The 111,645-nt window shown below is 60.7% G+C and carries 110 protein-coding genes and 4 pseudogenes (2 of these 114 only partly in view); 48 read left to right on the top strand and 66 right to left on the bottom strand.

Annotated elements, in window-relative coordinates; all coding sequences use genetic code 11:
- From HV782_RS18520 to HV782_RS18505, 4 genes are all read left to right on the top strand, one after another.
- Positions 1–437 carry the 3' end of an efflux RND transporter periplasmic adaptor subunit gene (locus HV782_RS18520; protein ID WP_186744359.1) on the top strand. Its footprint begins 757 nt before the window's first position, so the window shows 437 of its 1,194 coding nt (coding positions 758–1,194); the start codon falls outside the window, past its left edge; the stop codon is at positions 435–437.
- A gap of 15 nt (positions 438–452) precedes the next feature.
- Complete coding sequence (locus tag HV782_RS18515) at positions 453–3,605, top strand: CusA/CzcA family heavy metal efflux RND transporter (RefSeq protein WP_186744358.1); 3,153 nt, start codon at positions 453–455, stop codon at positions 3,603–3,605.
- A gap of 198 nt (positions 3,606–3,803) precedes the next feature.
- Complete coding sequence (locus HV782_RS18510) at positions 3,804–4,004, top strand: co-regulatory protein PtrA N-terminal domain-containing protein (RefSeq protein ID WP_186744357.1); 201 nt, start codon at positions 3,804–3,806, stop codon at positions 4,002–4,004.
- A gap of 66 nt (positions 4,005–4,070) precedes the next feature.
- Positions 4,071–4,403 carry a DUF2790 domain-containing protein gene (locus HV782_RS18505; RefSeq protein ID WP_123462451.1) on the top strand — a complete coding sequence of 111 codons (333 nt, stop codon included), beginning with the start codon at positions 4,071–4,073 and terminating at the stop codon, positions 4,401–4,403.
- 169 nt (positions 4,404–4,572) lie between these two features.
- On the opposite strand, the gene HV782_RS18500 is transcribed toward HV782_RS18505, so the two are convergent.
- The 26 genes from HV782_RS18500 to HV782_RS18375 all read right to left on the bottom strand — a co-directional run bounded on the left by HV782_RS18500 (position 4,573) and on the right by HV782_RS18375 (position 34,811).
- The gene (locus HV782_RS18500) at positions 4,573–5,760 is read right to left on the bottom strand and encodes an acyltransferase family protein (RefSeq protein ID WP_186744356.1); all 1,188 of its coding nucleotides are present in this window, start codon (positions 5,758–5,760) and stop codon (positions 4,573–4,575) included.
- Between the two features lie 177 nt (positions 5,761–5,937).
- The gene (locus HV782_RS18495; protein ID WP_186744355.1) at positions 5,938–7,263 is read right to left on the bottom strand and encodes an OprD family porin; all 1,326 of its coding nucleotides are present in this window, start codon (positions 7,261–7,263) and stop codon (positions 5,938–5,940) included.
- 174 nt (positions 7,264–7,437) lie between these two features.
- Positions 7,438–7,752, bottom strand: a complete 315-nt coding sequence (locus HV782_RS18490; protein WP_123462457.1) for a helix-turn-helix domain-containing protein — start codon at positions 7,750–7,752, stop codon at positions 7,438–7,440.
- Positions 7,742–8,092, bottom strand: coding sequence for a type II toxin-antitoxin system RelE/ParE family toxin (locus HV782_RS18485; RefSeq protein ID WP_128614670.1), 351 nt, complete (start codon positions 8,090–8,092; stop codon positions 7,742–7,744). The genes HV782_RS18490 and HV782_RS18485 overlap by 11 nt, the downstream gene beginning before the upstream one ends.
- A 579-nt stretch (positions 8,093–8,671) precedes the next feature.
- Positions 8,672–10,135 (bottom strand): NADH-quinone oxidoreductase subunit NuoN, encoded by a 1,464-nt coding sequence (gene nuoN, locus HV782_RS18480; RefSeq protein WP_007920173.1) that lies wholly within the window; start codon positions 10,133–10,135, stop codon positions 8,672–8,674.
- 7 nt (positions 10,136–10,142) lie between these two features.
- Positions 10,143–11,675: an NADH-quinone oxidoreductase subunit M gene (gene nuoM, locus HV782_RS18475; RefSeq protein ID WP_016986254.1), complete on the bottom strand. Its 1,533-nt coding sequence runs from the start codon at positions 11,673–11,675 to the stop codon at positions 10,143–10,145.
- 39 nt (positions 11,676–11,714) lie between these two features.
- Positions 11,715–13,568: an NADH-quinone oxidoreductase subunit L gene (gene nuoL / locus HV782_RS18470; protein ID WP_123376613.1), complete on the bottom strand. Its 1,854-nt coding sequence runs from the start codon at positions 13,566–13,568 to the stop codon at positions 11,715–11,717.
- On the bottom strand, positions 13,565–13,873 hold the full coding sequence (gene nuoK, locus HV782_RS18465; protein ID WP_003180046.1) for an NADH-quinone oxidoreductase subunit NuoK: 309 nt from the start codon (positions 13,871–13,873) through the stop codon (positions 13,565–13,567). Before nuoK ends, nuoL begins: the two co-directional genes overlap by 4 nt.
- Positions 13,874–13,876: 3 nt before the next feature.
- The gene (gene nuoJ / locus HV782_RS18460) at positions 13,877–14,377 is read right to left on the bottom strand and encodes an NADH-quinone oxidoreductase subunit J (protein WP_007951462.1); all 501 of its coding nucleotides are present in this window, start codon (positions 14,375–14,377) and stop codon (positions 13,877–13,879) included.
- Between the two features lie 9 nt (positions 14,378–14,386).
- Positions 14,387–14,935, bottom strand: a complete 549-nt coding sequence (gene nuoI / locus HV782_RS18455; protein WP_003223795.1) for an NADH-quinone oxidoreductase subunit NuoI — start codon at positions 14,933–14,935, stop codon at positions 14,387–14,389.
- A gap of 11 nt (positions 14,936–14,946) precedes the next feature.
- Positions 14,947–15,954: an NADH-quinone oxidoreductase subunit NuoH gene (nuoH, locus tag HV782_RS18450; protein ID WP_007964859.1), complete on the bottom strand. Its 1,008-nt coding sequence runs from the start codon at positions 15,952–15,954 to the stop codon at positions 14,947–14,949.
- On the bottom strand, positions 15,951–18,665 hold the full coding sequence (gene nuoG / locus HV782_RS18445) for an NADH-quinone oxidoreductase subunit NuoG (protein ID WP_186744354.1): 2,715 nt from the start codon (positions 18,663–18,665) through the stop codon (positions 15,951–15,953). Before nuoG ends, nuoH begins: the two co-directional genes overlap by 4 nt.
- A 136-nt stretch (positions 18,666–18,801) precedes the next feature.
- Positions 18,802–20,157, bottom strand: a complete 1,356-nt coding sequence (gene nuoF, locus HV782_RS18440) for an NADH-quinone oxidoreductase subunit NuoF (protein WP_064586999.1) — start codon at positions 20,155–20,157, stop codon at positions 18,802–18,804.
- Positions 20,154–20,651, bottom strand: a complete 498-nt coding sequence (gene nuoE, locus HV782_RS18435; RefSeq protein ID WP_003223804.1) for an NADH-quinone oxidoreductase subunit NuoE — start codon at positions 20,649–20,651, stop codon at positions 20,154–20,156. The genes nuoF and nuoE overlap by 4 nt, the downstream gene beginning before the upstream one ends.
- Before the next feature lie 2 nt (positions 20,652–20,653).
- Positions 20,654–22,438: an NADH-quinone oxidoreductase subunit C/D gene (gene nuoC, locus HV782_RS18430; protein ID WP_123462468.1), complete on the bottom strand. Its 1,785-nt coding sequence runs from the start codon at positions 22,436–22,438 to the stop codon at positions 20,654–20,656.
- Positions 22,439–22,512: 74 nt separating this feature from the next.
- The gene (locus HV782_RS18425; RefSeq protein ID WP_186744353.1) at positions 22,513–23,187 is read right to left on the bottom strand and encodes a NuoB/complex I 20 kDa subunit family protein; all 675 of its coding nucleotides are present in this window, start codon (positions 23,185–23,187) and stop codon (positions 22,513–22,515) included.
- Between the two features lie 10 nt (positions 23,188–23,197).
- On the bottom strand, positions 23,198–23,611 hold the full coding sequence (locus HV782_RS18420) for an NADH-quinone oxidoreductase subunit A (protein WP_003223812.1): 414 nt from the start codon (positions 23,609–23,611) through the stop codon (positions 23,198–23,200).
- 567 nt (positions 23,612–24,178) lie between these two features.
- A complete protein-coding gene (gene aceA / locus HV782_RS18415; protein WP_003223815.1) occupies positions 24,179–25,504 on the bottom strand; it encodes an isocitrate lyase in 1,326 nt (441 codons plus the stop codon).
- Positions 25,505–25,981: 477 nt separating this feature from the next.
- Positions 25,982–26,743, bottom strand: a complete 762-nt coding sequence (locus tag HV782_RS18410; RefSeq protein ID WP_123462470.1) for a secretin N-terminal domain-containing protein — start codon at positions 26,741–26,743, stop codon at positions 25,982–25,984.
- Between the two features lie 215 nt (positions 26,744–26,958).
- Positions 26,959–27,384 (bottom strand): GNAT family N-acetyltransferase, encoded by a 426-nt coding sequence (locus HV782_RS18405; protein ID WP_095138930.1) that lies wholly within the window; start codon positions 27,382–27,384, stop codon positions 26,959–26,961.
- On the bottom strand, positions 27,377–28,546 hold the full coding sequence (locus HV782_RS18400; RefSeq protein WP_123462472.1) for a ribosomal protein uL16 3-hydroxylase: 1,170 nt from the start codon (positions 28,544–28,546) through the stop codon (positions 27,377–27,379). Before HV782_RS18400 ends, HV782_RS18405 begins: the two co-directional genes overlap by 8 nt.
- Before the next feature lie 86 nt (positions 28,547–28,632).
- Positions 28,633–30,003: an adenylosuccinate lyase gene (gene purB / locus HV782_RS18395; RefSeq protein WP_016987412.1), complete on the bottom strand. Its 1,371-nt coding sequence runs from the start codon at positions 30,001–30,003 to the stop codon at positions 28,633–28,635.
- Positions 30,004–30,130: 127 nt separating this feature from the next.
- Positions 30,131–30,754, bottom strand: a complete 624-nt coding sequence (gene hflD, locus HV782_RS18390) for a high frequency lysogenization protein HflD (RefSeq protein WP_123462474.1) — start codon at positions 30,752–30,754, stop codon at positions 30,131–30,133.
- Positions 30,751–31,875: a tRNA 2-thiouridine(34) synthase MnmA gene (mnmA, locus tag HV782_RS18385; protein WP_025109000.1), complete on the bottom strand. Its 1,125-nt coding sequence runs from the start codon at positions 31,873–31,875 to the stop codon at positions 30,751–30,753. The genes hflD and mnmA overlap by 4 nt, the downstream gene beginning before the upstream one ends.
- A 59-nt stretch (positions 31,876–31,934) precedes the next feature.
- Positions 31,935–32,381, bottom strand: coding sequence for an NUDIX hydrolase (locus HV782_RS18380; RefSeq protein ID WP_128614942.1), 447 nt, complete (start codon positions 32,379–32,381; stop codon positions 31,935–31,937).
- Between the two features lie 204 nt (positions 32,382–32,585).
- The gene (locus tag HV782_RS18375) at positions 32,586–34,811 is read right to left on the bottom strand and encodes an NADP-dependent isocitrate dehydrogenase (RefSeq protein ID WP_123462478.1); all 2,226 of its coding nucleotides are present in this window, start codon (positions 34,809–34,811) and stop codon (positions 32,586–32,588) included.
- A 481-nt stretch (positions 34,812–35,292) separates the two neighbouring features.
- On the opposite strand from HV782_RS18375, the gene icd reads away from it, so the two are divergent.
- A complete protein-coding gene (gene icd / locus HV782_RS18370; protein ID WP_034155137.1) occupies positions 35,293–36,549 on the top strand; it encodes an NADP-dependent isocitrate dehydrogenase in 1,257 nt (418 codons plus the stop codon).
- Between the two features lie 86 nt (positions 36,550–36,635).
- Here the strand turns inward: icd and HV782_RS28635 are convergent, their stop codons facing one another.
- The gene (locus HV782_RS28635) at positions 36,636–36,941 is read right to left on the bottom strand and encodes a cold shock domain-containing protein (protein ID WP_095124702.1); all 306 of its coding nucleotides are present in this window, start codon (positions 36,939–36,941) and stop codon (positions 36,636–36,638) included.
- A 223-nt stretch (positions 36,942–37,164) separates the two neighbouring features.
- On the opposite strand from HV782_RS28635, the gene clpS reads away from it, so the two are divergent.
- On the top strand, positions 37,165–37,548 hold the full coding sequence (gene clpS / locus HV782_RS18360; protein ID WP_016987405.1) for an ATP-dependent Clp protease adapter ClpS: 384 nt from the start codon (positions 37,165–37,167) through the stop codon (positions 37,546–37,548).
- 30 nt (positions 37,549–37,578) lie between these two features.
- Positions 37,579–39,849: an ATP-dependent Clp protease ATP-binding subunit ClpA gene (gene clpA / locus HV782_RS18355; protein ID WP_097088113.1), complete on the top strand. Its 2,271-nt coding sequence runs from the start codon at positions 37,579–37,581 to the stop codon at positions 39,847–39,849.
- Positions 39,850–40,910: 1,061 nt separating this feature from the next.
- Here the strand turns inward: clpA and infA are convergent.
- The 4 genes from infA to trxB form a co-directional block, all read right to left on the bottom strand.
- Complete coding sequence (gene infA / locus HV782_RS18350) at positions 40,911–41,129, bottom strand: translation initiation factor IF-1 (RefSeq protein ID WP_002553999.1); 219 nt, start codon at positions 41,127–41,129, stop codon at positions 40,911–40,913.
- A gap of 112 nt (positions 41,130–41,241) precedes the next feature.
- Positions 41,242–41,949 (bottom strand): arginyltransferase, encoded by a 708-nt coding sequence (locus tag HV782_RS18345; protein WP_123462480.1) that lies wholly within the window; start codon positions 41,947–41,949, stop codon positions 41,242–41,244.
- Positions 41,950–42,006: 57 nt separating this feature from the next.
- A complete protein-coding gene (gene aat / locus HV782_RS18340) occupies positions 42,007–42,687 on the bottom strand; it encodes a leucyl/phenylalanyl-tRNA--protein transferase (protein WP_186744352.1) in 681 nt (226 codons plus the stop codon).
- A gap of 63 nt (positions 42,688–42,750) precedes the next feature.
- Positions 42,751–43,710, bottom strand: coding sequence for a thioredoxin-disulfide reductase (gene trxB / locus HV782_RS18335; protein ID WP_123462484.1), 960 nt, complete (start codon positions 43,708–43,710; stop codon positions 42,751–42,753).
- Positions 43,711–44,007: 297 nt separating this feature from the next.
- Between trxB and HV782_RS18330 the strand changes: the two genes are divergently transcribed.
- The 6 genes from HV782_RS18330 (at position 44,008) to cysG (ending at position 51,711) form a co-directional block, all read left to right on the top strand.
- Complete coding sequence (locus tag HV782_RS18330) at positions 44,008–46,416, top strand: DNA translocase FtsK (RefSeq protein ID WP_123462486.1); 2,409 nt, start codon at positions 44,008–44,010, stop codon at positions 46,414–46,416.
- A 66-nt stretch (positions 46,417–46,482) separates the two neighbouring features.
- Positions 46,483–47,103 (top strand): outer membrane lipoprotein periplasmic chaperone LolA, encoded by a 621-nt coding sequence (gene lolA, locus HV782_RS18325; RefSeq protein WP_123462488.1) that lies wholly within the window; start codon positions 46,483–46,485, stop codon positions 47,101–47,103.
- A 220-nt stretch (positions 47,104–47,323) separates the two neighbouring features.
- Positions 47,324–48,646, top strand: a complete 1,323-nt coding sequence (locus tag HV782_RS18320) for a replication-associated recombination protein A (RefSeq protein ID WP_128615705.1) — start codon at positions 47,324–47,326, stop codon at positions 48,644–48,646.
- Entirely contained in the window at positions 48,646–49,020 is a 375-nt protein-coding gene (crcB, locus tag HV782_RS18315) for a fluoride efflux transporter CrcB (RefSeq protein WP_123462490.1), read from the top strand. Before HV782_RS18320 ends, crcB begins: the two co-directional genes overlap by 1 nt.
- A 15-nt stretch (positions 49,021–49,035) precedes the next feature.
- Entirely contained in the window at positions 49,036–50,316 is a 1,281-nt protein-coding gene (serS, locus tag HV782_RS18310; protein WP_123462492.1) for a serine--tRNA ligase, read from the top strand.
- Positions 50,317–51,711, top strand: coding sequence for a siroheme synthase CysG (gene cysG / locus HV782_RS18305; RefSeq protein ID WP_123462494.1), 1,395 nt, complete (start codon positions 50,317–50,319; stop codon positions 51,709–51,711).
- Positions 51,712–51,842: 131 nt separating this feature from the next.
- Here the strand turns inward: cysG and HV782_RS18300 are convergent, their stop codons facing one another.
- The 8 genes from HV782_RS18300 to HV782_RS18265 all read right to left on the bottom strand — a co-directional run bounded on the left by HV782_RS18300 (position 51,843) and on the right by HV782_RS18265 (position 56,463).
- The gene (locus HV782_RS18300; protein WP_128615706.1) at positions 51,843–52,844 is read right to left on the bottom strand and encodes a glutathione S-transferase family protein; all 1,002 of its coding nucleotides are present in this window, start codon (positions 52,842–52,844) and stop codon (positions 51,843–51,845) included.
- Positions 52,845–52,935: 91 nt separating this feature from the next.
- A complete protein-coding gene (locus HV782_RS18295; RefSeq protein WP_186744351.1) occupies positions 52,936–53,937 on the bottom strand; it encodes a glycosyl transferase family protein in 1,002 nt (333 codons plus the stop codon).
- Positions 53,934–54,269, bottom strand: coding sequence for a TusE/DsrC/DsvC family sulfur relay protein (locus tag HV782_RS18290; RefSeq protein WP_123462500.1), 336 nt, complete (start codon positions 54,267–54,269; stop codon positions 53,934–53,936). The genes HV782_RS18295 and HV782_RS18290 overlap by 4 nt, the downstream gene beginning before the upstream one ends.
- Positions 54,266–54,559 (bottom strand): sulfurtransferase complex subunit TusB, encoded by a 294-nt coding sequence (tusB, locus tag HV782_RS18285; RefSeq protein WP_186744350.1) that lies wholly within the window; start codon positions 54,557–54,559, stop codon positions 54,266–54,268. The genes HV782_RS18290 and tusB overlap by 4 nt, the downstream gene beginning before the upstream one ends.
- Positions 54,559–54,915 carry a sulfurtransferase complex subunit TusC gene (gene tusC / locus HV782_RS18280; protein WP_123462504.1) on the bottom strand — a complete coding sequence of 119 codons (357 nt, stop codon included), beginning with the start codon at positions 54,913–54,915 and terminating at the stop codon, positions 54,559–54,561. The genes tusB and tusC overlap by 1 nt, the downstream gene beginning before the upstream one ends.
- A 1-nt stretch (position 54,916) precedes the next feature.
- A complete protein-coding gene (tusD, locus tag HV782_RS18275) occupies positions 54,917–55,309 on the bottom strand; it encodes a sulfurtransferase complex subunit TusD (protein ID WP_128614206.1) in 393 nt (130 codons plus the stop codon).
- A 94-nt stretch (positions 55,310–55,403) separates the two neighbouring features.
- Positions 55,404–56,108 carry a YoaK family protein gene (locus HV782_RS18270; protein WP_186744349.1) on the bottom strand — a complete coding sequence of 235 codons (705 nt, stop codon included), beginning with the start codon at positions 56,106–56,108 and terminating at the stop codon, positions 55,404–55,406.
- A gap of 25 nt (positions 56,109–56,133) precedes the next feature.
- The gene (locus HV782_RS18265; protein WP_123462960.1) at positions 56,134–56,463 is read right to left on the bottom strand and encodes a DUF6388 family protein; all 330 of its coding nucleotides are present in this window, start codon (positions 56,461–56,463) and stop codon (positions 56,134–56,136) included.
- 134 nt (positions 56,464–56,597) lie between these two features.
- Here HV782_RS18265 and HV782_RS18260 point away from each other — a divergent pair, with 134 nt between their 5' ends.
- The gene (locus HV782_RS18260; protein ID WP_186744348.1) at positions 56,598–56,948 is read left to right on the top strand and encodes a hypothetical protein; all 351 of its coding nucleotides are present in this window, start codon (positions 56,598–56,600) and stop codon (positions 56,946–56,948) included.
- Between the two features lie 123 nt (positions 56,949–57,071).
- Here the strand turns inward: HV782_RS18260 and HV782_RS18255 are convergent, their stop codons facing one another.
- The gene (locus HV782_RS18255; RefSeq protein WP_123462510.1) at positions 57,072–57,497 is read right to left on the bottom strand and encodes a GNAT family N-acetyltransferase; all 426 of its coding nucleotides are present in this window, start codon (positions 57,495–57,497) and stop codon (positions 57,072–57,074) included.
- Positions 57,498–57,646: 149 nt separating this feature from the next.
- Here HV782_RS18255 and HV782_RS18250 point away from each other — a divergent pair, with 149 nt between their 5' ends.
- From HV782_RS18250 to HV782_RS18240, 3 genes and pseudogenes are all read left to right on the top strand, one after another.
- Positions 57,647–58,084 carry a hemerythrin domain-containing protein gene (locus HV782_RS18250; protein ID WP_123462512.1) on the top strand — a complete coding sequence of 146 codons (438 nt, stop codon included), beginning with the start codon at positions 57,647–57,649 and terminating at the stop codon, positions 58,082–58,084.
- A 222-nt stretch (positions 58,085–58,306) separates the two neighbouring features.
- Positions 58,307–58,942, top strand: a complete 636-nt coding sequence (locus HV782_RS18245) for a lytic polysaccharide monooxygenase auxiliary activity family 9 protein (protein WP_123462513.1) — start codon at positions 58,307–58,309, stop codon at positions 58,940–58,942.
- A 42-nt stretch (positions 58,943–58,984) separates the two neighbouring features.
- Positions 58,985–59,986: pseudogene (locus tag HV782_RS18240) on the top strand (chitinase); the annotation flags it as partial.
- A 132-nt stretch (positions 59,987–60,118) separates the two neighbouring features.
- On the opposite strand, the gene HV782_RS18235 reads toward HV782_RS18240, so the two are convergent.
- On the bottom strand, positions 60,119–60,631 hold the full coding sequence (locus tag HV782_RS18235; RefSeq protein WP_123462517.1) for a methylated-DNA--[protein]-cysteine S-methyltransferase: 513 nt from the start codon (positions 60,629–60,631) through the stop codon (positions 60,119–60,121).
- 151 nt (positions 60,632–60,782) lie between these two features.
- Between HV782_RS18235 and ggt the strand changes: the two genes are divergently transcribed.
- From ggt to HV782_RS18220, 3 genes are all read left to right on the top strand, one after another.
- Positions 60,783–62,510, top strand: coding sequence for a gamma-glutamyltransferase (gene ggt, locus HV782_RS18230; protein WP_186744347.1), 1,728 nt, complete (start codon positions 60,783–60,785; stop codon positions 62,508–62,510).
- A gap of 67 nt (positions 62,511–62,577) precedes the next feature.
- Entirely contained in the window at positions 62,578–63,111 is a 534-nt protein-coding gene (locus tag HV782_RS18225; protein WP_123462521.1) for a cysteine hydrolase family protein, read from the top strand.
- Positions 63,112–63,211: 100 nt separating this feature from the next.
- Entirely contained in the window at positions 63,212–64,231 is a 1,020-nt protein-coding gene (locus tag HV782_RS18220) for a lysozyme inhibitor LprI family protein (protein ID WP_128614202.1), read from the top strand.
- A gap of 21 nt (positions 64,232–64,252) precedes the next feature.
- On the opposite strand, the gene HV782_RS18215 is transcribed toward HV782_RS18220, so the two are convergent.
- Complete coding sequence (locus HV782_RS18215) at positions 64,253–64,897, bottom strand: TetR/AcrR family transcriptional regulator (RefSeq protein ID WP_186744346.1); 645 nt, start codon at positions 64,895–64,897, stop codon at positions 64,253–64,255.
- Between the two features lie 143 nt (positions 64,898–65,040).
- Here HV782_RS18215 and HV782_RS18210 point away from each other — a divergent pair, with 143 nt between their 5' ends.
- Positions 65,041–65,499, top strand: a complete 459-nt coding sequence (locus tag HV782_RS18210) for a GNAT family N-acetyltransferase (protein ID WP_186744345.1) — start codon at positions 65,041–65,043, stop codon at positions 65,497–65,499.
- On the opposite strand, the gene HV782_RS18205 is transcribed toward HV782_RS18210, so the two are convergent.
- A complete protein-coding gene (locus HV782_RS18205; RefSeq protein ID WP_123462529.1) occupies positions 65,490–65,798 on the bottom strand; it encodes a DUF7693 family protein in 309 nt (102 codons plus the stop codon). The genes HV782_RS18210 and HV782_RS18205 overlap by 10 nt on opposite strands.
- Positions 65,799–65,957: 159 nt before the next feature.
- Between HV782_RS18205 and HV782_RS18200 the strand changes: the two genes are divergently transcribed.
- A complete protein-coding gene (locus tag HV782_RS18200; RefSeq protein WP_123462531.1) occupies positions 65,958–67,403 on the top strand; it encodes a SulP family inorganic anion transporter in 1,446 nt (481 codons plus the stop codon).
- A gap of 108 nt (positions 67,404–67,511) precedes the next feature.
- Here HV782_RS18200 and HV782_RS18195 read toward each other — a convergent pair whose 3' ends face one another.
- Positions 67,512–68,027 (bottom strand): carboxymuconolactone decarboxylase family protein, encoded by a 516-nt coding sequence (locus HV782_RS18195; RefSeq protein ID WP_128614197.1) that lies wholly within the window; start codon positions 68,025–68,027, stop codon positions 67,512–67,514.
- 189 nt (positions 68,028–68,216) lie between these two features.
- Between HV782_RS18195 and HV782_RS18190 the strand changes: the two genes are divergently transcribed.
- Positions 68,217–69,032: an AraC family transcriptional regulator gene (locus HV782_RS18190; protein ID WP_186744343.1), complete on the top strand. Its 816-nt coding sequence runs from the start codon at positions 68,217–68,219 to the stop codon at positions 69,030–69,032.
- Positions 69,033–69,034: 2 nt separating this feature from the next.
- On the opposite strand, the gene HV782_RS18185 is transcribed toward HV782_RS18190, so the two are convergent.
- The gene (locus tag HV782_RS18185; protein ID WP_186744341.1) at positions 69,035–69,928 is read right to left on the bottom strand and encodes a DMT family transporter; all 894 of its coding nucleotides are present in this window, start codon (positions 69,926–69,928) and stop codon (positions 69,035–69,037) included.
- A gap of 91 nt (positions 69,929–70,019) precedes the next feature.
- Between HV782_RS18185 and HV782_RS18180 the strand changes: the two genes are divergently transcribed.
- Together HV782_RS18180 and HV782_RS18175 are read left to right on the top strand one after the other, a co-directional pair.
- Positions 70,020–71,351 (top strand): aminotransferase-like domain-containing protein, encoded by a 1,332-nt coding sequence (locus tag HV782_RS18180; RefSeq protein ID WP_186744339.1) that lies wholly within the window; start codon positions 70,020–70,022, stop codon positions 71,349–71,351.
- Between the two features lie 159 nt (positions 71,352–71,510).
- Positions 71,511–71,897 (top strand): c-type cytochrome, encoded by a 387-nt coding sequence (locus tag HV782_RS18175; RefSeq protein ID WP_123462539.1) that lies wholly within the window; start codon positions 71,511–71,513, stop codon positions 71,895–71,897.
- A gap of 85 nt (positions 71,898–71,982) precedes the next feature.
- Here HV782_RS18175 and HV782_RS18170 read toward each other — a convergent pair whose 3' ends face one another.
- The 3 genes from HV782_RS18170 to HV782_RS18160 form a co-directional block, all read right to left on the bottom strand.
- Entirely contained in the window at positions 71,983–73,653 is a 1,671-nt protein-coding gene (locus HV782_RS18170) for a sensor domain-containing diguanylate cyclase (RefSeq protein WP_186744337.1), read from the bottom strand.
- Positions 73,654–73,810: 157 nt separating this feature from the next.
- A complete protein-coding gene (locus HV782_RS18165; RefSeq protein ID WP_217890324.1) occupies positions 73,811–74,329 on the bottom strand; it encodes a phage infection protein in 519 nt (172 codons plus the stop codon).
- A gap of 176 nt (positions 74,330–74,505) precedes the next feature.
- Positions 74,506–75,081: a chorismate mutase gene (locus HV782_RS18160; protein WP_186744326.1), complete on the bottom strand. Its 576-nt coding sequence runs from the start codon at positions 75,079–75,081 to the stop codon at positions 74,506–74,508.
- A 110-nt stretch (positions 75,082–75,191) separates the two neighbouring features.
- On the opposite strand from HV782_RS18160, the gene HV782_RS18155 reads away from it, so the two are divergent.
- Positions 75,192–76,550 carry an MATE family efflux transporter gene (locus tag HV782_RS18155; RefSeq protein WP_186744324.1) on the top strand — a complete coding sequence of 453 codons (1,359 nt, stop codon included), beginning with the start codon at positions 75,192–75,194 and terminating at the stop codon, positions 76,548–76,550.
- Between the two features lie 107 nt (positions 76,551–76,657).
- On the top strand, positions 76,658–77,215 hold the full coding sequence (locus tag HV782_RS18150; RefSeq protein ID WP_186744322.1) for a YceI family protein: 558 nt from the start codon (positions 76,658–76,660) through the stop codon (positions 77,213–77,215).
- A gap of 15 nt (positions 77,216–77,230) precedes the next feature.
- Here the strand turns inward: HV782_RS18150 and HV782_RS18145 are convergent, their stop codons facing one another.
- The 3 genes from HV782_RS18145 to HV782_RS18135 all read right to left on the bottom strand — a co-directional run bounded on the left by HV782_RS18145 (position 77,231) and on the right by HV782_RS18135 (position 78,477).
- Positions 77,231–77,443 carry a YXWGXW repeat-containing protein gene (locus tag HV782_RS18145; RefSeq protein ID WP_123462545.1) on the bottom strand — a complete coding sequence of 71 codons (213 nt, stop codon included), beginning with the start codon at positions 77,441–77,443 and terminating at the stop codon, positions 77,231–77,233.
- A 42-nt stretch (positions 77,444–77,485) separates the two neighbouring features.
- Entirely contained in the window at positions 77,486–77,809 is a 324-nt protein-coding gene (locus HV782_RS18140; protein ID WP_186744319.1) for a YXWGXW repeat-containing protein, read from the bottom strand.
- Positions 77,810–77,991: 182 nt separating this feature from the next.
- On the bottom strand, positions 77,992–78,477 hold the full coding sequence (locus HV782_RS18135) for a DUF3592 domain-containing protein (RefSeq protein ID WP_128613684.1): 486 nt from the start codon (positions 78,475–78,477) through the stop codon (positions 77,992–77,994).
- 151 nt (positions 78,478–78,628) lie between these two features.
- Here HV782_RS18135 and HV782_RS18130 point away from each other — a divergent pair, with 151 nt between their 5' ends.
- Positions 78,629–79,315 (top strand): GNAT family N-acetyltransferase, encoded by a 687-nt coding sequence (locus HV782_RS18130; RefSeq protein ID WP_186744317.1) that lies wholly within the window; start codon positions 78,629–78,631, stop codon positions 79,313–79,315.
- A gap of 275 nt (positions 79,316–79,590) precedes the next feature.
- Here HV782_RS18130 and HV782_RS18125 read toward each other — a convergent pair whose 3' ends face one another.
- Together HV782_RS18125 and HV782_RS18120 are read right to left on the bottom strand one after the other, a co-directional pair.
- The gene (locus HV782_RS18125) at positions 79,591–80,709 is read right to left on the bottom strand and encodes a DmpA family aminopeptidase (RefSeq protein WP_186744315.1); all 1,119 of its coding nucleotides are present in this window, start codon (positions 80,707–80,709) and stop codon (positions 79,591–79,593) included.
- Positions 80,710–80,866: 157 nt separating this feature from the next.
- Positions 80,867–81,982 (bottom strand): extracellular solute-binding protein, encoded by a 1,116-nt coding sequence (locus HV782_RS18120; protein ID WP_186744313.1) that lies wholly within the window; start codon positions 81,980–81,982, stop codon positions 80,867–80,869.
- Between the two features lie 110 nt (positions 81,983–82,092).
- Here HV782_RS18120 and HV782_RS18115 point away from each other — a divergent pair, with 110 nt between their 5' ends.
- Positions 82,093–82,872 carry a helix-turn-helix transcriptional regulator gene (locus HV782_RS18115; RefSeq protein ID WP_123462557.1) on the top strand — a complete coding sequence of 260 codons (780 nt, stop codon included), beginning with the start codon at positions 82,093–82,095 and terminating at the stop codon, positions 82,870–82,872.
- Positions 82,873–82,920: 48 nt separating this feature from the next.
- Here HV782_RS18115 and HV782_RS18110 read toward each other — a convergent pair whose 3' ends face one another.
- Positions 82,921–83,862: a class I SAM-dependent methyltransferase gene (locus tag HV782_RS18110; protein ID WP_128613689.1), complete on the bottom strand. Its 942-nt coding sequence runs from the start codon at positions 83,860–83,862 to the stop codon at positions 82,921–82,923.
- Positions 83,863–84,061: 199 nt separating this feature from the next.
- On the opposite strand from HV782_RS18110, the gene HV782_RS18105 reads away from it, so the two are divergent.
- Both HV782_RS18105 and HV782_RS18100 read left to right on the top strand, forming a co-directional pair.
- A complete protein-coding gene (locus tag HV782_RS18105; protein WP_123462561.1) occupies positions 84,062–84,475 on the top strand; it encodes a response regulator in 414 nt (137 codons plus the stop codon).
- A 56-nt stretch (positions 84,476–84,531) separates the two neighbouring features.
- Positions 84,532–85,200, top strand: coding sequence for an HAD-IA family hydrolase (locus HV782_RS18100; protein WP_186744311.1), 669 nt, complete (start codon positions 84,532–84,534; stop codon positions 85,198–85,200).
- A 29-nt stretch (positions 85,201–85,229) separates the two neighbouring features.
- Here HV782_RS18100 and HV782_RS18095 read toward each other — a convergent pair whose 3' ends face one another.
- Together HV782_RS18095 and HV782_RS18090 are read right to left on the bottom strand one after the other, a co-directional pair.
- On the bottom strand, positions 85,230–85,889 hold the full coding sequence (locus HV782_RS18095) for a methyltransferase family protein (protein ID WP_186744309.1): 660 nt from the start codon (positions 85,887–85,889) through the stop codon (positions 85,230–85,232).
- A gap of 98 nt (positions 85,890–85,987) precedes the next feature.
- Positions 85,988–86,149 (bottom strand): annotated as a pseudogene (locus tag HV782_RS18090) (LysR family transcriptional regulator); the annotation flags it as partial.
- On the opposite strand from HV782_RS18090, the pseudogene HV782_RS28630 reads away from it, so the two are divergent.
- The 3 genes and pseudogenes from HV782_RS28630 to HV782_RS18080 all read left to right on the top strand — a co-directional run.
- A pseudogene (locus tag HV782_RS28630) lies at positions 86,143–86,298 on the top strand (aldo/keto reductase); the annotation flags it as partial. The pseudogenes HV782_RS18090 and HV782_RS28630 overlap by 7 nt on opposite strands.
- Positions 86,298–87,095, top strand: coding sequence for an SDR family NAD(P)-dependent oxidoreductase (locus HV782_RS18085; RefSeq protein ID WP_186744307.1), 798 nt, complete (start codon positions 86,298–86,300; stop codon positions 87,093–87,095). The pseudogene HV782_RS28630 and the gene HV782_RS18085, both read left to right, overlap by 1 nt.
- A gap of 30 nt (positions 87,096–87,125) precedes the next feature.
- Complete coding sequence (locus HV782_RS18080) at positions 87,126–87,536, top strand: SRPBCC family protein (RefSeq protein ID WP_128616489.1); 411 nt, start codon at positions 87,126–87,128, stop codon at positions 87,534–87,536.
- 127 nt (positions 87,537–87,663) lie between these two features.
- Here the strand turns inward: HV782_RS18080 and HV782_RS18075 are convergent, their stop codons facing one another.
- Together HV782_RS18075 and HV782_RS18070 are read right to left on the bottom strand one after the other, a co-directional pair.
- Entirely contained in the window at positions 87,664–89,058 is a 1,395-nt protein-coding gene (locus HV782_RS18075) for a sensor histidine kinase (protein WP_186744304.1), read from the bottom strand.
- Entirely contained in the window at positions 89,036–89,719 is a 684-nt protein-coding gene (locus HV782_RS18070) for a response regulator transcription factor (RefSeq protein ID WP_042559723.1), read from the bottom strand. Before HV782_RS18070 ends, HV782_RS18075 begins: the two co-directional genes overlap by 23 nt.
- Before the next feature lie 165 nt (positions 89,720–89,884).
- Here HV782_RS18070 and HV782_RS18065 point away from each other — a divergent pair, with 165 nt between their 5' ends.
- The 5 genes from HV782_RS18065 to hcnC all read left to right on the top strand — a co-directional run bounded on the left by HV782_RS18065 (position 89,885) and on the right by hcnC (position 94,797).
- Complete coding sequence (locus tag HV782_RS18065) at positions 89,885–90,220, top strand: YdcA family protein (RefSeq protein WP_186744302.1); 336 nt, start codon at positions 89,885–89,887, stop codon at positions 90,218–90,220.
- A gap of 192 nt (positions 90,221–90,412) precedes the next feature.
- Positions 90,413–91,342, top strand: a complete 930-nt coding sequence (locus HV782_RS18060; RefSeq protein WP_123462574.1) for a hypothetical protein — start codon at positions 90,413–90,415, stop codon at positions 91,340–91,342.
- A gap of 482 nt (positions 91,343–91,824) precedes the next feature.
- Positions 91,825–92,139, top strand: coding sequence for a (2Fe-2S)-binding protein (locus HV782_RS18055; protein ID WP_123462962.1), 315 nt, complete (start codon positions 91,825–91,827; stop codon positions 92,137–92,139).
- Positions 92,136–93,545 carry a cyanide-forming glycine dehydrogenase subunit HcnB gene (hcnB, locus tag HV782_RS18050; protein WP_123462576.1) on the top strand — a complete coding sequence of 470 codons (1,410 nt, stop codon included), beginning with the start codon at positions 92,136–92,138 and terminating at the stop codon, positions 93,543–93,545. The genes HV782_RS18055 and hcnB overlap by 4 nt, the downstream gene beginning before the upstream one ends.
- Positions 93,538–94,797, top strand: coding sequence for a cyanide-forming glycine dehydrogenase subunit HcnC (gene hcnC / locus HV782_RS18045; protein WP_128615751.1), 1,260 nt, complete (start codon positions 93,538–93,540; stop codon positions 94,795–94,797). Before hcnB ends, hcnC begins: the two co-directional genes overlap by 8 nt.
- Positions 94,798–94,947: 150 nt before the next feature.
- Here hcnC and HV782_RS18040 read toward each other — a convergent pair whose 3' ends face one another.
- Entirely contained in the window at positions 94,948–96,756 is a 1,809-nt protein-coding gene (locus tag HV782_RS18040) for a monovalent cation:proton antiporter-2 (CPA2) family protein (protein ID WP_186744300.1), read from the bottom strand.
- A gap of 250 nt (positions 96,757–97,006) precedes the next feature.
- Here HV782_RS18040 and HV782_RS18035 point away from each other — a divergent pair, with 250 nt between their 5' ends.
- A complete protein-coding gene (locus HV782_RS18035) occupies positions 97,007–97,921 on the top strand; it encodes a LysR family transcriptional regulator (RefSeq protein WP_186744298.1) in 915 nt (304 codons plus the stop codon).
- On the opposite strand, the gene HV782_RS18030 is transcribed toward HV782_RS18035, so the two are convergent.
- The gene (locus HV782_RS18030; RefSeq protein ID WP_186744296.1) at positions 97,911–98,678 is read right to left on the bottom strand and encodes a substrate-binding domain-containing protein; all 768 of its coding nucleotides are present in this window, start codon (positions 98,676–98,678) and stop codon (positions 97,911–97,913) included. The genes HV782_RS18035 and HV782_RS18030 overlap by 11 nt on opposite strands.
- Positions 98,679–98,690: 12 nt before the next feature.
- Positions 98,691–99,983 carry an MFS transporter gene (locus tag HV782_RS18025; RefSeq protein ID WP_123462586.1) on the bottom strand — a complete coding sequence of 431 codons (1,293 nt, stop codon included), beginning with the start codon at positions 99,981–99,983 and terminating at the stop codon, positions 98,691–98,693.
- A gap of 476 nt (positions 99,984–100,459) precedes the next feature.
- Between HV782_RS18025 and HV782_RS18020 the strand changes: the two genes are divergently transcribed.
- Complete coding sequence (locus tag HV782_RS18020; protein WP_123462588.1) at positions 100,460–100,768, top strand: RcnB family protein; 309 nt, start codon at positions 100,460–100,462, stop codon at positions 100,766–100,768.
- Positions 100,769–100,777: 9 nt separating this feature from the next.
- Here HV782_RS18020 and HV782_RS18015 read toward each other — a convergent pair whose 3' ends face one another.
- Complete coding sequence (locus HV782_RS18015; RefSeq protein ID WP_123462590.1) at positions 100,778–101,857, bottom strand: sensor domain-containing diguanylate cyclase; 1,080 nt, start codon at positions 101,855–101,857, stop codon at positions 100,778–100,780.
- A 163-nt stretch (positions 101,858–102,020) separates the two neighbouring features.
- Between HV782_RS18015 and HV782_RS18010 the strand changes: the two genes are divergently transcribed.
- From HV782_RS18010 to dmeF, 3 genes are all read left to right on the top strand, one after another.
- Positions 102,021–102,359, top strand: coding sequence for an FKBP-type peptidyl-prolyl cis-trans isomerase (locus HV782_RS18010; protein WP_123462592.1), 339 nt, complete (start codon positions 102,021–102,023; stop codon positions 102,357–102,359).
- A 185-nt stretch (positions 102,360–102,544) separates the two neighbouring features.
- Entirely contained in the window at positions 102,545–102,820 is a 276-nt protein-coding gene (locus HV782_RS18005; RefSeq protein ID WP_123462594.1) for a metal/formaldehyde-sensitive transcriptional repressor, read from the top strand.
- Positions 102,821–102,832: 12 nt separating this feature from the next.
- On the top strand, positions 102,833–103,762 hold the full coding sequence (gene dmeF / locus HV782_RS18000; protein WP_186744293.1) for a CDF family Co(II)/Ni(II) efflux transporter DmeF: 930 nt from the start codon (positions 102,833–102,835) through the stop codon (positions 103,760–103,762).
- Here the strand turns inward: dmeF and HV782_RS17995 are convergent.
- Positions 103,759–104,862 (bottom strand): cytochrome P450, encoded by a 1,104-nt coding sequence (locus HV782_RS17995; RefSeq protein WP_186744284.1) that lies wholly within the window; start codon positions 104,860–104,862, stop codon positions 103,759–103,761. The genes dmeF and HV782_RS17995 overlap by 4 nt on opposite strands.
- A 78-nt stretch (positions 104,863–104,940) precedes the next feature.
- On the opposite strand from HV782_RS17995, the gene HV782_RS17990 reads away from it, so the two are divergent.
- The 3 genes and pseudogenes from HV782_RS17990 to HV782_RS17980 all read left to right on the top strand — a co-directional run.
- Positions 104,941–105,696, top strand: coding sequence for an ArsR/SmtB family transcription factor (locus HV782_RS17990; protein WP_186744281.1), 756 nt, complete (start codon positions 104,941–104,943; stop codon positions 105,694–105,696).
- An 88-nt stretch (positions 105,697–105,784) separates the two neighbouring features.
- Positions 105,785–107,005 carry a putative DNA modification/repair radical SAM protein gene (locus HV782_RS17985; protein ID WP_025111407.1) on the top strand — a complete coding sequence of 407 codons (1,221 nt, stop codon included), beginning with the start codon at positions 105,785–105,787 and terminating at the stop codon, positions 107,003–107,005.
- Positions 107,002–107,814: pseudogene (locus HV782_RS17980) on the top strand (TIGR03915 family putative DNA repair protein); the annotation flags it as partial. The gene HV782_RS17985 and the pseudogene HV782_RS17980, both read left to right, overlap by 4 nt.
- A gap of 29 nt (positions 107,815–107,843) precedes the next feature.
- On the opposite strand, the gene HV782_RS17975 reads toward HV782_RS17980, so the two are convergent.
- The gene (locus HV782_RS17975) at positions 107,844–108,452 is read right to left on the bottom strand and encodes a LysE family translocator (protein WP_186744279.1); all 609 of its coding nucleotides are present in this window, start codon (positions 108,450–108,452) and stop codon (positions 107,844–107,846) included.
- A gap of 105 nt (positions 108,453–108,557) precedes the next feature.
- On the opposite strand from HV782_RS17975, the gene HV782_RS17970 reads away from it, so the two are divergent.
- Positions 108,558–109,436: a LysR substrate-binding domain-containing protein gene (locus HV782_RS17970; RefSeq protein WP_186744277.1), complete on the top strand. Its 879-nt coding sequence runs from the start codon at positions 108,558–108,560 to the stop codon at positions 109,434–109,436.
- 56 nt (positions 109,437–109,492) lie between these two features.
- Here HV782_RS17970 and HV782_RS17965 read toward each other — a convergent pair whose 3' ends face one another.
- Positions 109,493–110,512 (bottom strand): branched-chain amino acid aminotransferase, encoded by a 1,020-nt coding sequence (locus HV782_RS17965; RefSeq protein WP_123450621.1) that lies wholly within the window; start codon positions 110,510–110,512, stop codon positions 109,493–109,495.
- A 242-nt stretch (positions 110,513–110,754) separates the two neighbouring features.
- Positions 110,755–111,645, bottom strand: the 3' portion of a protein-coding gene (gene lpdA, locus HV782_RS17960) for a dihydrolipoyl dehydrogenase (protein WP_186744275.1). Its footprint extends 483 nt past the window's final position; only the last 891 of its 1,374 coding nucleotides appear in the window; its start codon lies beyond the right edge, outside the window — the gene reads right to left on this strand; the stop codon is at positions 110,755–110,757.

The raw sequence follows: 111,645 nt of genomic DNA, 5'->3' as shown, positions 1-111,645 counted from the left end.
AGGACTTGACCAAGGTGCAGGTGGGCAAACCGGTGACCGTCAGCGCGCCTGAACTGAAAGCCGAAGTGACTGGCAACGTGGCTTACGTCGGCAGTCTGCTCGGTGAACAGACCCGCACCGCGACCGTTCGCGTGACGCTGGAAAACCCGCAGGGCTCATGGCGCCCGGGGCTGTTCGTCAGCGCACGGGTGGCCACCGACAGCCGCGAAGTGAAAGTCGCTGTGCCGGAGACCGCGATCCAGACCGTCGAGGACAAACCCACGGTGTTCGTCCGAACCGATGATGGCTTCAAGGCGCAAGCGGTGGAGCTGGGCGGCCGTGCAGCCGGCCACGTCGAAATCATTCAGGGGCTGGAACCGGGCGCGCAAGTCGCCAGCGCCGGCAGCTTCGTCCTCAAGTCGGAGCTGGGCAAAGCCTCGGCCGAGCACAGCCATTAATTCTGGAAGGTCCTCATGTTCGAACGCCTGATCCAGTTTGCCATCGAGCAGCGCATCATTGTGCTGCTCGCCGTTCTGCTTATGGCCGGCCTCGGCATCGCCAGTTATCAAAAGCTGCCGATCGACGCCGTGCCCGACATCACCAACGTTCAGGTACAGATCAACACCGGCGCCGCCGGGTTTTCGCCGCTGGAAACCGAACAGCGCATCACCTTCCCGATTGAAACCGCCATGGCCGGTCTGCCGGCACTCGAACAGACCCGTTCGCTGTCGCGTTCGGGGCTGTCGCAAGTGACGGTGATCTTCAAGGACGGCACTGACCTGTTCTTCGCCCGTCAATTGGTCAACGAGCGTTTGCAGATCGCCAGGGAGCAATTGCCTGAAGGCGCAGAGGCGGTGATGGGGCCGATCTCTACCGGGCTCGGCGAGATTTTTCTGTGGACGGTTGAGGCGAAGGAGGGCGCGCTCAAGGACGACGGCACCGCGTACACGCCGACCGATCTGCGGGTGATTCAGGACTGGATCATCAAGCCGCAACTGCGCAACGTCCCGGGCGTGGCCGAGATCAACACCATCGGTGGTTTCGCCAAGGAGTATCAGATCGCGCCGGACCCGAAACGCCTCGCCGCGTACAAGCTGACCCTCACCGATCTGGTCACCGCGCTGGAGCGCAACAACGCCAACGTCGGCGCCGGTTATATCGAGCGCAGCGGCGAGCAGTTGCTGATCCGCGCACCGGGGCAAGTGGCGAGCACCGAGGACATCGCCAACATCGTCATGGCCAACGTCGACGGCACGCCGATCCGGGTGAAGAACGTCGCCAGCGTCGAAATCGGCCGTGAATTGCGCAGCGGTGCGGCCACCGAAAACGGTCGGGAAGTGGTGCTGGGCACCGTGTTCATGCTGATCGGCGAGAACAGCCGTACCGTGTCGCAAGCGGTCGCGAGCAAGCTCGAACAGATCAATAAATCCCTGCCCCAAGGGGTGATTGCTGTGCCGGTGTACGACCGCACGTACCTCGTCGACAAAGCCATTGCCACGGTGAAGAAAAACCTCGTTGAAGGCGCGGTCTTGGTCATTGCGATTCTGTTCCTGTTCCTCGGTAATATCCGTGCGGCGCTGATTACCGCGATGGTGATTCCGCTGTCGATGCTGTTCACCTTCACCGGCATGTTCAGCAACAAGGTCAGTGCCAACCTGATGAGCCTCGGCGCGCTGGACTTCGGGATTATTGTCGACGGCGCGGTGGTGATCGTCGAAAACACCCTGCGCCGCTTGGCCCATGCGCAGCAGCATCACGGCCGTTTGCTGAGCCGTGCCGAGCGTTTCAGGGAAGTCTTTGCCGCAGCGAAAGAGGCGCGGCGGCCGCTGATTTTCGGCCAGTTGATCATCATGGTGGTGTACCTGCCGATCTTCGCCCTGAGCGGCGTCGAAGGGAAAATGTTCCACCCGATGGCGTTCACCGTGGTCATCGCGTTGCTCGGTGCCATGTTGCTTTCCGTGACCTTCGTGCCGGCGGCGATTGCGCTGTTCGTCACCGGCAAGGTCAAGGAAGAAGAGGGCGCGGTGATGCGTGGCGCGCGCCGGGTGTATGCGCCGGCGCTGGCGTGGGTGATGAGTCATCGGGCAATCGCAGTGGGCGCGGCGATGGCCGTGATCGTGCTCAGCGGCGTGCTCACCAGTCGCATGGGCAGCGAGTTTGTGCCGAGCCTCAGCGAAGGCGATTTTGCCCTGCAAGCGTTGCGCGTGCCGGGCACCAGCCTGACGCAGTCGGTGGACATGCAGCAGCGGCTGGAGACCTTGATTCTGGCGAAAGTGCCGGAAGTCGAACGCGTCTTTGCCCGCACCGGCACCGCCGAAATCGCTTCCGACCCTATGCCACCGAACATCTCCGACAGTTACGTGATGCTCAAACCCATAGACCAATGGCCAGACCCGAAAAAGCCCCGTGAAACCCTGATGGCTGAACTGCAAGCCGCTGCCGCGACGTTGCCGGGCAGCAACTATGAACTGTCGCAGCCGATCCAGTTGCGCTTCAACGAACTGATCTCCGGCGTGCGCAGCGATGTCGCGGTCAAGGTGTTCGGCGATGACATGGACGTACTCAACGCCACGGCGGCGAAGATTGCGGCAGCGATGCAGAAGGTCAGCGGCGCGTCTGAAGTGAAGGTCGAGCAGACCACCGGGTTGCCGGTGTTGACCATTAACATCGACCGCGACAAGGCGGCGCGTTATGGCCTCAACGTTGGCGATGTGCAGGACACCATCGCCGTCGCAGTGGGCGGGCGTCAGGCCGGCACCTTGTACGAGGGCGATCGGCGTTTCGACATGGTGGTGCGCTTGTCCGATGCCATGCGCAAGGACATCGACGGCCTGGCGGCGTTGCTGATTCCGGTGCCGGCGCTGAGCGGTGCGGCGAATCAGATCGGTTTTATCGCGCTGAAGGACGTCGCCAGCCTCGACCTGGTGCTCGGGCCGAATCAGGTCAGCCGCGAAAACGGCAAGCGTCTGGTGATCGTCAGCGCCAACGTGCGCGGGCGCGATATCGGTTCGTTTGTCAGCGAGGCCGGTGAGGTGATCGAGCGCGATGTGCAGGTCCCGGCCGGTTACTGGACCCGTTGGGGCGGGCAATTCGAGCAACTGCAATCGGCGGCCAGGCGCTTGCAGATTGTGGTGCCGGTGGCGTTGCTGCTGGTGTTCGGGTTGCTGTTCATGATGTTCAACAATCTCAAGGACGGCTTGCTGGTGTTTACCGGGATTCCGTTTGCCTTGACCGGCGGCGTCATGGCGCTGTGGTTGCGCGATATTCCGTTGTCGATTTCGGCTGGCGTGGGGTTTATCGCATTGTCCGGGGTGGCGGTGCTCAACGGGTTGGTGATGATCGCGTTCATTCGCAATTTGCGTGAAGAGGGAAGGTCGCTGGCGGAGGCGATTAATGTCGGCGCGCTGACGCGCTTGCGGCCGGTGTTGATGACGGCGCTGGTGGCGTCGCTGGGCTTTATTCCGATGGCACTTGCGACAGGTACCGGCGCGGAAGTGCAGCGGCCGTTGGCGACGGTGGTGATTGGCGGGATTCTGTCTTCGACGATCCTCACGTTGCTGATCTTGCCTGCGCTGTACCAGATCGCCCATCGCCGGGATGAGGACCCGATCCCCACTGGGCCGTGATCTTTTGTAGGGGTGAACCTGCTCGCGATATCGGTCTATCAGCCGGATTTACATCGGCTGGCCCACCGCCATCGCGAGCAGGCGCACTCCTGCAGGTTTTGTATACGTACATGACGAATCTGTAATTCCCCCGCCACCGTCACGAAAGGTGCGCCTTGTTACCTTGATCCCGTCAGCTACTTAAACGAGGAATCAACGATGAAATTCGCCCGACTGAGCACCTTCGCAGCCGCCCTGATGCTGTCGTCCCTGGCCTTGGCCGAAGGCGGTGGTGACCGTACTTTCGATCGCATGATGAGCGCCAATGACCGCGCCGTAGAGCTGTTCGTCGCCAAGGAACAGGCTCGCGACCCGGTCGTCGTCAACGAGAAGAAAGACGACCAGAGCAAAGAACTGTAAGCACCGCGCACTGGAACAAGCCCGTTGTCGCGTGTCGATGCCGGGCTTTTATAGGGAGGAGTAAACATGCAGTTGATCAAATGGATGACCGTCGCCGGCATCATGGCCATGTCTGCGAATGTGCTGGCCGAAGGCGGTGGTGATCGCACCTTCGAGCGCGCGTTCAGCGCCAATGCCAAAGCCATGCAGCAATACGCGGCCGCGCGCGGCAAGGCGGCGCCAGTGGTCAAGGAATATGAATACGGGATGAAGCTCGACGTGGTGAACATCGTCAGCGTGGTGAAGCCGCAACCCGCTTGCTCGGTGGTCCCGACCGCCATGACCTACGAGGATTCCAAGGGGCAGCTCAATACGCTCAGATACAGTGTGGCAGGCGCGTGCCGCAACCGCGGCGGCTAACCAACAGCCAACCTCTGAACTGCCGAAGGCTGCGATCTTTTGAGCTTGATCTTAAAAATCAGAATCAAAAGATCGCAGCCTTCGGCAGCTCCCGCACGGGGGGATTTTCAGTCTCACGATCGGTATGTCGATTCGTGATGTTCATCCCCGCGCACCGCTGCGACTCGGACTATTTGGCCGGCAATCGCGCGACGTCGGCTTCGGCGGGTTCTGGCGCGGCTTCCTGGTTCAACTTGCGGCGGGCGATCTCGGCGCCGCGCAGACGCAGTGGCGTTTCGATGAAGCGATAATTGAGTTCGCTCAGCACCAATAGCAACCCCACCGATGTCAGCAGCAACTCCAGCGTAAAACGCCCATCCAGCGGTACATCCTGACTGGCGGCGACACGCGTCCAGATCTCGGTACTCAGGTGATTGGCGAACACGTGGATCACATAGAGGCCATAGGACCGCGAACCGAGCCACTGCATGAAGCTGCGCAGGACGGCCGGGCAGTAGATGTAGCCTTTCTGGTAGCTGGCCAGCCAGACTATCAGCACCGCGACGATCGCGATCAAACCGACGGCAATCGGCATCGCGATCAGCTGAGTGGCGATCGCGCCCAGCATGTAGAGCAGAAACAGCGTGCACAGCAACGGTTTGAGCATTCCCTGACCCAGCCCGACCGGTTCTATCTGTTGATAGAGACGGGTACGGGTAAACAGGCACAGGAGAATGCCCCAGAGCATGGCGTCCAGGCGGAAGGACGAGAGCATGCTGCTGGCGGGGTTGCCGAAGGGATTGCGGTCCAGACCGAACTGCAAGGCAATGAGTGCGAACAGTGCGATGACCCGCCAGCGTGGGGCCGTGATGAACAGCAGGAAAAACGGGAATACGAAGTAGAACTGCTCTTCGAGCGCCAGGCTCCAGTATTGAGGGCTTGGGCCCAGCAGGCTGTTGTATTGATTCGCCAGGTTACCGCTGAAAGTCGCAACGGCGGTGAAACTGCGCAGATTGTCGAACCACGAACCGAAGATGTTCGACTGGTTGAACGCAATGGAAAAGATCAGCGGGATCAGTATCCAGAGCCAGGCCGTCGGCAATAGACGGTAGGCACGGCGCAGCCAGAAACACGCCGCTGCCAGGCCGAACTGGCCTTGTGCGCGGTGTTTGTCGAAATAGTCCAGATAGGCCTTGCTGACCACGAAGCCGGAAATACAGAAGAACAGATCGACGCCGGTCCAGGGCATGAAGATCGAGAAAATCCGTAGCAGCACATCAACATGGAACGGCAGCAACATGTTGACATGACTCAGGAGGGTCATGGCGACAGCAGCCCCTCGCAAGTATTCGATTTCCAGGTTTTTACGGCTACTCATCGATCCCTCGTTATTCTTGTTGGTCTGCGCAGGCGAAGATGGCAGGTCGCCGACGGTCCGGTCAAGAAAACGATAACTTTTTGCGAAGCAAAAAAGGCGCCCCGAAGGACGCCAAAGGATTCACCTCTTACCAAAGGAGCAAGGAGCTTCTAAAGGTGAATTTTCATCAACGAGCAGTCAGAGAATGGCCAGCGGGTATTCGACAATCACCCGTACTTCATCCAGGTCGGACTCGAACGCCGTGGCGCGGGTGGTGGCCTGGCGCAAGCGCAGCGACAGGTCTTTCAGTGAACCGCTCTGCACCACGTATTTGACTTCGATATTGCGCTCCCAGCGCTTCTGGTCGGTCAGCGGATTGCCCTCGGCGTCGCGGCGCATATACACGGCATTGGCGTTGCTGTAATCGGCATCGGTGCCGCGCGCATATCGGGTCATGAACGACAGGCCGGGCACGCCGTAAGTGCTCATGTCGAGGTCATAACGCACCATCCACGAACGTTCTTGCGGCGAGTTGAAGTCGCTGTACTGAATGGAGTTGTCGAGAAAGATCGAGTCGGACTGGCGCAGGTAATCGAAGTCGTCATTACCGTTGTTGCGCTGGTGGGAGAGGGCGACGGAGTGGGCGCCGAGCTTCATACCGACCCGGCCGCTCCAGATGTTGTTGTCGAACTCGCCAAGCAGTTGTTTGCCTTCGTCGACCGCCTTGTAATAGTTCAGGCCGCCGAACAGCGAGAGGTCGTCAGACAGGGGATAGGTCCATGCGGTGCCGGCGTAGTATTGATTCCAGGCATCCTTGAGGCGACTGGAGTACAGACTGAAACTGAGGTTCTTGTTCAGCACGTAGTCGCCACCGCCGTAAGCGATCCACGGCGAATTGACCGGGCCGCCGTAGAAGGTGGCGAAGTTTTCGCGCAGGTCGCTGGACACCGGTTGGCTCATCGCATGCAAACGCCCGCCCTGAATCGACAGCCCCGCAATGCTGGTGTTGGTCGCCGTCACCCCGCGAAAGCTTTCCGGCAGCAGGCGCGAGTCACCGGCCGCCACCATCGGGTTGGCCGGGAACACATCACCGACCTTGACCACTGTATCGAACGCCCGCACTTTGGCGGCGCCACCGATTTTGCTGTATTCGTCCCGCGCCTGGCCGTCTCGGTTGACCGGCAACACATCGAACGAACTGCGCCCACCGTTGCGCCCGTCACCGGTGTCGAGTTTCAAACCGATCATGGCAAACGCATCGACCCCGACCCCGACGGTGCCTTGGGTGAAACCGGATTCGAACTTGCTGATCACCGCATGCGCCCAGGCTTCGGAATAACCATTGCCGGTAGGGCTGGACTGGCCGTTACGGTGATCACGATTGAAGTAGAGGTTACGGTTGAGCACCGTCAGGCTGCTGCCTTCGACAAAGCCTTCGGGCTTGTCCTCTGCAAACACCAGGGACGGCCCTGAACCGACCACCACCGCTAAAGCGGCCAACGATATTTTTGTAGGGTTAACCATCAAACACTCCTTGGGTTCGGCAGAACGGGAACGTGCGTCGGCGTGGGTTTTATTGTTCGACGGGCAAGGGCCCGTCGGCATGGGTCGCCGGGTGACATCGTTGCAAGCTGCGGATAACGCCAAGGTGATAGGGGAATTACAATTTGGTCATGTGGACGGGGTGGAAATACTGTGTCAGGTCAGGGCTGCGAGTTGTTCGATCGTTTGTGGGAAACGTTCGACCAGACGGATCAGGGTGGTGGCCTGAGCATTGGGTGTCGCTCGTCCTTGTTCCCAGTTTTCCAGCGTTCGCGTGTTGGTGCGCAGATACATTGCGAATACTGACCGGGACAGATTCAGTTGCTGACGGATGGCGACGACTTCATCCGCAGTGATCGGCATCAGTTTTGGCAACTGAACCTTGTGGGTACGCAAGGTGATTTTGCCTTGGCGTTCATCGGCCAGTGCTTCCAGTCCATCCATCAGTTCGGAAAAAATGTCACGTTTCATAGTGGGTTCTCGCGTTGAGTTCTTTATCCAGTGTCTTTCTGAAAAGTTTTTTCTGGGCAGGCGTCAAATCGTCCTGCTCGTTTTTGCTGTAGACGGTAAAGAGCCAGAACTGATCGAAGCCTGACCACCAGTAATAAATCACTCGTAATCCGCTACGTTTACCTTTCCCTCTTCGTTGGTCGCTAAAGCGAATTTTACGAAGCCCGCCTGTGTCCTCGATGAGATCGCCCGCTTCCGGATTTTTCAGCAACTCCAGTTGCAAGCTGCGAAACAGATCGTCATCCAGATAGTCGTCTCGGTGCTTCTGAAACACAGGCAATTCGATAAATAGAGCATCCATGTTCTGTACGTTACCTGCGTATAGTGTTGTCTCGATAATCGAATCGGTCAAGGCCTCCTGGCCTTGCTTTTCGTCCCTTTTTTAACGGTAGACGCCGGTCGTAAAAACACCTGTAGGACGAATCGCCGCGTGTGGTGAGAACGTTCGATGGATCTATGAGGAAGCTTCGCAACTGGCGTGTCAGAACAATCGCGCAGCAGTGTCCAGCGCCGAATGGCGATAGCGGCGGGGTGTCAGGTTATGAAGAGGTTGAGTGTGCCGACGCCTTCGCGGGCAAGCCACGCTCCCACAGTAATCCGGGAAGACACAGAATCTGACAACGACACACAACCTGGAGCGAGCCTGCTCGCGATAGCGGATTGCCAGGCAATGAAGATGTTGAATGTCCCAACACCTTCGCGAGCCGGCTCACTCCCACAGTGGTTTTCAGATGTGCCCGAATGTTGTGAACGGCACACAAACCTGTGCGAGCCGGACTTGCCCGCGATGAGGCCAGTGCAAGCGCTTGAGATGTTGATTCCCGCAAAAACAAAAACGGCACCCGAAGGTGCCGTTTCCGTTTTGTAGCCCGCCAGGCAATCAGCCCGCCAGACCCGCCTGCTGAACCAGAGTCAGCAATGGCTGCGGGTACACACCCAGGAAGAACGCAACCAGGGCGATGGCCAGCAGCATCACGCCGCCTGCCTTCTGTTCCCAGTGCAACTGGGCGTCGTGGCGACGCAGGTTTGGCTCGATCAGGTACAGGGTGACCATCACGCGCAGGTAGTAGAAGACGCCGATGGCGCTGCCCAGAACCAGCGAGCCGACCAGCCACCATTGGTGCGATTCAACACCGGTAGCGATGATGTAGAACTTGCCGATGAAGCCCGCGGTCAGCGGGATACCGGCCAGGGACAGCATCATCACGGTCAGGACGGCGGTCAGGTACGGACGGCGCCAGAACAGGCCGCGGTATTCGTACAGGGCGTCTGCGTCACGGCCGTTGTACGGCGAGGACATCAGGGTGATCACGCCGAAGGCACCGAGGCTGGTGATCACGTAGGTGACCAGGTAGACGCCAATGGCTTCCACCGCCAGACCCTTGCTCGCCACCAGAGCGATCAGCAGGTAGCCGAAGTGCGCGATGGACGAGTAACCGAGCAGACGCTTGAGGTTGCTCTGGGTCAGGGCCAGCAGGTTACCGAACAGGATCGAGGCAATCGCGATCACGGTCAGCACGTCGCTCAGCACGCCGCTGCTGGCAGCAGGGGAGATCTGGAACAGACGCACCATCACCGCGAACACCGCAACCTTCGAAGCGGTCGCGAGGAACGCCGCCACCGGTGCCGGAGCACCTTCGTAGACGTCCGGCGTCCACAGGTGGAACGGTACCAGCGACAGCTTGAACGCCAGACCGATCAGCATCATGCCCAGGCCCAGTTGTGCCAGCGAGCTCGGCAGGCCAGTTGCAGCCAGCGCCTGACCGATGCCAACGAAGCTCAGCGAACCCGAGTCGGCGTACAGCAGAGCCATACCGAACAACAGGAACGCGGAACCGGCGGCCGACAGCACCATGTACTTGATGCCGGCTTCCAGCGAACGCTTGTTGAAGAAGGCGTAAGCCACCAGACCGTAAACCGGTACCGAGAGCAGTTCCAGACCGATGAACAACCCGGCCAGGTGCTGCGCGCTGACCAGAACCAGGCCACCGGCGGCGGCCATCAGGATCAGCAGGTACAGTTCTTCACGGTTGCCCGGGTAACCCGAACCGCCATCGCCCAAATAGGCGTGGGCGAGGGTGACGCAGGCGAGGGTGGCGACCAGGATCAGCGCCATGTACAGGCAGGCGAAGGTGTCGATCTGCAGCAATGGGGTCACGGCCAGAGGCGCGACTTTCAGGGCTGGCAGGATCGACAGCAGGGCCAGGTTCAGACCGGCGACCGAGATCAGGAAGGTCTGCGAGTGGTTGCGGCGCCAGGCGATTGCCAGCATCACCACGATAATGGTGAGGCTGGTGATCAACAGTGGCGCAAGCGCAATAAAGTGTTGAATCGTGAATTCCATAGCGCTCTTACCGGGCCGAAGCGAGTTGAGTGAAGGCGGTGCCGAGCCACTGCTGCACGCCATGCATCGTGGCGGCAGACGTGTCGAGGAACGGTTGCGGGTAAACGCCGAGGTAAACCAGCAGTACCGCAAGGCCCAGCACCATGATCAGTTCGCGAGCGTCCATGCCGTGCAGGATCGAATCCGATTTCGACGGACCGAAGTAGGCACGGTGGATCATGATCAGCGAGTAGACCGAACCGAACACCAGACCGGAAGTGGCAATCGCAGTGATCCAAGGCCAGCTGGCGAAAGAGCCGATCAGGATCAGGAACTCACCGACAAAGTTACCGGTACCCGGCAGACCCAACGAAGCGGCTGCAAAGAACAGGCTGATCGCCGGCAGGTAAGCGATACGCGACCACAGACCGCCCATCTCACGCATGTCACGAGTGTGCAGACGCTCGTACAACTGACCGCTGAGGATAAACAGTGCTGCCGCCGACACACCGTGCGCCAGCATCTGGATCACTGCACCTTGCAGCGCCAGTTGGCTGCCGGAGTAGATGCCGATCAACACGAAGCCCATGTGGGACACGGAAGAGAAGGCGATCAGACGCTTGATGTCGGTTTGTGCGAAAGCGAGGAACGCACCGTAGAAGATCCCGATCAGACCGAGGGTCATGGCGATCGGCGCAAACTCGGCCGAAGCGTTCGGGAACAGCGGCAGGGCGAAACGCAGCAGACCGTAGGCCGCGGTTTTCAGCAGGATACCGGCGAGGTCGACGGAACCGGCAGTCGGCGCCTGGGCGTGGGCATCAGGCAACCACGAGTGGAACGGTACGACTGGCAGCTTGACCGCGAAGGCGATGAAGAAGCCGAGCATCAGGATGTACTCGGTGGTCATCGACATCTTGGTTTTCAACAGATCGGCGTAGTTGAAGGTAATCACGCCGGTGTTGTTGAAGTTGACCAGCACCAGACCGAGGATCGCCACCAGCATGATCAGGCCGGAAGCCTGAGTGAAGATGAAGAACTTGGTCGCCGCGTAGATCCGGGTTTTCTTGCCGTCCGAAGAGCTGTGACCCCAGAGCGCGATGAGGAAGTACATCGGCACCAGCATCATTTCCCAGAAGAAGAAGAACATGAACAGGTCGAGGGCGAGGAACACGCCGACCACGCCGCCCAGGATCCACATCAGGTTCAGGTGGAAGAAGCCAACGTGACGTTGAATCTCTTTCCACGAGCAGAGTACCGAGAGGATACCCAGCAGGCCGGTCAGCAGGATCATCAACAGCGACAGGCCGTCGAGGGCCAGGTGCACGTTGATGCCGAAGCGCTGGATCCAGACGTGCTTGAACTCAAGCGCCCAGGTCGGATCGGCGCCAGGCGCCGGAGCAAATGAATAGTCACCGTGGGCCCACAGCCAGAGGCCGAGGGCGAGTTCCAGGGTCATGGTCAACAGCGCAATCCAGCGGGGGAGGGTAGCGCCGAAGCGCTCACCCATCCAGCACAGCAGGCCGCCGATGAAGGGGATCAGGATTAGCCAAGGCAGAATCATGACGGGCTCGTTTCCTTTCGCAAATTCGCAAGGTTCATATCAGACCGCTACCAGCACGATGGCGCCGATAACCAGCACGGCACCAGCAGCCATCGAAGCAGCGTACCAACGCAGTTGACCGGTCTCGGTGCGGCTCAGGGCAGTGTGACCACCCTTGGCCATACGCGGGATCAGACCGATGGTCTGGTCGAGCGGGTCTTTGCGCAGTACGTGGCTGATCGCCAGGTAAGGCTTGACGAACAGTTTGTCGTAGATCCAGTCGAAGCCCCAGGCAGCGAACCACCAGGCCGAAAGGAAACGGCCGATGCCGCTGTTGGCAATCGCCGTCACGAAGCGACGCTTGCCGAGGAACAGCAGGGCCGCCAGCAGGATACCGGCCAGGGCAATGGCGCCCGAGGCGATTTCCAGACTGTGCTTGGCTTCGCCACCGGCGTGCCCAACGCTTTCTGGCAGTACGCCGTGCAGCGGTGGCACGATCATGGCGCCGACGAAAGTCGACAGCACGATCAGCACCGACAGTGGCAGCCAGTGCGAGATGCCGTGACCGGCGTGGGCTTCAGTCTTGGCTTCACCGTGGAACGTGATGAAGATCAGGCGGAAGGTGTACAGCGAAGTCATGAACGCGCCGACCAGACCTGCGTAAAGCAGACCGTGGTTGCCGCTGGCGAACGCTTCCCAAAGGATTTCGTCCTTGGAGTAGAAGCCTGCGGTGACCAGTGGCAGAGCGGCCAGCGCAGCACCACCGACGATGAAGCTGGCGTAGGCCAGTGGCAGTTTTTTCCACAGACCGCCCATCTTGAAGATGTTCTGCTCGTGGTGGCAGGCAACGATCACCGCACCGGAAGCAAGGAACAGCAGGGCCTTGAAGAAGGCGTGGGTCATCAGGTGGAAAATCGCGCCATCCCAGGCGCCAACGCCCAGCGCCAGGAACATGTAGCCGATCTGGCTCATGGTCGAGTAGGCGAGGATACGTTTGATGTCGGTCTGTACCAGTGCGGCGAAGCCTGCGAGAACCAGGGTCACACCACCAACGATGCCGACCAGGTGCAGGATTTCCGGCGCCAGGGTGAACAGTCCGTGGGTACGGGCGATCAGGTAGACACCGGCGGTCACCATGGTCGCGGCGTGGATCAGTGCCGACACCGGGGTCGGGCCGGCCATCGCGTCCGCGAGCCAGGTTTGCAGTGGCAGTTGCGCCGATTTACCGACCGCACCACCCAGCAGCATCAGGGTCGCCAGAGTGATCCAGAAGTCGCCGACCTGGAATTTCTGCGGTGCCAGCACCAGCAGTTCCTGGATGTTCAGCGTGCCCACTTGCTGGAACAGGATGAACAGGCCGATGGCCATGAACACGTCGCCGATCCGGGTGACGATGAAGGCCTTGAGTGCGGCGTTACCGTTGTTGCGGTTGCTGTAGTAGAAACCGATCAACAGGTACGAGCACAGGCCCACGCCTTCCCAGCCGAAGTACAGGAACAACAGGTTATCGCCGAGCACCAGGAACAGCATGCTGGCGATAAACAGGTTGGTGTACGAGAAGAAGCGCGAGTAACCCGCTTCGCCGCGCATGTACCAGGACGCGAACAGATGGATCAGGAAACCTACGCCCACCACCACGCCGAGCATGGTGATCGACAGGCCGTCGATGTAGAGGGCGAAGTCAGGCTTGAAGCCTTCGACCGCCATCCACTTCCACAGCACCAGCGTGTAGTGACCGCCTTCGGGAGGCGCGACGTTGAATTGCCAGATGACGTAGGCGGCGACAATCGCCGACAAGCCAATGGAACCCACGCCGATCAGCGCCGAGAGGTTTTCCGACCAGCGTCCACGGGAGAACGACAGCAGCAGGAAACCGATCAGAGGGAATACGAAAGTCAGAAAGATTAGGTTCATCCGCGCATCTCACTGGCAGCGTCGATATCGAGCGTGTGGAAGCGGCGATACAGTTGCAGCAGGATCGCCAGGCCAATACTGGCTTCGGCGGCTGCCAGGCTGATCACCAGGATGAACATGATCTGTCCATCCGGTTGCGCCCAGCGGGCGCCCGCAACGATGAAGGCCAGTGCAGAGGCGTTCATCATCACTTCCAGACTCATCAGCACGAACAAAATGTTGCGGCGGACCATCAGGCCGACCAGACCAAGGCAGAACAGGATGCCGGCAACGGCCAATCCATGCTCGAGAGGGATAGCAGGCATGTCTTACTCCTTCGCCTCGTTACGGCCCAAATGGAACGCCGTGACGGCTGCGGCGAGCAGCAGCATCGAGGCGAGTTCGACCACCAGCAGGTACGGACCGAACAGGCTGATGCCCACGGCTTTCGCGTCTACGGTGGTGTGGCCGATGGCCTGACCGCTCTGGTGAGCGAACAGCACATACAGCAGTTCGGCCAGCAGCAGGGCGGCGAGAATCACCGGTCCTGCCCAGATGCCGGGCTTGAGCCAGGTGCGTTCCTGCTGAACCGAGGCGGGCCCCAGGTTCAGCATCATCACCACGAACACGAACAGCACCATGATGGCGCCGGCGTAGGCGATCACTTCCAGCACGCCGGCGAACGGTGCGCCGAGTGCGAAGAATGTCATGGCCACGGCGATCAACGAGATGATCAGGTAGAGCAGGGCGTGCACAGGGTTGGTGTTGGTGACCACACGTAGCGTGGACACAACAGCGATACCCGATGCGAAATAGAAAGCGAATTCCATCGTTCTTCCTTAAGGCAGCAAGCTCTTCACGTTGATCGGTTCGGCTTCGTTCTGCGCAGAGCCTTTCGGCTTGCCAGCGATTGCCATACCTGCAACACGATAGAAGTTGTAATCAGGGTTTTTGCCGGGGCCGGAGATCAAAAGATCTTCTTTCTCGTACACCAGGTCCTGACGTTTGAACTCGGCCATCTCGAAATCCGGGGTCAGCTGGATTGCGGTGGTCGGACAGGCTTCCTCGCAGAGACCGCAGAAAATGCAGCGCGAGAAGTTGATACGGAAGAAGTCCGGGTACCAGCGACCGTCTTCGGTTTCAGCTTTCTGCAGCGAGATGCAACCCACCGGACACGCCACGGCGCACAGGTTGCAGGCTACGCAACGTTCTTCGCCATCGGGGTCACGGGTCAGGACGATGCGACCACGGTAGCGTGGTGGCAGGTAGACCGGCTCTTCCGGGTATTGCAGGGTGTCGCGCTTGCGGAAGCCATGGCCGAAGACCATGACCAGGCTGCGCAACTGGGTACCAGTACCCTTAACGATGTCGCCAATATATTTGAACATGGGTCAAATCCTCACTGAACCGCAACCGCAGGTGTGTTCCACAACACAACCGCAGCGGTTATCAGCAAATTGATCAGGGTCAGTGGCAGGCAGAATTTCCAGCTGAAATCCATCACCTGGTCATAACGCGGACGCGGAATGGAAGCGCGCAGCAGGATGAACAGCATGATGAAGAACGCGGTCTTCAGTGCGAACCAGACGAAGGACAGTTGCGGCAGGATGCCGAACGGACCGTGCCAGCCACCGAAGAACAGGGTGACCAGCAGCGCCGAGATCAGGATGATGCCGATGTATTCACCGACGAAGAACATGCCCCATTTCATACCGGCGTATTCAATGTGGTAACCGTCGGCCAGTTCCTGTTCCGCTTCCGGCTGGTCGAACGGGTGACGGTGAGTCACGGCCACGCCAGCAATGAAGAAGGTACAGAAGCCGAAGAACTGCGGAATGATGAACCACAGGTTCTGCGCCTGGTACTCGACGATGTCGCGCATGTTGAACGAGCCGACCTGCACCACGATGCCCATCAGGGCCAGGCCCATGAACACTTCGTAGGACACGGTCTGCGCCGAGGCACGCAAGCTGCCGAGCAGGGCGAACTTGTTGTTACTCGACCAGCCGGCGAACAGCACCGCGTAGACCGACAGACCGGCCATGGCGAAGAAGAACAGCAGGCCGATGTTCAGGTCCGCGACGCCCCAGGTCGGGGTGATCGGGATGATCGCGAAAGCGATCAGCAGGGCGGACATGGCCACCACCGGTGCCAGGGTGAAGATCACCTTGTCGGCAAACGGCGGGGTCCAGTCTTCCTTGAAGAACATCTTCAGCATGTCGGCGGCGATCTGGAACATGCCGAACGGGCCAACGCGGTTCGGACCGTAACGGTCCTGCCACCAGCCCAGCAGGCGACGCTCGACAAAGCTGAGCAACGCGCCTGCGACCACAACGGCCAGCAGAATCACGATGGCTTTGATGACCGTCAGGATCACGTCGATCACTTCAGGGGTGAACCAGGTCATTGCGCTGCCTCCTGCAGACCGTCGACGGACACGCCGGCGAATGCCGGTGGAATGCCGGCGATGCCCGCAGGCAAGGCCACCAGACCCGCGCCCAGTTCTTCATTAATGCGCAGCGGCAGACGCAGGGTCTGGCCGGCCACGTTCAGGCTCAGCAGGGCACCGTCGTTGACGCCCAGGCGATCCGCTTCGGATTTGGCCAGTGCCACGTATGGAGCCGGGATGCGTTCCTGTACCGGTGCGGCTTTCGACGAGGTCTCGTCGCTGCCGAACAAGTGGTAGAACGGCACGGCTTGCCAGGTGCCCGGCGCCGGATTGAACGCACGCGGAGCGGCAGCGAACCAGTTCAGCGAGTCGCCCGTGCTTTCGATCAGGCGGGTGCCCGGGTCGCCAGCGCGCAGGTGACCACCGACTTCGTCCTGGAACTTGTTCCACGCTTGTGGCGAGTTCCAGCCCGGCGACCAGGCGAATGGCACTTGCTGACGTGGTTCAGCCGAACCCGAGTAACCTTCCATGGAGAAGGCGAACGCGGTGTCTTGGTCTTGCGGGGTACGCGGTTCGTGAACGCTGATGTCGGCGCGCATCGCGGTGCGACCGGAATAACGCAGCGGCTCACGCGCCAGTTTCAGACCCTTGATGCGGAACGCGGCCGATGGGGCTGCGTCGACGATACGCGCCAGTTGCTCGGTGCTCGAGGCAACGGCAGCGGTGACGTGGTCGAGTTGCGTCCAGTCGATCGGCTGGTTCAGCAGGGTCGAGCGCAGGGCGTGCAGCCAGCGCCAGCCTTCGTGAACCAGGATGCTCGCATCCATGTATTGCGGGTCGAAAACCTGGAAGAAGCGCTGGGCGCGGCCTTCCTGGCTGACCAGCGTACCGTCGCCTTCAGCGAAGCTCGCCGCTGGCAGAACCAGTTGCGCGCGGTCGGTGGTGGCGGTCTTCTGGTGGTCGGCAACGATCACCACTTGCGCAGCGTTCAGGGCTGCGTCGACCTTGGCTTTCGAGGTGCGGGTGTACAGATCGTTTTCCAGCACGACGATGGCGTCGGCCTTGCCGTCGATCACGGCTTGCAGCGCCGCGTCGACCGATTCGCCACCGAGCATGGCCAGGCCAAGGCTGTTGGCTTCCGGCACGATCAGGCTGATCGAACCGTTTTTCTCGCGCAGCTTCAGGGCTTTGGCGATGTTCGCCGCCGCTTCGATCAGTGCTTTCGAACCCAGCGAAGTACCGGCGATGATCAGCGGACGCTTGGCCGCGAGCAGGGCGTCAGCAATGCGCTTGGCCAGTTCCAGGGCTTCGGCGTCCAGACCTTCAACAGCCGGGGCGCTGGCGTCCAGCGCGTGAGCAACGGCGAAACCGATGCGCGCCAGGTCATCCGGAGCGGCGTGTACGCATTCTTCGGCGATGTCGTCGAGCTTGGTTTCAGCGAGGCTGGCGATGAACAGCGGGTTCAGTTCGTGCTGACCGATGTTCTTCACCGCCGCGTCGAGCCACGGCTGAACGCGCATGGCTTCGGCCATGTCTTCAGCCTTGCCCTTGACCGACTGACGCAGGGCCAGGGCCATACGCGCAGCAGTCTGGGTCAGGTCTTCACCGAGGATGAAGATCGCGTCGTGGTCTTCGATGTCGCGCATGTTCGGCACGGGCAGCGGGCTGTCTTTCAGCACTTGCAGGACCAGACGAATGCGCTCCAGCTCGGAGGCTTCGATACCGGAGTAGAAGTGCTCGGCGCCGACCAGCTCACGCAACGCGTAGTTGCTTTCGAGGCTGGCACGCGGCGAACCGATACCGACGATATTGCGCCCGCGCAGCAGATCGGCAGCCTTGTCCAGCGCCTGATCCAGGCCCAGCTTGGTGCCGTCGGCCAGCATTGGCTGACGTGGACGGTCGGTGCGGTTGACGTAGCCATAACCGAAACGGCCACGGTCGCACAGGAAGTACTGGTTCACCGAACCGTTGAAACGGTTTTCGATGCGACGCAGTTCGCCGTAACGTTCGCCCGGGGAGATGTTGCAACCGCTCGAGCAGCCATGGCAGATGCTCGGCGAGAACTGCATGTCCCACTTGCGGTTGTAACGCTCGGAGTGCGTCTTGTCGGTGAACACACCGGTCGGGCAGACCTCGGTGAGGTTGCCGGAGAACTCGCTTTCGAGGGTGCCGTCTTCAACGCGACCGAAGTACACGTTGTCGTGGGCACCGAACACACCGAGGTCGGTGCCGCCAGCGTAATCCTTGTAGAAACGCACACAGCGGTAGCAAGCGATGCAGCGGTTCATTTCGTGGGAAATGAACGGGCCCAGTTGCTGGTTCTGGTGGGTGCGTTTGGTGAAGCGATAACGGCGCTCGTTGTGGCCGGTCATCACGGTCATGTCTTGCAGGTGGCAGTGACCGCCTTCCTCGCACACCGGGCAGTCGTGCGGGTGGTTGGTCATCAGCCATTCGACAACACTGGCGCGGAACGCCTTGGATTCTTCATCGTCGATGGAGATCCAGGTGTTGTCGGTGGCAGGCGTCATGCAGGACATGACGATGCGACCACGGGTGTCGTTCTCGTCGGTGTACTGCTTGACCGCGCACTGGCGGCAAGCCCCGACGCTACCAAGCGCGGGGTGCCAGCAGAAATAAGGGATGTCGAGGCCCAGCGACAGACATGCCTGTAACAGGTTGTCTGCCCCGTCGACTTCGAGCGCTTTGCCGTCTACGTGGATAGTGGCCATGGTTCAAAGTTCTTCGTTGGCCCGGTGTCAGCGGGCGTGGCTAATGGAATCTTGTTATTCGTCCGAATCCAGTCAGCCCCGAAAGGCGTCATCGGACGAAAGGCGAAGGGCACGGACCCTTCGCCTTTTTAAGCGTTTACGCGCCGACTACGATCGGCCTTGCCAGAGGCGGGACGGCGGCGCTTGCAGGCGCGATACCGGCTTCGAACTCTGGACGGAAGTATTTGATGGCACTGCCCAAAGGCTCCACGGCACCCGGTGCGTGAGCACAGAAGGTCTTGCCTGGGCCGAGGAAGCCGACCAGACCCAGCAGGGTCTCGATGTCGCCTGGCTGACCGCGGCCTTCTTCGATGGCCATCAAGAGCTTGACGCTCCATGGCAGGCCATCACGGCACGGGGTGCAGAAGCCGCAGGATTCGCGGGCGAAGAACTGCTCCATGTTGCGCAGCAGCGACACCATGTTGACGCTGTCGTCCACCGCCATCGCCAGGCCGGTACCCATCCGGGTGCCCACTTTGGCGATGCCGCCGGCGTACATCTGTGCGTCGAGGTGTTCTGGCAACAGGAAACCGGTACCGGCACCGCCTGGCTGCCAGGCCTTGAGTTTGTAACCGTCGCGCATGCCGCCGGCGTAGTCTTCGAACAGCTCGCGAGCGGTCACGCCGAATGGCAGTTCCCACAGGCCAGGGTTCTTGACCTTGCCGGAGAAGCCCATGAGCTTGGTGCCCATGTCTTCGCTGCCTTCGCGGGCCAACGATTTGTACCAGTCAACGCCGTCGGCAATGATCGCCGGCACGTTGCACAGGGTTTCCACGTTGTTCACGCAGGTCGGCTTGCCCCACACGCCCACGGCGGCCGGGAAGGGCGGCTTGGAGCGCGGGTTGGCGCGGCGGCCTTCGAGGGAGTTGATCAGTGCGGTTTCTTCACCGCAGATGTAACGCCCGGCGCCGGTGTGGACGAACAGCTCGAAATCGAAGCCGCTGCCCAGAATGTTTTTACCCAAAAGGCCAGCAGCCTTGGCTTCTTCCACGGCACGGTTGAGGTGCTTGGCGGCGGTGGTGTACTCGCCACGCAGGAAGATGTAGCCACGGTAGGTTTTCAGGGCGCGGGCACTGATCAGCATGCCTTCGATCAGCAGATGGGGCAGTTGCTCCATCAGCATGCGGTCTTTCCAGGTGTTCGGCTCCATCTCGTCCGCGTTGCACAGCAAGTAGCGGATGTTAATGGATTCGTCCTTGGGCATCAGGCCCCACTTCACGCCCGTGGGGAAGCCTGCACCGCCGCGACCTTTCAAGCCTGCGTCCTTCACGGTCTGGACGATGTCGTCCTGAGCCATGTCGGCGAAGGCCTTGCGCGCAGCGGCGTAACCGTTCTTGGCCTGGTATTCGTCGAGCCACACGGCTTCGCCGTCGTCACGCAGACGCCAGGTCAGCGGGTGAGTCTCGGCCGAACGCTTGATGCGGTTGGCAGGACCGAAAGATGTCAGGGTCATACGTAGCCCTCGAGCAGTTTGGCCACGCCGGCAGGCTGCACGTCGCCAAAGGTGTCGTCGTCGATCATCAGCGCCGGTGCCTTGTCGCAGTTGCCGAGGCAGCAGACAGGCAGCAGGGTGAAACGACCGTCGGCGGTGGTCTGACCCAGGCCGATGCCCAGATTGTTCTGGATTTCGCTGACCACCGACTCGTGGCCGCCGATGTAGCAGACCATGCTGTCGCAGACGCGAATGATGTGGCGGCCGACCGGCTGACGGAAGATCTGGCTATAGAACGTCGCCACGCCTTCAACGTCGCTGGCCGGGATGCCGAGGATCTCGCCGATCGCGTACAGGGCGCCATCCGGCACCCAGCCGCGTTCCTTCTGAACGATCTTCAGGGCTTCGATCGACGCCGCGCGCGGGTCTTCGTAGTGATGCAGCTCGTGCTCGATGGCCGAGCGCTCGGTTTCACTCAAGGTGAAACGGTCTGTCTGGATAAGCGTGCTGTTCATGCTTAGCGGTCCACGTCGGCCATAACGAAGTCGATACTACCCAGGTACGCAATCAAGTCCGCGACCATGCTGCCTTTGATCACCGAAGGGATCTGCTGCAGGTGCGGGAAGCTCGGAGTACGGATCCGGGTACGGTAGCTCATGGTGCCGCCGTCGCTCGTCAGGTAATAACTGTTGATGCCCTTGGTCGCTTCGATCATCTGGAAGGATTCGTTGGCCGGCATGACCGGGCCCCACGAAACCTGCAGGAAGTGCGTGATCAGGGTTTCGATGTGCTGCAGCGTGCGCTCTTTCGGCGGCGGCGTGGTCAGCGGGTGATCCGCCTTGTACGGGCCTTCCGGCATGTTGCGCATGCACTGGTCGATGATCTTGATGCTCTGGCGCATCTCTTCGACGCGGACCATGCAGCGGTCGTAGGCATCGCCGTTGGCAGCCAGCGGTACTTCGAACTCGAAGTTCTCGTAGCCGGAGTACGGACGCGCCTTACGCAGGTCGAAGTCGCAACCGGTCGAACGCAGGCCGGCACCGGTGACGCCCCATTCCAGGGCCTCTTTGGTGTTGTACTGGGCAACGCCGATGGTACGACCCTTGAGGATGCTGTTCTGCAGGGCGGCCTTGGTGTACTCGTCGAGGCGTTTTGGCAGCCACTCAACGAAGTCTTTCACCAGTTTTTCCCAGCCGCGCGGCAGATCGTGCGCGACGCCGCCGATGCGGTACCAGGCCGGGTGCAGGCGGAAACCGGTGATGGCTTCGATCACCGTGTACGCCTTCTGGCGGTCGGTGAAGGTGAAGAACACCGGAGTCATCGCACCAACGTCCTGGATGTAAGTCCCGAGGAACAGCAGGTGGCTGGTGATCCGGAAGAACTCGGCCATCATGATGCGGATGACGTCGACCTTTTCGGGCACCTTGATGCCGGCCAGCTTCTCGACCGAGAGCACGTACGGCAGGTTGTTCATCACGCCGCCGAGGTAGTCGATACGGTCGGTGTACGGGATGAAGCTGTGCCACGACTGACGCTCAGCCATCTTCTCGGCACCACGGTGGTGGTAACCGATGTCCGGCACGCAGTCGACGATCTCTTCACCGTCCAGTTGCAGGATGATGCGGAACGCACCGTGCGCGGAAGGGTGGTTCGGGCCCAGGTTGAGGAACATGTAGTCCTCGTTGGCTCCGGAACGCTTCATGCCCCAGTCTTCAGGACGGAAGCGCGCGGCTTCTTCCTCAAGCTGTTGCTTGGCGAGGTTGAGGCTGAACGGATCGAATTCGGTGGCGCGCGCCGGGAAGTCCTTGCGCAGCGGGTGACCTTCCCAGGTCGGCGGCATCATGATGCGCGACAGGTGCGGGTGGCCTTTGAAGTCGATGCCGTACATGTCCCAGACTTCACGCTCGTACCAGTTGGCGTTCGGCCAGATGCTGGTGACGGTCGGCAAGCTCAGGTCGCTTTCGGACAAGGCGACTTTGATCATCACGTCACTATTACGCTCGAGCGACATGAGGTGATAGAACACGGTGAAGTCGGCGCCCGATGGCAGCCCTTGACGCTTGGTGCGCAGACGCTCGTCCACGCCGTGCAGGTCATAGAGCATGACGTACGGCTTGGGCAGGTTGCGCAGGAAGGTCAGGACTTCGACAAGTTTGGCGCGCGCCACCCACAGCACCGGCATGCCGGTGCGGGTCGACTGAGCGGTGAACGCTTCGGCGCCAAAACGGTTGTTCAATTCGACGACCACATCCTGGTCGTCTGCCTTATAAGGCGGGATGTACAGAGCGCTGCCTGTAGTCATGGTTATTTTTTCGCTTTCGGTCAACGTAAAGAATGAAGCCAGCTTCTCGTTTCTTTTGTAAGAACAGATCTGGATCAGACTTCGTCAGGGCTGCGCAGGTTGGTGACTGCGATTCGCTGTTCGCGGCGCTGTTCTTTCTGCGAAGGCATGTCGGCGCGATAAACGCCTTGATCACCAACGACCCAGGACAGTGGGCGACGCTCCTGGCCAATCGTTTCCTGCAACAGCATCAAGCCTTGCAGAAATGCTTCTGGACGGGGCGGGCAGCCAGGTACGTAGACGTCCACGGGCAGGAACTTGTCCACCCCTTGAACCACGGAGTAGATGTCGTACATGCCACCGGAGTTGGCGCACGAACCCATGGAGATTACCCACTTCGGCTCGAGCATCTGCTCGTAGAGACGCTGAATGATCGGCGCCATCTTGATGAAGCAGGTACCGGCGATAACCATGAAGTCGGCCTGACGCGGTGATGCCCGGATAACTTCGGCGCCGAAGCGCGCGATGTCGTGGGGCGCCGTGAAGGCGGTGGTCATTTCCACGTAGCAGCACGAAAGGCCGAAGTTGTACGGCCACAGGGAGTTTTTACGCCCCCAGTTGACCGCGCCACTCAGCACGTCTTCGAGCTTGCCCATGAAAATGTTTTTGTGGACTTGATCCTCTAACGGATCGGAAACGGTTTCCCGTTCGCCAATCGGATACTGCTCGTTAGGAGCATCGGGGTCGATTCTGGTGAGATTGTATTGCATTGCCAAAGCCTCATTGTTTCAGCTTCGCCTGCCGCTTGCGACGAGCTTCCGGAGCCCAGTCAAGGGCGCCCACTCGGAACAGGTAGACAAGACCTGCCAACAGAATTGCTATGAAAACGAGAGCTTCGACGAATCCGGTCCAGCCGCTTTCGCGGACGGACACAGACCATGCAAAGAGAAAGAGGGCTTCGATATCGAAGATCACGAACAGCATCGCGACCAGATAGAATTTGGCTGAGAGCCGCAAGCGGGCGCCACCGGTAGGTAGCATGCCGGACTCGAACGGTTCGTTTTTGCTGCGGCCCCAGGCTTTTGACCCGAGGAGGCTGGAGACGCCGAGCATGAAGGCACACAGGCCGACTACACCCAGAAGGAAAATGGCAAAGCCCCAGTTGTGGGCCATGAGTCCTGTCGCTTCGGGCATGCTGGTAATCCTTAACAGAGAGCAAAGGTCTCTGAGCTTGATAAAGAAATAAGGCAGTGACGATATGTCGCAGCAATCAATCGCGCTGATTTTATGGCTAAACACCCTGCAAGTAAAATTCCTATAGCGAAATTATTTATTGGAATAAGGACATAGCGCACCTCCAATGCCCTGCAGCCCATGCATTGCGGGCATTAGCCGGGTTTGTGTGAATTATGTTTTGTAGGAAATGTAACGAACATAGTTGCTGCTAAATGATAATTGATATCGTTTGGAGTGCTTTTGTAACTGTTTAGCGGTGCAGTAAACAGAAAGTTGTCTTATATGCCTGTTACTGCAAGTAGCGGTGGCGTCCGTTTTAGCGGATTTTTCTGACATCTGTACCGCTCTGGATCAATGTTTTCTCCGGACGACACCGATCCCTGCAGGCTCACTCCTACAGGGATTTGTGGTGGTCATTGAATCCTGGGCAAAAAAACGCCCCGAACCAGTCGGGGCGTCAGTCTTGCGGCTTTGCGGTTAGCTTTCTATACGATCCGCAAAGGCCGTTTGCTCAGCGAAGCAGAATCAGTGGAACTGTTCTTCTTCGGTCGAACCGGTCAGCGCGGTCACCGAGGACGAGCCACCCTGAATCACGGTGGTCATGTCGTCGAAGTAGCCGGTGCCCACTTCCTGCTGGTGAGCCACGAAGGTGTAACCCTTGGCGGCGTCGGCGAATTCCTGCTCTTGCAGCTTCACGTAGGCAGTCATGTCGTTGCGGGCGTAGTCGTGCGCCAGGTTGAACATGCTGTGCCACATGTTGTGAATGCCGGCCAGGGTGATGAACTGGTGCTTGTAACCCATGGCGGACAGTTCGCGCTGGAACTTGGCGATGGTCGCGTCGTCCAGATTTTTCTTCCAGTTGAAGGAAGGCGAGCAGTTGTACGACAGCAGTTGGTCCGGGTATTCCTTTTTGATCGCTTCAGCGAAGCGACGGGCTTCTTCCAGATCCGGCTTGGCGGTTTCGCACCAGATCAGGTCGGCATACGGCGCGTAAGCCAGGCCACGGGCGATCGCTTGGTCCAGGCCAGCGCGAACCTTGTAGAAACCTTCCTGAGTACGCTCGCCAGTCACGAACGGCTGGTCGTACGGGTCGCAGTCGGAAGTCAGCAGGTCAGCCGCGTTGGCGTCGGTACGAGCCAGAATGATGGTCGGAGTACCGGCAACGTCGGCAGCCAGACGGGCAGCGGTCAGCTTCTGTACGGCTTCCTGAGTTGGAACCAGTACTTTGCCGCCCATGTGACCGCACTTCTTCACGGAAGCCAGCTGGTCTTCGAAGTGAACGCCGGCGGCGCCTGCTTCGATCATGCTCTTCATCAGCTCGTAGGCGTTCAGAACGCCGCCGAAACCGGCTTCGGCGTCAGCCACGATTGGCGCGAAGTAGTCGATGTAGCCTTCGTCGCCCGGGTTCTTGCCGGCTTTCCACTGGATCTGGTCAGCACGACGGAACGAGTTGTTGATGCGCTTGACCACGGTTGGCACTGAGTCCACCGGGTACAGCGACTGGTCCGGGTACATGGATTCGGCGGAGTTGTTGTCCGCAGCCACTTGCCAGCCCGACAGGTAGATCGCCTGGATACCGGCCTTGACTTGCTGAACAGCCTGGCCGCCGGTCAGGGCGCCCATGCAGTTGACGAAATCTTTCTCTGGGCGGAAGGACGGCTTGGCACCCTGGGTGACCAGGTTCCACAGCTTCTCGGCGCCCATTTTCGCGAAAGTGTGCTCAGGTTGAACCGAGCCACGCAGACGGACGACGTCAGCAGCGGAATAAGTGCGAGTCACGCCTTTCCAGCGCGGGTTTTCAGCCCAGTCTTTTTCAAGGGCTGCAATTTGCTGTTCGCGTGTCAGTGCCATGGAGATAAACCTCGTCGCGTCTTTATGAAAAGTTGTTCTGCGGTGGAAAATTCCTGCGCTCGCTGACCAGAAGCTTAGGTGGTCAAGTCGGGTTCGGCGGGGGAGGCGACGGGATGAACGATGGGCTCGAGGGGAAAGTGAGCAGGTAAAGGCGAACTGGCGGGCGCAATCGGGGCGTCGTGGGCCTTTCATACGAACTGCAGTGTGGTGCCGGGTTACCTAATAACGCTTCCGTCCCTCGGGACAACTTCGTTCCAGTCGACAACCTCGTCAAACACACCTTGTGGGCGGTACAGACACGAAGCGGTTCGCGGGGTAGGTGCGAACGTCGCTTCGAAGGCCCTTGCCAGGGCCTCTGATTAGCGGGAGCGAGGCCATCATGCCTTTGCTTTTTTGCCTCGTCAAACGTTTTGTAGTGCTTTTTTTCAAGCACTACATCTTTGGTCTAATACGACTAATCAGTCAGTTTTCGGTGCTTTAGTCCAGCGCGTCGACTTTGACCCGCAAGGTCATGTCATCCCGGCCTTGAGTCGAGTAGCTGCGGGTCAGGCCCTGTTGGTCGGCCTGGGTCTGGCGATTGACGCCGGCGAGGGTGATCCATTCGCCGAGGCGTCCGCTGACGGTTGTGTCGGTGCTTTGCACGTTCACTACATCGGGACGTTCCTGGCTCATGCGGTCACGGTTGGTACTGATTGCCAGGTGAACGATGTCGCCGGTGACGCTGGCCGTCACGTAAAAACCCTGGGTGACGTTGCGATATTGCGTCTGGCTGCTGTAATCGCCATAGGAGTTGGTCTGGCTGCTGGTGATCGGCACGCTCTGGCCAACCTGGATCAGCGCCGGCATGCCGTCGGTGGCCTGTACCTGCTGCACGCCGCCGTCGCGGCTGGCGGTGCTGCGGCTGATGATCCGGGTCTGGTTCGGCGGCGCGCCGTTGACCGAGTAGCCTTCATCGCCGCGGCCGTTGTTTTCGTTGGTGTCGACTGTGATCAACAAGCGTTTGGGTGCAGTGTCGAGCTGGGTGACCAGCGCCTTGAGCTCCTGAATCTTGTCCGGCTCGGCCTTGATGATCAGTTGATTGCCATAGGCGCTGACCTGGCCGTCCTTGCCGATGAAGTCTTGTGCCATTGGCAGCATGTCGGCGCTGGTGCGGTACTTGAGGGGCACGATTTCTGTGGCTGCCATCACCGACAGGCTGCAACCGAGCAGCAGGGTGGTGAGCAGGGTGCGTAGGGACATGTCCGTTATCTCCGCTTTCGAAAGGCTTGATATTGCCAGTTTGTCGGCCCGCGGTGGTGCAAGTTGAATCGTAGACAGCAAAACGCCCCGGCATCGGCGGATGTCGGGGCGTTTTGTGGTGTGCTTGCGGGCCTCTTCGCGAGCAGGCTCATTCCTACAGGGAATCGCATTTCAATTGTAGGAGTGAGCCTGCTCGCGATCGCCGCGTCGCGGTCTCAAGCCGAATGGCGAACCATATCGACATGCGGAATCCCGGCTTCAAGGAATTCCTCACTGACCAGGCTGAAACCCAAGCGCTCATAGAACGCCGTGGCCTGTACCTGCGCACTGAGCATCTGCTGCTGCAGGCCACGCGCTTCAGCTTCAGCAATCACCGCTTGCATCAGCGCATCACCAACCTTCATCCCGCGCCAGTCTTTCAGCACGGATACCCGGCCAATGTGCCCGTCGGGCAACAGGCGCGCAGTGCCAATCGGAAAGTCGCCTTCAAACGCCAGAAAATGCACGGCGGTCGCGTCATCCGCGTCCCATTCCAGCTCGGGTGGCACCGATTGTTCGGCGATGAACACCGTTTCACGAATGCGCCGGATCTCGGCGATGTCCTTCTGCCAGTCTGCGACACGTACGCGAATCTTATTCATCGGCGAACCCCAGGCTGCCTTGCTTGACCAGTTCGCACAGCAGGCCGCGACCGTCTTCGTCGTCCAGCCAGTCGCCGAGGTTGTCGGTGTGCAGGGCGTCGGCGGCGCAGATCAGCTTCAGCAGTTCGCGCAGTTTGCCCGGCAGATAACGGCTCTGGCCGCTGGCGAACAGCAGCAGGTCGTCATCGACTTCCGACCAGGCCAGGCGCGCGCTCGGGTTGCGGATCAGTACCGCGCCGTCCTGCAGCGCAGCGAGGAAGTCTTCTTCTTCAACTTCTTCCGGGCCCACCACCAGTTCCGGATAGCGCGGCTCGGTCATGTACTGGCCGAACCAGGTCAGCAGCAGACGCTCGTCGCTCATATGCTCGGCGAGCAGGGCTTTCAGGCGATCCAGTGCGTCGTGTTGAATCTGATGCGGGTCAGCGGCCGGTTGCGCGTCGGCATCGGTGTAGCGCTCTTCGTCAGTCAGGAACTGGCTGAGGAAGTCGGTGAAGTGGGTCAGCACTTCAGAAGCGCTCGGTGCGCGGAAACCGACCGAGTAGGTCATGCAGTTGTCGACCGCGACACCGCAATGGGCCAGACGGGGCGGCAGGTAGAGCATGTCGCCCGGCTCCAGTACCCACTCTTCGGTTTCGTGGAATTCGGCGAGGATGCGCAGGTCGGCGTGTTGCAGCAGCGGGCTCTCGGAATCGCACATCTGGCCGATTTTCCAGTTGCGCTTGCCGTGGCCTTGCAGCAGGAACACGTCGTAGTTGTCGAAGTGCGGACCGACGCTGCCACCCGGGGCGGCGAAGCTGATCATCACGTCATCGACGCGCCAGCTCGGCAGGAAGCGGAAGTTTTCCAGCAGTTCGCTGACTTCCGGGACGAACTGGTCAACGGCCTGCACCAGCAGGGTCCACTCTTTTTCCGGCAGCTTGCTGAATTCGTCTTCGGCAAACGGGCCGCGACGCAGTTCCCATGGGCGCTCGCCGTGTTCGATCACCAGACGCGATTCGACTTCTTCTTCCAGGGCCAGGCCGGCCAGTTCGTCGGCGTCGATCGGGCTTTCGAAGTCAGGAATCGCCTGACGGATCAGCAGTGGCTTTTTCTGCCAGTAGTCGCGCAGGAATTCGCGTGCTGTAAGGCCGCCCAGAAGTTGAAGAGGAATATCGGAATTCATATGTAACCTATTGAAAAAAAGCACTTTTCAGACGGGAATAAAAACGCCCGGCGCGGCCGGGCGTCTCAAACGGATCAAGCGGTCGATCAGATGCGTTTGGCTTGCGCTACAGCGTTGCCGATGTAGTTGGCCGGGGTCAGTTGCTTGAGCTCGGCTTTCGCTTGCGCTGGCATGTCCAGGCCGTCGATGAAAGTCTGCAACGCTTCAGGGCTGATGCCCTTGCCGCGGGTCAGTTCTTTCAGCTTCTCGTACGGGTTTTCGATGTTGTAGCGGCGCATCACGGTCTGGATCGGCTCAGCCAGGACTTCCCAGCATGCGTCGAGATCAGCGGCAATCTTCTGCTCGTTGAGTTCCAGCTTGCTGATGCCTTTGAGGCTGGCTTCGTAGGCGATCACGCTGTGGGCGAAGCCGACACCGAGGTTGCGCAGTACGGTGGAGTCGGTCAGGTCGCGCTGCCAGCGGGAAATCGGCAGTTTGCTCGCCAGGTGCTGGAACAGGGCGTTGGCGATACCCAGGTTGCCTTCGGAGTTTTCGAAGTCGATCGGGTTGACCTTGTGCGGCATGGTCGACGAACCGATTTCGCCAGCGATGGTGCGCTGCTTGAAATAACCCAGGGAGATGTAGCCCCAGATGTCGCGGTCGAAGTCGATCAGGATGGTGTTAAAGCGCGCAATGGCGTCGAACAGCTCGGCGATGTAGTCGTGCGGTTCGATCTGCGTGGTGTACGGGTTGAAGCCCAGGCCCAGTTCGTCTTCGATGAAGGCGCGGGCATTGGCTTCCCAGTCGATCTGCGGGTAGGCCGACAGGTGTGCGTTGTAGTTGCCGACAGCGCCGTTGATTTTGCCCAGCAGCGGTACGGCAGCGACTTGAGCGATCTGACGCTCGAGACGGTACACCACGTTCGCCAGCTCTTTACCCAAAGTCGTCGGGGAGGCCGGTTGACCGTGGGTGCGCGACAGCATTGGCACGTCAGCGAAACGGATCGCCAGTTCGCGGATGGCATTGGCGGTCTGGCGCATCAGCGGCAGCATCACGTCGTCACGGCCTTCGCGCAGCATCAGGGCGTGGGACAGGTTGTTGATGTCTTCGCTGGTGCAGGCAAAGTGGATGAACTCGCTGACCTTGGCCAGCTCCGGCAGCTTGGCCGCCTGCTCCTTGAGCAGGTATTCGATCGCCTTGACGTCGTGGTTGGTGGTGCGCTCGATCTCTTTGACGCGCTCGGCGTGCTCCAGCGAGAAGTTTTCAGCCAGTTCATTGAGAACGGCGTTGGCCTCGGCGGAGAAGGCTGGCACTTCCGGGATGCCGGCGTGGGCGGCCAGGCGCTGGAGCCAGCGCACTTCAACCAGGACGCGGGCACGGATCAGGCCGTACTCGCTGAAAATCGGGCGCAGGGCCTGGGTTTTGCCGGCGTAGCGGCCGTCAACAGGGGAAACCGCAGTGAGCGAAGAGAGCTGCATGGGGTGTTCTCGGACAGTCGGGCAACGAAATGGGGCGCGTATCATACATGAAAAAATCCGCCGGTCCGTTGCCAACTGACCGGCGTATTACGCGCTACAGACTACAAAACTTTTATTGCGCGACGATTTACTCGCTGCGCATCAACGGATACAGCTCTTTGAGCAGCTTGCGCCGGCTGATCACCAACTGCCAGCGGTGCCCGCCAAGCTGACGCCACAGGCGCGCCGAACGAATGCCGGCGAGCAGCAGGGCGCGGATCTTCGAGGCGTTGCTCGGTTGCTGCAGGTTGCGCATGTCGCCGTGCACTTGAATGCGTTGGCGCAAGGTGCTCAGGGTGTCCTGATACAGCGCGCCGCAGGCGGCGACCACGTTTTCGTGGGCCGGGCCGAAGTGTTCGACCTGCGACTGGATCTGCGGCAGGCGCTTGCCGATGGTGTCGAGCATGTCGCCACGCTTGGCCAGTTGCCGCTCCAGGCCGAGCATCGACAGCGCATAACGCAACGGCTCGCGCTGCAAGGTGCTCGGGTCGCGTTCAAGGGCGCCGATCAACGCACGATAACCTTCGCGCAGATTGATATCGTCGCCGCCGTATACGTCGAGCGTGTCCTTGGGGTCGCGTACCAGCAGGCTGCCGAGCATGCAGCTCAGGCCGGCCTCGTTGGTCTGGCCGGTCTTGGCGATGCGGTCAACCAGCACGGCGGCGAGAAACACGCCGCCCAGCGCGGTCAGTTGCTCCTGGGTCGGGCTCATGCCTGGCCGCTCCACGGCTCGGCGACTTCGATCACGCCGCCACCGAGGCAGATTTCACCGTCGTAGAACACCACGGACTGGCCTGGAGTGACCGCACGTTGCGGTTCGTCGAACACGGCGCGGTAGCCGCTGGCGGTTTTTTCCAGGGTGCAGGCCTGGTCGCTCTGGCGATAACGCACTTTGGCGGTCAGGCGCAGCGGCTGGCTCAGGTCGATTGGGTTGACCCAATAGATTTCCGAAGCGAGCAGGGCGCTGGAGAACAGCCACGGATGGTTGTTGCCCTGGCCGACGATCAGCTCGTTGGTGTCCAGGTCCTTGCGCAGCACGTACCACGGCTCGTCGCCGGCGTCTTTCAAACCGCCGATACCGAGGCCCTGGCGCTGACCGATGGTGTGGTACATCAAGCCGTGGTGACGGCCGATGACTTCGCCTTCGGTGGTCTTGATTTCGCCCGGTTGCGCAGGCAGGTATTGCTTGAGGAAGTCGCTGAAGCGGCGTTCGCCAATAAAGCAGATCCCGGTGGAATCCTTCTTCTTGGCGGTCGCCAGCTCGTATTTTTCGGCAATCGCGCGGACTTCAGGCTTCTCCAGTTCGCCGACCGGGAACAGGGTCTTGGCAATCTGTTCGCCGCCGACGGCATGCAGGAAGTAGCTCTGATCCTTGTTCGGGTCGAGGCCCTTGAGCAGTTCGGTGCGGCCTTCGATGTCGCGGCGACGCACGTAGTGGCCGGTAGCAATCAGGTCGGCGCCGAGCATCATGGCGTAGTCGAGAAACGCCTTGAACTTGATTTCGCGGTTGCACAGGATGTCCGGGTTCGGCGTACGGCCGGCCTTGTATTCGGCGAGGAAGTGCTCGAACACGTTGTCCCAGTACTCGGCGGCGAAGTTGGCGGTGTGCAGCTTGATACCGATTTTGTCGCAGACAGCCTGGGCATCCGCCAGGTCGTCCATGGCGGTGCAGTACTCCGTTCCGTCGTCTTCTTCCCAGTTCTTCATGAACAGGCCTTCCACCTCGTAACCCTGCTCGATCAGCAGGAGAGCGGAAACGGAAGAGTCCACGCCGCCGGACATGCCGACAATGACGCGCTTCTTGGATGTGTCAGAAGGGGCTGGATCACGCATAGGGATTCAATGAGTGTCTTGAAAAAGGACGCGATTCTATCAGGCTCACGGCCTCAAGGCTAAAGAGAAGGGCGGATCAGTTCGAGACTGAAGTGATGACCGGCCAGATAATCGTCGATGCAGCGGATGATCAGCTCGCTGCGCCAGTTGTCGCGCTGGGCGATTAATTCGCTGCGGGTCAACCACTTGGCGCCGACGATGCCATCGTCCAGTTGGTAGTCCGGGTGGTGTTTCACCGCTTTGGCGCTGAAGCACACACGCTGGTAAGTCACGCCGTTGCTCGGCGCGGTGTACAGGTAAATGCCGATCACGCCGGTGGGTTCGACGTCCCAGCCGGTTTCTTCGAGGGTCTCGCGCACGGCGGCGTCGATCAGGGTTTCGTCCGGGTCGAGGTGACCGGCGGGCTGGTTCAGCACGTTACGCCCGGCCTTGTGCTCTTCGACCATCAGGAAGCGGCCGTTGTCCTCGACGATGGTGGCGACGGTGATGTGGGGGAGCCATTCCATGAGTAGACCTCGGTGTTGAATATTGAAACCCGAACCCTGTGGGAGCTGGCTTGCCAGCGATGGCGGTTTATCATTCAACATTGATGTGACTGATCCATTGCTATCGCTGGCAAGCCAGCTCCCACAGGGTTTTGTGGTGATCATAAAGCCCGGAAACACAAACCCCGGCGCAGGGCCGGGGTTTGTGATGTTCCCTTTACAACCTTAAACCAGCGCAGCAATCGCCGCGTTGAAGGTTGCGCTTGGGCGCATGGCCTTGCTGATCAGCTCGGCATCGGCGTGGTAGTAACCACCGATGTCCACTGGCTTGCCCTGAACGGCGTTGAGCTCGGCAACGATGGTCGCTTCGTTCTCGGTCAGGGTTTTGGCCAGGGTCGCGAACTGCGCTTGCAGTGCAGCGTCTTCGGTCTGGGCGGCCAGGGCCTGAGCCCAGTACAGCGCCAGGTAGAAGTGGCTGCCGCGGTTGTCGATGTTGCCGACTTTGCGCGATGGCGACTTGTTGTTGTCGAGGAACTGGCCAGTGGCCTGATCCAGGGTTTTCGACAGCACCAGCGCTTTCGGGTTGTTGTAGTTCACACCCAGGTGCTCAAGGGACGCTGCCAGTGCGAGGAACTCGCCCAGCGAATCCCAGCGCAGGAAGTTCTCTTCAACCAGTTGCTGCACGTGCTTCGGTGCCGAACCGCCGGCGCCGGTTTCGAACAGGCCACCGCCGTTCATCAGCGGCACGATCGACAGCATCTTGGCGCTGGTGCCCAGTTCCATGATCGGGAACAGGTCGGTCAGGTAGTCGCGCAGGACGTTGCCGGTCACCGAAATGGTGTCCTTGCCTTCGCGAGTGCGCTGCAGGGTGTACTTCATGGCATCGACCGGCGCCATGATCTGGATGTCCAGACCGGCAGTGTCGTGATCCTTCAGGTAAGCCTGAACTTTCTCGATCACCACGCCGTCGTGGGCGCGCATCGGGTCCAGCCAGAAGATCGCCGGGGTGCTGCTGGCGCGAGCACGGTTGACGGCCAGTTTGACCCAGTCCTGGATCGGCGCGTCTTTGGTCTGGCACATGCGGAAGATGTCGCCGGCTTCAACAGCCTGCTCCATCAGCAGCTTGCCCTTGCTGTCGGTCACGCGAACCACGCCGTCAGCCTTGATCTGGAAGGTCTTGTCGTGCGAACCGTACTCTTCGGCTTTCTTCGCCATCAGGCCAACGTTTGGCACGCTGCCCATGGTGGTCGGATCGAACGCACCGTTGGCTTTGCAATCTTCGATCACGGCCTGGTAGATGGTCGCGTAGCAACGATCCGGGATCACTGCCTTGGTGTCGTGCAACTGACCGTCGGTGCCCCACATCTTGCCGGAGTCACGGATCATCGCTGGCATCGAGGCGTCGACGATAACGTCGCTCGGCACGTGCAGGTTGGTGATGCCTTTGTCGGAGTTGACCATCGCCAGCGCAGGGCGAGCGGCGTAGACCGCTGCCATGTCGGCTTCGATCTGTGCTTGCTGCTCGGCCGGCAGGGCCTTGATGCGTGCGTACAGGTCGCCGATGCCGTTGTTCAGGTTGAAGCCGATCTGGGCCAGCACGTCAGCGTGCTTGGTCAGGGCGTCTTTATAGAACTCGGCAACGATCTGGCCGAACATGATCGGGTCGGAAACCTTCATCATGGTCGCTTTCAGGTGCACCGACAGCAGCACGCCTTGGGCCTTGGCGCTGTCGATTTCAGCGGCGATGAATGCACGCAGAGCGTTTTTGCTCATTACGGCGCAGTCGAGGATCTCGCCGGCCTGAACGCTGGTTTTTTCTTTCAGAACGGTAGCAGTACCGTCCTTGGCGATCAGCTCGATCTTCACGGCGTCAGCGGCGTCGATCAGGGCAGCTTTTTCGCTGCCGTAGAAATCGCCGGTGCTCATGTGAGCCACGTGGGACTTGGAGTCTTTGGCCCAGGCGCCCATTTTGTGCGGGTGCTTGCGCGCATAGTTTTTAACCGACAGCGGAGCGCGACGGTCGGAGTTGCCTTCACGCAGAACCGGGTTCACGGCGCTGCCCTTGACCTTGTCGTAACGCGCCTTGGCTTCTTTCTCGGCATCGTTGGTCACGGCTTCCGGGTAGTCCGGCAGGTTGTAACCCTGGGCTTGCAGCTCTTTGATCGCGGCTTGCAGTTGTGGCACCGAAGCACTGATGTTCGGCAGCTTGATGATGTTGGCTTCAGGCGTAACGGCCAGGTCGCCCAGTTCGGCGAGGTGGTCGGCTACGGCTTTGTCGCCCAGTTGCTCGGGGAAGCTGGCCAGAATACGTGCTGCAAGAGAGATATCGCGGGTTTCCACGGCGATATCGGCCGAGGCGGTGTAAGCCTCGATGATCGGCAGCAGGGAATAGGTGGCGAGGGCTGGAGCTTCGTCGGTGAAGGTATAGATGATCTTCGAGCGGGTGGGCATATTCGGATTAACTCTCTCTTCTTTGCTAAAGCGTGCGCAGAAACTCGAGGGGCGCCGGGTAAGCGCGTTCGTTCAAAGTCATCCATGAACCGAATGTCGAGATTCTTCGCGGTGATGTTGGGTGCATCAGTAGAGCGTCAAGCAGTCGGACTGCGGTAACAACCCGACCAATCAGGCGGAAAGTCTCGTGCTAGAGAGGCCAGCCGTCGTGACCCTTTGGTCAGCGGGCGGCATTATACATAGGTAGCTGGCAATCTGCCGATGGTTCATATGCAACGATTCTCGTCCATTGGTCTAAAGGTCGCAGGGCGGGGTGGGGCGTAGAGTCGTCGCGAATGCTTGAGTTTGGCGCTTTTCCCTTTGCTTTCAGGCTTGTACGAAACGAGATGTAGGCGCGCCACGAACAGAGGGTTTGCGTGTTGATTTAACTGGGTTACGCTCGAACCAAGCCAGATGTTCAATCCAAACAATGGAGTTCAGCATGGGTTACAAGAAGATTCAGGTTCCAGCCGTCGGCGACAAAATCACCGTCAATGCAGACCATTCTCTCAATGTTCCTGATAACCCGATCATCCCCTTCATCGAAGGTGACGGCATTGGTGTCGACATCAGTCCGGTGATGATCAAGGTGGTCGATGCTGCAGTTCAAAAGGCATACGGCGGTAAACGCAAGATTTCCTGGATGGAAGTCTACGCCGGGGAAAAAGCCACTCAGGTTTACGATCAGGATACCTGGCTGCCTCAGGAAACCCTGGATGCAGTCAAGGATTACGTGGTTTCCATCAAAGGCCCGCTGACCACTCCCGTCGGTGGCGGCATCCGCTCGCTGAACGTGGCCCTGCGTCAGCAACTCGACCTGTACGTCTGCCTGCGCCCGGTGCGCTGGTTCGAAGGTGTGCCAAGCCCGGTTAAAAAGCCTGGCGACGTCGACATGACCATCTTCCGCGAGAACTCCGAAGACATCTACGCTGGTATCGAGTGGAAGGCCGGTTCGCCGGAAGCCACCAAGGTCATCAAATTCCTTAAAGAAGAAATGGGCGTCACCAAGATCCGTTTCGACGAAAACTGCGGTATCGGCGTCAAGCCGGTTTCGCTGGAAGGCACCAAGCGTCTGGCGCGCAAGGCTCTGCAATATGTGGTTGATAACGACCGCGATTCGCTGACCATCGTGCATAAAGGCAACATCATGAAGTTCACCGAAGGTGCCTTCAAAGAGTGGGCCTATGAAGTGGCGGCCGAAGAATTCGGTGCGACCCTGCTCGACGGTGGCCCGTGGATGCAGTTCAAGAATCCGAAAACCGGCAAGAACGTTGTGGTCAAGGATGCCATCGCCGATGCCATGCTCCAGCAGATCCTGCTGCGCCCGGCCGAATACGATGTAATCGCGACCCTGAACCTCAACGGCGACTACCTCTCCGATGCCCTGGCGGCGGAAGTGGGGGGTATCGGCATTGCACCGGGCGCCAACCTGTCCGACACCGTGGCGATGTTCGAAGCGACCCACGGCACCGCGCCGAAGTACGCCGGCAAGGACCAGGTCAACCCGGGTTCGCTGATTCTCTCGGCGGAAATGATGCTGCGTCACATGGGCTGGACCGAAGCGGCGGATCTGATCATCAAGGGCACCAACGGCGCCATTGGTGCGAAAACCGTGACCTATGACTTCGAGCGTCTGATGGATGGGGCCAAGCTGGTTTCGTCTTCGGGCTTTGGCGATGCGCTGATTTCGCATATGTAAAACGCGGGCACATAAAAACCGCCTGACTCTTCATTGAGTCAGGCGGTTTTTTATTGCTTGGGATATTCAGGTGAAGATCAGTCAGCTCACGCTTTGGCAGTTGCGGCGGCAGCAGCAGCAGCAGCGCCAAAAGCAGCACTCTCAGCGGGGCTGGATGGTTCAATGATGACGTTTGTGATTTTTAGGGCATGCAGCCCCTTTGGGCCTTGAACAATCTCAAAACTCACCAGTTGTCCGGCCTTTAGCGTTTTATACCCCTCCATCTCAATGGCGGAGTAGTGCGCAAAGAAATCAATCTCTTTTCCGTCTTCATCGCGGCCTTCACGGGCATCGGTATTGATAAAGCCGAATCCCTTGGCATTGTTGAACCACTTGACCTTGCCGACAGCCATGCTCAAATCCCTCTGCACCAGACTCCATCGCTGGAGTATCATCCAATTCATCCGCAATCTAATCCGTAAAAGAATTGACTCCGCGGATCTTTTTTACCCACTGTGGGCTCTATTGGTTGTAACACCGTTTTCCCGATAGTCAAGGTGACCGGGCAGTCGGAGTTGAAAACGTGGACAGCCGCCCCCACCACTGTATTTGCACAACTGAAGAACCTTTCTTTCCATGCATGCAATCAGCCAGATTCGACTAACATTCAATCAGGATCGCCCGCTTCTCCAAAAGGATCTTCCAGAGGAGCACGACGACGATTCGGCAGGCGTTGCTGTTCAGGAAGCAAAGCCTGCGTTACAGGCGCCGCCGATGTACAAGGTGGTTTTGTTTAATGATGACTACACACCGATGGATTTCGTCGTCGAAGTGCTCGAGGTGTTTTTTAACCTGAATCGCGAGCTGGCGACCAAGGTCATGCTGGCCGTCCACACAGAAGGACGGGCAGTATGTGGAGTGTTTACCCGCGACATCGCCGAGACAAAGGCCATGCAGGTCAACCAGTACGCCAGGGAAAGCCAGCATCCGCTACTCTGTGAAATCGAGAAGGACGGTTAATCGCCGACCACTTGGGTATGAGGTGAAGCTATGTTAAACCGCGAGCTCGAAGTCACCCTCAATCTAGCCTTCAAGGAGGCTCGTTCGAAGCGTCATGAGTTCATGACTGTCGAACACCTTTTGCTGGCCCTATTGGACAATGAGGCTGCCGCCACCGTTTTGCGTGCCTGCGGCGCAAACCTCGACAAACTCAAGCATGACCTGCAGGAGTTCATCGACTCCACCACGCCATTGATCCCCGTTCATGACGAAGATCGCGAAACCCAGCCAACCCTGGGCTTCCAGCGTGTACTGCAACGTGCTGTTTTCCACGTACAGAGCTCGGGCAAACGCGAAGTAACCGGCGCCAACGTGCTGGTTGCAATCTTCAGTGAGCAAGAGAGTCAGGCCGTGTTCCTGCTGAAACAGCAGAGCGTGGCGCGCATTGATGTCGTCAACTACATCGCTCACGGCATTTCCAAAGTGCCGGGGCATGGCGATCACTCTGAAGGTGAACAAGATATGCAGGACGACGAGGGCGGTGAGTCTTCTTCTTCAGGCAATCCTCTGGATGCTTATGCCAGCAACCTCAACGAACTTGCGCGCCAGGGTCGCATTGACCCGCTGGTCGGCCGCGAAATGGAAGTCGAGCGTGTGGCGCAGATTCTTGCGCGCCGGCGTAAAAACAATCCGCTGCTGGTCGGCGAGGCGGGCGTGGGTAAAACCGCGATTGCCGAAGGTCTGGCCAAGCGCATTGTCGACAACCAGGTGCCGGACCTGCTGGCCAACAGCGTCGTGTATTCCCTCGACCTCGGTGCTCTGCTCGCGGGCACCAAGTATCGCGGCGATTTCGAGAAGCGCTTCAAGGCGCTGCTCAATGAACTGAAAAAACGCCCGCAGGCGATCCTGTTCATCGACGAAATCCACACCATCATCGGTGCGGGTGCTGCGTCCGGTGGCGTGATGGATGCCTCGAACCTGCTCAAGCCATTGCTCTCGTCTGGTGACATTCGTTGCATCGGTTCGACCACGTTCCAGGAATTCCGCGGCATCTTCGAGAAGGATCGGGCCTTGGCGCGTCGCTTCCAGAAAGTCGATGTGGTCGAGCCGTCGGTGGAAGACACCATCGGTATCCTGCGTGGCCTGAAAGGGCGTTTCGAGCAGCACCACAATATCGAGTACAGCGATGAGTCGTTGCGCGCTGCTGCTGAACTGGCATCGCGCTACATCAATGACCGGCACATGCCGGACAAGGCCATCGACGTGATCGACGAGGCGGGCGCCTACCAGCGTCTGCAACCGGTCGAGATGCGCGTCAAGCGTATCGAAGTGCCGCAGGTCGAAGACATTGTGGCGAAAATCGCGCGGATTCCGCCAAAACACGTCACCAGTTCCGACAAGGAACTGCTGCGTAACCTGGAGCGCGACCTGAAGCTGACGGTGTTTGGTCAGGATGCAGCGATCGACTCGCTGTCGACTGCGATCAAGCTGTCGCGTGCCGGGCTCAAGTCGCCTGACAAGCCAGTCGGTTCATTCCTGTTCGCAGGCCCTACCGGTGTCGGTAAAACCGAGGCCGCGCGGCAATTGGCCAAGGCCTTGGGGATCGAGCTGGTGCGCTTCGACATGTCCGAATACATGGAGCGTCACACCGTATCGCGTCTGATTGGTGCGCCTCCGGGTTATGTCGGGTTCGATCAGGGCGGTCTGTTGACCGAAGCGATCACCAAGCAGCCGCACTGCGTGTTGTTGCTCGATGAAATCGAGAAGGCGCACCCCGAAGTCTTCAATCTGCTGTTGCAGGTAATGGACCACGGTACGCTGACCGACAATAACGGGCGCAAGGCGGACTTCCGCAACGTGATCGTGATCATGACCACCAACGCCGGTGCCGAAACGGCGGCGCGTGCTTCGATCGGTTTCACCCATCAGGACCACTCGTCTGATGCGATGGAAGTGATCAAGAAGAGCTTTACGCCGGAGTTCCGTAACCGTCTGGACACCATTATCCAGTTTGGTCGCCTCAGTCATGAGGTCATCAAAAGCGTGGTGGACAAGTTCCTTACCGAGCTTCAGGCGCAGCTGGAAGACAAGCGTGTGCTGCTTGAGGTCACTGATGCCGCGCGTAGTTGGCTGGCGGCGGGTGGTTATGATTCGGCGATGGGCGCACGTCCGATGGCGCGTCTGATCCAGGACAAGATCAAGCGTCCGCTGGCGGAGGAGATTCTGTTTGGCGAGCTGGCCGAGCATGGCGGTGTGGTGCACATCGACATCAAGGATGGTGAGTTGACGTTTGACTTTGAGACGACGGCAGAAATGGCCTGACGGCCTTGGATCAAGAGGGCGCCTTCGGGCGCCTTTTTGTTGTCTGGTGTTTTTGGGTTCTGGGTGTATATCCGTTGCTGCGGTGATGGCTTATTACGGTTTCGCCCTTACGGCGACTCACTTTTTTTCAAACGCCAAAAAAAGTAAGCAAAAAACGCTTGCTCCTACGTGCGGCCCGCTCGCTGAGGCTCGGGGTTCATTCGCTCCGGGATCGATCCGGGCGCAGCGCCTACGGTTTGCTTCGCTGCACCTCCTCTCGCTGTGTTTGGCTGCGCCAAACGGTCGCTGCGCTCCCACCCCCCCGGATCAATCCCTCCACTCAGCCTTCCGACGTCGCCTTACAGATCAAGATCAAAGGCAGGCGAGCTGACACTCGGCCTATTGAGTGGTGAAGAGCGGGGCGTGGTCGGCTTTGGATTTGTGGTGGATTTAGCCCTCATCGGAACGCCGCCCGCCCAGCCCTTTCCCCGAGGAGAGGGAGCCGATTTGTGGGCCTTTCAGAATCTGAGTTCGACTCGATATCGCACGTCGGCGTAGCTCTCCCAAACACCTCGATCAGTCCTCTCTCTGGGAGGGTGAGGGGCCGATTTGTTTGCTTTTTAGAGCCTGAGTTCAACGCGGTATCGCACGTCGGCGCAGCTCCCCCAAACACCACGGTCAGTCCCCTCTCCCTCCGGGAGAGGGCTAGGGTGAGGGGCTCTTGATCTGGCTTCGGCTTTTGATCTTTTGCCCCATCGGCAGGCCGAGCGTAGGTGTTCATTCGGGGGTAGGCGCGCAGCGCCGTGCGGCGAAGTCGCATTCATCGAGAGGAGGTGCGGCGAAGCAAACCGTAGGCGATGCCCCCGGATGGACTCCGTAGCGAGGGAACACTGAGCCTCAGCGAAGTGCCGTACGCCGGGGCAAAGCCTTTTGGGTTACCTTTTCGGCGTTTGGAAAAGGTGACCCGCTGTAAGAGCGAAACCGCCAGCGGCAGCACCCGCAGCTACGGATATGCCCACAAAACCCAAATCCCAGACAAACAAAAACGCCCGGTATAAACCGGGCGTTCTGTATTGACTTGATTAACGAGCGCGGTAAGTAATGCGCCCTTTGCTCAAGTCATAGGGCGTCAGCTCGACGCGCACTTTGTCACCGGTAAGAATACGAATGTAGTTCTTGCGCATCTTGCCGGAAATATGCGCGGTTACGACGTGCCCATTTTCCAACTCCACGCGAAACATGGTGTTGGGCAGGGTGTCGACGACAGTGCCTTCCATTTCGAAGCTGTCTTCTTTCGACATGCAGTAAAGCCCTCGGTATCCAATGAATGGCCCGGTGCAACTGCGCCAGGCAAAAGCGGCGTGCATTGTGCCCGAAAAATGGGGTTTACGCCAAGGGGTTTAGGGCTTGGGTTTAGTTCAGGACAACCCAGCGCTGATTAATCAGCAATTCGATGGGGCGATATTGCGTCTTGTAGTTCATCTTTTTGCAGTTTTTGATCCAGTAACCGAGGTACACCGCCTCAAGCCCGAGGCGATGGCTTTCGGCGATTTGCCACAAGATGGCAAAACGGCCAAGGCTGCGGCGTTCTTCGGCGGGTTCGTAGAAGGTGTACACCGCCGACAAGCCGTTTGGCAGTAAATCGGTGACCGCCACGGCGAGCAACCGTCCGTCGAGACGGAACTCGTAAAAGCGCGAGAAGGGCAGGTCGCGGACCAGGAATGTCGAGAATTGATCACGGCTGGGCGGGTACATGTCGCCGTCGGCGTGACGTTGTTCGATATAGCGCTGGTACAGATCGAAATATTCTTCGCTGAACTTGGGCTTGGCCGGACGCACCTGCAGGTCGGCGTTGCGTTTGAAAATGCGCTTCTGCTGACGATTGGGGATGAACTGCGCCACGGGAATGCGCGCAGGTACGCACGCATTGCAGTTCTGGCAATGCGGCCGATACAGATGATCGCCACTGCGACGAAAGCCCATTTCCGACAGGTCTGCGTAGACATGCACATCCATGGGCTGGCTCGGGTCGAGAAACAGGGTCGTCGCCTGCTCCTCGGGCAGATAACTGCAAGAGTGGGGCTGAGTGGCATAGAACTTGAGGCGTGCCAACTCGGTCATGATCAACCCTCGGGATAAGCTGGTGAATTAAGTGTAAGCCACGCGCGCAAAAGTCGCTCAGCAAACCCAGGTGGCACGTTGAGGTTGATCCAGATGATTGGCCAGATAGCGCGCGAATTCACTGCGGGGAATCGCCCGGGCGCCGAGGCTGTGCAGATGATCGGTCGGCATCTGGCAGTCGATCAGCACAAACCCCGAATCTTTCAAGTGTCGCACCAGTGTGGCAAAGCCATATTTGGAGGCGTTGTCGGCGCGGCTGAACATTGATTCGCCGAAAAACAGTTGGCCCATCGCCAGGCCATACAGGCCACCGACCAGTTCGCCCTGATCCCAGACCTCCACCGAATGGGCAAAGCCACTGCGGTGCAATTCAATGTAGGCGTCCTGCATGGCTTGCGTGATCCAGGTGCCATCGGCGTAATCCCGTGGCGCGGCGCAGGCGCGGATGACGGCATCAAAATCCTGGTCGAAGGTCACCTGATAGCGCGCCTTGCGCAGTAATTTGCCGAGACTGCGCGAGACATGCAGTTCGTCGGGAAATAGCACCGTGCGCGGATCCGGCGACCACCAGAGTATCGGCTGGCCTTCGGAAAACCACGGAAAGCAGCCATGGCGATAAGCCTGAATCAAACGATCGGCGGACAGGTCGCCGCCGGCGGCGAGTAATCCGTTGGGGTCGCGCATGGCCTTTTCCAGCGGCGGAAAAGTCAGTGAGTTGCGTTGTAACCAAGTCAGCATGGCATCCAGGCTTACAGAAGGGGAGGGCGGTGCGGGCCGTGTGGCCCGCGATAAAGTGTGCCGTTAAATGACAGGAATGTCGTCCAGATACTTCTCCGCATCGAGCGCAGCCATGCAACCGGCGCCGGCGGACGTCACCGCTTGCCGGTAGACGTGGTCGGCCACGTCGCCTGCGGCAAACACGCCGGGAATTGCGGTGGCTGTGGCATCGCCCTCGCTGCCGCCCTTGATCACCAGATAGCCATCGCGCATCGGCAACTGACCCTGAAACAGGTCGGTGTTGGGTTTGTGGCCAATGGCAATGAACACGCCCGCCAACGACAGTTCGCGGGTTTCGCCGGTGTGGCTGTCGCGCAGGCGGGCGCCGGTCACGCCGCTGGCGTCGCCGAGCACTTCGTCAAGGTTCTGGTTCCAGTGCAGGCGCACGTTACCGCTGGCGGCTTTGTCGAACAGCTTGTCCTGAAGGATTTTCTCCGAGCGCAACTTGTCGCGACGGTGGATCAAGTGCACTTCTTTGGCGATGTTGGAGAGGTACAACGCTTCCTCGACAGCGGTGTTGCCGCCACCGACCACCGCCACCACCTGATTGCGATAAAAGAAGCCATCACAGGTCGCACAGGCGGAAACACCCTTGCCGGCGAAGGCTTCCTCCGAGGGCAGGCCCAGATACTGCGCCGACGCGCCGGTGGCGATAATCAGTGCGTCGCAAGTGTAAGTGCCGCTGTCGCCGATGAGTTCAAACGGGCGCTGCTGCAACTTGGCCGTGTGGATGTGGTCGTAAACGATCTCTGTGGCAAAGCGTTCGGCGTGCTTCTGCATGCGCTCCATCAGCACCGGGCCGGTCAGGCCTTCGACGTCGCCGGGCCAGTTGTCGACCTCGACCGTGGTGGTGAGCTGGCCACCGGCCTGCAATCCGGTAATCACGACGGGTTTGAGGTTGGCGCGGGCGGCGTAGACGGCGGCGCTGTAGCCGGCCGGACCGGAGCCGAGAATGATCAGGCGTGAATGCTTCGCTGCGTTCATCAAATACACCTCATAAGCCTTTGTCACAAAAGACAATGCATGCTCAAATTGAACCGCAGGTTTCGTGCGCTTGGCTATGCTCAATGCTGGGCTTTGAAGCATGGCATCAGACGCACAAACCCGTACAATGCCGGGCTGTAACAGAATATTCGCTGCGCACCGTGTTTATAAAAGCCGCAGCGCAGTGTTAAAAGTAGTCTCAGTTGTGCCCGTTCACTTTTTCACCTGCCTGGATTGGGCAGTTTTTTATCGTCATTCAATAGATGGACGCGCCTCGGGCGCAGGAAAAGAAGCGTTTTGAAGAAATCCACCGCAGCACCAAAAACAGTCGTTCCGCTCTGGCGCCAACAGTTGCACTACCGGCTCAAGGAAGGTGCATTGATCGCCATCGGTGCCTTGTGCCTGTTCCTGATGATGGCTTTGCTGACCTACGGCAAGGACGATCCGGGCTGGAGCCACAACAGCAAGATCGACGACGTGCAGAATTTCGGCGGCCCGGCGGGTTCCTACAGCGCCGACATCCTGTTCATGGTGCTCGGTTATTTCGCGTACATCTTCCCGTTGCTGCTGGCGATCAAGGCGTATCAGATCTTCCGTCAGCGTCACGAACCGTGGCAGTGGAGCGGCTGGCTGTTCTCCTGGCGCCTGATCGGTCTGGTGTTTCTGGTGCTGTCCGGCGCGGCACTGGCGCATATCCATTTCCATGCCCCGACCGGTCTGCCGGCCGGTGCCGGTGGCGCATTGGGCGAGAGCCTCGGCGATCTGGCGAAGAACGCGCTGAACATTCAGGGCAGCACGCTGCTGTTCATCGCCCTGTTCCTGTTCGGCCTGACGGTGTTCACCGACCTGTCGTGGTTCAAGGTGATGGACATCACCGGCAAGATCACCCTCGACTTGTTCGAGCTGTTCCAGGGCGCACTCAATCGTTGGTGGTCGGCCCGCACCGAGCGCAAACAACTGGTCGCGCAACTGCGTGAAGTCGACGATCGCGTACATGACGTGGTGGCGCCGACGGTCACCGACAAGCGTGAACAAGCCAAGGTCAAGGAACGCCTGATCGAGCGTGAGCAAGCCCTGAGCAAGCACATGTCCGACCGTGAGAAGCAGGTGCCGCCGGTCATCGCCCCGGCCCCGGCCAAGGCCCCGGAACCGAGCAAGCGCGTGCAGAAAGAGAAACAGGCGCCGTTGTTCGTCGACAGCGCCGTGGAAGGCACCTTGCCGCCGATCTCGATTCTCGATCCGGCGGAAAAGAAACAGCTCAATTACTCGCCGGAGTCCCTGGCAGCGGTCGGCCACTTGCTGGAGATCAAGCTCAAGGAGTTCGGGGTCGAGGTCACGGTGGACTCGATCCATCCGGGCCCGGTGATTACCCGTTACGAGATCCAGCCCGCTGCAGGCGTGAAAGTCAGCCGCATCGCCAACCTGGCGAAAGACCTGGCGCGTTCGCTGGCCGTGACCAGCGTGCGCGTGGTCGAGGTGATTCCGGGCAAGACCACTGTGGGTATCGAGATTCCCAACGAAGACCGGCAGATCGTGCGCTTCTCCGAAGTGCTGTCGACCCCCGAGTACGACAACTTCAAATCGCCGGTCACCCTGGCGCTGGGCCACGACATTGGCGGCAAACCGGTCATCACCGACCTGGCGAAGATGCCGCACCTGCTGGTAGCCGGTACCACCGGTTCCGGTAAGTCGGTGGGGGTGAACGCGATGATCCTGTCGATCCTGTTCAAGTCCGGCCCGGAAGACGCCAAGCTGATCATGATCGACCCGAAAATGCTTGAGCTGTCGATCTACGAAGGCATTCCGCACCTGTTGTGCCCGGTGGTTACCGACATGAAGGACGCCGCCAACGCCTTGCGCTGGAGCGTTGCCGAGATGGAACGCCGCTACAAGCTGATGGCGAAGATGGGCGTGCGTAACCTGTCCGGCTTCAACGCGAAGGTCAAGGAAGCCCAGGATGCCGGCGAGCCGCTGAGCGATCCGCTGTATAAGCGTGAAAGCATTCACGATGAAGCGCCGCTGCTGCAGAAGCTGCCGACCATCGTCGTGGTGGTCGACGAATTCGCCGACATGATGATGATCGTCGGCAAGAAGGTCGAAGAACTGATCGCGCGTATCGCGCAGAAGGCCCGTGCGGCAGGTATTCACTTGATCCTCGCGACCCAGCGGCCGTCGGTGGACGTGATCACCGGTCTGATCAAGGCCAACATCCCGACCCGTATGGCGTTCCAGGTTTCGAGCAAGATCGACTCGCGGACCATCATCGACCAGGGCGGCGCCGAACAACTGCTCGGCCACGGTGACATGCTCTACATGCCACCGGGCACCAGCCTGCCGATCCGGGTTCACGGCGCATTCGTGTCCGACGATGAAGTCCACCGTGTCGTCGAAGCGTGGAAACTGCGTGGCGCACCGGAATACAACGATGACATCCTCAACGGTGTCGAAGAAGCAGGCAGCGGTTTTGAAGGCAGCAGCGGTGGCGGCGACGGCGATGATCCGGAAGCGGACGCACTGTACGACGAAGCCGTGCAGTTTGTGCTGGAAAGCCGTCGCGCCTCGATTTCCGCTGTACAGCGCAAGTTGAAGATCGGCTACAACCGTGCCGCGCGGATGATCGAAGCCATGGAAATGGCCGGCGTCGTCACCTCCATGAACACCAACGGTTCGCGTGAAGTGCTGGCCCCGGGCCCGGTACGCGACTGATCCCAGAAGCAAGAGGTGGCACAATGACGTGCCGCCGCTCTCCCACGAGTATTCAAGAGGACTCCCATGCGTCTGATCCGCATGCTGTTGCCAGTACTGGCACTGACCACATTCACGGCCCACGCCGATGACAAGGACGTGGCTCGTCTGACCCAATTGCTGGAAACGTCCAAGACCCTGAGCGCGAACTTCTCGCAGCTGACCCTCGACGGCAGCGGCACGCAGTTGCAGGAAACCACCGGCGACATGACCCTGCAGCGTCCGGGCCTTTTCTACTGGCACACCAATGCGCCGGCCGAGCAGACCATGGTCTCCGACGGCAAGAAAGTCACCTTGTGGGACCCGGATCTGGAACAGGCGACGATCAAGAAGCTCGACGAGCGCCTGACCCAGACCCCTGCGTTGTTGTTGTCCGGTGACGTGTCTAAGATCAGCCAGAGTTTCGACATCACGGCGAAAGAGGCAGGCGGCGTGATCGACTTCACTCTGAAGCCGAAAACCAAGGACACGTTGTTCGACAACCTGCGCCTGTCGTTCCGCAACGGTCTGCTCAATGACATGCAACTGATCGACAGCGTCGGCCAGCGCACCAACATCCTGTTCACCGGGGTCAAGGCCAACGAGCCAGTGCCGGCTTCCAAGTTCAAGTTCGACATCCCCAAGGGTGCCGACGTGATCCAGGAATAAACCCCGGATCCTGAACTGGGCCTTTGTGGTTTGGAGCTTTTGTGGTGAGGGGATTTATCCCCGTTCGGCTGCGCAGCAGTCGCCAAAACCATTGCACTTGGTAGGCCTGATACAACGAAATTGCTGGTTTAAGGGCCGCTTCGCAGCCCAACGGGGATGAATCCCCGCGCCACAGGGTCACCCACAGAGTTCAGAAAATTCGAGGTTTCAACGCTACGTGATGGATCTGTTTCGCAGTGCACCGATTGCCCAGCCACTGGCCGCGCGTTTGCGCGCGACCAATCTGGATGAGTACGTCGGTCAGGAGCACGTGCTCGCTCGCGGCAAGCCTCTGCGTGAAGCGCTGGAGCAGGGTGCCCTGCATTCGATGATTTTCTGGGGCCCGCCTGGCGTGGGTAAAACCACGCTGGCGCGATTGCTCGCGGAAGTCTCGGACGCGCACTTCGAAACGGTCTCGGCGGTGCTTGCCGGGGTCAAGGAGATCCGTCAGGCGGTTGAAATCGCCAAGCAGCAGGCCGGTCAGTACGGCAAGCGCACGATTCTGTTCGTCGATGAAGTGCACCGGTTCAACAAGTCGCAGCAGGATGCGTTCCTGCCTTATGTCGAAGATGGCACACTGATCTTCATCGGCGCCACCACCGAAAATCCTTCGTTCGAACTGAACAACGCCTTGTTGTCGCGGGCCCGCGTCTATGTGCTGAAAAGCCTCGACGAAGCGGCGCTGCGCAAACTGGTGCATCGCGCACTCACCGAGGAGCGTGGGCTGGGCAAGCGCCACCTGACGCTCAACGATGAAGGCTTCCAGATGTTGCTGTCCGCCGCCGATGGCGACGGTCGACGGCTGCTCAACTTGCTGGAAAATGCCTCGGACCTCGCCGAAGACAACAGCGAGATCGGCACCGAACTGCTGCAAAGCCTGCTCGGCGACACCCGTCGGCGCTTCGACAAAGGCGGCGAAGCCTTTTACGACCAGATCTCCGCGTTGCACAAATCGGTGCGAGGTTCCAACCCCGACGGCGCGCTGTACTGGTTTGCGCGGATGATCGACGGCGGTTGTGATCCGCTGTACCTGGCCCGGCGCGTGGTGCGCATGGCCAGCGAAGACATCGGCAACGCCGACCCGCGTGCCCTCAGCCTGTGCCTGGCGGCGTGGGAAGTGCAGGAACGCCTCGGCAGCCCGGAAGGCGAACTGGCCGTGGCCCAGGCCATTACCTACCTGGCCTGCGCCCCGAAAAGCAATGCGGTGTACATGGGGTTCAAGACCGCCCTGCGCGCCGCCGCTGAAAACGGTTCGCTGGAAGTGCCGCTGCACCTGCGCAACGCGCCGACCAAACTGATGAAACAATTGGGCTACGGCGATGAGTATCGCTACGCCCACGATGAGCCGGACGCCTATGCCGCCGGCGAAGACTATTTCCCTGAGGAGCTTGAGCCGATCCCGTTCTACCAACCGGTGCCCCGAGGCCTGGAATTGAAGATCGGCGAGAAGCTCAACCACCTCGCTCAACTCGATCGTTTAAGCCCAAGACAGCGGAGAAAATAGTGCTTCCATTGATTGTTGCAGTCTCCGCCGGCGGGATTGCCGGCACCCTGTTGCGCTTCGCCACCGGCAATTGGGTCAATGCCAATTGGCCGCGGCACTTCTATACCGCGACGCTGGCCGTTAATATCGTGGGCTGTTTGCTGATTGGCGTGTTGTACGGCCTGTTTTTGATACGCCCGGAGGTGCCGATCGAGGTGCGCGCCGGGTTGATGGTCGGCTTCCTCGGGGGGCTGACGACTTTTTCATCCTTTTCACTGGATACGGTGCGCCTGCTGGAAAGCGGGCAAGTGCCGCTGGCCCTGGGCTATGCGGCACTCAGCGTATTCGGCGGGCTGCTCGCGACGTGGGCCGGCCTGTCCTTGACCAAACTTTGATAACGAGAAACCGACATGCTCGATTCCAAACTGTTACGTAGCAACCTTCAGGACGTAGCGGACCGCCTGGCTTCCCGTGGCTTTGCCCTGGATACCGCGCGCATCGAAGCGCTGGAAGAACAGCGCAAGACCGTCCAGACCCGCACCGAAGCACTGCAGGCTGAGCGTAACGCGCGTTCCAAATCCATCGGTCAGGCCAAGCAGCGCGGCGAAGACATCGCACCGTTGATGGCGGACGTCGAGCGCATGGCGGGCGAGCTGAGTGCCGGCAAGGTCGAGCTGGACGCGATCCAGACCGAACTGGACTCGATCCTGCTGGGTATCCCGAACCTGCCGCACGAATCGGTGCCGGTCGGCAAAGACGAAGACGACAACGTCGAAGTGCGCCGCTGGGGCACCCCGACCGCCTTCGACTTTGAAGTGAAAGACCACGTTGCCCTGGGCGAGAAGTTCGGCTGGCTCGACTTTGAAACGGCCGCCAAACTGTCCGGCGCACGTTTCGCCCTGCTGCGCGGGCCGATCGCTCGTCTGCACCGCGCCCTGGCGCAATTCATGATCAACCTGCACGTCAACGAGCACGGCTACGAAGAGGCTTACACGCCTTATCTGGTTCAGGCTCCAGCGCTGCAAGGCACCGGGCAACTGCCGAAGTTCGAAGAGGACCTGTTCAAGATCGCTCGCGAAGGCGAGGCCGATTTGTACCTGATCCCGACCGCCGAAGTGTCGCTGACCAACATCGTGGCCGGTGAAATCGTCGACTCGAAGCAACTGCCGATCAAATTCGTCGCCCACACCCCGTGCTTCCGCAGCGAAGCCGGCGCATCGGGTCGCGACACTCGCGGCATGATCCGTCAGCACCAGTTCGACAAAGTCGAAATGGTCCAGATCGTCGAGCCGTCGACGTCGATGGAAGCGCTGGAAGGCCTGACTGCCAACGCCGAGAAAGTCCTGCAACTGCTGGGTCTGCCTTACCGCACTCTGGCGCTGTGCACCGGCGACATGGGCTTCAGTGCCGTGAAGACCTACGACCTGGAAGTGTGGATCCCGAGCCAGGACAAATACCGGGAAATTTCGTCGTGCTCCAACTGCGGCGACTTCCAGGCCCGCCGCATGCAGGCGCGTTTCCGCAACCCGGAAACCGGCAAGCCTGAGCTGGTGCACACCCTGAACGGCTCGGGTCTGGCTGTCGGTCGTACCCTGGTGGCCGTGCTGGAAAACTACCAGCAGGCTGACGGCTCGATCCGCGTACCGGACGTGCTGAAGCCGTACATGGGTGGCCTTGAGGTCATCGGCTAAATGAAATATCTGCCGCTGTTTCACAACCTGCGCGGCAGTCGTGTGTTGGTTGTCGGTGGGGGGGAGATTGCCTTGCGCAAATCCCGCCTGCTGGCCGATGCCGGTGCGCTGCTGCGGGTGGTCGCACCTGAAATCGAACCGCAACTGCGTGAACTGATCACCGCCTCGGGTGGTGATTGCCTGTTGCGCGGTTACGGCGAGGCGGATCTGGACGGTTGCGTGCTGATCATCGCCGCCACCGACGACGAGGCGCTCAATGCCCAAGTGTCCAGCGATGCCCATCGGCGCTGCGTACCGGTCAACGTGGTGGATGCGCCGCAATTGTGCAGCGTGATCTTTCCGGCGATCGTCGATCGTTCGCCGTTGATCATCGCAGTGTCTAGCGGCGGCGATGCGCCGGTACTGGCGCGGTTGATTCGCGCCAAGATCGAAACCTGGATTCCCTCGACCTACGGCCAGTTGGCCGGTCTGGCCGCGCGTTTCCGCAATCAGGTGAAGAACCTGTTTCCGGATGTGCAGCAACGTCGCGGTTTCTGGGAAGACGTGTTTCAGGGCCCGATTGCCGACCGGCAACTGGCCGGGCAGGGTGGCGAGGCCGAGCGTCTGCTGCAAGCCAAGATTGATGGCGAAGCGGACATCACCACCGGTGAAGTGTATCTGGTGGGTGCCGGGCCGGGCGATCCGGACCTGCTGACCTTCCGCGCCCTGCGTCTGATGCAGCAAGCCGATGTGGTGCTGTACGACCGTCTGGTAGCGCCGGCGATTCTTGAGCTGTGCCGTCGCGATGCCGAGCGGATCTACGTCGGCAAGCGTCGCGCCGATCACGCCGTGCCGCAGGATCAGATCAATCAGCAACTGGTCGATCTGGCCAAGGCCGGCAAGCGTGTGGTGCGGTTGAAGGGCGGTGATCCGTTCATCTTCGGCCGTGGCGGTGAAGAGATCGAAGAACTCGCGGCTCACGGTATTCCGTTCCAGGTGGTACCGGGGATCACGGCGGCCAGCGGTTGCGCGGCGTATGCCGGGATTCCGCTGACCCATCGCGATTACGCGCAGTCAGTGCGCTTCGTCACCGGGCACCTGAAGGACGGCTCCACCGATCTGCTTTGGGCCGACCTGGTTGCCCCGGCGCAGACCCTGGTGTTCTACATGGGCCTGGTCGGGTTGCCGGTGATCTGCGAGCAGTTGATCAAACACGGTCGCTCGGCCGATACCCCGGCGGCGTTGATCCAGCAGGGCACCACGGTCAATCAGCGGGTGTTTACCGGCACCTTGGCTGATTTGCCGCGTCTGGTGGCGGAGCATGAAGTGCATGCGCCGACGCTGGTGATCGTGGGTGAAGTGGTGCAACTGCGCGAGAAACTGGCGTGGTTCGAGGGTGCTCAGGCGCAGGTTTGAAAACCGCGTCGCCTCTATCGCTGGCAAGCCAGCTCCCATGGGTTTGTATTGAAGCTGCAATTTTCAGCTTTATACAGATCCCTGTGGGAGCTGGCTTGCCAGCGATGGCGTCCTCAAAATCAGCGAATCAATCAGCCCCTGCGCCAAACCCCTTTCCCGCTCAGCCGCGCCCGATCATGGGCCACACTGAAATCCTGCGCCGGCCCCTTCGGCACAACCCCCGTCGGGTTGATCGTCTTGTGACTGCCGTAGTAGTGATGTTTGATGTGCTGAAAGTCCACGGTCTCGGCAATCCCCGGCCACTGATACAGCTCACGCAACCAGTTAGACAGGTTCGGGTAGTCGGCAATCCGCCGCAAATTGCACTTGAAGTGGCCGTGATACACCGCGTCGAAGCGAATCATCGTAGTAAACAGACGCACATCCGCTTCAGTCAGGAACTCACCGCTCAGGTAGCGGTTGGCGCCCAGCAACTGCTCCAGATGATCCAGCTCGGCAAACACCTCATCGAACGCCGCTTCATAGGCCTGTTGCGAGGTGGCGAAGCCGGCGCGATACACGCCGTTGTTCACTGCCGGGTAGATCCGCTCGTTCAGCGCGTCGATCTCGCCGCGTAACGGTGCCGGGTAGAAGTCCAGGTCGTTGCCGGTGAGGTTGTCGAAGGCGCTGTTGAACATGCGGATAATTTCCGCCGACTCATTGCTGACAATGCGCTTGAGCTGCTTGTCCCACAGCACCGGCACCGTGACGCGCCCGGTGTAGTCCGGGGTGTCGGCGGTGTAGCGCTGGTGCATGAAGTCGAAGTGATCGAGTTTGTCGCCGGTCGAGCCGAGAGCCTTGTCGAAGGTCCAGCCGTTTTCCAGCATCAGCCAACTGACCACCGAGACGTCGATCAGCTTTTCCAGACCCTTGAGTTTGCGCAGGATCAGCGTGCGGTGTGCCCACGGGCAGGCGAGGGACACGTAGAGGTGGTAGCGTCCGGCTTCAGCGGCAAAACCGCCTTCACCGCTCGGCCCCGGCTGGCCGTCAGCGGTGACCCAGTGACGCCGCTGCGCCTGTTCGCGCTGGAACGCGCCGTCCTTGCTGCTTTCGTACCACTTGTCCTGCCAGTGGCCATCGACGAGTAAACCCATGATCAAGACTCCATAAACCAATAAACGTTGGAGTCGAGTCTATTCCGATGGGTTCGAACAAAAAGCGCAAAGATCGGGCGTGAATGATCGGTTAAATCGATTTGTTCCGCGCGGCCCAGTAGCGTTCGGCGGTTTCGAAGGCTTGCTCGCGGCTTTGGCCAAGCCCGCGCAGGGCCAGGGCCATGGTCGAAATCAGGGCCAATTGCGGATAGCTGTCGACCACCTCGCCGCGCCACACCGCTTTCAGATGCTCGATGTCCAGCGCGGCCGGTTTGACGTGGCGCTGGCTCGATAGCTGCGGCCATTCCTCGTCCCAGCTCTCGCCGCCGGCGGTGCCGTACAAGTGGCTGTCGGCGTCCGGATTGATCTCGATTTCACCGCCGTCGCCCTTGACCACAATCGCCGTGTCGCCGAGCAGGCCGCTGGCCTCTCGGTGCACGGCTTGATAACCCGGGTGGAAAATACTCTGCAGACCACAACGCGCGCGCAGCGGATTGAGAATCCGTGCCAGCGAGTGGATCGGCGAGCGCAGGCCCATGGTATTGCGCAGGTCGATCATCTTCTGCAGCTGCGGCGCCCAGTCCATCAGCGGCATGAACGCCAGGCCGCCGTTGTCCAGTGCGCTGCCGACCTGTTGCCAGGTGCGGCACAACGGGATCTGCAGTTCACCGAGCAGTTGCTCGGTATACAGGCGCCCGGCGGTGTGGGCGCCGCCGCCATGCATGAAAATCCGCACGCCGTTTTGCGCCAGGCATTTGGCCGCCAGCAGGTACCACGGCAGATGACGTTTTTTGCCAGCGTAGGTCGGCCAGTCGAGGTCGACGTTCAGCGCCGGCGTCTGCAAACGCTCGCGCAAGGCTTCGGTGAAACCGGCCATTTCCTCGGCGCTTTCTTCCTTGTGCCGAAGCAGCATCAGAAAGGCGCCGAGCTGGGTGTCTTCGACCTTATCGTCGAGCACCATGCCCATCGCCTCTCGGGCTTCCTCGCGGGTCAGGTCGCGGGCGCCGCGCTTGCCCTTGCCGAGGATCCGCACAAATTGAGCGAACGGGTGTTCGGCGGGTGTTTCGAGGGTCAGCGCTGGAAAGTCAGTCATAAGCAATTCGTCGGTTTGGGCAGGCCCGCCAGTTTCGCGGCGAGTTTGGCAGGGGTGCCTTTGAACAGTCGGTTCAGGTGCAGGCTGTTGCCTTTTTCCGCGCCGAGTTTCAACGCGGTGTACTTGATCAGCGGGCGCGTGGCCGGCGACAGCTGGAATTCGGCGTAAAAGCTGCGCAACAGTTCGAGGACTTCCCAGTGTTCGGCGGTCAGTTCGATGTCTTCGGCGGCGGCGAGGGCGCCCGCGACATCGTGGGACCAGTCTGCGAGGTCAACCAGAAAGCCATCCTTGTCCAGTTCGATAGCGCGGGTGCCGACGGTCAGGGAATTCATAGCCAGCTGTTGACCTTGTCGTGGTGGATCGACAATTCGACGAAGGCCGGGTAGTCGATGGCTTCGGCCCAATCCGGAATCTGCTGGGCGCGGGCCTGGGCGTCTTCGGTGAGGACGAACAGTTGCAGCTGACGGCTTTGCAGCGCCGTGAATGGCACGGTGCCGGATTGCAAGGCATACACGGCGTCGCCGCACAGCAGCAAGGCGTCGGCCGTGCCGATCACGCGCAGGCAACTGCTCAGGCGATCGTCGCCGAACGGAGAATGAGACAACACATGCAAAGTCGACATCAGAGGGTGATCACCTGGTCGTAACGGTCAATAAGGGCGGTGATTTGCTCGGCGGCGAGCGGCTGCGCCTCGTCCAGCGACAGATCGCTCAGCCCACGCAGGCTGGCGCTGTCGGCGCAATAGAACAGTTCTTCAACACCGAACATCGGCAGCGCCTGCAGGTTGGCGCTCAGGTCCTTCTGCTGCAAGGCTTTGGCGTTTTGCCCGGCGGCCAGTTGCAGCACGCCGTCGTCGAGAAACAGCAGGCCGATCGGCAGGTCGAAGGCGCCACCGGCCAGCACGATATCCAGTGCTTCGCGGGCGCCGGGGCCGGACCAAGGCGATTGGCGACTGATGATCAACAGGGATTTGGCCATGTCATGCGCCTCCGAAACAGATCAAACGGTCGGCATCCTGCGCGGCGTCGTGCAACTGGCCAAGACCGGACAGCTCCCACGGCGCGCTGACGGACACGGCGTCACGCTGATAGCGTTTGGCTTCTTCGCCGTTCAAGGCACCACGGCGCAGGGCGGCGGCGATGCACACCACGCCATCGAGTTGCTGCTCGGTGATGAACGCACGCCATTGTTTGGGCAGGTCGAGTTCGTCCTGCGGGGTGACCACCGCGTCGGAAGCGTTGTAGACGCCATCCTGGTAGAAAAACAGCCGGACAATCTCATGCCCCCCGGCCAGTGCCGCCTGGGCAAACAGCAGGGCGCGGCGCGAGGAGGGCGCATGGGCGGCGGAAAACAGCGCAATGGCGAACTTCATGACGGACTCGATCAGCGAAACTGCGGCCATGATAAAGCTTTATGAAGTCATCCGCGAAACCGAAGTCATGCACATGACCCCACAGGGTCGCATTTCAACGGGGCATGTAGCCCAACTGCCAACGACGCGGAATGGCCAGGGACAGCACGCCCAGCATCGCGGCCAGTACACCACTGGCCAACATCGCCTTGAGGCCAAAATGGTGTTCCAGCACCGCGCCAAGAATCGCGCCGATAAACATCCCGCTCCACGGCACCAGCTGCACCCGCCAGCCATTGCGGCGTTCGCCGAGCAACCAGCGGCCCAGGCCACGGCCAAAGCGTGACAGGGCGCCGGTGACATAGGTCAGCCCGACCGGGAGGCCATTCACTTCCTCGACCGACGCGTTGAGCATGCCCATCGCAATGATCGCCGCCAGCAGCGCCGGCAATTGTGCGTCATACGGCCAGATTGCCGCCGCGCAGAGCAGGCTGGCGATACACAGCAGCAGCGGCAGCGCCCGGCGGCCACCGAGGCGAGCAACGAGCACGCCCAAGGCGTTACCGACAATAAAGGTCGCGACGAGGATTATCAGGCGCACGGTCAGCCCGAAATCACCATCGCTGATCGCCACGGCCAGGCGTGTGGTATTGCCACTCATGAACGAAACAAAGTCGCCGCTGGCCATGAAGCCGATCGCATCGGTCATGCCCGCGAGTACCGATAGGCTGGCCACCAGCGCCAGGCCCACACGCCCGCGCCACTTTTGCGTGTGCAGGTGGCCGGGGCTGGCGCGGTGAGTCGAGGCGGATGGCAGCATGGGTGCAGGTGTCCTTGCGCAGCGATTAAGGTTCTATGCCATACAGGTCGCAATATTCCAGCCAGTCCATGCCAGCCATTTCTGCGACTTCGCGATGCACCTCCAGGCGCTGCGCGCGATATTCCTGCGGCGAATCGGTGGTCAGTTGCAGGGTCAGTTCCCAGGCAAACAGGCCCTTGCTCTCGGCCTCCGCCTCAAATGCTTCGTGCAGACGCTCTTCGCGATACTGGGCCTGGGTTTCGCCTTTGGCCTGGGCCAGCAGTGGGTTGAGGTTGTCGAGGGTTTCGCGCAAGTCAGGTCGCGCGTCGAGAAACAGTTGCAGGGCATGTTCATGTCGCTGGTCGGTAGGCGCCATGGGTTTTCCTTGTGAGGCTGATGACCGTAGGTTGCCGTAGCTGTCGGCGTGTGTCGCGTGATAAATGCAGTAAAGCAGAACGATTCCTGCCGCTGCGGTGCTACAGTCCGCTTTTTTCTGACTGAGCGAAAACAATGCGAATTCTGATGGTAGCGCTGGCGGCAACACTGCTGGCCGGGTGCGCGGGTTCGGTGATGGATGATGCTCGCACGAGAACGCCGTACAAAGTCATGACCTCGGACAAGCCCGAGAAAAACGTGGCCCAGTGCGTGCAATTCGGCTGGCAGGACGAAGCGGTGTTCGGCGTGGATGCCGCCGCCTATCTGGAACCGCGCAAACAGGGGGGTACGACGGTGTACACGCGTTCCGCCGAGTCGTTTGTCGATGTGACGACCGGGCCTTCGGGCACGACGCTGAATTACTACGTGCAAAAGGATGATTTTGTCGCCAAGCGGCGCTTGGCGGCGTTGGCGACCTGCCTTTGATCATGCATTGATGCGGCCAGCCTCAGCGCGGGCAAGCCCCACAGGATTTTGTGTGTCGCTGAAGATTTAAGCCTCACCAAAAAACCTGTGGGAGCAGGCTTGCCCGCGAAGGGGCCGGCCCCTTCAAACGATCAAGCGCTTCTGGAAAAAATGCCGTTTATGTCCCGGCGGGTAGTCGTCGATTTCCCCAAACTGGCTATACCCGAGCTTTTCGTAGAACGCCGGCGCCTGAAAGTCGAAGGTGTCGAGCCATGCCCCGATGCAGCCTTTCTCTCGCGCCAGGTCTTCGGCCATGCGCATCAGCTTCGATCCAACACCCTGACCGCGGCCAGCCTCGGGCACTGACAGCAAATCGATAAACAGCCACTGGCACACCAGCCGCCCATACAGCCCGCCAAGGATCTGGTTGTCATCGTCGCGCACCAGCAGGGTGAGCGGCTCCGATACCGCGATCCCGGCCTTGGCGACGTTGTAGGCATGCAGGGGCGCCAGAATGGCCTGGCGTTCTTCTTCGGTGTTGTTCTGCGACTGCTCGATGCGCAACTTCATGCGTGACGTCCTTGTAGTGTGAACCCGCAGCCTAGCCTGTCTAGGGGGCATCTTCAAAGCCCTTGCCCCAACCGTTTGGAACCGCCGCTCCCGCGTTGCGGTCTAGCCTTTACAGCGTCATTCCAGCACGCGGTTGATGAGGACCCCCCATGAATATTTTTGAAGCCCTTCGTGAAAGCCATGACCGCCAGCGTACCTACGCCAAAGCCCTGATCGCGACCAGCGGCGATACGCCGGAGCGCGTTGAAGCCTACAAGCAGCTCAAGGCCGAACTGCAGGCCCATGAAACCGCTGAAGAGCGCCACTTCTATATCCCGCTGATGGAATTCGACAACGGTGTCGATCTCAGCCGCCACGCCATTTCCGAACACCATGAGATGGACGAAATGATGGAAGAGCTCGACGAGACCGAGATGTCCAGTCCGGCGTGGCTCGCGACCGCGAAAAAACTCTCGGACAAGGTGCACCATCACCTCAAGGAAGAGGAACAGAAGTTCTTCCAGATGGCCGGGAAACTGCTCGACGACAAACAGAAAGAACAGCTGGCCGGGCAATACGAAAAGGAGTTCCAGGCGCAACTGCCGTGACGCGTGAATGCGCGATTTCGTAACCTTGACGTGTAGGTCTTTGCCTATGCGTCGAGTGAGATTCGCCGCACTTAACTGTACATATATCCAGTATTTTCGCTGTTTTACCGATTGTGTCCCGGCAGGCTGCGACAAAACCGCCGATGGACAAAAAAATCACCTCCGTTAGCTTGAAGGCCTCTCCTCGGAATGGAGAGTTCTTAAATCAACGGAGTGAAAAACATGAATCAACCACAAGCACAAACCCAACTGCGACACGGTCGCGTCATCTCCCCGGCCAGCCGCGGTGCGGTGGCGATCGAGCAAGGATTGCTCGGCGCCTGGCAGGTCAACGAAATGGAAGGCGGCAAGAATTTCCCGGCGCTGGCTGCCGGGCCTTTTCCGGCGCCTTACCAGACTGACTCCGACAGTGTCACGCCGCCTGCCGATGGCTACATCCTCAGCGGTGGCAAGACCGATGCCCGTGACTGCGTGAACTTCACCCAGGAAGAGATGAGCAAAAAACTCGGCCGCCCGTTCACTTGGCCGCTGCTCAATGTCACCCCGGGGCAGACCCTCGACATCCAATGGGAATACACCGCGCCACACACCACTCGTGGCTATCGCTGGCTGATCACCAAGGATGGCTGGGACCCGAAACAACGCATCACCCGTGCGCAACTGGAAGCCCAGCCGTTCTTCGAGGATTTTTACACGCAGGTGCCTTACTACAGCTATCCCAATGAGCTGAAGGCCAAGGTCAATCACGCGGTGAAACTGCCGGCCAACAAAAAGGGCCACCACGTCATCGTGCTGATGTGGATCGTCGCCAACACCGGTAACGCCTTCTATCAGGCCTTCGACGTCGACTTCAAATAAGTCGTCATCACCCTGAACCCACACGTTCTGAAGGATTAGAACATGTCAAAAATCGACTTTTCTTTAATGCAAAACACCACGAGCGATGCCGCCTCACTGATGCCAAGCATCGCCGGTAAAAAGATCCTCATGGGCTTCTGGCACAACTGGCCCGCGGGGCCGAGCGACGGCTACCGTCAGGGGCGCTTCGCCGAGCTCGCTCTGGAAGCGGTGCCCAAGGAATACAACGTGGTTGCCGTAGCGTTCATGAAGGGCAGCGGGATTCCAACCTTCAGGCCGTATAACCTGTCCGACGCCGAGTTCCGCCGCCAGGTCGGCGTTCTCAACAGTCAGGGCCGGGCGGTGCTGATTTCCCTCGGTGGCGCCGATGCGCAGATCGAGTTGCGCGCGGGGCAGGAACAGCCACTGGCCAACGAAATCATCCGTCTGGTGGAAACCTACGGCTTCGACGGGCTGGACATTGATCTTGAACAGAGCGCGATTGATTCCGCTGCCAACAAGACCGTCCTGCCGGCTGCGCTGAAACTGGTCAAGGATCACTACGCAGGCCAGGGCAAGCACTTCATCATCAGCATGGCACCGGAGTTTCCGTACCTGACCAGCACCGGCAAATATGTCGGTTACCTGCAAGCGCTGGAAGGCTACTACGACTTCATCGCCCCGCAGTTCTACAACCAGGGCGGCGATGGCATCTGGGTGCCGGAGGCCAACAGCGGCGCTGGCGCGTGGATCGCCCAGAACAACGATGCGCTGAAGGAGGACTTCCTGTATTACCTGACCGAAAGCCTGGTGACCGGCACTCGCGGGTTCACCAGGATTCCTGCCGAGAAGTTCGTCATCGGCTTGCCGGCCAACGTCGATGCGGCGGCGACCGGTTACGTGATCGACAAAGCGGCGGTGGGCAATGCGCTCAAGCGTCTGGCAATCAAGGGGCATCCGATCAAGGGGCTGATGACCTGGTCGGTGAACTGGGACAACGGCAGCAGCAAGGATCATGTGCCGTACAACTGGGAGTTCAGCCAGCGTTATGGTCCGCTGATCAATGGAGTGAAGCTGGCTGAGTAAGTGAGCCAAAGGGCCCGGTAGCGCTGCCGGGCTCTTTGCTTAGCGATCAAAAGAGCACCTCCATTGAAATTCAGTCCCCTGGAGGCGCTGCCGAAGGCTGCGATCTTTTCTTTAAAAACCCTCCAGCCGCCCCGTGCCGGGCCGCTGCCCACCTTCAAGCACCAGCAAGCGCTCCTTGGCCTCCAGCCCCCCGGCGAACCCGGTCAATTTTCCCGAGGCACCAATCACACGATGACACGGCGCAACAATCGAAAGCGGATTTTTCCCATTGGCCGCACCGACGGCCCGCACGGCAGCGGGATGGCCGATCTGCTCGGCAATCTGGCTATAGGTTCGCGTCTCGCCAAACGGAATGGTCAGCAGCGCCGCCCAGACTTTTTTCTGGAAGTCGGTGCCGACAAAGTCCAGCTCCAGATCGAAGCAATGCCTTTGTCCGGCAAAATATTCTGCAAGTTGCCGAGCGGTTTTCATCAGCAGCGGATTGTCCGGCGCCTCGCTCATCGGCCCGAGACGTACGCGATTGGGTTTGTCGTTTTCCCAGAGGATGGCCACCAGTCGTGAACCGTTCGCGACCAGCTTCAGCTCACCGACCGGTGAGGGCAGGGTGATGAACGTATACGACATGGTGACCAGCTCCGGATCAGAGGATGAACAGCGCTCAGCATACTGCCTGATCGGGGAGGCGCAATACGCAAAGCCGACCATACTGCTTGTTGCTCTTGAAGCGTTCCCCTCTGTTTTGCACAGCCCCTAAAACAAAAAAAGAGATCGACTCATGAAGTACGAACCTTTGGCCAAATCGCTGATCGCGACCTCACTGGCACTCAGTTGCCTTATGGCTCACGCCGCCTCGGTGGCACCGGTTGCCGCTGAGAACGGTATGGTCGTCACGGCGCAACATCTGGCCACGCATGTCGGTGTCGATGTACTGAAAAGCGGCGGTAACGCGGTAGATGCGGCGGTTGCCGTCGGTTATGCGCTGGCGGTGGTTTATCCCGCGGCGGGCAACCTCGGTGGCGGCGGTTTCATGACGATTCAACTGGCGGACGGGCGCAAGACCTTCCTCGATTTCCGTGAAAAAGCCCCGCTGGCGGCGACCGCCAATATGTACCTCGACAAGGACGGCAACGTCGTGCCCGATCTGAGCACCCGAGGCCACTTGGCGGTCGGCGTGCCGGGCACCGTTTCGGGCATGGAACTGGCGCTGAGCAAATACGGCACCAAGCCGCGCAAGGAAATGATCGCTCCGGCCATCAAACTGGCCGAAGACGGGTTTGAACTGCAGCAGGGCGACGTCGAACTGCTGGAGTACGCCACCGACGTGTTCAAGAAGGACATGCGCGATTCCGGCTCGATTTTCCTGCACAACGGCGAACCGATGCAGGTCGGGCAGAAACTGGTGCAGAAGGATCTGGGCAAAACCCTGCGCACCATTTCCGAGAAGGGCGCCGACGGTTTCTATAAAGGCTGGGTGGCCGACGCGATTGTCACGTCCAGTCAGGCCAACAAGGGCATCATCACTCAGGCCGACCTCGACAAATACAAGACCCGGGAACTGGCCCCGGTGGAATGCGATTACCGTGGCTACCACGTGGTGTCGGCGCCACCACCGAGTTCCGGCGGCGTGGTGATCTGCCAGATCATGAATATCCTCGAAGGTTATCCGATGAAGGATCTGGGCTTTCACTCGGCCCAGGGCATGCACTACCAGATCGAAGCGATGCGCCACGCTTACGTGGATCGCAACAGCTACCTCGGCGACCCGGATTTCGTGAAGAACCCGCTCGAACATCTGCTCGACAAGAACTACGCGACCAAACTGCGCAACGCGATCCAGCCGCAGAAGGCCGGTGTTTCGGCGGAGCTGAAGCCTGGCGTGGCCCCTCATGAAGGCAGCAACACCACTCACTATTCGATCGTCGACAAGTGGGGCAACGCGGTGTCGGTCACTTACACCCTCAATGACTGGTTCGGCGCCGGCGTGATGGCGAGCAAGACCGGGGTGATCCTCAACGATGAAATGGACGACTTCACCTCCAAGGTCGGCGTGCCGAACATGTATGGTCTGGTGCAGGGCGAGGCCAATGCCATCGCTCCCGGCAAGGCGCCGCTGTCCTCGATGAGCCCGACCATCGTCACCAAGGACGGCAAAGTGGTCATGGTGGTCGGCACGCCGGGCGGCAGCCGGATCATCACCGCGACCTTGCTGACCATGCTCAACGTCATCGACTACGGCATGGGCCTGCAGGAAGCGGTCGACGCGCCGCGCTTCCACCAGCAATGGATGCCGGAGGAAACCAACCTCGAAGACTTCGCGGCCAGTCCGGATACGAAGAAAATCCTCGAGAGCTGGGGCCACAAGTTCGCCGGCCCGCAGGATGCCAACCATATCGCGGCGATTCTGGTCGGTGCGCCTTCGCTGGGCGGCAAACCGGTAGGGAAGAACCGCTTCTACGGCGCCAACGATCCACGGCGCAATACCGGCTTGTCACTGGGTTACTGAGCGGCGTAAAAAAGGGGGCGGACGGCGTTCCGCCCCCGTCTCAAGGATTGATCAAGGAAGGCTCATCATGACCACCGCATTACTGATCATCGATGTTCAGCGGGCTCTCTGCTCGGGCCAATACCAGTGCCACGACATTCACCGCGTGATCGACACGATCAACGCCCTCGGCGCACGTGCGCGCAAGGCCGGCGTGCCGGTCGTGCTGATCCAGCATGAGGAAAAGGACAGCCCGTTGGCCTACGGTGCCGAGGGCTGGCAACTGGCCGAAGGACTGGCAACGTCCGCCAGCGATCTGCGGGTACGCAAGACTGCCCCGGATTCGTTTTATCAGACCGAACTGCGCAAACTGCTGCCCAGTGAAGATTTCGAGCAACTGGTGATCTGCGGTCTGCAGACCGACTACTGCGTCAACGCCACCGTGCGTCAGGCGCATCAACTGGGTTACGACGTGGTGCTCGTTTCCGATGGCCATTCCACCCTCGACAACGGCAACATGAGCGCCGAGGACATCATCGCCGAGCACAACAAGGATCTGGCGCACCTGACCGGCTCCGTGGCGCGGATCGATGTCAAACCGGCTGCTGAAATCAGGTTCTGACCGACACATCCAATTCCCCTGTGGGAGCAGGCCTGCTCCCCCAGGATTTCTGTCAGCGTCACTGGCATACTGCGCGCCGTCTGAAGAATGGAATCTACCGATGTTCGCGCTCAAGCTCCGTCACCTCCTGATGCTCTCAGCGTTCGCTGTTGCCCCCGGCGTCCACGCCAGCAGTTTCGATTGCGCCAGTGCCGGCACCCCGACTGAAAAAACCATTTGTGCCGATCCGGATCTCTCCAATCTTGACCAGAGACTGGGTTCGGCATGGCAGTCCGCTGTGGCAAAGGTCGCCGACCCGAAAGCCCTGAAAGCGGATCAGCGAGGATGGCTCAAGCAACGTAATCAATGTAACGAACAGGTCCCCTGTTTACGCCGGCAGTACCTGATGCGGCTCACGGCCCTTGAATACATGGTCAAGCCGTTTTCCTGGAATAGCACCTGGCAGCTCATTCCCTGGGGTGTTTCAGAAGGGGCAGAGCTGAAAACACAGCGCAAGGGGGCCTCACAGATCACCTTCGATATTTCAGCGGCGAACGGCAGTCATTCGGGTGAACTGGAGGGGGTCGCCACTGTGGAGGGTACGCAGGCCCGTTACGCAGAAGGAGACTGCGTTTTGACGTTCACGGCGCTCAATGGACTCATGGACGTGACACAGACTGGCGATGCTTCCGACTGCGGTGCCGGGATGGGTGTTTACTACGGCGGTCGGTATGTGGCATCGAAGCAAACGGTCGCGGTGGGTTATGACTTGCTCACACTGGGCGTGGTACAGACTCGACGAGAGAACGAGATCGTGCACACGCTTCTCGGCGGCGACTATCAGGTGCTTCTGCAAAACTGTGGCATTACACAGACAGGTGATGCCTCTGTCGATGTACCCAACGGTGAAGTCAGCAAATACTGGGTCCGGGGGCTGCCATCGAGCAATGCAGCGATTGTGATGCGTGCACCGGATGAGCGTATCTGGCTGGTGGTGTTGGTATTTGACCAGCAGGGTAAATCCCGTGCGCGCTACTACACCAACGTTGCCGAGTGGAAAGGGCGTTTGCCTGACGCCTTGCGGGCCTGGCACAGGGATCTGGGGGGTGAATTGGTTCTGCCTCTGGACTTCATGCCCTGACCGGGTTGCGCGGCTGCCTCTTCAAGTCGCAAACAAAACCCCACGAATCTCCCCCGTCCGCGGCGGCATCATCACGCCTTCCAGCACCATCCGCGTGATCGTCAGCGCTGCCGTCTGGTAGTCCTCATCTTGCGGCTCGGGTCGGCCAGTGATGCAACCCATCTGCCAGCCAATATTGGTGTATGTGCGCGTCGCCGACCAGATGAACAGCATCAAATGCTCCGGATCCACCGGGGCCAGCAAACCGCGCTCGATCCAGCTGCGCAAACACTCAACATTGCGTCGCGCCTCAGCGTGCAAGAGGTCGCGGCACTCAGCGGGCAGTTGGCGACCACCCAGCAGCAATTCGCTGCTGAACACCTTGGCAGCCGCCGGATGTTCACGGGCGATGCGAATTCTGGCGGCGACGTAGGCACGCAGGCCAATCAGCGGGTCATCGCTTTCACGCAACACCGCCGAGGCTTCCAGCAGTGGCTCGACAAAACCCAGCAGCACTTTGCAGTACAGGTTTTCCTTGGTCTGGAAGTAGTAATACAGGTTGGCCTTGGGCACCCCGGCGCGGGCCGCGATGTCACGGGTCTGGGTCGCGTCGAAGCCGTTGGCGGCGAATGCCTCGCTGGCGGCGGCCAGAATCGACTGTTCGTTGCGAACGCGGATGGCGCTCATGGATACACGGTAAGAATGGACGGCATGGGAAGGTTCTGACGAAATCGGTTTCGCAATATACAAAACTATATAGCGATGAAGCCAGCGCACTCGACACGCAGCGCTATGCTGGTTCGAACATTCAAACGAAGGGGGAAGGGCAAATGACCATCAAGGCGCGGCGAGCGGACGCAACACATCTGGATGCGGTGGCACCGTTGTTCGACGCCTACCGGGGGTTTTATCAGCAACCGGCGAACCTGGCGCAATCGCGGGCGTTTCTCGCCGAACGCCTGGCTAACGACGAATCGGTGATCTTTTTCGCAGAGGATGACAGCGGCGAAGCGCTCGGTTTTGTGCAGTTGTACCCGACGTTTTCCTCCATTGATGCTCACCGCACCTGGCTGCTCAGCGATCTGTTTACCACGCCTGCCGCTCGTGGCCGCGGCGTGGGCCGACTGCTGATGAACAGCGCCCGCGACTTTGCCCTGCAAACCGGCGCCAAGGGCCTGGTATTGGAAACCGCCACCGATAACCTCACCGCGCAGAGCTTGTACGAATCGCTGGGTTATGTGCGTGACACCGGTTACTACACCTACCTGCTGGATTTGCGTCAGGCTTGAGTGCAGGCCTTCAGCAACCGCTCGATCTGCGCCAATTCCCAGGTACTGAGCAAACTCACAGGATCAGTGCCGTAGCGCTGCCAGGTATCGAGCGCACCTTCCTGGCCATCGGCACTGCGGGCGTATTCACAGTGATGTAACTGCGCGTCTGCAAAATCCAGCAGCAGTCGCCAGCCTTCGATATCGACTGCAATCAGTGCGGATTCGCCTGGCGCTGCGCACACTTCAACTGTCAGTACGCCCAGTGCGGCTTCACGCAGACGCTGGCTCACTTCGCGGGCAGTCAGAAAACACGGCATGTTCTGCACTCATTCAAAGCACGAGCGCGCAGCATAAAGGTCAGGTTGATCAGTGTCAGCGTTCACTGGCCCGCGGCGGAACAATTCCGTAACATCCGCAACCCTCTTTTTCCGCGAACACCCGCGGCCGTGCTCATCGGCCGCCCAGTCAGGTAAACCATGAAACCGATTCGTCTGCGCGCCGATGTCCTGGCCGGACTCACCACCTCGTTTGCCCTGTTGCCCGAATGCATTGCGTTTGCGCTGGTGGCTCACCTCAACCCGCTGATGGGCCTGTATGGCGCGTTCATCATTTGTACGCTGACCGCTTTGTTTGGCGGCCGGCCGGGCATGGTCTCCGGTGCAGCGGGTTCGATGGCGGTGGTCATCGTCGCGCTGGTGGTGCAACACGGCGTGCAATACCTGCTGGCGACAGTGTTGCTCGGCGGCCTGATCATGATGGCGTTCGGGCTGCTGCGTCTGGGTAAGCTGGTGCGCATGGTGCCGCACCCGGTGATGCTCGGTTTCGTCAACGGTCTGGCGATCATCATTGCGCTGGCGCAACTGGAGCATTTCAAGAACGGTGAAGCCTGGCTCAGCGGCACGCCGTTGTACCTGATGACCGGGCTGGTGCTGTTGACCATGGCCATCGTCTATCTCCTGCCGCGCCTGACCCGCGCGGTGCCGCCGGCCCTGGTGGCGATCCTCGGCGTCGGCCTGCTGGTCTACCTGTTTGGCCTGCCGACCCGCACTTTGGGCGACATGGCACACATCGCCGGTGGCCTGCCGACTTTCGCGCTGCCGGACATTGCATGGAATCTCGAAACCCTGCGCATCATCGCGCCATACGCAATCCTGATGGCGCTGGTCGGGTTGCTGGAAACCCTGCTGACCCTCAACCTCACCGATGAAATCACCGAGACCCGGGGCTATCCGGATCGCGAATGCGTGGCGCTGGGCGCGGCGAACATGGTCAGCGGCGCATTCGGCGGCATGGGCGGTTGCGCGATGATTGGCCAGACGGTGATCAACCTCAGTTCCGGCGGGCGCGGGCGTCTGTCGGGTGTGGTGGCGGGTGTGTTGATTCTGTTGTTTATCCTGTTTCTGTCGCCGCTGATCGAGCGTATTCCGCTGGCGGCGCTGGTAGGGGTGATGTTCGTGGTGTCGCAGCAGACCTTCGCCTGGGCCTCGTTGCGGGTGCTGAATAAAGTGCCGCTCAACGATGTGCTGGTGATCATTGCGGTGACGACCATCACCGTGTTCACCGATCTGGCCACGGCGGTGCTGTGCGGCATCATCATCGCCGCGCTCAATTTCGCCTGGCAGCAGGCTCGCGAGTTGTACGCCGATGAACATCTGGAGGCCGATGGCAGCAAACTCTATCGCCTGCATGGCACGTTGTTTTTTGCCTCGACCACGCCGTTCCTCAATCAATTCGATCCGGCCAACGACCCGGCGAAGGTGACGCTGGATTGCCGGCATTTGAGCTTCGTCGATTATTCAGCGATCGCGGCGCTGAAAACCTTGCGCGAGCGCTACGCCAAGGCGGGCAAGGAATTGCAGGTGTTTCACCTCTCCGAGCGCTGCAAGAAACTGCTCAAGCGTGCCGGCGTCGAGCACCACTGATCCTGTATGGGAGCGGGCTTGCTCGCGAAGGCGTCGTGTCATTCAACGCTGAAGTTGAGTGATCCATCGCCTTCGCGGGCAAGCCCACTCCCACATTGGTTTTTGCGTTTAAGCGATGGCCGGAAAGTCGATGTCGGTCAGCGCGGTGTTGTTCAGATAGTTGGTCAGGGTCTGCACGGCCACCAGCGCGATCACTTCTATGATCTTCACGTCGTTGATGCCGGCAGCGCGTGCGGCGGCGATCTGTTCGTCGTTCAAGTGGCCGCGGCTCTCGGTCAACTGCCGGGCGAGCGTGGCGTAGGCGTTGAGTTCACCCTGACGCGCGGCGACGATGTCTTCGGCCGACAGCCCGGCCTTGCCGGCAAACAGCGTGTGTGCTGCCAGGCAATAGTCGCATCCGTTGACCTGTGACGTGGCGAGGTACACCGCTTCCTTTTCCTTGGCGCTGAGCGAGGTTTTGCCGAGGATCGCCGAGGCTTGCACGTAGGTTTCCAGCGCCACCGGCGCCTGGGCCAGGGTGGCGAACAGATTCGGCAGGAAACCGATCTTCTTTTTCACGCCTTCCAGTACCGGGCGAGTGGCGTCAGTGGCGGTGTCGAGGCTGATAGCGTTGATGCGGCTCATGGTGATTCTCCGAAAATCCGCGGCGAAGTGCAGCGGGGATGGAGGCCATGTTAGGCAGCGCAACTGGCGCCTTGGCGGCAAATCGTCGAGGATATGCGGCAGATCGTCCAGAATTGCCGGCCAAGCGCCTTCGCGACACGGCGTCAGCGGTGCAACCCAAAAAGCAGCAGATTTGCGTCGGAGTCGCCCATGGATCGCCTTTCCACCTTGCTCAGCCATTTCGGCGTAAACGCCGGGACCTTTCACAGCGGCACGTTTTGCGGCCTCAGCGTGCATGCCGACGAACCGTGTGGCCATGTGCACCTGTTGCAAGCGGGCGAGTTGCTGCTCAAACCCGGCAACGCGCGCGAAATCAGACTCGATGAGCCCTCGCTGATTTTCTTTCCCGGCCCCTTTGCCCATCGGATGTTCGCCGACGAGGCCATGAACCCCCGGATCGTCTGCGCGACGCTGACATTTGACGGCGGTTCCGGTAATGCCCTGGCGGCAGCCTTGCCGGATTATCTGGTGCTCAAACTCACGGAGATACCGGAGCTGGGCAGCACGCTGGAGTGGTTGTTCAAGGAGGCTTTCGAAGCGCACTGCGGGCGGGTGGCAGTGATGGACCGGTTGTTCGAATTGCTGGTGATTCTGTTGTTGCGCCACCTTATCGAGCGTCGTGAACAGCAGCCGGGCATGATGGCCGGGCTGGCCGATCCACGGCTGTCACGTGCACTGAATCTGATCCACGAACAACCGGAAAAACCGTGGAGCGTGGCCGAACTTGCCGCCGCCGCCAACCTGTCCCGCGCAGGATTTGCCGAACACTTTCGCCGCGTCGTCGGGCAGCCACCGGCGGACTATCTGCTGAGCTGGCGAGTCAGTCTGGCGCAAAAACGTCTGCGCGAAGGCAAGCCGATTGCGTTGATTGCCGAAGAAGTCGGCTATGAAAGTCCGTCGGCGCTGGCCCGGGCGTTTCGACGCAAGACCGGGCTCAGTCCTCGAGCGTGGAAGGCAGCCAACTGAGGTCATTTGGCGAATTTCTTCGCTCCGACCACGCATGAAATCACGCCCAGCGTCACTGCCAGCATGCCGAGGCTGACGTGTTCATGCAGCAGCGTCGCGGCCAGGGCCAGGCCGAAAAACGGTTGCAGCAACTGCAACTGACCGACTGCCGCGATCCCGCCCTGAGCCAGGCCGCGATACCAGAAAACGAAGCCGATCAACATGCTGAACAACGCGACGTAGGCCAGGCAAAGCCACGCTGACAGACTAATGTCGCGGAACGAGGCGGGCGCCAGCCACAGACTCAGCAGCGCCATCACCGGCAGCGCCAACACCAGGGCCCAGCAGATCACCTGCCAGCCACCGAGGCTTCGCGACAGTTTTGCGCCTTCGGCGTAACCGAGGCCGCAGGCCAGAATGGCGGCGAGCATCAGCAGGTCGCCGGTGGGCGAAGCGGTCAGCCCCTGGGCCAGGGCGAATCCGACCACCAGCGCACTGCCAAGTATCGAGAAGATCCAGAACACCGGTCGTGGCCGTTCACCGCCGCGCAACACGCCGAAAATCGCGGTGGCCAGCGGCAGTAGTCCGACGAACACAATCGAATGCGCCGAGGTCACGTGTTGCAAGGCCAACGCGGTCAGCAACGGAAAACCGAGCACCACGCCGAGCGCGACAATCAACAGCGACCACCACTGCTCGCGCGCCGGACGTGGTTCGCGAAACAGCCACAACAGCGCCACCGCACACAACCCGGCAATGGCTGCGCGTGCCACGGTGAGAAACACCGGATCGAATTCCAGCACGGCCAGACGCGTGGCCGGCAATGAGCCGCTGAAGATCACCACGCCGATAAAGCCGTTGATCCAGCCGCTGGTTTTGTCCAGGGTCGGGTGGGGCAGATTCGAGGTTTGTTCCATACGCCTTCATGCTCGGAGAGGGGGTTGTGTTTCGGTCATGCTAGGGCCGAGAATCAGCACAATCAAAGAATTGTCATGGATACATCCAGCGATGCCGCGATCCCGCTACAAGACACTGGTCGACGCTTACGCCGGCGACATCCGCGCCGGGCGTCTGGCGCCGGGCACACGATTGCCGACCCACCGGGAACTGGCGGCCAGCGCCGGGCTGGCGCTGGCCACCGCGTCGCGGGTGTACGCCGAGCTGGAGGCGATGGGGCTGGTCAGCGGCGAAACCGGGCGCGGCACTTTTGTGCGGGAGACCTCGTTGGCGCCGGGGCAGGGCATTGATCAGAAAGACGTGGCGGTCGGCATGATCGACCTCAATTTCAACTACCCGTCGTTGCCCGGTCAGGCCGACCTGTTGCGCACGGCGCTGCGCCAGTTGGCACTGTCCGGCGACCTTGAAGCGCTGTTGCGTTATCAGCCCCACGCCGGTCGCCAGCACGAACGCGCTTCGGTGGCGCGCCATCTGACGGCGCGCGGGGTCAACGTCGACGCCGCGCAAGTGTTGATCGTCAATGGCGCTCAGCAAGGGCTGACGGTGACGCTAATGGCGTTGCTCAAGCCCGGCGATGTCATCGCGGCCGACGCGCTGACCTATTCCGGTTTCAAAGTGCTGGCCGAAGCGTTGCATCTGGAGGTGGTGGCGATCCCGTGTGGCGAGCACGGGCCGGATCTGTCGGCACTCGACGCGCTGTGCCGCCAGCGTCCGGTGCGCGCGGTGTACAGCATGCCGACGCTGCACAATCCACTGGGTTGGGTGATGCCGATCGAGCAGCGCGAGCAACTGGTCATGCTTGCCCGCCAACATGACCTGATCCTGATCGAAGACGCGGCCTACGCCTTTCTGGTGGACAACCCGCCACGGACCTTGATCGACATGGCACCGGAGCGCACGGTGTACGTGTCCGGGCTGTCAAAGAACATTGCGACCGGTCTGCGCGTCGGTTTTATTGCGGCGCCCGACACGAGGGTGCCGGCACTGGAGCGGATTATCCGCGCCACCACTTGGAACACCCCCGGGGTGATGACCGCGATGGCATGCGGCTGGCTCGATGACGGCACCGTCACGCTGCTCGAGGCGCAAAAGCGTCACGATGCCAGGGCGCGTCAGGCGCTGGCCACCGAGTTGTTGACAGGACTGCGCTGCATTGGCCATCCGTCCTCTTACTTCCTGTGGCTACCGCTGCCGGAAGACGTGCGCGCCGATCAGATCGTCGTGGCGTTGATGCACGAACAGATTTCGGTCACCACGGCGGAGCCGTTTTCGGTGTCGGCGCAGGTGCCCCACGCGATTCGGCTGGCGTTGGGGTCGGTGGACATGGACGTCCTGCGTCAAGCGTTAATCACCGTCAGAAAGGTCATCGGCGCGTACCTGTAAGCTTTCGCTGGCGAGAAAACCGTGGCGAGGGAGCTTGTTCCCGCAGGACTGCGCAGCAGTCCTGTGTTTGCGGCCGCTTCGCCACCCGGTGGAAGCAAGCTCGCTCGCCACAAAATGTTAGCCTTGGCGCACTTGCACGACACTGCTTTGGATCGTTTGATGAAAAACAGCGCTTTCCTGTCCCTGACCTTGATCCTTGCCGCAGGCCTTTTCGGCACCACCGCGCACGCCGCCGGTGACCCGGAGGCTGGCGCCAGGATCTTCCCGCGCCTGTGCGGCGGCTGCCATCAGGTCGGCGAATCCGCCCGGCCGGGCTTCGGTCCGCAACTCAACGGCATCATTGGCCGCAAGGCCGGGACCTCGGCGAACTACGTTTATTCCGACGCGATGAAAAATGCCGGCCTGACTTGGGACCGCGACACGCTGACGGCGTACCTGAAAGATCCGAAAGGCGTGGTGCCTGGCACGCGGATGATTTTCTGGGGGCTGAGCGACCAGGAAAAACTCGACAACCTGCTGGCCTACCTCCAGACCTTCGCGCAATAAGGGCCGGCGCTTGATTTCTGATCGCCGCCACGCTTGGCGTGGGAGTGCCTCACGGACTGCGTACCCCCGTAGCGCGTGGGTACGATCAGAGAGGCGAGGTGCTGATCGCGTGATGCGCCACTCGGTTGCGTCCCGCCGCTTTCGCCTGGTACAGCTGTTGATCGGCGCGTTTGATCAGGGCAGTGGGGCTGTTGTCCGCCGGGTCCGCCAGGCCCACGCCGATGCTCACCGTGACGTGTTCGACCACCGGGAAGTGCGTGTCGGCAATCGCCGCGCGGATTTTCTCGGCGACCACTTCCGGGGTGTCGGGCTGAGCGATTTCCGGCAACAGGACAGCGAACTCTTCACCGCCGTAACGGGCGACGAAATCGGTGGTGCGCAGGCTGGCGCCGATCAATTGGGCCAATTGCCTGAGCACGTCATCGCCCACCGCATGGCCGTGGGTATCGTTGATGCGTTTGAAATGGTCGGCGTCGATCAACAGCAGCGCAAACGGGCGCCCGGTGCGGCGCGACAGCAGCGTGTATTCGGTGAGTTTTTCGTCGAAGCGGCGACGGTTGTAGGCGCCGGTCAGCGCGTCGTGGGTCGCCAGACTCAGCAGCTCGGCGTTGGCCTGGCGCAGATCGGCCGTGCGCTGCGCCACGATGGCTTCCAGCGATGCATTGGCCTCCTGCAGTTCGCGTTCCTTGCCGAGCAGCGACTGCGTCATTGCATCGATCGACTGGCCAAGCTGGGCGATTTCCCGCACCGGGTGCTGCAACGGAAAGTGCGCACCGGGCTGGTTGTCCTGTACCTGTTTGGCCGAACGCGCCAACTGTTCGATCGGACGACTCAGGTACAGCGCCAGATAATAGGCCACCACGCCAAACAGTACGGCAGCGACCACCCCCAGCAAGAGCAATTTATACAGCAGCATATGCGCCGGTTGCAGCGCGGTTTCCAGGGGCTGGCGCACGGCAATCGACCACGACAGTGCACTGCTCGACGGTGTTGGCACTTTGACCATACTGGTCAGGTAGCCATCGCCCACCGACCAGCCCGGCGCGCGTGAATCACTCGTCGACAATCGCTGGCCCATCAAGGCTTCGGGGTAGAGCACTTTGCCGTCGTGATCGATGATCAGCGCTTCGATGTCCGGTGCCGAGTTCTTGTGGGAGAACGCCGCCGATTCGACAATGCGCGTCACCCAGTTCCAGTGCGCGTGCGCGCCCAGCACACCAATCACCTGATCGTCGGCGTTACGGATCGGCGCCGCGAAATCGATGAAACGCAACGGTTCGCCGCTGGGCGACCCCGGCAGCAATTTGGCCAGCAGTACCGCTTCATGAGGGTCGCCGGTGTATTCGCCGCGCATTCCGGCCTGAAACCACGGCCGTTGTTGCACCGATTGGCCGACCAGCAAGCCGTTCACCGCTTGATGCACGTTGCCTTGGGCATCGGTCACACCCATCCACGCATATTCGGCACGGGCCTGAGTGCGCAGTTGCAACGATTTGAGAATGGCCGGGTTGTCCAGATCACCGCGTTCCAGATGCGGTGCCCGGCTGAGCAGATACACCTCCAGCTGCCGCTCGCGCAGTTGTTCACCCAGCAACGACGCGGCCGAACGTGCCGTATTGAGCAGCGCGCTGCCACTGGCCTGCTTCATCTGCTCGGTGGCGATATGGCCCACATAAAAGCCCACGCTCAATAACGTCAGCAGGGACAAACCGGTAAACCAGAGAGTGAGATGGCTACGCAGACTGGCTTTGAGCATGGGCGGTGTCTGTCTTCATTGGAGTGGCGCCATGGTATGCGACATCGACGATCAGCTGCCAGCGAAGCGGTTCACGAACCAGGACGAAACCGCCGACAGGAAAAAGCCCGGCTGATCAGGCCGGGCTTTAAATGGGGACAGCGGCAGTGCTTTGGGCTCAAGCGTTGCGGCTTTCGATCAGACGATCCGAACCGCCTTCGGCAACGCGGCGTTCGAGCAGACGATCAGAGCCACCTTCGGCAACGCGTCGTTCGAGCAGACGATCCGAACCACCTTCGGCAACGCGGCGTTCGAGCAGACGATCGGAGCCGCCTTCGGCAACGCGGCGTTCGAGCAGACGATCAGAGCCGCTTTCGGCAACGCGGCGTTCGAGCAGACGATCGGAGCCGCCTTCGGCAACGCGGCGTTCGAGCAGACGATCAGAGCCGCTTTCGGCAACGCGGCGTTCGAGCAGACGATCGGAGCCACCTTCGGCAACACGGCGTTCGAGCAGACGATCAGAGCCACCTTCGGCAACACGGCGTTCGAGCAGACGATCAGAGCCACCTTCAGCCACACGGCTTTCAATCAACTTGTCCGAGCCGCCTTCGGCGATCAGGGTGTGCGCCGGGGTTGCGGCGAAAGCGTTAACTGCAAAAACCGAGAAAGCGATGCTGAGAAGGGTCTGGCGTTTCATGATCGTGTGCTCCGGGGTGTTTTGGGTTGGTATGGAGCGGATGTTACGCCGCAGAATTTTTATGAGAACTTCATTGCCGTGATGGTAAACATCGACGGCAATGATGCTCCCCCAAACCCCACACCAACCACTTGTAGGTGCTGGCGCCGGCTGCGATCTTTTGATCCTGACGTCGCTCAGCGTGAGTTCCCGGCCCGAACACACAACTCCCCGGTAGCCCTGATCAACGCCAGCTCATGCAGCGCATCCCGCGCCAGCCCCTTGCGCGCCTCCATCACCCAGGCTGGACAATCCGCAGCCTGGCGATACGGCGCAAACGCTGCATATTGCTGCAACAGCCGGCTCTGCAACTCATCCAGTCGCGGGCGGATCTGCTGGCCCAGATCCGGCCGCGGTGTGTCCGGCGCCGCCCCGGCCGCCTGCCATTGCGCGAGCAAGCCGTACTGCACCAGCTTGTTGGCTTCCATCTGCGCCGCGAGCAACTGTGCAACTTCTTCAGGATCCAGCTTGCGTTCAATGGCCAGCGCGCGGGCGTTGGCAATGACCTGCGCTTCACGCGGGCTGTCCTGAATCGGCTTGCCGCTGTCCCATTTGGTCAGCGCCACCTGATCGCCGATGTTCAGGCGTTCGTTCAGGGTCATCAACAAGGGTTTCAACGACTCGGGCGCTGCGGCTGAGGCGGCGTGGGCGGTGCCGGCGAACAGAGCCAGCAAGGCACAGGAGAGCAGGCGTGACGGCGGGAGCATGGGCATGGCCTCGATTGAAATATAAACACGGGGCTCAAATGTTAATTGCACCCCGCTTGCAAGTCACCGAAGCTATCCTGCATCAGTCTTCCCGTGTCGAGATGGACCTCCAGTCAATGCAAACCCCCAGCGCCATCAAACCTCTCTGGCAAACCTACTTGCTGTTTCTGGCGCCGATGGTGTTGTCCAATTTCCTGCAATCGATGTCCGGCACCGTCAACAGCATCTACATCGGCCAGATGCTCGGCACGCAGGCCTTGGCGGCGGTGTCGGGGATGTTCCCCATCGTGTTCTTTTTCATTGCCCTGGTGATCGGCCTCGGTGCCGGCGCCGGTGTACTGATCGGTCAGGCATGGGGCGCGCGTGAGCCGCACATGGTCAAGGCGATTGCCGGGGCGACGCTGCTGTTGGGGGTATTGATCGGTCTGGTCGCGGCGGTACTCGGCAGCGTTTTTGCGCGGCAGGCGTTGGCCGGGTTGGGCACGCCGGCGGATGTGCTCGACGATGCGGTGGCGTATGCCCACGTGATGATGTGGATTCTGCCGTCGATGCTGGTGTTCGTGTTGTTCACACAGTTGCTGCGCGGGGTCAGCGATACGCTGTCGCCGTTGCTGGCGTTGATGGTGTCGACCTGCGTCGGGCTGGCGCTGACGCCAGCGCTGATACGGGGCTGGTTCGGCTTGCCGCAGATGGGCATTCAGAGCGCGGCCTATGCGGGACTGGCGGGTAACCTGTCGGCGATGACGTGGCTGGCGTGGCGCCTGATTCGCAAGGGGCATCCGCTGGCGCCGGATCGCGAGTTCTTCGCCGCGTTGCGCCTGGACGCGGCAATTCTCGGCAAGGTCCTGCGCATCGGTCTGCCGACCGGTGTGCAGATGATCGTGCTGTCGTTGTCCGAGCTGGTGATTCTGGCGCTGGTCAACCAGCATGGTTCACAGGCGACGGCGGCCTATGGCGCGGTGACCCAGATCGTCAACTACGTGCAGTTCCCGGCGTTGTCGATTGCGATCACCGCGTCGATCCTCGGCGCCCAGGCCATCGGGGCCGGACGGCTGGAACGCATGGGGCCGATCCTGCGCACCGGGCTGCTGATCAACGTGTGCCTGACCGGCGGATTGATTGTGCTGGGCTATTTGCTGTCGCACTGGTTGCTGGGTCTGTTCCTGACCGAGGACAGCACCCGCGCCATGGCCGAACATCTTCTGCACATCATGTTGTGGAGCCTGCTGGTGTTTGGCTTCCAGGCGATCATCGGCGGGATCATGCGTGCCAGCGGTACGGTGCTGGTGCCTGTGGCGATCGCAATCATCTGCGTGGTCGGTGTGCAGTTGCCGGCGGCGTACTGGCTGGACGGGCAATATGGTTTGCAGGGCGTGTGGATGGCGTTCCCGGTCGCGTATCTGGGCATGCTGGTGCTGCAGACCCTGTATTACAAGCTGGTCTGGCAGCATCAGAAGATCGAACGCCTGGTTTGAATACAGCCAAATGCAGAAGCTGCCGCAGGGGCGTGGGTGGTGTAACCGGCCGATGTTTACTTAAGTCAATCGAGCCCCCGACGACAACGCGCTGCCCGGAGAATCCCATGTTGATTCGTTTGTTGCTGGTTGCCGCGTTGTTCCTGTGCGCCATTCCCGCCGTGCAGGCGGTGGAATACACCCGGGTCAACACCGCCGCCAGCCAGATCAGTTTCACGTACAACCAGATGGGGTCGCGGATGTACGGCACGTTCGGCAAATTCGACGCGACGCTGAAGCTCGACACCGACAACCTCGCCAACGCCCAGACCACCTTGCACATTGACCTCACCAGCATCGACGCCGGCAGTGAAGATGCCAATACCGAACTGGTGAAACCGGCATGGTTCGATACTGCGAAATTCCCCGTGGCGGTGTTCGAGTCCAGCCAATTCACTCGGGTTTCCGCAAACCACTACCTGATCGCCGGCCGTCTCACCCTCAAGGGCATCACCCGTGATGTGAAGGTGCCGGTGGAACTGAAACCGGACAGTGACATCGGCATTTTCGACGGTGAACTGTTGCTCGACCGCGACAGGTTCGGCTTGGGTGCGGGGGAGTGGGCGGACACTGTGGTGTCCAGGGAAATTGCCATCAAGTTCCGAGTGGTGGCGCCACAACAGTGACGCCACCTGCCCGGTTCAATAGGCGCGCCAGTGCCCCGGCACCCAGCGCCACTCATTACCGCCCCAGCGATAATGGCCTGCGACCCAGTGATAGCCCGGTGCAGGCATCACCGGCACCACTTCCACCGGTGGCGGTGGCCGGTGCGGACGCGCCGGTGCAATCACGCAACCGGACAGGGTGATCGCCACCAGCGTAGCGGCGAGGAGCGATTTAACGGTGTTTGACATGGTGAAGTTCCCGATAGATAAGGTGTACAGCGTGTCGGGCGATCAACGCACCCAATGCCCTTCAATCCAGACCCAGTTAGGCCCGCGAGCCTGCCAGTGCCCCGGTTTCCAGCGCGCGCCGTAGCGCACCGGTTGCCAGTGACCGGGCACCCAGACATAACCGCGTCCTTGCCAGCGCCAATGGCCCTGATCCCAGACATAACCGGGACGCGCGCCCGGCATCACTTCCATGCGCATCGGCGGCGGTGCTTGCTGAACGATCACCACCGGTTGCGCGAACACCGGCGTGCTGGCCAGCGCGGCCAGGGTGAGCGGCACCAGCAGCAGGGTTTTTCGCCATTTGGACAGGGAACGCAAAACGCTCATGACAACTCCTCAAGGCCTGCGTGGAAAAGTGAACGCAGTTGAGGAATTGGACGCCGAATCGGCAAAAGATCCTGTGCGCGGCAGATGAAATTTTATTCAGAGAGGAGGGCGGCGCGAGGCTGACAGCGTGGCGCGCCAGCAAGGTATGTCGCACGCGCCGAGGCCGGGAGGTGAACCTGGGTTCAATAGAACCGGTCTTGTTCTTTCATCGCCTGAATCTGCCAGAACGTCCTGCCCGAGATCAGCAGAAACAGCAGGGCGAGCAACACACCACCGGTCATGATGTAGAACCCGGTCTTGTAGCTTTGCAGCTGGCTGGCGATGCAGCTTTTGTCAGGCATCCAGCGCGAAACCAGCAGCGGGATGGGGCCATCGACTTCGTACTGGGTGTGTTCGGCGTAGCGCTCGTCGGCATGCTGCCCTTCATGAACCTGGCCTTGCTCATCGGCATAGCGATAGTGGATGACCTTGCCATTTTTGTTCATCGGGATGTTTTCCAGCTGCGTGACAGTGCCGCGGGTGTCCACGCCGTTGAGATTCAACACGCCATACAGGATGCCCTGATTGCGGGCCATACCGGCCAGAAGCAAGACCACGCAGCAGGCGACGGTCAACATGACGATGCGGTTATAGAGGTGATCCTTGGCAGCTTCGCGCGGGTAATACATGGCCCGATCCTTGGTCTTGGCGGAGAGAGAGGTCGTTACATCGGCCCGCGCAAAGGGATCTTTAGGCGGTAGCCGGTCGCGTCACGGTATGATGTCGCGGTTCGTCGACCGCCGCGGTTGTCGGCGACGCTTTTTACCGTCGGAGTTCGCCATGCCACGCATCACCCATTACAAAACCCCATGCCCGGAAAGCGTCAACAGCCAGATCCTGCAGATGGTCGTCGACTACTTGACCGACATCAGCGCGGTCGGACTCGGCCCGAGCAACCTGCTTTACAACGTTTATCAGTACGTGGTCGGTTATGAGGTGCATTTGTATCTGGAAGCGTTGAACGGCGAGAAGGGCACCGAGGTGGAGTTGCTCGTGGCGACCGATGACGATGACCCGCAACAGCTGATCGGTTTTCTGCTGTACCTGCCGGTGCAGGGCGATTGGGAAGCCTGCAGCGTGGCGTACATGGCCGTGCGTGAAGGGCATCGGCGCCAAGGGGTGGCACGGGCGATGATCGCTGAAATGGTCGGGCGTTACCCTCACGCCGAACTGGCCTGTAGCGTCGGCAAAGTCCCGTATTTCGAGGCGCTGGGTTTTGACGTGATCGGGCAGCGCGAGACACAGGTGCTGATGAGCACCCGGCATTACCGCAGCAACGGTCTGCGCGGTTTTATCGACACCACGCCGATCTACCGGTCACTGGAAGTGCAGCAGATTCACACCTATCTGCTGCAGAAGAACGGCGAGCGCGCCATGCTCGATGCGGAGAAACAACGCGACCGGCATCTGGATCAAGTCACCCGCCACACCGAAACATTCGTGCGCCAGCGCCTCACCGTGCACTGATTGCGTACCCGGCCAATTCGCGCAGACAAAAAAAGAGCCTCAAAGCTCTTTGATGGGGAGGAAGTAGAGCCCGTGAGGCTCAAGATGCGCATGAAGCCAGGCACGGGCTTGATTTGGGGTTCAGAGCACCCGCGCCTACGCAGCGCTGGATGAGCCAAGTCACTGCGTCATTCCATTCTGTGAGCGTGGCAGGGCGGGCTCAAGTACCGCCAGTCGTGCGGATTGCGGCGCGAGACAGCGCCGCGGTGGCGCCGCTCCTACAGGCAACAGTGATGTTAGCGGGCGCCTGGCCAGCCTGCTTGGGCGAGGGCGGCGAGCAGGGTCTCGGCATCCAGTCCCGGCACCGAGTGGCCGTTGCCGTCGGTGCTGTCGCTGGCGAGCAGGGCGTTGATGATCGCTTCCTCTACCGCTTCGGTCGCCGCCAGAAACAGCTCGCTGATGTGGTCGTTATTGACCATGCGCAACCCGTCGCAGGTCGGCGCGCCTTTGCCTTCGTAGGCGGCGGGTGGCACCTGAGCGTTACCGGTGGCGAAGGCGATGAAAATGTCGCCGCTGTGGTCTTCATTACCACCGCCGGTCCGCGCCAGGCCAAGGCTGGCACGCTGTGCCAGACGCGTGCATTGATGCGGCAACAACGGTGCATCGGTGGCCAGGCAGACGACGATCGAACCCATGCCCGGATGCGGCAGCGAGGCACGCAAAAACGGCGAGTCCTTTTGCTCCATGTAACGCCCGACCGGATAACCATCGACCCGCAGCTCACTGCGAATGCCGTGGTTGGCTTGGACGATGGCGCCCACGGTCCAGCCGCCCTGGGCAGCGCTCAAACACCGCGATGCGGTGCCGATGCCACCCTTGAATTCATGGCAGATCATGCCACTGCCACCCCCCACGGCGCCTTCTTCGACCGGGCCGTCCACCGCACTGTTCATTGCTTCGGCAACATGCTCGGGCTGCACGTGGAAACCGTTGATGTCATTGAGCAAGCCATCGAAGGTTTCCAGCACCACCGGCATGTTCCAGTAGAGCCGGCCGTCATCCGGTTGTTGCTGACGATCCAGGGCAATCATCGCATCACGCACCACACCGAGGCTGTGGGTGTTGGTGAAGGCGATCGGGCTGGTCAGCAGGCCGGCCTCGCGAATCCATTCCAGCCCCGTGGCATCGCCGTTGCCGTTGAGCACATGCACACCGGCGAAACACGGCTGCTGGTTGGTTGACCCCGGACGCGGTTCGATCAGCGTGACGCCGGTGCAGATGTCCCGGCCGGCGCTGCTGCGCCCGCGCACATTGCTGTGGCCGACGCGGATGCCGGGCACGTCGGTGATGGCGTTGAGCGGGCCGGGCGGTAACTGGCCGATGCGGATATTGAGGTCGCGGGCACGAGGTTTCATTGAGGTTGGTCTCTCTATAAAAAGTCTGAACAAGTCACGATTGCTGAGGGAGCGGGCTTGCCCGCGAAGGCGGCGTGTCAGGCGACAACGATACTGGCTGACCGGACGCTATCGCTGGCAAGCCAGCTCCCCCAGGGGTTTGTGGTCTACAGGAGGGTTACTGGCCGTTCTTGACCTTGCTCCACACCCGCGTGCGCACCCGCTCGGTGGCTTTGGGCAGCGGCTCGAGGGTGTACAGCGTGGCCATGGCGCTGGCAGACGGATACACCGCCGGGTTGTCGCGCGTGGCTGCGGCCACCAACGGCGTGGCCGCGCGATTGCCGTTCGGATAGGACAGATGCTCACTGACCGGCGCGATCACTTCAGGGCGCAGCAGGTAGTCGATGAAGGCCAGGCCTTGCGTGCGGTTCGGTGCGTCCTTGAGCAACACCAGGGTGTCGAACCACACCGGCGCACCTTCCTTGGGCAGGCTGTAGGCGATCTTCACGCCGTTGCCTGCCTGCTCGGCGTTGGTCTTGGCTTCGAGCATCGCCCCCGACCAGCCCACTGCCACGCAGATGTTGCCGTTGGACAGGTCGCTGATGAATTTCGACGAGTTGAAGTAAGCGATGTGCGGGCGCAGTTTGAGCAGCAGCGCCTCGGCTTTCTTGTAGTCCTCGGGATCGGTGCTGTTCGGCGGCAGCCCCAGATAGTGCAGGGCCACCGGCAGCATTTCCGAGGGTGAATCGAGCATCGCCACGCCGCACTGGCCGAGTCTGGCGAGGTTGTCTTCGTTGAACACCAGGTCCCAGGAGTCCACCGGCGCCTTGTCGCCCAGGGCTGCGCGCACCTTGTCGACGTTGTAGCCGATGCCATTGGTGCCCCACAGATACGGCACGGCGTACTGGTTGCCGGGATCGTTGTTGGCGAGTTTTTTCAGCAGATCGTTGTCGAGGTTTTTCCAGCCCGGCAGTTGCTCACGGGGCAGCGGGGCGAGGGCGCCGGCCTTGATCAGCGTCGGCAGGCTGTAGTTGCTCGCCACTACCACGTCGTAGCCACTGCGGCTGGTCATCAGTTTGCCTTCGAGTACTTCGGCGCTGTCGAAGGTGTCGTAGACCGGTTGAATGCCGCTGTCGCGCTGAAAGTCGTGCAGGGTGTTCGGGCCGATGTAGTCGTACCAGTTGTAAACGTGCACGCTCGGCGCATCGGCGGCCATCGCGCTCAAGGTGACACTGATACAGGCCAGCAGACCCAGGTTGATGCCCAAGTTGATATAGCCACGGTGACGACGCATGATGCGGCACTCCTGGCCTGTGCAGGCCGGTGATGAACAGGAGTGCTCAGCCTATCGGGGCGGTCACGCCTGACCCATTCCCATCATGGGTTACTCAAAAGGGGTAGTGCGTGGACGCGTTGTTGCAGGAATTGCCGGTGCATCAGAGCCTGGCACGGGTGTTCAGCGGCGTCGGCGAAGACGGTTTCTGGCGGGCGCTAGTCGACACCCTGCGCCTGCTGGTGCCGCTGGACAACGCGCTGGTCGCGGTCATGAAAGCCGCTCAGGCACCGCAATTGTTGATCGACTTCGACAGCAAGGGCGGCGCCGATGAGCAACAGGAACTTGCCGGTTACAGCGCCGGAATGTATCTGCTCGATCCGTTTTATCAAGCCGCGTCGAATGGCATCGCCGACGGTTTGCATAGCCTGGCCTCGGTGGCGCCGGACCAGTTTCTGCACAGCGAGTATTACCAGAGCTATTTTCGCTCGGTGGTGGGCGAGGATGAGCTGCAGTTCATGATCAACGTCGAAGGCGGCGTGCTCGGTTTGTCGCTCGGTCGGGCGACGAGGTTCGACCTGGCCGAGCAGGGCCGGCTGTTATGCGTACGTGATTGGGTCCTGGCAGCGATGCGTCGGCATGTGCAGTTGTTGCCGCCGCAGGGCGTGCCGGTTGAGGCGGTGGTCGGCGATCTGGCGACGTTGCTCGATCGTTTTGACGCGCGGCTGACGGTGCGCGAAATCGACACGGCGCGCCTGATTCTGCAGGGCTTTTCCAGCAAGGCGATGGCCCGGCAGCTGGGCATTTCACCGGAAACCGTCAAGGTCCACCGGCGCAATCTCTATCACAAGCTCAATGTGAACGGGCATGGCGAGCTGTTTGCGCTGGTGTTGCGTCCACCCACTGCCTGATGCACCACAGTCCCTGTAGGCGTGAGCCTGCAGGGATTTTCGGGGGTGTCAGCCGTGGCGCTGGAAGACCAAGGCCTTGAGGCCGCTTTGCGGGTCGATATCGGGGAATTCCGGTGGATTTTCCAGTCGCTGTTCAAAGCGCAGGCTCGGGGCCTCCTGCGTCACCCCGTCGATCAGGAAGTCCGCCCCGAACGACGGATCGTTCATGCACGCCAGCACCGTCCCTTGCGCTGTCAGCAACTCCGGCAGACGCCGCAGCACGCGCTGGTAATCCTTGGTCAGCAGAAAACTGCCTTTCTGAAACGACGGCGGGTCGATGATCACCAGGTCATACGGGCCGCTGTTGATCACCTTGCCCCAGGACTTGAACAGGTCATGCCCGAGGAAGCTGACCTTGCTCAGGTCATGGCCGTTCAGGCGATGGTTGTCGCGACCGCGGCTCAGTGCCGCGCGAGACATGTCGAGGTTGACCACATGGCTGGCGCCACCCGCGATGGCCGCCACGGAGAAGCCGCAGGTGTAGGCGAAGAGGTTGAGCACCCGTTTGCCGCTGGCCTGCTCGCGCACCCAGTTGCGCCCGTAACGCATGTCGAGAAACAGCCCGGCGTTCTGCTTGCGCCCCAGATCGACGCGATACTGCAAGCCGCCTTCGACGATGGTCATTTCCTCGATCTCCTCGCCCAGCAGCCACTCGGCGGTGCTCTGCGGCAGGTAACGATGCTGGATCAGCAAGGTCTGCGCGCCAGACTGCAGCCACTGCGGCGAACGGCTGATCTGCAGCAACAAGTCCTTGAGTGCCGCGAGTTGTTCGGGCGCCGGCTCCTTGAACAGCGACACCAGCACCACGCCCTGCAACCAGTCCACGGTCACCTGCTCAAGCCCCGGCCAGCAGCGCCCGCGTCCGTGAAACAGGCGACGGGTTTCGCTCGGTGCCGCCGCCAGCGCGGGCAGCAAATGGGCGTGAAGGGTGGCGAGGGCTTCAGGGTTCATCGGTCAGGGTCGGCAAGCAAAAGGGCCGGCATTTTAACCACAAACGGGCGGCGGCGAACGTCTGTCTGCGCCGGTCTTGGGCGTTCTTTCGGAAAAGACCTGTATCAAAAGTGAATTTCTGTAGAAGCCGCTGCTCATACCAGTTAAGCAGCGGATTCACGCCGCTAAATCGTTAATGCAATTCAGGGAGTGCTGTTCCATGTGCCCAACACCAACGGCGAACGCGCACCTTCCTGGCGGGTTGATTCTGGTGGTTGAGGATGACCCGTTGATTCTGGAGTTTCTTTGCGAAATTCTTCAGGAGGAAGGTTTCAAGGTCGAACCGCAAACCAGTGCCGATGCGGCGTCGCTTTACCTGGAAAAGCACGCGCAGCAAGTGGCGCTGTTGCTGACCGACATCACCATGCCCGGCACCCTCAACGGTGCTGATCTGGCCAACCTCGTCGGCGACCGCTGGCCGGAGAAGCCGGTGATGGTCATGTCCGGTTATGAAACCCCGGAAACCTCGGGGGTCAAGCATCCGGTCGCGTTCATCAAAAAGCCGTGGGCCATCGGCCAGTTGCTCGATTGCGTGGACAGCGCATTCAAGTCCAAGGCTCCGCGCCTGCACTGACAAGTGCTACATTGCCGGGCCTATTGTGCCCGGCACCTTGCCAGAGGAAGCGACCCTTGCCTGTTCACGACGCTGTATTCAATCGCGCATTCGGCGCCTTTCTGTTCGACATGGACGGCACCGTCCTCAACTCCATCGCCGCCGCCGAACGCATCTGGTCCGCCTGGGCCGTGCGCCACGGCGTCGATGTCGAGGCGTTTTTGCCGACCATTCATGGCGTGCGGGCCATCGACACGATCAATCGCCTGAACCTGCCCGGGGTGGACGCTGAAGCACAAGCGGCGTTTATCACCAAAGCGGAAATCGAAGACGTCGAAGGCATTGTCGAGATTCCCGGTGCGGCGGCATTTCTCAACGGTCTGCCCGGGGATCGCTGGGCCATGGTGACCTCGGCGCCGCGGGATCTGGCATTGCGGCGGATGGCGGCGGCGGGGATACCCGAACCGGCGGTGATGATCACCGCAGAAGATGTGCAGGCCGGCAAACCTGATCCGGCCGGCTACCTGCTGGCGGCCCGACGCCTGGGCCTCGAGCCGCGTGATTGCCTGATTTTCGAGGACGCCGCCGTCGGTATCCAGGCCGCTGAAGCGGCTGGCGCAGCACTGGTGATCATCACCACCACGCATCAGCATCCGCTGCACACAACTCATGCAACGCTGGCCGGTTATGACGCGGTCCAGGTCAACGTCGACAGTGCTGGCAAGCTGCGCCTGCAAGCCGACTGATTCAACTCAATCCCTGGGGGAGCGTGTTGTCAGTAAACCCCCGGCAGCAAGCGCCAGCTGCGCGCGCAATAAGCGTCGTACTCGGCGCCAAACTGCCCGCGCAGCAGCGCCTCTTCGGAATGAATGCGGGCGATCAACGGGATCAGGGTCAGTGCGGCGAGCAGCAGCCCGACCAGCGAACGAAACGCCAGCGCCCAGCCTACAGCGTTGATCACCAGCCCCAGATAACTGGGATTGCGCAACCGTTGGTAGATGCCATCGGTGACCAGCCGATGCCCCGGCTGGATCGCCACCAGTCCGCTGAAGCGCCGCCCGAGCACAAACACCGGCCACAAGCGCAGCGCGCCGCCGATGATAAACAGCAGCGCGCCGAACCAGCGGATGCCTTCGCCACCCAGCGTGAGGATATTCAGGCGGTCGCAGTAGGCCGGCAGAAAACCGCTGATCAAACCAATCACGCCGAATGCGGGAATCACCCAGCGATTGGCCCGGTCCTCGCGTTCGCCTGAACTCAGGTTCACTTCGGTGAACAGCGAGGCGATCACCATCGCCAACGTCGCCAGGGTCACGACCACCAGCGAGCCATGGGAAAAGAACACCGCCACACCACCAATTCCCCACATTGCCAGCCCCAGGTAAGCGAGCGTGGCGAGTATCGCGACGACGGTCATTTGCGCAGACATTTTCATGGCGGCCTCACGGCAAAAGGCTGATCCGTTCAGTGTAGATCGCCAGTGTTTTTCTGGAGGAGTGAGCCTGCTCGCGATGGCGATGCTTCATTCAACGGCTGCTCGGGCAAGGCCGGCAGCATCGGATCGTCGAGCACCTGAACACCCGGCAGGTCGGAGTCGTCATCGGTCGGCGGCTCACTCACCAACGCGATATCGAGGCTACGCTGACGCAGGCCTTCGAGTTGCTCGGCGGCGCTCAAGTTGTACCGCGCCACATGCGCTTGCCGAGGATGTCGCGGCGTCGGCGGCGGTGATACCGGCCGGGTTCTGGCAGGTGTTGCGTGAGGCAAAACTGGTTTCTGAACGGGCGCCGTTGCCGGATCAACAGATCGCAGCCTGCGGCAGCTCCTACCTGGGAGGTGTGTGATGAAAATTGATTTGAGCGGTAAGTTGGCCATTGTCAGTGGCAGCACGGCGGGTATTGGCCTGGGCATCAGCCAGTCGCTGGCCGAAGCCGGCGCCACGGTCGTGGTGATCGGTCGCGACACGGTCAAGGTTGACGCGGCGCTGGCGAGCATTCGGCAGAAGGTGCCGGGCGCGCAATTACGCGGTCTGACGGCTGATCTGGGCAGCGCCGAAGGCGCCGAAAAACTGTTCGCTGCACAACCGCGGGCGGACATCCTGGTAAACAACCTCGGCATCTTCGACGCGGTGGATTTCTTCGACACCCCGGACAGCGAGTGGACACGGTTCTACGAGGTCAACGTGATTTCCGGCGTGCGCCTGTCGCGGCACTACGTGCCGGCGATGGTCGAGCAGGGCTGGGGGCGGGTGATTTTCCTGTCTTCTGAATCCGGTGTGGCGACGCCGGCCGACATGCTCAACTATGGCGTGACCAAAAGCGCTAACCTCGCGGTGTCGCATGGCCTGGCCAAGCGCCTGGCTGGCACTGGCGTCACGGTCAATGCGATCCTGCCGGGCCCGACGTTCACCGACGGTCTGGAGCAGATGCTCAAGGACGCCGCTGCCGAGTCCGGTCGCAGCCTGCGCGATGAGGCCGACGCCTTTGTGCAAAAGGCTCGACCCACCTCGATCATCCAGCGCGTGGCCGATGTCGAAGAAGTTGCGCATCTGGTCACCTACATCGCTTCGCCGCTGTCCTCGGCCACGACCGGCGCGGCCCTGCGGGTTGATGGCGGTGTCGTCGACAGCATGGCGATCTGAAACCGAAGTCTTCTGGAGAAACCTTTATTTATGGCAACTGCATCAGCAACGATCGACATTCCGGCCTCGGCCGATCAGGTCTGGCAATTGATCGGCGGCTTCAACACGCTGCCGGACTGGCTGCCGTTGATTCCCAAGAGTGAGCTGAGCGCGGGCGGGCGCGTGCGCACCCTGCAAACCGCTGACGGCGCAGTGGTGATCGAACGCCTGCAAACGTTCGATAACGCAGCGAAGACCTACAGCTATTCAATCGAACAGGCGCCGTTCCCGGCCACGGATTATCTGGCGACGATCAAGGTCGAGGCGCACGGGCAGGGCGCGCGGGTGACGTGGTCGGGACGCTTCACGGCCAACGGCGTAAGTGAGGAGGAGGTGGTGGCGTTGTTCAGCGGCATCTACCAGGGCGGCCTCGCAGCCCTGCGGGCCAATTACCCCGCCTGATTGAACGCCACAAAAACCCTTGCAGGCGTGAGCCTGCTCGCGATAGCGGTCGATCATTCAACAAACATGTTGGCTGACCCACCGACATCGCGAGCAGGCTCACGCCTACATTGCATCGCGGTGATTTTCAGGATTTTGAAATCAGACTCTGCCGACAATCGAGCATCAGTTTCGCCCCGCCAAGATCGCTCTGGCCCACTTCAAGACTGAAGCCATGCAGGCTGACAATCGCTGCCACAATCGACAGGCCGAGGCCAAAGCCACTTTGCGGTTGCCCACCCTCGGCCCGGTAGAACCGCTGAAACACCGCCTCACGCTCGGCCTCGGGAATCCCCGGCCCGGAATCGTGGACTTCGATCCGCGTATGCCCGCCGTCATTCACGCCGCGCAGGATCACCGTGCCGCCAGCCGGGGTGAACTTGATCGAGTTGCTCAACAGATTCGCCAGCGCCTCGAATAACAGTGCCCGATCACCGTTCAGGCGTGGCAGGGTTTCCGGCATGTTCAGTACAAACAGCAGTTCGCCTTCCTCGGCCAGCGGCAGGTAAAACTCGTGCAGTTCTTGCAGCAATTGCACCGGATCGAGCTCGACAAAACCCGAGCGGCGCTGACGGTCTTCCAGTTCGGAAATCCGCAACAACCCGCGAAACCGCGCCATCAGCGTATCCGCTTCCGCCAGCACCAGATCCAGTTGCGCCGCTTCCTGCGAGCCTTCACCGGCCTGTTGTTGCATGCGGTACAACTGCGCGCGCAGGCGGGTCAGCGGGGTGCGCAGATCGTGAGCGATGTTGTCGCACACGCCTTTGACCTCATGCATCAACCGTTCGATGCGCTCAAGCATGGCGTTGACGATGGCGGCGAGCATGTCCAGTTCATCGCGGCGATTGGACAGCGGCAAGCGGTGGGTCAAATCGCCCGCGACGATGGACTGGGCACTGGCCTGAATCGCTCGAATCCGCCGCAAGGGCCGACGGCGTAACAAATGCCAGCCGGCAATCCCCGGCAAAATCGTCAGCGACACGCCCCAGAACAACGCGTGCAGGATGATCCGCGTCACCGCGAACAGCGAGCCGTTGTCGCGCAACAACACCAGCCAGCGTCCGTCACGGGTTTGCGTGGCAACGGCGTCGCAACTGTCGGCGGGCAGGGTCGGATCGTCGGAGTCGGCGCAGTCGACGAGCATGTGGATCTTGCCGTCCAGCGGCAGGCCTTCGGGGATCCGTTGCAGTGCGCCACCGAGGTAGGTGCCTTCGGCATCGAACAGGCCATAGGCGTCGATGCCGCGGATGTCGAAGGTCATGCTCGCGGCGAGGGCTTCTTCCAGTTGCTCGCCACGAAAGTGCGAAAACAGGTGCTGACGCTGCATTAGCGAATGTTTGGCGAGGTTGTCGAGGTAGCCGGACACCTCGAAATACATGACCCCCATGAGGATCGCGCTCCATGCCACGAACAGCGAACTGTACAGCGCCAGCAAACGGCTGCTGGAGGAGCGCCAGCCGTCAGACGGGTTCGGCAATGACATAACCCGAGCCCCGTACCGTGCGGATCAGCGGAACGTTGCCGGCAGCGTCGATTTTCTTGCGCAGACGGCCGATGTGTACGTCGATCAGGTTGGTGCCCGGGTCGAAGTGATAACCCCAGACCTCTTCGAAAATCATCATGCGCGAGAGGATCTGGCCGCTGTTGCGCATCAGGAATTCCAGCAGTTTGTATTCGGTCGGCAACAGCGTCAGGACTTGTTCGGCGCGACGCGCTTCGTGGCTGATCAAGTCCAGCTGCAGATCCGCGACCTGCAAGGTCGTCGCCTGGGTCGCGCCGCTGTTCTGCCGGCGCAACAACACTTCGACCCGCGCCGCCATCTCGTCGGTGGCGAACGGTTTGGTCAGGTAATCATCGCCACCGGCACGCAGGCCGCGCACGCGCTCGTCGACATCGGACAGGGCGCTGATCATCAGGATCGGCGTGGCCACGCCCATGGTGCGCAGGGTGGTGACGATGGCCAGGCCATCCAGTTCGGGCAACATGCGGTCGAGAGTGATCAGGTCGTAATTGCCGCTCACCGCCCGGTCGAGGCCTTCGCGGCCATTGTCGACCCAGTCGACGTCGAGCCCGTGGCTGCTCAATTCGGCGACGATTTCCCGGGCGGTCACGGCGTCGTCTTCGATGGTCAAAATACGCGTCATAGGGCTGGCCTTGATCGGTTCAACGGAATGGCTGCATTTTGCCAAGAAATTTCCGTGATGCTTTAAATTAACTTTCATGTTGTAGCTGCCATTGAGCGGGCTTGGGGAAATATTTTCCTGAACGTTGATATCATCTGGCCACAATCTCAATAAGGAGTGGTTTCGGTGCGTACGTTGATTCGCCGTGGCTGGATGCCAATAACCGGGTTGGTGCTGACGCTGTTGAGTGCTTCGGCGATCGCCGCCAATACCCCTTGTTCCGGGAAGAAGGGCGGAATTGATCGTTGCGACGGCGACCTGTTCCTGTGCAATGACGGCTCTATCAGCGGCTCGAAGAAAAGCTGTGCCGCCCTGTTCGGCGAACGCCAGCAGGTGCGCCCGCAAAACTTTCTGCAGAGCGATGATGGCTGTGCTTGCGGCACAGGCTCGTTTTGCACGGGGCCGCGCGGAGGCGTGTATTGCCTGACGCCCAGTGGTAACAAAAGCTACAAGCGCAAATAACGTGCCTCGCCGCCAATGCATAAAACCCGCTGTTCTGGGGCATTTGTTGCAAGTTGCATGGTCCGGGGAAGTTCATTTTTTATAACTGATTGAAACTAAAGGATTTATTTAATTTCTGCGACTGGCACGGTCACTGCAATTCGTCTGATGACGAGTTGTAACACTATTTTTCATGCCTGGAGCGGTACAACAATGAATAGATCCTCAGATGGGTTTTATCCTGCTTACGAAGACTCGAGCAGCGTGTCAGGCGTTTCCTGGGGCGCGATTTTCGCCGGTGCGGCGGCTGCCGCTGCACTGTCGATGATTCTCGTGCTGCTCGGTTTCGGTTTGGGTTTCTCTGCCGTTTCACCGTGGGCCGGAGAGGGCATCAGCGCCAAGGGCCTGGGCATTTCCACGATTGTCTGGCTGGCGGCGACGCAAATCATCGCTTCGGGCATGGGGGGTTACATCGCCGGTCGTCTGCGGGTGAAGTGGGCGAACATGCACGGTGACGAAGTGTATTTCCGCGACACCGCCCACGGTTTCCTCGCATGGTGTGTGGCCACGCTCGTTACCGCAGTGCTGGTGGTGGGCTCGGTCAGCAGCGTGATCAGTGGTGGCGTGCAGGCGGGTGCCAGTGTCGCCGGCGGTGCCGCCAGCGCCATTACCCAGGCAGCCGGTACGGCTGCGGCAAACACCGACAGCAATCAGTACGGTTACTTCGTCGACAGCCTGTTCCGTGATGACCGTCCTGCAGCCGTCAGCGATGACGCCGCCCGTGGCACCGTGACTCGTATCTTTGCGCAAAGCCTGGCCAATGGTCAGCTCAGCGCCGAAGACCGTACTTACCTTGCGCAACTCGTCGCTCAACGGACCAACCTGACCCAGGCCGATGCCGAACGTCGCGTCGATGAAATCTACGCACGTACCCAGAAAGCCATCGCCGACGCCAAAGTCAAAGCTCAAGAAGCCGCCGACACCGCTGCCAAAGTCGCTGCCTGGACGTCGCTGTGGATGTTCATCTCGCTGCTGGCCGGTGCGTTCTTCGCCAGCTTCGCCGCCACCTTCGGCGGTCGTCGTCGCGATGCGGTCGAGTACGTTGAAGTCGACACTTACACCACGACCACCCCGGTCCGTTAATCAAGGAGAACCACCATGCGCTCACTACTGCTGTTTTTCCTCGGCGTACCGATCCCGATCATCATTCTGATCGCCCTGTTCGTGCACTGATTGCTCTATAGGGGTTCATTGCCTCGGCCGCTTCCACTTCACGGTGAAAGCGGCTTTTTCATTGTTGCCGCTGACCTGCGCAGGGGCTGTCGAAGGCTGTGATCCTTTGACCTTGATTTTTTAAAACAGGATCAAGAGATCGCAACCCGCAGCAGCGCCTGCAGGCAGAGATGTTTTAACGATCTGGATCAATATTCCCTTGGGCGAGATCACCTAACTTAAAAGATCCAGGCCCTTGTCGCGGTATCGACTACAGTGCTCCGGTGCGCAATTTGCTGCGCTCATGGAGTCGCCCGGCAGATCCCACCAAAAACCACAACGGGTCGCCAGGCAGAGTGCAGCAAGGAGCTGACGTAGAACTCCCCTGAACCTTTTCACGGATGAACATTGCAATGCACTGCCTAGAACGAACCTTCGATATTCAGCCTTTGACCCAGGCGGATATGACCGTCCACATCAACGGCCAACCGGTGACCGCCGCCATCGGCGAAACCGTGCTCAGCGTCATTCAATCCCTTGGCGTACGCCAGATCGCCCGCAACGATCATGACCAGATCAGCGGCGCCTACTGCGGCATGGGCGTGTGCCAGTGTTGCCTGGTCAAAATCAACGGCCGACACAAGCGCCGCGCCTGCCAGACCGTGGTACGCGACGGCATGCGCATCGAGACCCAGGTCAACCGCGTCGCCGCGCAGGAGGTCGTATGAGTCAGCAACCGTTGATCGTCGGTGGCGGCCCGGCGGGCATGGCTGCGGCCATCGAACTGGCCCGGCACGGCGTGCGTTGTACCCTGCTCGAAGAAGCGTCGCGCCTTGGCGGGGTGGTCTATCGCGGGCCGCTGCGCGATGGCGTGCAACTGGATTATCTGGGGCCGCGTTACGCTGAAGTGCTGGGCAAACTGCACGGTGATTTTCAGGCGCAGGCCGGGTTGATCGACGTGCGTCTGAACCATCGCGTGATCGGCGCCGAGGGCTCGCGGGCACTGGTGGTGCTGGACGGCGACGAGCAACTGCACTCGATCGAGTACCCGCAAGTGCTGTTGGCTGCCGGTTGCCACGAACGCAGTGTGCCGTTTCCCGGCTGGACGCTGCCGGGGGTCATCATGCTGGGCGGTCTGCAACTGCAAATCAAAAGCGGCGTGGTCAAGCCGCAAGGGCCGGTGATCATTGCCGGCACCGGGCCGTTGTTGCCGCTGGTAGCGACCCAGCTGCACGCCTCGGGCGTGCGTGTGGCGGGGGTGTATGAGGCCTGCGTGTTCAGCAAGATCGCCCGCGAGAGTCTGGCGCTGTTGAACAAGCCGCAGCTGTTCCTCGATGGCCTGAGCATGCTCGCGTACCTGAAACTGCACGGCATCCCGATGAATTACGGCTGGGGCGTGGTCGAAGCCCACGGCGAAGGCGAACTGAAAAGTGTCAGCGTCGCGCCCTATTCGGCGACGTGGGAGCCGGACCTGTCCCGTGTCGAACGCTTCGAAGCGCAGACGCTGGCGGTCGGTTACGGCTTCATCCCGCGTACCCAACTCAGCCAGCAGATGGGCCTCGATCACGGCTTCAGCGACGACGGCTATCTGCGCGCCAACGCCAATATCTGGCAGCAAAGCAGCGAACCCCATGTGCACCTGGCCGGCGACATGGGCGGGATTCGCGGCGGGGAAGCGGCGATGCTCGCCGGCAAGATCGCTGCGACGTCGATCCTGTTGCAACGCGGCGTGCTCGAAGAGGAGCTGGCGCGAGTCCGCCGTGACCGCTACCTGAGCAAACTCAAAGCCATCGTGCGCTTTCGCGCTGCCGTGGATCGCTACACCGAGCGCGGCGTCGGCCAGACCGCGTTGCCGGCCGCCGACACGGTGATCTGCCGCTGCGAACACACGACCCGCGCCGACATCGACCGCGCGCTGGAGCAGGGCGTGCAAGACATCGCCAGCCTGAAAATGCGCACCCGGGTGAGCATGGGCGACTGTCAGGGGCGGATGTGCGTCGGCTATTGCAGCGACCGTCTGCGCCAGGCCACCGGACGCAAGGACGTCGGCTGGCTGCGTCCGCGTTTCCCGATTGATCCAATTCCATTTTCCGCGTTCCAGTCCGTCGGCACGGAGGCCGCTGCCCATGAGTAAGTTCTATGACGTGATCATTGCCGGTGGCGGCGTGATCGGGGCGTCCTGCGCCTATCAATTGTCCAAGCGCCAGGGCCTCAAGGTCGCGCTGATTGATGCCAAGCGGCCGGGCAACGCGACCCGTGCTTCGGCCGGTGGTTTGTGGGCGATCGGTGAATCGGTCGGCCTCGGCTGCGGGGTGATTTTCTTCCGCATGATGTCGGCCAATCGCAAGCGCGAAACCCAGGGCGCGGCGGTGGCGGTAGACGCCAGCACACCGCATATCCTGCCGGCGTCGTTCTTCGATTTCGCCCTGCAGTCCAACGCGCTGTACCCGGCGTTGCACCGGGAGCTGAAAGACCACCACGGGATGGATTTCAAGTTCGAAAAGACCGGGCTGAAATTCGTCATTTATGACGACGAAGACCGGCTCTACGCCGAACACATCGTCGGTTGCATTCCGCACCTCGCCGATCAGGTGCGCTGGCTCGATCAGGCCGCGCTGCGTGCAGCCGAGCCGAGCGTCAGTCACGAGGCCCGTGGCGCACTGGAGTTTCTGTGCGATCACCAGGTCAGCCCGTTTCGCCTCGCCGATGCCTATCTGGAGGGTGCGCGGCAGAACGGTGTCGATATCTTCGTCAACACCAACGTGACCGGTGTGCTGCACCACGGCACCCGCGTGACCGGGGTGCAGACGGCGGAGGCGGGGGTGTTTCACTGCAAGACGCTGATCAACGCGGGCGGCGCCTGGGCGGCGGATTTGAGCGAGTGGGCGACGGGCATCCGCATTCCGGTGAAACCGGTTAAGGGCCAGATTCTGCTGACCGAACGCCTGCCGAAAATCCTCAACGGCTGCCTGACCACCAGCGATTGCTACGTGGCGCAAAAGGACAACGGCGAGATCCTGATCGGCAGCACCACCGAAGACAAGGGTTTCGACGTGACCACCACTTACCCGGAAATCGCCGGGCTGGTGCAGGGGGCGGTGCGCTGCCTGCCGGAACTCAAGGACGTCAACCTCAAGCGCACCTGGGCCGGACTGCGTCCGGGCTCGCCGGACGAGTTGCCGATTCTCGGGCCGATGCGTGGGGTGGAGGGCTACATGAATGCCTGCGGACACTTCCGCACCGGCATTCTGACGTCGGCGATTACCGGTGTGCTGCTGGACAAACTGATCAACGACGAGCCGCTGCCGCTGGATATCACGCCGTTCCTGGCCGACCGGTTTGAGGTCGCGCCGGTCAAGCACGAGCATGAATTAGAGCTGGCCTGATTCAAGTCACATTGATGCGGAATGTGCTGGCCTCTTCGCTGGCAAGCCAGCTCCCCCAGGGTTTTCAGTCGTTCATAAAACCTGGGGGAGCGGGCTTGCCCGCGAAGGCGTCGGCCCTGGCGGTCTGACATTTGGATCTGTGCAAGGACGTCAGTCCTGGCGCGATTCCTCTTCCAGCTGATCCGACTCGAACAGCCGCGCCAGTTCCGCCCGGGCTTCCTGAGCGGTCTGCAGGACTTTGGCGGCGTCGTCGTAAACCGCGTGCTGGGCTTCCAGCACCTGTTCGTCGTGGTGCTTGAAGCGCTTGATCCGCGCATCGGCCTGGGCCTGGGTCAGACCGAGGCCGACCAGGGTGCGGCGGCTCATTTCCAGACTCGAATAGTAGGTTTCCCGAATCGCCTCGGCGCCGACATCGACCAAGCGGTGCACGTGCTGACGGTTACGTGCCCGGGCGATGATTTTCATATGCGGATACAGCTTGCGCACGATTTCGGCCGTCTTGATGTTGGTCTCCGGGTCATCCGTGGCAATCACGAAATACTCCGCCTCGCCAACCTTGGCCGCATTGAGGATTTCCGGGCGCATCGGGTCACCATAGAACACCGGCACACCGCCGAAACTGCGCGACAGCTCGATGGTTTCCACCGAGGTGTCCAGCGCCACGAACCGGATGTTCTGCGCCCGCAGAATCCGCGCCACGATCTGCCCCATCCGGCCCATGCCGGCAATCACCACCCGTGGCGTTTCGGTGTCGATCTGGCGGAACTGCTCCGGCACTTCCACCGGTTGCACTTTCGGGCTGACCAGACGCGCACAGAGCAACAGCAACAATGGCGTCACCGCCATCGACAGGGTGATGGTCAGCACCAGCAAGTCGTACAGGCGCGGTTCGAACAGACCCTGATCGCGACCAATCTTGAACACCACGAAGGCGAATTCACCACCGGCCGCCAGGACGATACCGAGGCGAATGGCGCTGATCTTGTTGAGACCACCGGCCAAACGCCCGACAACGAACAGCAACGGCAGCTTCAGACCGATCAACAACAGCGTCAGCCCCAGCACGGTGACGGGGGCGCTGAGCAACAGGCTGAGATTTGCGCCCATGCCGACGCTGATGAAAAACAACCCCAGCAGCAGCCCTTTGAACGGTTCGATCTGTGCTTCCAGTTCATGGCGATACTCCGAATCCGCCAGCAGCAGCCCGGCGAGAAACGCCCCCAGCGCCATCGACACACCGACCAGGTCCATCAGCCACGCCGTACCGATCACCACCAGCAGCGCGGTGGCGGTGGACACTTCCGGCAAGCCGGTTTTCGCCACCACGCGGAACACCGGACGCAACAGATAACGCCCGCCGACCACCACCACGGCGATGCCGCCGAGCACTTGCAAGGCGTGATTGAGGCTGTCGGCGCTGCTGGTGTCCTGACCGCTGCCGGCGAGCATCGGCACCAGGGCGATCAACGGGATGGCGGCGATGTCCTGAAACAGCAGAATCGCAAACGCCAGCCGCCCGTGGGGGCTGGTCAGTTCCTTGCGCTCGGCCAGGCTTTGCAGGCCGAAAGCGGTGGACGACAGCGCCAGGCCGAGGCCGAGCACAATCGCGCTGTTAAGAGGCTGGCCAAACAGCGCCAGCGCCAGCACGCCAATCACCGAGGCGGTCAGCAACACCTGCGCCAGGCCGACGCCGAACACCGATTTGCGCATTACCCACAAGCGTCGCGGCGACAGTTCGAGGCCAATGATGAACAGCAGCAGGACCACACCCAGTTCGGAGATGTGCGCCACGCTCTGCGGATTGCCGATCAGGCCCAGCACGGAAGGACCGATGATCACCCCGGCAAACAGATAACCGAGCACAGCGCCCAGTTGCAGGCGTTTGGCCAGAGGCACGGTGAGCACCGCCGCGAACAGAAACACGACAGCGGCTTGCAACAGATTGCCTTCATGGGGCATGGGGTAACTCCTGACAACGGTACGGCGGGGGCGATAAGGATAAGGGCTGAAACGATTCAAGATCCACTGAAGATCCCCTGTAGCAGCCAGCCTGCTGGCGATAGCAATCTGTCAGATCCCCGGTTGTTGACTGACATTTCGCCATCGCGAGCAGGCTCATTCCTACAAGGGCCGTTCATGCGCCCTGTAATGTTTTGCATCAGTTGGTTACATTGATAGCCTTTGTGAATCAATCTTTTTAGAGTTCGCCATGGCCATCAACTTCGACCTCAACGACCTGCAGGCCTTTCGCGCGGTGGTCGAGCAGGGCAGTTTTCGCAAGGCTGCCGACACCGTGCGCCTGTCACAACCGGCGCTGAGCCGGCGCATCGAAAAGCTCGAAGACGCCCTCGGTGTGAAGTTGTTCGAGCGCACCACGCGCAAGGTCAGCCTGACCCAGGCCGGGCGCGGATTCATGCCCAGCGTCGAGCGCTTGCTGGATGACCTCGACGTGGCATTGCTGGGCATCAGCGAAGTCGCTTCGACCCGAATGGGTCACGTCACCGTGGCCTGCGTGCCGTCGGCGGCGTACTACTTCATGCCGCGGGTGGTGGCGCGTTACCACCAGCAGTTTCCGCGGATCAAGGTCAAGGTCCTCGATTCCAGCGCCCACGATGTGCTCAGCGCAGTGGTGAATGGCGAGGCGGATTTCGGTTTGAGTTTCCTGGGCACTCAGGATGCCAAAGTCGATTTCGAACCGCTTGTGCAGGAGTGCTATGTCGTTGCTTGCCGGCGCGATCACCCGTTGGCCGGGCGCAGCAGCGTGACGTGGGACGAGTTCTATCAGCAGGATTACATCTCGCTCGACAAGACGTCGGGCAACCGCTTTTTGCTTGATCAGGCCTTGAGCAGCGTGGTGCCGCAGCGTCAGAGCATCTGCGAAACGCGGCATGTGACGACCATGATTGGTCTGGTGGAGGCGGGGCTGGGTGTGGCGGCCGTGCCGCTGATGGCGATGCCGGGGCCTGATCATCCGATCCTGACGCGGGTGCCGCTGACCGATCCGCAAGTGATGCGCAGCGTCGGCATCATCAAGCGCCGGGGTCGCACGTTGACCCCGGCGGCACTGGAACTGGAGCGGCTGGTGGTGGAAATGAAAGTCCAGCCGCCAACGATCAGCGCTTGACCGAATCCAGCCCGGTGGCTTGCACGTCTGCCTGGGCCGCGGGTGCGGCGAGGTAGTCGAGCAGGGCCTTGGCTTCTTTTGGATGCTGCGCACCGACCGGGATACCGGCGGCGAAGCGCGTCACCGACTGCACCGACTCCGGAATCTTGCCGACAAATGTCACGCCCGGCACCGGCAGCAATTCGCTGACCTGCTGGAAGCCCAGCTGATAGTCACCGGTGGCCACCACGGAGCCGACCGGGACTTTCGGGATCATCTTCGCCTTCGGTTTCAGTTGATCTTCGACGCCGAGTTTCTTGAACAGCTGCTGCTCGATGTACACGCCGCTGGCGCTGTCGGAGTAGGCCACCGATTGTGCGTCGAGCAGGGTTTTCTTCAGGCCTTCGACGCTGCTGATGTCCGGTTTCGGCGCGCCTTGGCGCACCACCAGGCCGATCCGCGAATCCGCCAGTTCAACCCGCGAAGCCGGGTCGACCTTGCCCTGCTTGATCAAATCGTCGAGGGCGTAGCCGACCATGATCACCACGTCAGCGTGTTCGCCACGGGCGAGGCGATTGGGGATCGCTTCCGGCGCCTTGCCCATCGACGGGCCGAGCTGGGTGTCGAGCGTGTTGCCGGTGGCCGCGGCGAATTTCGGCCCGAGGATTTTGTAGGCGGCAGTGAAGCCGCCCGACGTCATCACGTTCAGTTGTTCAGCGTGTGCCAGGGCGCTGAACGCGAAGAGGGCGGCGGCGCTGAGGTTAATGAGTTTTTTCAAGATGATTGCTCCTTATGCGGCAACCGGTTGCAGACGGCCGCCTGCGCGGCGATAGAGATACAAGGTGGCGCACAAGGCACACAGCGCGCCGATGCTCATCCAGTAACCCGGCGCAGCCTTGTCGCCGGTGTACTGGATCAGAAAGGTCGACATCGCCGGGGTGAAACCGCCGAAGACCGCAGTGGCCAGGCTATAGGCCAGCGAGAACCCGGCAACGCGCACTTCCACCGGCATGATCTCGGTGAGCGCCGGGATCATCGCGCCGTTGTACATGCCGTAGATAAACGACAGCCACAGCAGCGACAGCAACATGTGGCTGAAGCTCGGCGCCTGCACCAGGTACGACAGCGCCGGGTAGGTGGTGGCCAAGGCCAGCAGCGACATTGCGATCAGCACCGGGCGACGACCGATACGGTCGGACAACATGCCGCCAATCGGCAGCCAGCAGAAGTTCGACACGCCCACCAGCAAGGTCACCAGCAGCGCGTCGGAGGTGCTCAGGTGCAGCACGGTTTTGCCGAAGGTCGGCGCGTACACGGTGATCAGGTAGAACGCGGTGGTGGTCAACGCCACCATCAACATGCCGCCCAACACCACGCCCCAGTTCTGGCCGAGGGTGTGGAACACTTCGCGCATGCTCGGACGGTGTTTGCGTGCGGCGAACTCTTCGGTTTCCGCCAGGTTACGGCGCAGCAGAAAGATGAACGGCACGATCAGGCAACCGACGAAAAACGGAATGCGCCAGCCCCAATCGGCCACCACGCTCGGCGCCATCCACGCATTCAGTGCGTAGCCCAACGCAGCAGCGACGATGATCGCCACTTGTTGGCTGGCCGACTGCCAGGCCGTGAAGAAACCCTTGCGACCCGGGGTGGCGATCTCCGCGAGATACACCGAAACCCCGCCCAGCTCCGCGCCGGCGGAGAAGCCTTGCAGCAGCCGCCCGATCAACACCAATGCGGGCGCGAACAAGCCGATGCTTTCGTATCCGGGCACCAGCACAATCAGGATCGTACCGCTGGCCATGATCGACAGGGTGACGATCAAGCCCTTACGGCGGCCCACGTCGTCGATGTACGCACCGAGCACAATGGCGCCCAGCGGTCGCATCAAAAAGCCGGCGCCGAACACGGCGAACGTCATCATCAGAGACGCGAACTCACTGCTCGCCGGAAAGAACACCGCCGCGATCTGTGTGGCATAGAAACCGAACAGAAAGAAGTCGAACTGTTCGAGGAAGTTGCCCGAGGTGACTCGGAAAATGGCACCGGCCCGCGAGCCGCCGTGTGGGATTGAGGCTGTCATAGCAAAGGACTCCACCGCTTTTATGACGTGCGCGACGTGGAAGCGGCGCACGGTTGTTATTGCGGTGGATGGTGGCGCAGGTGTAACTGGATGTTAATTGCATTATTGGCATGCATTGATGCGCAAAGCGGATCAATCTCTTGAATCACCTCTAACCCTGTGGGAGCTGGCTCGCCAGCGATGGCGGTGTGTCAGTCAATGAAAATGCTGAAAGGCCTGTCCCCATCGCTGGCAAGCCAGGCTCCCACAGGGTTTGGTGGTGTTCAAAAAAGTCGAGTACAGCCAGACTCCCACAGGGTTTGGTGGTGTTCAAAAAAGTCGAGTACAGCCAAGACACCTGTGGGAGCTGGCTCGCCAGCGATGGCGGTGTGTCTGCCAACTACAATGCCCCGGCCAGCCCATGCAAAAAAACAAGGAATGATTCCAGTCCTCCGCAGTCGGAGTTCAGGTATCACACATCTGAAGGAGGTTCACCGATGAACAGCAAAACCCTAATCGCCAGCCTGGCCCTCGTCGCCGGCATTGCCGGGATCAGCCCACTTGTTCAAGCGGCGCAAACCTCAAGCGAACCTGCCGTCCAGTCCCCGACCAGCGACCGTGAATTGAAGGTCAACGACCGGGCCCCGGACGTTTATCAGCGCAGTGACAAAGCGCTGAAAAACTGGAAACAGAAAGGTTTGAAAGCACCGGTCGAACAGGCGCAGTGGGTGCAGATCAACGACAAGTACGTGATGGTCATGATCACCAATGGCACCATCGTCGAGATGCAACCTGTCGAGCGTTAAGCCCCGGATTCAAAAGCCCTGCGCATGCACCCGCGCAGGGCTCACGCCCCCCAACCGATACTGATTGTTCCCACTGCGCTTGGCTTCATACATCGCCAGATCGGCAATGTGCAGCAGCCGATCCATGGTCGGCGCATGATCCGGAAACACCGCCACCCCAAGGCTGGTGCCGACATGGCGCTGGTCGTTGCCGATGGTGATCGGCGGCGACAGTTCGATGAAGATCTTCTGACAGATGCGGCGGGCTTCGTCCTGCAGGTCGAGGTCCGGGGCGAGGCCTTGCAGGATCACCACGAACTCATCGCCGCCAATCCGGGCGACCGTGTCGGTGTTGCGCAGGATGCGTTTCAGGCGCGTGGCGGTGGTGATCAGCACCCGGTCGCCGGCGGCGTGCCCATAGTGGTCGTTGATGTTCTTGAAGCCATTCAAGTCGACAAACACCAGCGCCACCCGCGTAGCGGTCTGACTCGCCTGATCCAGCGCTTCGGACAAACGTTCTTCCAGCACCAGGCGGTTGGGCAGGCCGGTCAGCGGGTCGAAGTGAGCGAGGTGCTTGAGGTAACTCGCCGAGGCTTTTTCTTCGGTGATGTCGCGCACCACGCCCATCATCTTGATCACCGCGTCGTGATCGTTGCGCACCACGTTGCCGGTTTCGCGCAGCCAGCGAATGGTGCCGTCGGGCCAGACCACGCGGTATTCCTCGTCGTGGTTTTCGCCGGTCTCCAGGCAACGCAATTCACCGTCGCGCACCCTGATGCGATCGTCCGGGTGCACGCAAGAACAGAACAAGGCATAGGACGGGGTGATTTCGCCGATCTTGAACCCAAACATGCCGTAGATAGCGTCCGACCAGTACAGCCGATCGGTGTCGACCTCCCAGTCCCAGGTGCCGATACGCGCAAAATACTGGCTGCGCTTGAAGCGCTCGGCATCGCCGTCCTGATGGATATTGCGGCCCTCAGCCGCGCGGGTCAGCAGGTCTCGGTACTCAGCCAGGCGACGGCGCAACCCGCGCTCGCGCAGAACCAGTACGACAATCACGGCAAGCATGACGACGCCAATGGCCAGGCTGATCCAGAGGTCAATCATTCGGGAACTGCCAGCATGACGTAACAATCCGTGAAGTAATGGCGGATGGCTATATTAAGGGTTCCGCCACCGATTGGGATACAGCGGCCATCTTCGTTTATGAGTTGCGAACGAGCGGCATTTCTGGGAAAACGGCGGCCAGCTGAATAACAGAGTGAATGTCATGAACGATGAGTTGCAGGTAATCGATCTTCAGGTCGGCGAAGGCAAAGCCGCCGTCAAAGGCGCACTGATCACCACCCATTACACCGGCTGGCTGGAAGACGGCAGCGAGTTCGACTCTTCCCACAGCCGTGGCAAACCGTTTCAGTGCGTGATTGGCACAGGGCGGGTGATCAAGGGGTGGGATCAGGGACTGATGGGAATGCAAGTGGGCGGCAAGCGCAAACTGCTGGTGCCGGCGCACCTGGGGTACGGCGAGCGGTCGATGGGCAAGATTCCGCCGAATTCGAATCTGCTGTTCGAGATTGAGTTGTTGGAAGTTCTGACGCGGGACGATTGAGGCGGGTGTAATAAAGACCTTGACTTTCCTTATCTGACATTCGGTATCCGTCATCGCCAGTGGGCTCTCACAGGGGGATTGAGCTCGCTCTCAGTATCCCGTTCATCCTTTGAATGCTCATCCAGCTTGCGATTGCCGAAGCCATCGGCGATCATGCGCGGCATATAGGGGTAGGGGGTATAGGTATGTCGCACATTCACGAACACAAAGACGAATTGCTCAACCGCGTTCGACGTATCGCCGGGCAGGTGCAGGCGGTTGAAAAAGCGCTGGAGGGCGACGCCGATTGCGCCAAGACCTTGCACTTGGTGGCGGCGATTCGCGGCGCGGTCAACGGTTTGATGGAGCAGTTCATCGAGGCTCACACCCGAGAGCACGTGGCGCATCCCGACCTGACCGACGAAGAGCGTGCACAGGGCGCCGAAGACTTGCTGCAAGCCATCCGCCGTTATTCCAAATAGAGCGCGAGCATCATGAGCCTGACTCCAAGCGCTGATCGTTTCAGCCACGATCACCAGTTCCTCGGCGCGTCCCACGACGAGAACGCCCGCCGCACCCTGTGGGTGGTGGCGCTGACGTTTGTGATGATGATCGGCGAGATCGCCGCCGGCTACATCACCGGCTCCATGGCCCTGCTGGCCGACGGTTTCCACATGGCGACCCATGCCGGCGCGTTGGGCATCGCCGCGGCGGCCTACGGTTTCGCCCGGCGCAATGCCAACAACCGACGCTACAGTTTCGGCACCGGCAAGGTTGGCGATCTGGCCGGATTTGCTTCAGCCATGGTGCTGGGGCTGGTGTCGCTGGGCATTGCCGGCGAGTCGATTTTTCGTTTGTTCGAACCCACCACCGTAGCGTTTGGCGAAGCGACGGTGATTGCGATTGTTGGACTGGGCGTGAATATCCTCAGCGCTTTTCTACTGATGGGTCATCACGGTCACGATCACGGCCATCAGCATGACCACAGCCATGCTCATCATCACCATCACGACAACAACCTGCGCTCGGCCTACGTCCATGTGCTGGCCGATGCGCTGACCTCGGTGCTGGCGATCGCCGCGTTGCTGGCCGGGCGTTACCTCGGTTGGGTATGGCTGGACCCGGTGATGGGTATTGTCGGCTCCATTGTCATCGCGAAATGGGCCTACAACCTGATGCGTGACAGCGCGGCGGTGCTGCTCGACACCACCGACGAACCGGTGGCGGCGGAAATTCGCGAGCTGCTGGAAACCTCGGACGACGTGCGCATCAGTGACCTGCACGTCTGGCACGTCGGCCCGCAGGCACGGGCGGCGATTGTCAGTGTGGTGGCGGCCGCCGGCGTCACTGCCGAGGCAATTCGCGAGCGGCTGGCGCCGGTGCATGAGCTGTCGCACCTGACGGTTGAGTTACGCAGCGCTTAACGCTGTGCCTGGCTGAATAACGGGACCCGCCCATTCAAGGAAGGGCGGTAGTGCCAGGCCAGTTGCTGCAGATTCACACCGTGGTCAAGGATTTCTCCGACAGTCGCAGCGGCAATCGTCAACGCCAGCCGTTGTCCCGGGCATTGATGCCGGCCGCTGCCGAAGCTGAAACTGCGCCGGTTCGGGCGATCCAGCAGAAACTCGTCGGGGCGTTCGTTGAGTGCCGGATCGCGATTGGCCGAGGCCAGCAACAGCAGAATCACCTCGCCGGCCTCGACCCGCACTCCATCAATCTCACAAGCCTGCGCGACAAAGCGCCGAGTGTTCTGCACCGATGGATCGAAACGCTGAACCTCAGCCAACAGCGCATCCATTGGTGCACTGCGTAGCGCGGGCTGACGCCGCACCGCGACCAAGGCATTACCGATCAACCCGGCCGTCGCTTCGAACCTCTGTGAGCAAAGCCCGATCAGATTGGCGATCAGCGTTTCTTCGTCGCCCGCGAAGCGTTGCAGGATGGCCTTCAACCAGTCGTTGTTCGATTCGGCGAGTAGCTCGATGAAGTAACCGCGTAATTGTTCAGCCGCCGCGTGTGCCGCCATCAGTTGCAGATCATTGCTCAGCGGCGACAGGCACGCGACAAAGTCAGCGGTCAGCTCACTGATCGCCCGGCCTTGCGCCGGGCTGAAACCGAGCAGTGCTGCGACCACGCACACCGGGCCGCGAAACATGGCTTTGTATACGCCGTCGGCATCTGCGCTGATCAGGCGTGCAGCCACCAGCGCCCGCACCCGGGCTGCATCGAACACGTCAAGCGCCGGTTCGATCGCCGAACGTGGGCAGCGCTGGCGTTCGCCCTCATTCATTCGCATCAACCGGGCAAAGACCTTACCGGCCATTCCCGAGGCAATCGCTTTCGGCACCGGTTCTTGCGTTGGACGCACCTGGCAATCGGCATGGGCCAATACCGCACAGACTGCGCGAGCGCTGCTGGCGACCCACAGTTTCAGCGGGTGATGAAAGGTCAGTCCGCCCTGCGCGCGCAGTTCGGCGTAGTAGGGGTAGGGATCGGCCTGCGTCGCAGCGATGATCGGGTCCATGGTGCATAGCCTTGTCGTCGGGAAAGTGATGCGAGTATCTTCAGTCCGCAGCGACGACGATTCGTCGGGGAGCGAAATATGCACGCAGAACATCAAGACATCGGCGTCTCGCAAGTGGCCGCCGCCATCGCCGAACCGGCGCGCACGAAAATCCTCTGCTCGCTGATGGACGGCCATGCGCGCACCAGTACGGAGCTGGCGGCCATCGCCGAAGTCAGCGCCTCGACCGCCAGCGCGCACCTGAGCAAACTCAAGGATCTGGCCCTGGTGCGCCTGCATGTGCAGGGGCGCCATCGCTATTACAGCCTCGCCGACCAACGTGTGGCCCAGGCGCTGGAGGCGTTGATGGTGATCGGTCAGAACGCCGCGCCAATGTTCAAACCGCATACGCCGGATCGCCTGCAATTCGCCCGCACCTGTTACGACCATATGGCCGGTACGCTGGCGGTGTTGCTGCACGACCGCATGCTGGAGGCGGGGTGGCTGGTGATGACCGATGAGCAGGTATATCGGTTGAGCGACAGTGGCGAGGCGCTGTTCGGCGGATTGGGCATCGAGGTGCAGGATCTGAGCACGTTGCGCCGCAAGTTCGCCTGCCCGTGCCTGGACTGGAGCATGCGCCGGCCGCATTTGGGTGGCTCACTGGGGGCGGCGTTGTTGCAAACGGCGTTGAAGCGCAAGTGGGTAACCCAGGATCTGGACAGTCGGGCGTTGGCGTTGACGGCGTTGGGGCGCAGGGAGATCGGGGCGCGGTTCGGGGTTGAGGTGCCATTGCAAGCGCAGAGCAAAAGATCGCAACCAGCGGCAGCTCCTGCAGGGAGTGCGTACACCTGATCGGCCGAGATCTTTTGATCCTGCTTTGCACCTTGTGCCAATCCTATAGACTCGATACTGTACGCATAACCAGTATCGAGTCTTCGCCATGCAAATCATCGACAAGCTCAGCATCCTCGCCGACGCCGCCAAGTACGACGCCTCCTGCGCCAGCAGCGGCGCGCCCAAGCGCAGTTCCGAGGGCAAGAGCGGGCTGGGTTCGACCGATGGCATGGGCATCTGCCACAGCTACACGCCGGACGGGCGCTGCGTTTCGCTGCTGAAAGTGCTGCTGACCAATTTCTGCCTCTATGACTGCCAATATTGTGTCAACCGCCGCTCCAGCGATGTGCCGCGCGCCCGTTTCACTCCCGAGGAAGTGGTTACGCTGACCCTGGATTTCTACCGGCGCAACTGCGTCAGCGGGTTGTTTCTCAGTTCCGGGATCATCCGCTCGGCGGACTACACCATGGAACAACTGGTGCGCGTGGCGAAGCTGCTGCGTGAAGAACATGAGTTTCGCGGCTACATCCATCTCAAGACCATTCCCGAGGCCGACCCGGCGCTGATCGAGGAAGCCGGGCGCTATGCCGATCGGTTGAGCGTCAACATCGAGTTGCCCACCGATGCCAGTCTGCAAACCCTGGCTCCGGAGAAGCAGATCGGTTCGATCAAGCAGGCGATGAACACCATCTACACCGGCGTGCAAACGGTGCTCAATGAACCTCGTTCGGCAAAATTCGCCCCAGCCGGGCAGAGCACGCAAATGATCGTCGGCGCCGATGACACCGACGACAGCACGATCCTGCACAGCGCTCAGTCGTTGTATGGCAACTACCGATTGCGGCGCGTTTACTACTCGGCGTTCAGCCCGATCCCCGACAGCCCGAAAAGCGTACCGCTGGCCGCGCCGCCGCTGATGCGCGAGCACCGTTTGTATCAGGCCGATTTCCTCTTGCGCAGCTATGGCTACAGCGCCGGTGAGTTACTCAAGGGACCGGGAAATCTGGCGTTGGACATTGATCCTAAACTGGCCTGGGCGCTGCAGAATCGCGAGGTGTTCCCGCTGGATCTCAACCGCGCCGAACCGGCCTTGATTGCGCGCATTCCGGGCATTGGTCTGCGTACCACCGAACGCCTGGTGCAATTGCGCCAGCAACGGCGCATCCGTTACGAAGACGTGGCGCGCATGCGCTGTGTACTGGCCAAGGCCAAGCCGTTCATCATCACCAGCGACTATCACCCGCAACAGGCCGAAGTCACCAGTCACATGCTCTACCAGCAACTGCGCGACCGGCCGCAGCCGCAGCAGATGGGGTTGTGGGGATGATCAATCTCGATTGCGACGATCTGTTCGTTACCTGGCGGCAGCAGGCGCGCTGGTTGCTTAGCCATGAGATCGACCCGAGTCTCGTCAGTTGGGCGTCCGAAGGCGTGAATGACCTGTTTGCCAGTGATGTGCAGGTGCCCGAAGGGCATGGCCCGTTCCAGGCGCGCATCCCCCGTGCATTGCTTGACACGCTGGAGCAAGCGGCCCGCTACCGTGGCGACCAGCGCTGGAGTCTTTTGTACGAAGTGTTGTGGCGTGTCAGTCACGGCGACCGCACGGCGATGATGGCCGGCGACAAACTCGGCAGTGAGCTGCAGCGGCGGATCAAGCAGGTACAGCGCGAAGCCCACCATCTGCATGCCTTCGTGCGGTTCATCGAACGCCCGCAGGATCAGCCAGGCCCGCAATACGTGGCGTGGCACGAACCGGCCCACGACATCCTGCACAGTGCCAGCGAACACTTCGTCGGGCGCATGGGCCGATACCGCTGGTTGATCGCCACCCCGCGTGACGGTGTTTACTACGACGGCGAACAATTGATTCATCAGCGCCAGTGCCCGCTGGAATGGCAGCAACTGGCGCAGAACGTCGACGACCCCCACGGCGATCTTTGGCTGACCTATTACAGCCACATCTTCAACCCGGCGCGGTTGAACGAGAAGGTCATGCAGGGGCACTTGCCGGCGCGGTTCTGGAAGAACCTGCCGGAAGGGGGATTGATACCCGGATTGATCACCCAGGCGCGCATGGGCAAGCAACAGAATGGTCAGGCCAGCGGGATAGCCGGGCGGGCCGGCAAGCGGATTGCCTTGAAGCAGGATGAGCCTGAGCAGGTTGTTCAGCGGGTTGCCGAAGCCATCAACAGACCAAAACCGGCAAAGGTCACCCCCGAGACTTTCGCCGCCAGCCAAGAGCCTTTCGGGCTCGACAACCAGCCTTTGGCCGCATTGGCGAGCAGGGCATAGCTGCCGTGCACCAGAATCACCAGCGTTGCGTACGAGGCCACCAGTTTGAAGAACTGCGGGTAAAAAGCCTGTTCAGTGTCAATGAACTGCGGGAACACGGCCAAAAAGAAGAAGATCGCTTTCGGATTGAGAAACTGCAGGGACGCGGCTTCGAGAAAGCGGTAGCCCGGACGAGAAGGGCGAACCTGCTGCAGGGCACGGAAACGATCTGAACGCCAACTCTTGAAGCCCAAGTACAACAGATAGGCGGCCCCGGCATATTTCAGCACGGTAAACGCCTCGGCCGAGGCGCTGAGGATCAAGCCGACGCTGGTGGCGCTGAGGGCCGCCACCACGAAAGCGCCCGAGGCGATTCCCAGTATGCCGGGCACTGCGCCGGTCCAGCCCAGGCGCACGGCGTTGGACAGGGTCAGCACCACGCCCGGGCCGGGGCTCAAAATAGTCAGGGTGGCGAACAGTACAAAGAGTCCGTAGCTGTGCATGATGTTGCTCCGTCGAATCGCGTGTCTGCATGTGGGCAGATTGGCGTGGCGACAAGGCGCTGACAAACGCTTTAAATGCAGTGCATATGTGACTAAATTAGACCCATGAAAAATTCACTTCCCCCGCTCAACGCAGTTCGCGCTTTCGCTGTTGCTGCTCGTCATCAGAGTTTCAGCCTGGCGGCCGAAGAGCTGCATGTCAGCCATAGTGCAGTCAGCCGTCACGTCAAACTGCTTGAAGAGCACTTGGGCGTTTTACTGTTTGAACGGCGTGTTCGGCAATCGCTGCTGACGCCGGCGGGTGAGCATTTCTATCAGCAAGTCAGTACCGGCCTGGCACAGATAGCCGACGCCGCTGCCGAGTTGAAGCGGCAGGCAGCGCGGCCGACGATCAGGATCAATGTCCGGCCGTCCTTCGCCCTGTTATGGCTGACGCCTCGTTTGACAGACTTCTCGACGCAGCATCCGCACATCGACACCCAGGTTGTCACACAGACTCAGTCGCCGGATCCGGTCCGCGACGATTTCGACATTGTCATCCGCCGGGGCCGTGACGATTGGGCGCCGTCGCTCGAGGCGCAAGCGTTGTTCGAGGATGAATTGGTCATGGTCGCGGCGCCGGCATTGATTGAGCGACTGCCGCTGACAAATCTCGCCGGTCTCAGTGCGCACACCTTGCTGACCGTCAGGGCGCGGCGAGAAGACTGGCACCACTGGGCCATGCATTTCGGCCAGAGCCAGAGCAGCAGCCAAGTGATCCGCCAGTTTGATTACATGCACCGGGTGCTGGAAGCGGCCGTTGCGGGCGAGGGCATCGCACTGTGTCCGACCACTTTGCTCGGCACGCATTTGTCGAGTGGTCGCCTGATCTGCCCGTTGCCGGAGCTGCGCATGCCGCTGCCACGCTATTACTACGGTGTTGCCCCGCAAGCGTCGGCGCACACCAAGGTGTTCATTGAGTGGATACAACAACAGCGCCCATGAAAAAGCCCCCCATCGATTACTCGATGGGGGGCTTTTGTGCATCAGCAGCCGTCAGATCAAACCTTGACGATCCAGCCCGCTGGCGCTTCGATGTCGCCGGTCTGCACGCCAGTCAGCTCTTTGTAGAGCTTCTGGGTGACCGGGCCGACTTCGGTTTCGCTGTGGAACACGTGCAGGTGGTCGTTGTAGCTGATACCGCCGATCGGGGTGATCACGGCGGCTGTGCCGCAAGCGCCGGCTTCCTTGAAGTCCGACAGTTTGTCGATCAGCACATCACCTTCTACCACTTCCAGGCCCAGACGGGTCTTGGCCAGTTCGATCAGCGACAGGCGGGTGATGCCTGGCAGAACCGACGGCGAGTTCGGGGTAATGAACTTGTTGTCGTGGGTGATCCCGAAGAAGTTGGCCGAACCGACTTCCTCGATCTTCTTGTGGGTCAGCGGATCCAGGTAGATGGCGTCGGCGAAGTGCGCCTTCTTGGCCTGGGAACCCGGCATCAGGCTGGCGGCGTAGTTGCCACCGACCTTGGCCGCACCGGTGCCTTGCGGGGCGGCGCGGTCGAAGCTGGAGATCTGGAAGTTGTGCGGGGTCAGGCCGCCCTTGAAGTAGGCGCCAACCGGGATCGCGAACACCGAGAAGATGAACTCCGGGGCGGTACGCACGCCGATGTTGTCACCCACGCCGATCACGAACGGACGCAGGTACAGCGCGCCGCCGGTGCCGTAAGGCGGGATGAAGCGCTCGTTGGCACGAACCACTTGCTTGCACGCTTCGATGAACTGCTCGGTGGACACGTGCGGCATCAGCAGGCGGGCGCAGCTGCGTTGCATGCGCGCGGCGTTCTGATCCGGGCGGAACAGGTTGATCGAGCCGTCCTTGCAACGATAGGCCTTCAGGCCTTCGAAGCACTGCTGGCCATAGTGAAGGGCCGTCGAGCCTTCGCTGATGTGCAGCACGTTGTCTTCGGTCAGGGTGCCTTTGTCCCACTCGCCATCGCGAAAGTACGACAGATAGCGTTTGTCGGTCTTGATGTAGTCAAAACCCAGCTTGTCCCAATTGATGCTTTCGTTACCCATGACACCCTCTATCACTGAACAACCGCCGAAACGGTTCAAGGCTTCTGACGTTTTTTGGATGGGCACAACAATACTTCATTCTTGAGCGGTTTCGCAGCCCGGACTATCGGATGGCACACAGATAAATCGTGTTGCCCTCAGGAATTCGCGAGCAAGCTCGCTCCCACAGGGGAATGCATTCCAAATGTGGGAGCGAGCTTGCTCGCGAAGGGGCCATCACTGCCACCCTCCATTTGACGGATTTACAGGTGTAGCGCATGCCCCAAAGCACGCAACGCCGCTTCCTGCACCGCTTCACCCAAGGTCGGGTGCGCATGGATGGTGCCGCCAATGTCTTCCAGCCGCGCACCCATTTCCAGGCTTTGTGCAAACGCGGTCGACAACTCGGAAACCCCGACGCCCACTGCCTGCCAGCCGACAATCACATGATTGTCGCGACGGGCGACCACCCGCACGAAGCCGCTTTTCGATTCCAGGGTCATCGCCCGGCCATTGGCGGCGAACGGGAAGCTCGACACGATGCAGTCCAGTCCGGCGGCCTTGGCCTCGTCCGGGGTCTGGCCGACCACCACCAGTTCCGGGTCGGTGAAGCACACGGCGGCGATCGCGGTCGGGTTGAATTCGCGGTGTTTACCGCTGATCAGCTCGGCGACCATTTCGCCTTGGGCCATGGCCCGGTGCGCGAGCATCGGCTCGCCGCTCAGGTCGCCGATGGCGTAGACGTTGCGCATGCTGGTCTGGCAACGGCTGTCGATCTTGATCGCCGAGCCATTCATGTCCAGGTTCAGCGCTTCGAGGTTCCAGCCCTGCGTATTCGGTTTGCGGCCGACGGCCACCAGCACCTGATCGGTTTGCAGATTCAGGGTGTCGCCGTTCGGGTCACGCACCTGCAAGGTCCCGTCGAACCCCAGCACGCTGTGCTTGAGATAGAGCTTCACGCCCAGTTGCTTCAGGGCTTCGTGTACTGGTTGTGTCAGCTCGGCATCGTAGGCCGGCAGGATACGATCCTGTGCCTCGACCACACTGACCTCGGCGCCAAGCTTGCGGTAAGCAATGCCCAGCTCCAGACCGATGTAACCGCCGCCAACCACCACCAGCCGCTTTGGCACAGACGTCGGCGCCAGTGCTTCGGT

It is taken from the genome of Pseudomonas monsensis (genome assembly GCF_014268495.2).
In the GTDB taxonomy this organism is placed as follows: Bacteria; Pseudomonadota; Gammaproteobacteria; order Pseudomonadales; family Pseudomonadaceae; genus Aquipseudomonas; species Aquipseudomonas monsensis.
Note: the sequence above shows the minus strand (reverse complement) of the source record. Positions and strands in the feature narration are given on the sequence as shown.

What these genes read in the sequence shown, in the direction of transcription:
- HV782_RS18425 (WP_186744353.1), bottom strand. Translation starts at nt 23,187, where the DNA reads ATGCAATACAATCTCACCAGAATCGACCCCGATGCTCCTAACGAGCAG.
- HV782_RS28635 (WP_095124702.1), bottom strand. Translation starts at nt 36,941, where the DNA reads ATGGCTGTCGGCAAGGTCAAGTGGTTCAACAATGCCAAGGGATTCGGC.
- HV782_RS17970 (WP_186744277.1), top strand. Translation starts at nt 108,558, where the DNA reads ATGAAAAATTCACTTCCCCCGCTCAACGCAGTTCGCGCTTTCGCTGTT.
- HV782_RS18265 (WP_123462960.1), bottom strand. Translation starts at nt 56,463, where the DNA reads ATGGCGCCTACCGACCAGCGACATGAACATGCCCTGCAACTGTTTCTC.
- HV782_RS18485 (WP_128614670.1), bottom strand. Translation starts at nt 8,092, where the DNA reads ATGGATGCTCTATTTATCGAATTGCCTGTGTTTCAGAAGCACCGAGAC.
- HV782_RS18180 (WP_186744339.1), top strand. Translation starts at nt 70,020, where the DNA reads ATGCCGCGATCCCGCTACAAGACACTGGTCGACGCTTACGCCGGCGAC.
- nuoN (WP_007920173.1), bottom strand. Translation starts at nt 10,135, where the DNA reads ATGGAATTCACGATTCAACACTTTATTGCGCTTGCGCCACTGTTGATC.
- HV782_RS18080 (WP_128616489.1), top strand. Translation starts at nt 87,126, where the DNA reads ATGGCAACTGCATCAGCAACGATCGACATTCCGGCCTCGGCCGATCAG.
- HV782_RS17990 (WP_186744281.1), top strand. Translation starts at nt 104,941, where the DNA reads ATGCACGCAGAACATCAAGACATCGGCGTCTCGCAAGTGGCCGCCGCC.
- HV782_RS18505 (WP_123462451.1), top strand. Translation starts at nt 4,071, where the DNA reads ATGCAGTTGATCAAATGGATGACCGTCGCCGGCATCATGGCCATGTCT.
- HV782_RS18070 (WP_042559723.1), bottom strand. Translation starts at nt 89,719, where the DNA reads ATGACGCGTATTTTGACCATCGAAGACGACGCCGTGACCGCCCGGGAA.
- HV782_RS18270 (WP_186744349.1), bottom strand. Translation starts at nt 56,108, where the DNA reads ATGCTGCCATCCGCCTCGACTCACCGCGCCAGCCCCGGCCACCTGCAC.
- HV782_RS18380 (WP_128614942.1), bottom strand. Translation starts at nt 32,381, where the DNA reads ATGGAATGGCTCCCCCACATCACCGTCGCCACCATCGTCGAGGACAAC.
- HV782_RS17965 (WP_123450621.1), bottom strand. Translation starts at nt 110,512, where the DNA reads ATGGGTAACGAAAGCATCAATTGGGACAAGCTGGGTTTTGACTACATC.
- nuoG (WP_186744354.1), bottom strand. Translation starts at nt 18,665, where the DNA reads ATGGCCACTATCCACGTAGACGGCAAAGCGCTCGAAGTCGACGGGGCA.
- HV782_RS18020 (WP_123462588.1), top strand. Translation starts at nt 100,460, where the DNA reads ATGAACAGCAAAACCCTAATCGCCAGCCTGGCCCTCGTCGCCGGCATT.
- HV782_RS18300 (WP_128615706.1), bottom strand. Translation starts at nt 52,844, where the DNA reads ATGGGTTTACTCGTCGATGGCCACTGGCAGGACAAGTGGTACGAAAGC.
- HV782_RS18110 (WP_128613689.1), bottom strand. Translation starts at nt 83,862, where the DNA reads ATGAACCCTGAAGCCCTCGCCACCCTTCACGCCCATTTGCTGCCCGCG.
- HV782_RS18010 (WP_123462592.1), top strand. Translation starts at nt 102,021, where the DNA reads ATGAACGATGAGTTGCAGGTAATCGATCTTCAGGTCGGCGAAGGCAAA.
- HV782_RS18510 (WP_186744357.1), top strand. Translation starts at nt 3,804, where the DNA reads ATGAAATTCGCCCGACTGAGCACCTTCGCAGCCGCCCTGATGCTGTCG.
- infA (WP_002553999.1), bottom strand. Translation starts at nt 41,129, where the DNA reads ATGTCGAAAGAAGACAGCTTCGAAATGGAAGGCACTGTCGTCGACACC.
- HV782_RS18345 (WP_123462480.1), bottom strand. Translation starts at nt 41,949, where the DNA reads ATGACCGAGTTGGCACGCCTCAAGTTCTATGCCACTCAGCCCCACTCT.
- HV782_RS18245 (WP_123462513.1), top strand. Translation starts at nt 58,307, where the DNA reads ATGAATCAACCACAAGCACAAACCCAACTGCGACACGGTCGCGTCATC.
- HV782_RS18095 (WP_186744309.1), bottom strand. Translation starts at nt 85,889, where the DNA reads ATGAAAATGTCTGCGCAAATGACCGTCGTCGCGATACTCGCCACGCTC.
- HV782_RS18225 (WP_123462521.1), top strand. Translation starts at nt 62,578, where the DNA reads ATGACCACCGCATTACTGATCATCGATGTTCAGCGGGCTCTCTGCTCG.
- purB (WP_016987412.1), bottom strand. Translation starts at nt 30,003, where the DNA reads ATGCAGCTCTCTTCGCTCACTGCGGTTTCCCCTGTTGACGGCCGCTAC.
- HV782_RS18175 (WP_123462539.1), top strand. Translation starts at nt 71,511, where the DNA reads ATGAAAAACAGCGCTTTCCTGTCCCTGACCTTGATCCTTGCCGCAGGC.
- tusD (WP_128614206.1), bottom strand. Translation starts at nt 55,309, where the DNA reads ATGAAGTTCGCCATTGCGCTGTTTTCCGCCGCCCATGCGCCCTCCTCG.
- HV782_RS18170 (WP_186744337.1), bottom strand. Translation starts at nt 73,653, where the DNA reads ATGCTCAAAGCCAGTCTGCGTAGCCATCTCACTCTCTGGTTTACCGGT.
- HV782_RS18140 (WP_186744319.1), bottom strand. Translation starts at nt 77,809, where the DNA reads ATGAGCGTTTTGCGTTCCCTGTCCAAATGGCGAAAAACCCTGCTGCTG.
- HV782_RS18160 (WP_186744326.1), bottom strand. Translation starts at nt 75,081, where the DNA reads ATGCCCATGCTCCCGCCGTCACGCCTGCTCTCCTGTGCCTTGCTGGCT.
- HV782_RS17975 (WP_186744279.1), bottom strand. Translation starts at nt 108,452, where the DNA reads ATGCACAGCTACGGACTCTTTGTACTGTTCGCCACCCTGACTATTTTG.
- nuoL (WP_123376613.1), bottom strand. Translation starts at nt 13,568, where the DNA reads ATGAACCTAATCTTTCTGACTTTCGTATTCCCTCTGATCGGTTTCCTG.
- hcnC (WP_128615751.1), top strand. Translation starts at nt 93,538, where the DNA reads ATGAGTAAGTTCTATGACGTGATCATTGCCGGTGGCGGCGTGATCGGG.
- HV782_RS17985 (WP_025111407.1), top strand. Translation starts at nt 105,785, where the DNA reads ATGCAAATCATCGACAAGCTCAGCATCCTCGCCGACGCCGCCAAGTAC.
- HV782_RS18155 (WP_186744324.1), top strand. Translation starts at nt 75,192, where the DNA reads ATGCAAACCCCCAGCGCCATCAAACCTCTCTGGCAAACCTACTTGCTG.
- HV782_RS18220 (WP_128614202.1), top strand. Translation starts at nt 63,212, where the DNA reads ATGTTCGCGCTCAAGCTCCGTCACCTCCTGATGCTCTCAGCGTTCGCT.
- HV782_RS18515 (WP_186744358.1), top strand. Translation starts at nt 453, where the DNA reads ATGTTCGAACGCCTGATCCAGTTTGCCATCGAGCAGCGCATCATTGTG.
- HV782_RS18295 (WP_186744351.1), bottom strand. Translation starts at nt 53,937, where the DNA reads ATGACTGACTTTCCAGCGCTGACCCTCGAAACACCCGCCGAACACCCG.
- HV782_RS18200 (WP_123462531.1), top strand. Translation starts at nt 65,958, where the DNA reads ATGAAACCGATTCGTCTGCGCGCCGATGTCCTGGCCGGACTCACCACC.
- hcnB (WP_123462576.1), top strand. Translation starts at nt 92,136, where the DNA reads ATGAGTCAGCAACCGTTGATCGTCGGTGGCGGCCCGGCGGGCATGGCT.
- tusC (WP_123462504.1), bottom strand. Translation starts at nt 54,915, where the DNA reads ATGGCCAAATCCCTGTTGATCATCAGTCGCCAATCGCCTTGGTCCGGC.
- HV782_RS18025 (WP_123462586.1), bottom strand. Translation starts at nt 99,983, where the DNA reads ATGACAGCCTCAATCCCACACGGCGGCTCGCGGGCCGGTGCCATTTTC.
- nuoI (WP_003223795.1), bottom strand. Translation starts at nt 14,935, where the DNA reads ATGTTCAAATATATTGGCGACATCGTTAAGGGTACTGGTACCCAGTTG.
- nuoK (WP_003180046.1), bottom strand. Translation starts at nt 13,873, where the DNA reads ATGCCTGCTATCCCTCTCGAGCATGGATTGGCCGTTGCCGGCATCCTG.
- HV782_RS18500 (WP_186744356.1), bottom strand. Translation starts at nt 5,760, where the DNA reads ATGAGTAGCCGTAAAAACCTGGAAATCGAATACTTGCGAGGGGCTGCT.
- dmeF (WP_186744293.1), top strand. Translation starts at nt 102,833, where the DNA reads ATGAGCCTGACTCCAAGCGCTGATCGTTTCAGCCACGATCACCAGTTC.
- HV782_RS18055 (WP_123462962.1), top strand. Translation starts at nt 91,825, where the DNA reads ATGCACTGCCTAGAACGAACCTTCGATATTCAGCCTTTGACCCAGGCG.
- HV782_RS18185 (WP_186744341.1), bottom strand. Translation starts at nt 69,928, where the DNA reads ATGGAACAAACCTCGAATCTGCCCCACCCGACCCTGGACAAAACCAGC.
- HV782_RS18125 (WP_186744315.1), bottom strand. Translation starts at nt 80,709, where the DNA reads ATGAAACCTCGTGCCCGCGACCTCAATATCCGCATCGGCCAGTTACCG.
- HV782_RS18035 (WP_186744298.1), top strand. Translation starts at nt 97,007, where the DNA reads ATGGCCATCAACTTCGACCTCAACGACCTGCAGGCCTTTCGCGCGGTG.
- HV782_RS18250 (WP_123462512.1), top strand. Translation starts at nt 57,647, where the DNA reads ATGAATATTTTTGAAGCCCTTCGTGAAAGCCATGACCGCCAGCGTACC.
- HV782_RS18495 (WP_186744355.1), bottom strand. Translation starts at nt 7,263, where the DNA reads ATGGTTAACCCTACAAAAATATCGTTGGCCGCTTTAGCGGTGGTGGTC.
- HV782_RS18075 (WP_186744304.1), bottom strand. Translation starts at nt 89,058, where the DNA reads ATGTCATTGCCGAACCCGTCTGACGGCTGGCGCTCCTCCAGCAGCCGT.
- aat (WP_186744352.1), bottom strand. Translation starts at nt 42,687, where the DNA reads ATGCTGACTTGGTTACAACGCAACTCACTGACTTTTCCGCCGCTGGAA.
- HV782_RS18400 (WP_123462472.1), bottom strand. Translation starts at nt 28,546, where the DNA reads ATGAATTCCGATATTCCTCTTCAACTTCTGGGCGGCCTTACAGCACGC.
- nuoC (WP_123462468.1), bottom strand. Translation starts at nt 22,438, where the DNA reads ATGACTACAGGCAGCGCTCTGTACATCCCGCCTTATAAGGCAGACGAC.
- HV782_RS18410 (WP_123462470.1), bottom strand. Translation starts at nt 26,743, where the DNA reads ATGTCCCTACGCACCCTGCTCACCACCCTGCTGCTCGGTTGCAGCCTG.
- nuoJ (WP_007951462.1), bottom strand. Translation starts at nt 14,377, where the DNA reads ATGGAATTCGCTTTCTATTTCGCATCGGGTATCGCTGTTGTGTCCACG.
- lolA (WP_123462488.1), top strand. Translation starts at nt 46,483, where the DNA reads ATGCGTCTGATCCGCATGCTGTTGCCAGTACTGGCACTGACCACATTC.
- HV782_RS18120 (WP_186744313.1), bottom strand. Translation starts at nt 81,982, where the DNA reads ATGCGTCGTCACCGTGGCTATATCAACTTGGGCATCAACCTGGGTCTG.
- nuoE (WP_003223804.1), bottom strand. Translation starts at nt 20,651, where the DNA reads ATGAACAGCACGCTTATCCAGACAGACCGTTTCACCTTGAGTGAAACC.
- HV782_RS18040 (WP_186744300.1), bottom strand. Translation starts at nt 96,756, where the DNA reads ATGCCCCATGAAGGCAATCTGTTGCAAGCCGCTGTCGTGTTTCTGTTC.
- mnmA (WP_025109000.1), bottom strand. Translation starts at nt 31,875, where the DNA reads ATGCGTGATCCAGCCCCTTCTGACACATCCAAGAAGCGCGTCATTGTC.
- HV782_RS18165 (WP_217890324.1), bottom strand. Translation starts at nt 74,329, where the DNA reads ATGAAACGCCAGACCCTTCTCAGCATCGCTTTCTCGGTTTTTGCAGTT.
- HV782_RS18190 (WP_186744343.1), top strand. Translation starts at nt 68,217, where the DNA reads ATGGATCGCCTTTCCACCTTGCTCAGCCATTTCGGCGTAAACGCCGGG.
- tusB (WP_186744350.1), bottom strand. Translation starts at nt 54,559, where the DNA reads ATGTCGACTTTGCATGTGTTGTCTCATTCTCCGTTCGGCGACGATCGC.
- HV782_RS18320 (WP_128615705.1), top strand. Translation starts at nt 47,324, where the DNA reads ATGGATCTGTTTCGCAGTGCACCGATTGCCCAGCCACTGGCCGCGCGT.
- clpA (WP_097088113.1), top strand. Translation starts at nt 37,579, where the DNA reads ATGTTAAACCGCGAGCTCGAAGTCACCCTCAATCTAGCCTTCAAGGAG.
- HV782_RS18015 (WP_123462590.1), bottom strand. Translation starts at nt 101,857, where the DNA reads ATGATTGACCTCTGGATCAGCCTGGCCATTGGCGTCGTCATGCTTGCC.
- aceA (WP_003223815.1), bottom strand. Translation starts at nt 25,504, where the DNA reads ATGGCACTGACACGCGAACAGCAAATTGCAGCCCTTGAAAAAGACTGG.
- serS (WP_123462492.1), top strand. Translation starts at nt 49,036, where the DNA reads ATGCTCGATTCCAAACTGTTACGTAGCAACCTTCAGGACGTAGCGGAC.
- HV782_RS18005 (WP_123462594.1), top strand. Translation starts at nt 102,545, where the DNA reads ATGTCGCACATTCACGAACACAAAGACGAATTGCTCAACCGCGTTCGA.
- HV782_RS18105 (WP_123462561.1), top strand. Translation starts at nt 84,062, where the DNA reads ATGTGCCCAACACCAACGGCGAACGCGCACCTTCCTGGCGGGTTGATT.
- HV782_RS18205 (WP_123462529.1), bottom strand. Translation starts at nt 65,798, where the DNA reads ATGCCGTGTTTTCTGACTGCCCGCGAAGTGAGCCAGCGTCTGCGTGAA.
- HV782_RS18215 (WP_186744346.1), bottom strand. Translation starts at nt 64,897, where the DNA reads ATGAGCGCCATCCGCGTTCGCAACGAACAGTCGATTCTGGCCGCCGCC.
- nuoF (WP_064586999.1), bottom strand. Translation starts at nt 20,157, where the DNA reads ATGACCCTGACATCTTTCGGTCCTGCCAACCGCATCAAGCGTTCGGCC.
- HV782_RS18490 (WP_123462457.1), bottom strand. Translation starts at nt 7,752, where the DNA reads ATGAAACGTGACATTTTTTCCGAACTGATGGATGGACTGGAAGCACTG.
- trxB (WP_123462484.1), bottom strand. Translation starts at nt 43,710, where the DNA reads ATGAACGCAGCGAAGCATTCACGCCTGATCATTCTCGGCTCCGGTCCG.
- HV782_RS17995 (WP_186744284.1), bottom strand. Translation starts at nt 104,862, where the DNA reads ATGGACCCGATCATCGCTGCGACGCAGGCCGATCCCTACCCCTACTAC.
- HV782_RS18135 (WP_128613684.1), bottom strand. Translation starts at nt 78,477, where the DNA reads ATGTATTACCCGCGCGAAGCTGCCAAGGATCACCTCTATAACCGCATC.
- HV782_RS18235 (WP_123462517.1), bottom strand. Translation starts at nt 60,631, where the DNA reads ATGTCGTATACGTTCATCACCCTGCCCTCACCGGTCGGTGAGCTGAAG.
- HV782_RS18210 (WP_186744345.1), top strand. Translation starts at nt 65,041, where the DNA reads ATGACCATCAAGGCGCGGCGAGCGGACGCAACACATCTGGATGCGGTG.
- HV782_RS18195 (WP_128614197.1), bottom strand. Translation starts at nt 68,027, where the DNA reads ATGAGCCGCATCAACGCTATCAGCCTCGACACCGCCACTGACGCCACT.
- HV782_RS18420 (WP_003223812.1), bottom strand. Translation starts at nt 23,611, where the DNA reads ATGCCCGAAGCGACAGGACTCATGGCCCACAACTGGGGCTTTGCCATT.
- HV782_RS18130 (WP_186744317.1), top strand. Translation starts at nt 78,629, where the DNA reads ATGCCACGCATCACCCATTACAAAACCCCATGCCCGGAAAGCGTCAAC.
- HV782_RS18085 (WP_186744307.1), top strand. Translation starts at nt 86,298, where the DNA reads ATGAAAATTGATTTGAGCGGTAAGTTGGCCATTGTCAGTGGCAGCACG.
- HV782_RS18375 (WP_123462478.1), bottom strand. Translation starts at nt 34,811, where the DNA reads ATGCCCACCCGCTCGAAGATCATCTATACCTTCACCGACGAAGCTCCA.
- HV782_RS18405 (WP_095138930.1), bottom strand. Translation starts at nt 27,384, where the DNA reads ATGAATAAGATTCGCGTACGTGTCGCAGACTGGCAGAAGGACATCGCC.
- HV782_RS18255 (WP_123462510.1), bottom strand. Translation starts at nt 57,497, where the DNA reads ATGAAGTTGCGCATCGAGCAGTCGCAGAACAACACCGAAGAAGAACGC.
- HV782_RS18290 (WP_123462500.1), bottom strand. Translation starts at nt 54,269, where the DNA reads ATGAATTCCCTGACCGTCGGCACCCGCGCTATCGAACTGGACAAGGAT.
- nuoH (WP_007964859.1), bottom strand. Translation starts at nt 15,954, where the DNA reads ATGACCTGGTTCACCCCTGAAGTGATCGACGTGATCCTGACGGTCATC.
- icd (WP_034155137.1), top strand. Translation starts at nt 35,293, where the DNA reads ATGGGTTACAAGAAGATTCAGGTTCCAGCCGTCGGCGACAAAATCACC.
- HV782_RS18260 (WP_186744348.1), top strand. Translation starts at nt 56,598, where the DNA reads ATGCGAATTCTGATGGTAGCGCTGGCGGCAACACTGCTGGCCGGGTGC.
- ggt (WP_186744347.1), top strand. Translation starts at nt 60,783, where the DNA reads ATGAAGTACGAACCTTTGGCCAAATCGCTGATCGCGACCTCACTGGCA.
- hflD (WP_123462474.1), bottom strand. Translation starts at nt 30,754, where the DNA reads ATGAGCCCGACCCAGGAGCAACTGACCGCGCTGGGCGGCGTGTTTCTC.
- clpS (WP_016987405.1), top strand. Translation starts at nt 37,165, where the DNA reads ATGCATGCAATCAGCCAGATTCGACTAACATTCAATCAGGATCGCCCG.
- HV782_RS18145 (WP_123462545.1), bottom strand. Translation starts at nt 77,443, where the DNA reads ATGTCAAACACCGTTAAATCGCTCCTCGCCGCTACGCTGGTGGCGATC.
- nuoM (WP_016986254.1), bottom strand. Translation starts at nt 11,675, where the DNA reads ATGATTCTGCCTTGGCTAATCCTGATCCCCTTCATCGGCGGCCTGCTG.
- HV782_RS18060 (WP_123462574.1), top strand. Translation starts at nt 90,413, where the DNA reads ATGAATAGATCCTCAGATGGGTTTTATCCTGCTTACGAAGACTCGAGC.
- HV782_RS18150 (WP_186744322.1), top strand. Translation starts at nt 76,658, where the DNA reads ATGTTGATTCGTTTGTTGCTGGTTGCCGCGTTGTTCCTGTGCGCCATT.
- cysG (WP_123462494.1), top strand. Translation starts at nt 50,317, where the DNA reads ATGAAATATCTGCCGCTGTTTCACAACCTGCGCGGCAGTCGTGTGTTG.